The organism is Qipengyuania sp. JB2-7 (assembly GCF_055693485.1).
Window position 1 is genome coordinate 2830831 of record NZ_CM146335.1, and the last position, 114441, is coordinate 2945271.

General features: G+C 56.0%; 111 protein-coding genes and 11 pseudogenes (2 of these 122 cut by a window edge). 54 read left to right on the plus strand and 68 right to left on the minus strand.

Annotation, left to right across the window (positions count from 1 at the left end; genetic code table 11):
* Both rpoC and rpoB read right to left on the minus strand, forming a co-directional pair.
* Positions 1-3945 (minus strand): annotated as a pseudogene (gene rpoC / locus ACZ1GM_RS14230) (DNA-directed RNA polymerase subunit beta'); its annotated part reaches 226 nt to the left of the window's first position; the annotation flags it as partial.
* Positions 3946-4031: 86 nt separating this feature from the next.
* Entirely contained in the window at positions 4032-8228 is a 4197-nt protein-coding gene (rpoB, locus tag ACZ1GM_RS14235) for a DNA-directed RNA polymerase subunit beta (RefSeq protein WP_472677029.1), read from the minus strand.
* Positions 8229-8668: 440 nt separating this feature from the next.
* On the opposite strand from rpoB, the gene ACZ1GM_RS14240 reads away from it, so the two are divergent.
* The 5 genes from ACZ1GM_RS14240 to rplL all read left to right on the plus strand — a co-directional run bounded on the left by ACZ1GM_RS14240 (position 8669) and on the right by rplL (position 10883).
* Positions 8669-8812: a hypothetical protein gene (locus ACZ1GM_RS14240; RefSeq protein WP_472677030.1), complete on the plus strand. Its 144-nt coding sequence runs from the start codon at positions 8669-8671 to the stop codon at positions 8810-8812.
* A gap of 28 nt (positions 8813-8840) precedes the next feature.
* Positions 8841-9377, plus strand: a complete 537-nt coding sequence (locus ACZ1GM_RS14245; protein WP_472677031.1) for a DUF2975 domain-containing protein — start codon at positions 8841-8843, stop codon at positions 9375-9377.
* Entirely contained in the window at positions 9377-9619 is a 243-nt protein-coding gene (locus ACZ1GM_RS14250; RefSeq protein WP_472677032.1) for a helix-turn-helix domain-containing protein, read from the plus strand. Before ACZ1GM_RS14245 ends, ACZ1GM_RS14250 begins: the two co-directional genes overlap by 1 nt.
* Positions 9620-9908: 289 nt before the next feature.
* On the plus strand, positions 9909-10424 hold the full coding sequence (rplJ, locus tag ACZ1GM_RS14255; protein WP_472677033.1) for a 50S ribosomal protein L10: 516 nt from the start codon (positions 9909-9911) through the stop codon (positions 10422-10424).
* A gap of 78 nt (positions 10425-10502) precedes the next feature.
* The gene (gene rplL, locus ACZ1GM_RS14260; protein ID WP_472677034.1) at positions 10503-10883 is read left to right on the plus strand and encodes a 50S ribosomal protein L7/L12; all 381 of its coding nucleotides are present in this window, start codon (positions 10503-10505) and stop codon (positions 10881-10883) included.
* 189 nt (positions 10884-11072) lie between these two features.
* On the opposite strand, the gene ACZ1GM_RS14265 is transcribed toward rplL, so the two are convergent.
* Complete coding sequence (locus ACZ1GM_RS14265) at positions 11073-11723, minus strand: DUF6683 family protein (protein WP_472678587.1); 651 nt, start codon at positions 11721-11723, stop codon at positions 11073-11075.
* Positions 11724-12161: 438 nt separating this feature from the next.
* Entirely contained in the window at positions 12162-12773 is a 612-nt protein-coding gene (locus tag ACZ1GM_RS14270; protein ID WP_472677035.1) for a hypothetical protein, read from the minus strand.
* A gap of 209 nt (positions 12774-12982) precedes the next feature.
* Here ACZ1GM_RS14270 and ACZ1GM_RS14275 point away from each other — a divergent pair, with 209 nt between their 5' ends.
* The 4 genes from ACZ1GM_RS14275 (at position 12983) to ACZ1GM_RS14290 (ending at position 17210) form a co-directional block, all read left to right on the plus strand.
* Positions 12983-14662 (plus strand): pentapeptide repeat-containing protein, encoded by a 1680-nt coding sequence (locus tag ACZ1GM_RS14275; protein WP_472677036.1) that lies wholly within the window; start codon positions 12983-12985, stop codon positions 14660-14662.
* Between the two features lie 99 nt (positions 14663-14761).
* Positions 14762-15739 (plus strand): Tle-like phospholipase domain-containing protein, encoded by a 978-nt coding sequence (locus ACZ1GM_RS14280; RefSeq protein WP_472677037.1) that lies wholly within the window; start codon positions 14762-14764, stop codon positions 15737-15739.
* 74 nt (positions 15740-15813) lie between these two features.
* Positions 15814-16737: an ankyrin repeat domain-containing protein gene (locus ACZ1GM_RS14285; protein ID WP_472677038.1), complete on the plus strand. Its 924-nt coding sequence runs from the start codon at positions 15814-15816 to the stop codon at positions 16735-16737.
* 5 nt (positions 16738-16742) lie between these two features.
* On the plus strand, positions 16743-17210 hold the full coding sequence (locus tag ACZ1GM_RS14290) for a hypothetical protein (RefSeq protein WP_472677039.1): 468 nt from the start codon (positions 16743-16745) through the stop codon (positions 17208-17210).
* Here the strand turns inward: ACZ1GM_RS14290 and ACZ1GM_RS14295 are convergent.
* Genes ACZ1GM_RS14295 through ACZ1GM_RS14355 form a run of 13 tightly spaced genes read right to left on the minus strand, consistent with a single transcriptional unit; the run spans position 17171 to position 27834 of the window.
* Positions 17171-17836 carry a hypothetical protein gene (locus ACZ1GM_RS14295; protein ID WP_472677040.1) on the minus strand — a complete coding sequence of 222 codons (666 nt, stop codon included), beginning with the start codon at positions 17834-17836 and terminating at the stop codon, positions 17171-17173. The genes ACZ1GM_RS14290 and ACZ1GM_RS14295 overlap by 40 nt on opposite strands.
* Positions 17833-18267 carry a hypothetical protein gene (locus tag ACZ1GM_RS14300; RefSeq protein WP_472677041.1) on the minus strand — a complete coding sequence of 145 codons (435 nt, stop codon included), beginning with the start codon at positions 18265-18267 and terminating at the stop codon, positions 17833-17835. The genes ACZ1GM_RS14295 and ACZ1GM_RS14300 overlap by 4 nt, the downstream gene beginning before the upstream one ends.
* Positions 18264-19595, minus strand: coding sequence for a FliI/YscN family ATPase (locus tag ACZ1GM_RS14305; protein ID WP_472677042.1), 1332 nt, complete (start codon positions 19593-19595; stop codon positions 18264-18266). Before ACZ1GM_RS14305 ends, ACZ1GM_RS14300 begins: the two co-directional genes overlap by 4 nt.
* The gene (locus tag ACZ1GM_RS14310) at positions 19588-20184 is read right to left on the minus strand and encodes a FliH/SctL family protein (protein ID WP_472677043.1); all 597 of its coding nucleotides are present in this window, start codon (positions 20182-20184) and stop codon (positions 19588-19590) included. Before ACZ1GM_RS14310 ends, ACZ1GM_RS14305 begins: the two co-directional genes overlap by 8 nt.
* Entirely contained in the window at positions 20181-20639 is a 459-nt protein-coding gene (locus tag ACZ1GM_RS14315) for a hypothetical protein (protein ID WP_472677044.1), read from the minus strand. Before ACZ1GM_RS14315 ends, ACZ1GM_RS14310 begins: the two co-directional genes overlap by 4 nt.
* A gap of 3 nt (positions 20640-20642) precedes the next feature.
* On the minus strand, positions 20643-21395 hold the full coding sequence (sctJ, locus tag ACZ1GM_RS14320) for a type III secretion system inner membrane ring lipoprotein SctJ (RefSeq protein ID WP_472677045.1): 753 nt from the start codon (positions 21393-21395) through the stop codon (positions 20643-20645).
* 38 nt (positions 21396-21433) lie between these two features.
* The gene (locus ACZ1GM_RS14325; RefSeq protein WP_472677046.1) at positions 21434-21793 is read right to left on the minus strand and encodes a hypothetical protein; all 360 of its coding nucleotides are present in this window, start codon (positions 21791-21793) and stop codon (positions 21434-21436) included.
* Positions 21794-21850: 57 nt separating this feature from the next.
* Complete coding sequence (locus ACZ1GM_RS14330) at positions 21851-22153, minus strand: hypothetical protein (protein WP_472677047.1); 303 nt, start codon at positions 22151-22153, stop codon at positions 21851-21853.
* A gap of 45 nt (positions 22154-22198) precedes the next feature.
* Positions 22199-23371, minus strand: coding sequence for a SctD/MshK family protein (locus ACZ1GM_RS14335; protein ID WP_472677048.1), 1173 nt, complete (start codon positions 23369-23371; stop codon positions 22199-22201).
* The gene (locus ACZ1GM_RS14340; RefSeq protein WP_472677049.1) at positions 23368-24597 is read right to left on the minus strand and encodes a secretin N-terminal domain-containing protein; all 1230 of its coding nucleotides are present in this window, start codon (positions 24595-24597) and stop codon (positions 23368-23370) included. The genes ACZ1GM_RS14335 and ACZ1GM_RS14340 overlap by 4 nt, the downstream gene beginning before the upstream one ends.
* A complete protein-coding gene (locus tag ACZ1GM_RS14345; RefSeq protein ID WP_472677050.1) occupies positions 24579-25172 on the minus strand; it encodes a hypothetical protein in 594 nt (197 codons plus the stop codon). The genes ACZ1GM_RS14340 and ACZ1GM_RS14345 overlap by 19 nt, the downstream gene beginning before the upstream one ends.
* Positions 25173-25192: 20 nt before the next feature.
* Positions 25193-27169, minus strand: coding sequence for an FHIPEP family type III secretion protein (locus ACZ1GM_RS14350; protein WP_472677051.1), 1977 nt, complete (start codon positions 27167-27169; stop codon positions 25193-25195).
* Complete coding sequence (locus ACZ1GM_RS14355) at positions 27169-27834, minus strand: lytic transglycosylase domain-containing protein (RefSeq protein ID WP_472677052.1); 666 nt, start codon at positions 27832-27834, stop codon at positions 27169-27171. Before ACZ1GM_RS14355 ends, ACZ1GM_RS14350 begins: the two co-directional genes overlap by 1 nt.
* A 751-nt stretch (positions 27835-28585) precedes the next feature.
* On the opposite strand from ACZ1GM_RS14355, the gene ACZ1GM_RS14360 reads away from it, so the two are divergent.
* The 14 genes and pseudogenes from ACZ1GM_RS14360 (at position 28586) to groL (ending at position 38737) form a co-directional block, all read left to right on the plus strand.
* Positions 28586-29803 carry an EscU/YscU/HrcU family type III secretion system export apparatus switch protein gene (locus ACZ1GM_RS14360; protein WP_472677053.1) on the plus strand — a complete coding sequence of 406 codons (1218 nt, stop codon included), beginning with the start codon at positions 28586-28588 and terminating at the stop codon, positions 29801-29803.
* Positions 29800-30180, plus strand: a complete 381-nt coding sequence (fliO, locus tag ACZ1GM_RS14365; RefSeq protein ID WP_472677054.1) for a flagellar biosynthetic protein FliO — start codon at positions 29800-29802, stop codon at positions 30178-30180. The genes ACZ1GM_RS14360 and fliO overlap by 4 nt, the downstream gene beginning before the upstream one ends.
* On the plus strand, positions 30177-31145 hold the full coding sequence (locus tag ACZ1GM_RS14370; RefSeq protein ID WP_472677055.1) for a FliM/FliN family flagellar motor switch protein: 969 nt from the start codon (positions 30177-30179) through the stop codon (positions 31143-31145). The genes fliO and ACZ1GM_RS14370 overlap by 4 nt, the downstream gene beginning before the upstream one ends.
* Positions 31145-31843, plus strand: a complete 699-nt coding sequence (gene sctR, locus ACZ1GM_RS14375; protein ID WP_472677056.1) for a type III secretion system export apparatus subunit SctR — start codon at positions 31145-31147, stop codon at positions 31841-31843. The genes ACZ1GM_RS14370 and sctR overlap by 1 nt, the downstream gene beginning before the upstream one ends.
* Before the next feature lie 18 nt (positions 31844-31861).
* Positions 31862-32122, plus strand: coding sequence for a type III secretion system export apparatus subunit SctS (sctS, locus tag ACZ1GM_RS14380; protein WP_472677057.1), 261 nt, complete (start codon positions 31862-31864; stop codon positions 32120-32122).
* A gap of 7 nt (positions 32123-32129) precedes the next feature.
* Positions 32130-32951, plus strand: a complete 822-nt coding sequence (gene sctT / locus ACZ1GM_RS14385) for a type III secretion system export apparatus subunit SctT (protein WP_472677058.1) — start codon at positions 32130-32132, stop codon at positions 32949-32951.
* Entirely contained in the window at positions 32948-33220 is a 273-nt protein-coding gene (locus tag ACZ1GM_RS14390) for a hypothetical protein (protein ID WP_472677059.1), read from the plus strand. The genes sctT and ACZ1GM_RS14390 overlap by 4 nt, the downstream gene beginning before the upstream one ends.
* A gap of 19 nt (positions 33221-33239) precedes the next feature.
* The gene (locus ACZ1GM_RS14395) at positions 33240-33353 is read left to right on the plus strand and encodes a hypothetical protein (protein ID WP_472678588.1); all 114 of its coding nucleotides are present in this window, start codon (positions 33240-33242) and stop codon (positions 33351-33353) included.
* A gap of 116 nt (positions 33354-33469) precedes the next feature.
* Positions 33470-33895, plus strand: coding sequence for a hypothetical protein (locus ACZ1GM_RS14400; protein WP_472677060.1), 426 nt, complete (start codon positions 33470-33472; stop codon positions 33893-33895).
* Positions 33888-34709 (plus strand): DNA/RNA non-specific endonuclease, encoded by an 822-nt coding sequence (locus ACZ1GM_RS14405; RefSeq protein ID WP_472677061.1) that lies wholly within the window; start codon positions 33888-33890, stop codon positions 34707-34709. The genes ACZ1GM_RS14400 and ACZ1GM_RS14405 overlap by 8 nt, the downstream gene beginning before the upstream one ends.
* Positions 34709-35032 carry a hypothetical protein gene (locus ACZ1GM_RS14410; RefSeq protein ID WP_472677062.1) on the plus strand — a complete coding sequence of 108 codons (324 nt, stop codon included), beginning with the start codon at positions 34709-34711 and terminating at the stop codon, positions 35030-35032. The genes ACZ1GM_RS14405 and ACZ1GM_RS14410 overlap by 1 nt, the downstream gene beginning before the upstream one ends.
* A 110-nt stretch (positions 35033-35142) precedes the next feature.
* Positions 35143-36624 (plus strand): MATE family efflux transporter, encoded by a 1482-nt coding sequence (locus tag ACZ1GM_RS14415; protein ID WP_472677063.1) that lies wholly within the window; start codon positions 35143-35145, stop codon positions 36622-36624.
* Between the two features lie 117 nt (positions 36625-36741).
* Positions 36742-37029, plus strand: a complete 288-nt coding sequence (locus tag ACZ1GM_RS14420) for a co-chaperone GroES (protein ID WP_472677064.1) — start codon at positions 36742-36744, stop codon at positions 37027-37029.
* Between the two features lie 54 nt (positions 37030-37083).
* Positions 37084-38737: pseudogene (gene groL / locus ACZ1GM_RS14425) on the plus strand (chaperonin GroEL).
* An 82-nt stretch (positions 38738-38819) separates the two neighbouring features.
* On the opposite strand, the gene ACZ1GM_RS14430 reads toward groL, so the two are convergent.
* The 4 genes from ACZ1GM_RS14430 to ACZ1GM_RS14445 all read right to left on the minus strand — a co-directional run bounded on the left by ACZ1GM_RS14430 (position 38820) and on the right by ACZ1GM_RS14445 (position 43825).
* On the minus strand, positions 38820-40934 hold the full coding sequence (locus ACZ1GM_RS14430; RefSeq protein WP_472677065.1) for a DUF305 domain-containing protein: 2115 nt from the start codon (positions 40932-40934) through the stop codon (positions 38820-38822).
* 252 nt (positions 40935-41186) lie between these two features.
* Complete coding sequence (locus tag ACZ1GM_RS14435; protein ID WP_472677066.1) at positions 41187-42479, minus strand: acyl-CoA dehydrogenase family protein; 1293 nt, start codon at positions 42477-42479, stop codon at positions 41187-41189.
* Positions 42480-42776: a hypothetical protein gene (locus ACZ1GM_RS14440; RefSeq protein WP_472677067.1), complete on the minus strand. Its 297-nt coding sequence runs from the start codon at positions 42774-42776 to the stop codon at positions 42480-42482.
* Complete coding sequence (locus ACZ1GM_RS14445) at positions 42749-43825, minus strand: phosphotransferase family protein (protein ID WP_472677068.1); 1077 nt, start codon at positions 43823-43825, stop codon at positions 42749-42751. The genes ACZ1GM_RS14440 and ACZ1GM_RS14445 overlap by 28 nt, the downstream gene beginning before the upstream one ends.
* 195 nt (positions 43826-44020) lie before the next feature.
* On the opposite strand from ACZ1GM_RS14445, the gene ACZ1GM_RS14450 reads away from it, so the two are divergent.
* Positions 44021-45028: a serine hydrolase gene (locus tag ACZ1GM_RS14450; RefSeq protein WP_472677069.1), complete on the plus strand. Its 1008-nt coding sequence runs from the start codon at positions 44021-44023 to the stop codon at positions 45026-45028.
* Between the two features lie 128 nt (positions 45029-45156).
* Here ACZ1GM_RS14450 and ACZ1GM_RS14455 read toward each other — a convergent pair whose 3' ends face one another.
* Positions 45157-45447 carry a hypothetical protein gene (locus tag ACZ1GM_RS14455; protein WP_472677070.1) on the minus strand — a complete coding sequence of 97 codons (291 nt, stop codon included), beginning with the start codon at positions 45445-45447 and terminating at the stop codon, positions 45157-45159.
* Between the two features lie 218 nt (positions 45448-45665).
* On the opposite strand from ACZ1GM_RS14455, the gene polA reads away from it, so the two are divergent.
* Together polA and ACZ1GM_RS14465 are read left to right on the plus strand one after the other, a co-directional pair.
* Positions 45666-48527: a DNA polymerase I gene (gene polA / locus ACZ1GM_RS14460; protein WP_472677071.1), complete on the plus strand. Its 2862-nt coding sequence runs from the start codon at positions 45666-45668 to the stop codon at positions 48525-48527.
* Between the two features lie 74 nt (positions 48528-48601).
* Complete coding sequence (locus tag ACZ1GM_RS14465; protein WP_472677072.1) at positions 48602-49585, plus strand: mechanosensitive ion channel family protein; 984 nt, start codon at positions 48602-48604, stop codon at positions 49583-49585.
* Positions 49586-49710: 125 nt separating this feature from the next.
* Here the strand turns inward: ACZ1GM_RS14465 and ACZ1GM_RS14470 are convergent.
* Positions 49711-52045 (minus strand): annotated as a pseudogene (locus ACZ1GM_RS14470) (CDC48 family AAA ATPase).
* 402 nt (positions 52046-52447) lie between these two features.
* Here ACZ1GM_RS14470 and ACZ1GM_RS14475 point away from each other — a divergent pair.
* The 6 genes from ACZ1GM_RS14475 (at position 52448) to ACZ1GM_RS14500 (ending at position 56574) form a co-directional block, all read left to right on the plus strand.
* Entirely contained in the window at positions 52448-53155 is a 708-nt protein-coding gene (locus tag ACZ1GM_RS14475) for a CoA transferase subunit A (protein ID WP_472677073.1), read from the plus strand.
* 47 nt (positions 53156-53202) lie between these two features.
* Positions 53203-53613, plus strand: coding sequence for a hypothetical protein (locus tag ACZ1GM_RS14480; protein WP_472677074.1), 411 nt, complete (start codon positions 53203-53205; stop codon positions 53611-53613).
* Between the two features lie 142 nt (positions 53614-53755).
* Positions 53756-54085, plus strand: coding sequence for a hypothetical protein (locus ACZ1GM_RS14485; RefSeq protein WP_472677075.1), 330 nt, complete (start codon positions 53756-53758; stop codon positions 54083-54085).
* The gene (locus tag ACZ1GM_RS14490) at positions 54085-54753 is read left to right on the plus strand and encodes a CoA transferase subunit B (protein WP_472677076.1); all 669 of its coding nucleotides are present in this window, start codon (positions 54085-54087) and stop codon (positions 54751-54753) included. The genes ACZ1GM_RS14485 and ACZ1GM_RS14490 overlap by 1 nt, the downstream gene beginning before the upstream one ends.
* An 11-nt stretch (positions 54754-54764) precedes the next feature.
* Positions 54765-55904: a CaiB/BaiF CoA transferase family protein gene (locus ACZ1GM_RS14495; protein WP_472677077.1), complete on the plus strand. Its 1140-nt coding sequence runs from the start codon at positions 54765-54767 to the stop codon at positions 55902-55904.
* A gap of 124 nt (positions 55905-56028) precedes the next feature.
* On the plus strand, positions 56029-56574 hold the full coding sequence (locus ACZ1GM_RS14500; protein WP_472677078.1) for a GbsR/MarR family transcriptional regulator: 546 nt from the start codon (positions 56029-56031) through the stop codon (positions 56572-56574).
* 605 nt (positions 56575-57179) lie between these two features.
* Here the strand turns inward: ACZ1GM_RS14500 and metK are convergent.
* The 10 genes and pseudogenes from metK to hisS form a co-directional block, all read right to left on the minus strand.
* Positions 57180-58390 (minus strand): annotated as a pseudogene (metK, locus tag ACZ1GM_RS14505) (methionine adenosyltransferase).
* A gap of 56 nt (positions 58391-58446) precedes the next feature.
* Positions 58447-59097 (minus strand): apolipoprotein N-acyltransferase, encoded by a 651-nt coding sequence (gene lnt / locus ACZ1GM_RS14510; protein ID WP_472677079.1) that lies wholly within the window; start codon positions 59095-59097, stop codon positions 58447-58449.
* A gap of 10 nt (positions 59098-59107) precedes the next feature.
* Positions 59108-59467: a hypothetical protein gene (locus tag ACZ1GM_RS14515; protein WP_472677080.1), complete on the minus strand. Its 360-nt coding sequence runs from the start codon at positions 59465-59467 to the stop codon at positions 59108-59110.
* A complete protein-coding gene (locus ACZ1GM_RS14520) occupies positions 59454-59912 on the minus strand; it encodes a hypothetical protein (protein WP_472677081.1) in 459 nt (152 codons plus the stop codon). The genes ACZ1GM_RS14515 and ACZ1GM_RS14520 overlap by 14 nt, the downstream gene beginning before the upstream one ends.
* Before the next feature lie 161 nt (positions 59913-60073).
* Positions 60074-60436, minus strand: a complete 363-nt coding sequence (locus ACZ1GM_RS14525; protein WP_472677082.1) for a hypothetical protein — start codon at positions 60434-60436, stop codon at positions 60074-60076.
* Positions 60390-60749: a DUF4167 domain-containing protein gene (locus ACZ1GM_RS14530; RefSeq protein ID WP_472677083.1), complete on the minus strand. Its 360-nt coding sequence runs from the start codon at positions 60747-60749 to the stop codon at positions 60390-60392. The genes ACZ1GM_RS14525 and ACZ1GM_RS14530 overlap by 47 nt, the downstream gene beginning before the upstream one ends.
* Before the next feature lie 243 nt (positions 60750-60992).
* Positions 60993-61412: a N5-glutamine methyltransferase family protein gene (locus ACZ1GM_RS14535; protein ID WP_472678624.1), complete on the minus strand. Its 420-nt coding sequence runs from the start codon at positions 61410-61412 to the stop codon at positions 60993-60995.
* Positions 61330-61815, minus strand: a complete 486-nt coding sequence (locus tag ACZ1GM_RS14540; protein WP_472677084.1) for a class I SAM-dependent methyltransferase — start codon at positions 61813-61815, stop codon at positions 61330-61332. Before ACZ1GM_RS14540 ends, ACZ1GM_RS14535 begins: the two co-directional genes overlap by 83 nt.
* Positions 61812-62879, minus strand: coding sequence for a peptide chain release factor 1 (gene prfA / locus ACZ1GM_RS14545; protein WP_472677085.1), 1068 nt, complete (start codon positions 62877-62879; stop codon positions 61812-61814). Before prfA ends, ACZ1GM_RS14540 begins: the two co-directional genes overlap by 4 nt.
* A gap of 126 nt (positions 62880-63005) precedes the next feature.
* Positions 63006-64316, minus strand: coding sequence for a histidine--tRNA ligase (hisS, locus tag ACZ1GM_RS14550; RefSeq protein ID WP_472677086.1), 1311 nt, complete (start codon positions 64314-64316; stop codon positions 63006-63008).
* Between the two features lie 120 nt (positions 64317-64436).
* Here hisS and ppa point away from each other — a divergent pair, with 120 nt between their 5' ends.
* The gene (gene ppa / locus ACZ1GM_RS14555; protein WP_472677087.1) at positions 64437-64964 is read left to right on the plus strand and encodes an inorganic diphosphatase; all 528 of its coding nucleotides are present in this window, start codon (positions 64437-64439) and stop codon (positions 64962-64964) included.
* 7 nt (positions 64965-64971) lie between these two features.
* On the opposite strand, the gene ACZ1GM_RS14560 is transcribed toward ppa, so the two are convergent.
* The 3 genes and pseudogenes from ACZ1GM_RS14560 to ACZ1GM_RS14570 form a co-directional block, all read right to left on the minus strand.
* Positions 64972-66366 carry a mechanosensitive ion channel domain-containing protein gene (locus ACZ1GM_RS14560; protein ID WP_472677088.1) on the minus strand — a complete coding sequence of 465 codons (1395 nt, stop codon included), beginning with the start codon at positions 66364-66366 and terminating at the stop codon, positions 64972-64974.
* A pseudogene (locus tag ACZ1GM_RS14565) lies at positions 66363-67708 on the minus strand (TldD/PmbA family protein). The gene ACZ1GM_RS14560 and the pseudogene ACZ1GM_RS14565 overlap by 4 nt, the downstream one beginning before the upstream one ends.
* A gap of 104 nt (positions 67709-67812) precedes the next feature.
* Positions 67813-68208, minus strand: a complete 396-nt coding sequence (locus ACZ1GM_RS14570; RefSeq protein WP_472677089.1) for a hypothetical protein — start codon at positions 68206-68208, stop codon at positions 67813-67815.
* 210 nt (positions 68209-68418) lie between these two features.
* Here ACZ1GM_RS14570 and lptB point away from each other — a divergent pair, with 210 nt between their 5' ends.
* The 6 genes from lptB (at position 68419) to ACZ1GM_RS14600 (ending at position 74176) form a co-directional block, all read left to right on the plus strand.
* Entirely contained in the window at positions 68419-69207 is a 789-nt protein-coding gene (lptB, locus tag ACZ1GM_RS14575; protein ID WP_472677090.1) for an LPS export ABC transporter ATP-binding protein, read from the plus strand.
* A 26-nt stretch (positions 69208-69233) separates the two neighbouring features.
* Complete coding sequence (rpoN, locus tag ACZ1GM_RS14580) at positions 69234-70742, plus strand: RNA polymerase factor sigma-54 (RefSeq protein WP_472677091.1); 1509 nt, start codon at positions 69234-69236, stop codon at positions 70740-70742.
* A 199-nt stretch (positions 70743-70941) separates the two neighbouring features.
* Positions 70942-71637 carry a response regulator transcription factor CtrA gene (gene ctrA, locus ACZ1GM_RS14585; RefSeq protein ID WP_472677092.1) on the plus strand — a complete coding sequence of 232 codons (696 nt, stop codon included), beginning with the start codon at positions 70942-70944 and terminating at the stop codon, positions 71635-71637.
* A 109-nt stretch (positions 71638-71746) separates the two neighbouring features.
* Entirely contained in the window at positions 71747-72448 is a 702-nt protein-coding gene (gene trmB / locus ACZ1GM_RS14590) for a tRNA (guanine(46)-N(7))-methyltransferase TrmB (protein WP_472677093.1), read from the plus strand.
* A gap of 82 nt (positions 72449-72530) precedes the next feature.
* Entirely contained in the window at positions 72531-73736 is a 1206-nt protein-coding gene (locus ACZ1GM_RS14595; RefSeq protein WP_472677094.1) for a DUF917 domain-containing protein, read from the plus strand.
* Positions 73736-74176, plus strand: a complete 441-nt coding sequence (locus ACZ1GM_RS14600; RefSeq protein WP_472677095.1) for a DUF3592 domain-containing protein — start codon at positions 73736-73738, stop codon at positions 74174-74176. Before ACZ1GM_RS14595 ends, ACZ1GM_RS14600 begins: the two co-directional genes overlap by 1 nt.
* Before the next feature lie 265 nt (positions 74177-74441).
* On the opposite strand, the pseudogene ACZ1GM_RS14605 reads toward ACZ1GM_RS14600, so the two are convergent.
* Positions 74442-76707 (minus strand): annotated as a pseudogene (locus ACZ1GM_RS14605) (NADP-dependent malic enzyme).
* Positions 76708-76844: 137 nt separating this feature from the next.
* Here ACZ1GM_RS14605 and mutS point away from each other — a divergent pair.
* Both mutS and ACZ1GM_RS14615 read left to right on the plus strand, forming a co-directional pair.
* Positions 76845-79484 carry a DNA mismatch repair protein MutS gene (mutS, locus tag ACZ1GM_RS14610; RefSeq protein WP_472677096.1) on the plus strand — a complete coding sequence of 880 codons (2640 nt, stop codon included), beginning with the start codon at positions 76845-76847 and terminating at the stop codon, positions 79482-79484.
* An 87-nt stretch (positions 79485-79571) separates the two neighbouring features.
* Positions 79572-79946 (plus strand): hypothetical protein, encoded by a 375-nt coding sequence (locus ACZ1GM_RS14615; RefSeq protein WP_472677097.1) that lies wholly within the window; start codon positions 79572-79574, stop codon positions 79944-79946.
* Between the two features lie 18 nt (positions 79947-79964).
* Here ACZ1GM_RS14615 and ACZ1GM_RS14620 read toward each other — a convergent pair whose 3' ends face one another.
* From ACZ1GM_RS14620 to gluQRS, 4 genes and pseudogenes are all read right to left on the minus strand, one after another.
* A complete protein-coding gene (locus ACZ1GM_RS14620) occupies positions 79965-80837 on the minus strand; it encodes a 3-hydroxyacyl-CoA dehydrogenase NAD-binding domain-containing protein (protein ID WP_472677098.1) in 873 nt (290 codons plus the stop codon).
* A gap of 108 nt (positions 80838-80945) precedes the next feature.
* A pseudogene (locus ACZ1GM_RS14625) lies at positions 80946-81526 on the minus strand (cob(I)yrinic acid a,c-diamide adenosyltransferase).
* A gap of 23 nt (positions 81527-81549) precedes the next feature.
* Complete coding sequence (locus tag ACZ1GM_RS14630) at positions 81550-81780, minus strand: hypothetical protein (protein ID WP_472677099.1); 231 nt, start codon at positions 81778-81780, stop codon at positions 81550-81552.
* Positions 81781-81792: 12 nt separating this feature from the next.
* Positions 81793-82623: a tRNA glutamyl-Q(34) synthetase GluQRS gene (gene gluQRS, locus ACZ1GM_RS14635; RefSeq protein ID WP_472678589.1), complete on the minus strand. Its 831-nt coding sequence runs from the start codon at positions 82621-82623 to the stop codon at positions 81793-81795.
* Positions 82624-82747: 124 nt separating this feature from the next.
* On the opposite strand from gluQRS, the gene ACZ1GM_RS14640 reads away from it, so the two are divergent.
* Positions 82748-83356 (plus strand): HNH endonuclease, encoded by a 609-nt coding sequence (locus tag ACZ1GM_RS14640; RefSeq protein WP_472677100.1) that lies wholly within the window; start codon positions 82748-82750, stop codon positions 83354-83356.
* A 12-nt stretch (positions 83357-83368) separates the two neighbouring features.
* Here ACZ1GM_RS14640 and ACZ1GM_RS14645 read toward each other — a convergent pair whose 3' ends face one another.
* The 5 genes from ACZ1GM_RS14645 to dksA all read right to left on the minus strand — a co-directional run bounded on the left by ACZ1GM_RS14645 (position 83369) and on the right by dksA (position 86323).
* Positions 83369-83785: a DUF4112 domain-containing protein gene (locus ACZ1GM_RS14645; RefSeq protein ID WP_472677101.1), complete on the minus strand. Its 417-nt coding sequence runs from the start codon at positions 83783-83785 to the stop codon at positions 83369-83371.
* 20 nt (positions 83786-83805) lie between these two features.
* On the minus strand, positions 83806-84330 hold the full coding sequence (locus ACZ1GM_RS14650; protein ID WP_472677102.1) for a hypothetical protein: 525 nt from the start codon (positions 84328-84330) through the stop codon (positions 83806-83808).
* Positions 84330-85265, minus strand: coding sequence for an ABC transporter substrate-binding protein (locus ACZ1GM_RS14655; RefSeq protein ID WP_472677103.1), 936 nt, complete (start codon positions 85263-85265; stop codon positions 84330-84332). The genes ACZ1GM_RS14650 and ACZ1GM_RS14655 overlap by 1 nt, the downstream gene beginning before the upstream one ends.
* A gap of 80 nt (positions 85266-85345) precedes the next feature.
* The gene (locus tag ACZ1GM_RS14660) at positions 85346-85723 is read right to left on the minus strand and encodes a PilZ domain-containing protein (RefSeq protein ID WP_472677104.1); all 378 of its coding nucleotides are present in this window, start codon (positions 85721-85723) and stop codon (positions 85346-85348) included.
* Between the two features lie 138 nt (positions 85724-85861).
* Positions 85862-86323, minus strand: coding sequence for an RNA polymerase-binding protein DksA (dksA, locus tag ACZ1GM_RS14665; RefSeq protein WP_472677105.1), 462 nt, complete (start codon positions 86321-86323; stop codon positions 85862-85864).
* Between the two features lie 299 nt (positions 86324-86622).
* Here dksA and ACZ1GM_RS14670 point away from each other — a divergent pair, with 299 nt between their 5' ends.
* Positions 86623-86952 (plus strand): SEL1-like repeat protein, encoded by a 330-nt coding sequence (locus ACZ1GM_RS14670; RefSeq protein ID WP_472677106.1) that lies wholly within the window; start codon positions 86623-86625, stop codon positions 86950-86952.
* 21 nt (positions 86953-86973) lie between these two features.
* Here the strand turns inward: ACZ1GM_RS14670 and ACZ1GM_RS14675 are convergent, their stop codons facing one another.
* Genes ACZ1GM_RS14675 through ACZ1GM_RS14695 form a run of 5 tightly spaced genes read right to left on the minus strand, consistent with a single transcriptional unit; the run spans position 86974 to position 90201 of the window.
* Complete coding sequence (locus ACZ1GM_RS14675; protein WP_472677107.1) at positions 86974-88104, minus strand: GNAT family N-acetyltransferase; 1131 nt, start codon at positions 88102-88104, stop codon at positions 86974-86976.
* Positions 88101-88832 (minus strand): glycerophosphodiester phosphodiesterase family protein, encoded by a 732-nt coding sequence (locus ACZ1GM_RS14680; protein WP_472677108.1) that lies wholly within the window; start codon positions 88830-88832, stop codon positions 88101-88103. Before ACZ1GM_RS14680 ends, ACZ1GM_RS14675 begins: the two co-directional genes overlap by 4 nt.
* Positions 88825-89283, minus strand: coding sequence for a RidA family protein (locus ACZ1GM_RS14685; RefSeq protein WP_472677109.1), 459 nt, complete (start codon positions 89281-89283; stop codon positions 88825-88827). The genes ACZ1GM_RS14680 and ACZ1GM_RS14685 overlap by 8 nt, the downstream gene beginning before the upstream one ends.
* A gap of 12 nt (positions 89284-89295) precedes the next feature.
* Entirely contained in the window at positions 89296-89922 is a 627-nt protein-coding gene (locus ACZ1GM_RS14690) for an HAD family hydrolase (RefSeq protein WP_472677110.1), read from the minus strand.
* A 3-nt stretch (positions 89923-89925) separates the two neighbouring features.
* Entirely contained in the window at positions 89926-90201 is a 276-nt protein-coding gene (locus tag ACZ1GM_RS14695; RefSeq protein WP_472678590.1) for a DUF3572 domain-containing protein, read from the minus strand.
* A 79-nt stretch (positions 90202-90280) separates the two neighbouring features.
* Between ACZ1GM_RS14695 and ACZ1GM_RS14700 the strand changes: the two genes are divergently transcribed.
* Positions 90281-90643 (plus strand): response regulator, encoded by a 363-nt coding sequence (locus ACZ1GM_RS14700; protein WP_472677111.1) that lies wholly within the window; start codon positions 90281-90283, stop codon positions 90641-90643.
* Here ACZ1GM_RS14700 and ACZ1GM_RS14705 read toward each other — a convergent pair.
* Positions 90638-90769: a hypothetical protein gene (locus tag ACZ1GM_RS14705; RefSeq protein WP_472677112.1), complete on the minus strand. Its 132-nt coding sequence runs from the start codon at positions 90767-90769 to the stop codon at positions 90638-90640. The two genes, ACZ1GM_RS14700 and ACZ1GM_RS14705, sit on opposite strands and share 6 nt — an antisense overlap.
* A gap of 179 nt (positions 90770-90948) precedes the next feature.
* Here ACZ1GM_RS14705 and ACZ1GM_RS14710 point away from each other — a divergent pair, with 179 nt between their 5' ends.
* Both ACZ1GM_RS14710 and spt read left to right on the plus strand, forming a co-directional pair.
* The gene (locus ACZ1GM_RS14710; RefSeq protein WP_472677113.1) at positions 90949-91194 is read left to right on the plus strand and encodes an acyl carrier protein; all 246 of its coding nucleotides are present in this window, start codon (positions 90949-90951) and stop codon (positions 91192-91194) included.
* Between the two features lie 8 nt (positions 91195-91202).
* Entirely contained in the window at positions 91203-92441 is a 1239-nt protein-coding gene (gene spt / locus ACZ1GM_RS14715) for a serine palmitoyltransferase (RefSeq protein ID WP_472677114.1), read from the plus strand.
* Here spt and ACZ1GM_RS14720 read toward each other — a convergent pair.
* The 3 genes from ACZ1GM_RS14720 to ACZ1GM_RS14730 form a co-directional block, all read right to left on the minus strand.
* The gene (locus ACZ1GM_RS14720; protein ID WP_472677115.1) at positions 92438-93106 is read right to left on the minus strand and encodes an aquaporin; all 669 of its coding nucleotides are present in this window, start codon (positions 93104-93106) and stop codon (positions 92438-92440) included. The two genes, spt and ACZ1GM_RS14720, sit on opposite strands and share 4 nt — an antisense overlap.
* A gap of 4 nt (positions 93107-93110) precedes the next feature.
* Positions 93111-93761 carry a YqaA family protein gene (locus ACZ1GM_RS14725; protein ID WP_472677116.1) on the minus strand — a complete coding sequence of 217 codons (651 nt, stop codon included), beginning with the start codon at positions 93759-93761 and terminating at the stop codon, positions 93111-93113.
* A 206-nt stretch (positions 93762-93967) separates the two neighbouring features.
* The gene (locus tag ACZ1GM_RS14730) at positions 93968-94123 is read right to left on the minus strand and encodes a hypothetical protein (RefSeq protein WP_472677117.1); all 156 of its coding nucleotides are present in this window, start codon (positions 94121-94123) and stop codon (positions 93968-93970) included.
* On the opposite strand from ACZ1GM_RS14730, the gene ACZ1GM_RS14735 reads away from it, so the two are divergent.
* The 4 genes from ACZ1GM_RS14735 (at position 94107) to ACZ1GM_RS14750 (ending at position 96872) form a co-directional block, all read left to right on the plus strand.
* Positions 94107-94727: a hypothetical protein gene (locus ACZ1GM_RS14735; RefSeq protein ID WP_472677118.1), complete on the plus strand. Its 621-nt coding sequence runs from the start codon at positions 94107-94109 to the stop codon at positions 94725-94727. The two genes, ACZ1GM_RS14730 and ACZ1GM_RS14735, sit on opposite strands and share 17 nt — an antisense overlap.
* Entirely contained in the window at positions 94721-95218 is a 498-nt protein-coding gene (locus ACZ1GM_RS14740; RefSeq protein WP_472677119.1) for a terminase large subunit domain-containing protein, read from the plus strand. The genes ACZ1GM_RS14735 and ACZ1GM_RS14740 overlap by 7 nt, the downstream gene beginning before the upstream one ends.
* Positions 95209-95565, plus strand: coding sequence for a DUF2793 domain-containing protein (locus tag ACZ1GM_RS14745; protein ID WP_472677120.1), 357 nt, complete (start codon positions 95209-95211; stop codon positions 95563-95565). The genes ACZ1GM_RS14740 and ACZ1GM_RS14745 overlap by 10 nt, the downstream gene beginning before the upstream one ends.
* 191 nt (positions 95566-95756) lie before the next feature.
* Complete coding sequence (locus ACZ1GM_RS14750; protein ID WP_472677121.1) at positions 95757-96872, plus strand: OmpA family protein; 1116 nt, start codon at positions 95757-95759, stop codon at positions 96870-96872.
* A 382-nt stretch (positions 96873-97254) separates the two neighbouring features.
* On the opposite strand, the gene ACZ1GM_RS14755 is transcribed toward ACZ1GM_RS14750, so the two are convergent.
* The 7 genes and pseudogenes from ACZ1GM_RS14755 to ACZ1GM_RS14785 all read right to left on the minus strand — a co-directional run bounded on the left by ACZ1GM_RS14755 (position 97255) and on the right by ACZ1GM_RS14785 (position 104170).
* Positions 97255-98874: an MFS transporter gene (locus tag ACZ1GM_RS14755; RefSeq protein ID WP_472677122.1), complete on the minus strand. Its 1620-nt coding sequence runs from the start codon at positions 98872-98874 to the stop codon at positions 97255-97257.
* Between the two features lie 26 nt (positions 98875-98900).
* On the minus strand, positions 98901-99584 hold the full coding sequence (gene queC, locus ACZ1GM_RS14760) for a 7-cyano-7-deazaguanine synthase QueC (protein WP_472678591.1): 684 nt from the start codon (positions 99582-99584) through the stop codon (positions 98901-98903).
* A gap of 94 nt (positions 99585-99678) precedes the next feature.
* Positions 99679-100086, minus strand: a complete 408-nt coding sequence (locus tag ACZ1GM_RS14765) for a DUF3617 domain-containing protein (protein ID WP_472677123.1) — start codon at positions 100084-100086, stop codon at positions 99679-99681.
* A 98-nt stretch (positions 100087-100184) separates the two neighbouring features.
* Positions 100185-101087, minus strand: coding sequence for an Hsp33 family molecular chaperone HslO (gene hslO, locus ACZ1GM_RS14770; RefSeq protein WP_472677124.1), 903 nt, complete (start codon positions 101085-101087; stop codon positions 100185-100187).
* 41 nt (positions 101088-101128) lie between these two features.
* Positions 101129-102062, minus strand: a pseudogene (argF, locus tag ACZ1GM_RS14775) (ornithine carbamoyltransferase).
* A gap of 15 nt (positions 102063-102077) precedes the next feature.
* Positions 102078-103269, minus strand: a pseudogene (locus tag ACZ1GM_RS14780) (acetylornithine transaminase).
* Between the two features lie 145 nt (positions 103270-103414).
* Positions 103415-104170, minus strand: a complete 756-nt coding sequence (locus ACZ1GM_RS14785; protein ID WP_472677125.1) for a cold-shock protein — start codon at positions 104168-104170, stop codon at positions 103415-103417.
* Between the two features lie 270 nt (positions 104171-104440).
* On the opposite strand from ACZ1GM_RS14785, the gene ACZ1GM_RS14790 reads away from it, so the two are divergent.
* From ACZ1GM_RS14790 to ACZ1GM_RS14805, 4 genes and pseudogenes are all read left to right on the plus strand, one after another.
* Positions 104441-104887: a protein tyrosine phosphatase family protein gene (locus ACZ1GM_RS14790; protein WP_472677126.1), complete on the plus strand. Its 447-nt coding sequence runs from the start codon at positions 104441-104443 to the stop codon at positions 104885-104887.
* A 1-nt stretch (position 104888) separates the two neighbouring features.
* Complete coding sequence (locus tag ACZ1GM_RS14795) at positions 104889-105305, plus strand: hypothetical protein (RefSeq protein WP_472677127.1); 417 nt, start codon at positions 104889-104891, stop codon at positions 105303-105305.
* The gene (locus tag ACZ1GM_RS14800) at positions 105298-106221 is read left to right on the plus strand and encodes a sterol desaturase family protein (RefSeq protein WP_472677128.1); all 924 of its coding nucleotides are present in this window, start codon (positions 105298-105300) and stop codon (positions 106219-106221) included. Before ACZ1GM_RS14795 ends, ACZ1GM_RS14800 begins: the two co-directional genes overlap by 8 nt.
* Before the next feature lie 33 nt (positions 106222-106254).
* A pseudogene (locus ACZ1GM_RS14805) lies at positions 106255-107846 on the plus strand (GMC family oxidoreductase).
* Between the two features lie 383 nt (positions 107847-108229).
* Here the strand turns inward: ACZ1GM_RS14805 and ACZ1GM_RS14810 are convergent.
* From ACZ1GM_RS14810 to ACZ1GM_RS14835, 6 genes and pseudogenes are all read right to left on the minus strand, one after another.
* On the minus strand, positions 108230-110608 hold the full coding sequence (locus ACZ1GM_RS14810) for a TonB-dependent receptor (RefSeq protein ID WP_472677129.1): 2379 nt from the start codon (positions 110606-110608) through the stop codon (positions 108230-108232).
* Positions 110609-110937: 329 nt separating this feature from the next.
* Positions 110938-112269: an ammonium transporter gene (locus ACZ1GM_RS14815; protein ID WP_472677130.1), complete on the minus strand. Its 1332-nt coding sequence runs from the start codon at positions 112267-112269 to the stop codon at positions 110938-110940.
* Between the two features lie 17 nt (positions 112270-112286).
* A pseudogene (locus ACZ1GM_RS14820) lies at positions 112287-112627 on the minus strand (P-II family nitrogen regulator).
* Positions 112628-112786: 159 nt separating this feature from the next.
* Positions 112787-113485 carry an endonuclease/exonuclease/phosphatase family protein gene (locus ACZ1GM_RS14825; protein ID WP_472677131.1) on the minus strand — a complete coding sequence of 233 codons (699 nt, stop codon included), beginning with the start codon at positions 113483-113485 and terminating at the stop codon, positions 112787-112789.
* A 6-nt stretch (positions 113486-113491) separates the two neighbouring features.
* The gene (locus ACZ1GM_RS14830) at positions 113492-114064 is read right to left on the minus strand and encodes a pyridoxamine 5'-phosphate oxidase family protein (protein WP_472677132.1); all 573 of its coding nucleotides are present in this window, start codon (positions 114062-114064) and stop codon (positions 113492-113494) included.
* Between the two features lie 31 nt (positions 114065-114095).
* Positions 114096-114441, minus strand: the final stretch of a protein-coding gene (locus ACZ1GM_RS14835) for an alpha/beta fold hydrolase (RefSeq protein WP_472677133.1). Its footprint extends 524 nt past the window's final position; only the last 346 of its 870 coding nucleotides appear in the window; its start codon lies off the right edge, out of view; it ends in the stop codon at positions 114096-114098.

Genomic DNA, 114441 nt, shown 5'->3' on the forward strand with positions numbered 1-114441 from the left:
GAGCAGGATTGGCTGGCCTTCAGCCTTCTTCTTGTTCTTGCCAAGCTTGGCATTGGCTGCATCCATTTCGGCACGGTCCACCTGCTCACCAGGCAGAAGAACGGTGTCGCCGCCTTCTGTAATCTCGACCTTTTGCAGCATCTGACGAACAATCGTCTCGATGTGCTTGTCGTTGATCTTCACGCCCTGCAAACGGTAAACTTCCTGGATCTCATTAACGAGATATTCGGCGAGTGCCTCAACGCCCATGACCTCCAGGATGTCATGCGGGTTTGGCGAACCTGAGATGAGCGTATCGCCCTTCTTCACGTGGTCGCCTTCCTGCACGTCGATCACCTTGGTCTTGGGAATCAGATACTCGACCGCATCACCTTCCTCAGGAACAATCGCGATTTTGCGCTTTGCCTTGTACTCGCGGACAAACTCAATTTTGCCCGAGATTTTAGCGATGATTGCGTGGTCCTTTGGCAGGCGCGCTTCAAACAGCTCCGCAACCCGTGGCAGACCACCGGTAATGTCACGAGTTTTCGCCGCTTCACGCGATGCGCGCGCAAGAATATCACCCGCCTCGACTTCTTGACCATCATCAACTGACAGAGTTGTGCCCGGTGCCAGCATATAGCGCTGTGCCTCGATTTCACCCCCATCCGATTTGGCATCTTCAAGGGACTGCCCCTCACCCAGCAGAGTCATGCGCGGTCGCAAATCTTCTTTCTTTTTGCGACCGGTTGCCCGGTTCTCAGTCACAACACGCTGAGCAATGCCGGTGGCATCATCAACGCGCTCTTCCATAGTGGTGCCATCGACGAGATCTTGATAGCGGACAATGCCCGACTGCTCAGTAATGATGGGCAGAGTGAACGGATCCCATTCAGCGAGACGATCACCCTCTTTAACTTTGCCGCCATCCTTGTGCATCAGCACCGTACCGTAAGGCACTTTATGGATCTCACGCTCACGACCCTCAGCATCGATCACGGCGAGTTCGCCGTTACGCGCCATGGAGAGAATGCGGCCCTTTTTGTCCTTAATCGTCGGCATGTCGCGATAGACAACCTTACCGTCCGAAATCGCCTCTAGGTGGCTGGTTTCGTTCAGCTGCGCAGCACCACCAATGTGGAACGTACGCATGGTCAGCTGGGTACCAGGCTCACCGATCGACTGTGCAGCGATAACGCCCACAGCTTCGCCGATATTGACCGGCGTACCACGAGCAAGGTCACGGCCATAGCATGTCGCACAAACGCCCTGTTCTGCTTCACATACCAGTGGCGAACGGATCTTGGCAGACTGCACCTCAGCCGCCTCAATCTCTTTCACCATGGCTTCGTCAACAAGAGTGCCGGCCTTGACGATCACTTCGTCTGTGGCTGCGTTCATGATGTCTTCTGCGACGGTCCGGTCGAGAATACGTTCGCCAAGCGATGCGATGACCGAACCACCCTGAACGATGGCGCGCATTTCCAGCGCGTTGTCAGTCTTACAGTCTTCCTCAACAATCACACAGTCTTGCGATACGTCAACAAGACGGCGCGTTAGATACCCTGAGTTCGCTGTCTTGAGCGCGGTATCGGCAAGACCTTTACGCGCACCGTGGGTTGAGTTGAAGTATTCAAGGACGGTCAGACCTTCCTTAAAGTTCGAGATGATCGGCGTTTCGATGATCTCACCCGATGGCTTGGCCATAAGGCCGCGCATACCAGCAAGCTGCTTCATCTGCGCTGGCGAACCACGCGCACCAGAGTGGCTCATCATATAGATCGAGTTGATTTCCGCTTCGCGGCCATCCTTGTCGATCGGCTGTGCCTTAATCTCGTCCATCATGGCGTCCGCCACCTGGTCACCGCAACGGCTCCAGGCGTCGATCACCTTGTTGTACTTCTCTTGCTGCGTGATCAGACCATCTTGATATTGCTGCTCGTAGTCAGCAACCAGCGCCTTGGTCTCTTCGATCATGCCATCCTTGGAATCCGGGATGATCATGTCGTCCTTACCAAAGGAGATACCGGCTTTAAATGCGTGGCGGAAGCCCAGTACCATGATTGCGTCAGCAAACAGCACCGTGTCTTTCTGACCAGTGTGACGATAGACCTCGTCAATCACATCGCCAATATCCTTCTTGGTCAGAAGGCGGTTGATGATGTCGAAAGGAACCTTGTGGTTCTTGGGTAGACATTCGCCAATCAGCATGCGTCCGGGAGTGGTCACAAACCGCTTCATGGCGATCTTGCCATTCTCATCGGCCTGCGGAACGCGGGCGAGTATTCTGGTGTGCAACGTGACCGATTTGGTCTCCAGCGCCTGGTGTACTTCGGCCATATCTGCAAACAGCGGAAGTTTTTCGACCTTGTTACCGTCAGAATCTTCGGTGAACTCGGGCTTCTTCTCCTGTCGTTCCATCGAAAGGTAATAGAGACCCAAAACCATATCCTGCGAAGGCACGATGATCGGCTTACCATTGGCAGGCGAGAGAATGTTGTTCGTGCTCATCATCAGCACGCGCGCTTCCAACTGTGCCTCAAGGCTCAGCGGAACGTGCACTGCCATTTGGTCGCCGTCAAAGTCGGCGTTAAACGCCGCACAGACCAGCGGATGCAGTTGAATCGCTTTACCTTCGATCAGCACGGGCTCAAACGCCTGAATGCCAAGACGGTGAAGCGTTGGCGCACGGTTCAGCAGAACCGGATGCTCGCGGATCACTTCGTCCAAAATGTCCCAAACTTCCTTGCGCTCTTTCTCGACCCATTTCTTGGCCTGCTTGAGGGTCATCGACAGACCCTTCGCATCGAGGCGGGCGTAAATGAACGGCTTGAACAGCTCGAGCGCCATCTTCTTGGGCAAACCGCACTGGTGCAGTTTCAGCTCAGGACCGGTCACAATGACCGAACGACCGGAGTAATCAACGCGCTTGCCGAGAAGGTTCTGACGGAAACGGCCCTGCTTACCCTTGAGCATGTCGGACAGTGATTTGAGCGGACGCTTGTTAGCACCCGTAATCACACGGCCACGGCGGCCATTGTCGAACAGCGCGTCGACTGACTCTTGCAGCATGCGCTTCTCGTTACGCACGATGATGTCCGGCGCGCGCAGCTCAATCAAACGCTTCAGGCGGTTGTTACGGTTGATCACCCGGCGATACAAATCGTTGAGATCGGACGTCGCGAAGCGGCCACCATCCAGCGGGACCAGCGGGCGCAGCTCAGGTGGAATGACCGGCACAACTTCAAGGATCATCCACTCTGGACGGTTGCCGGATTCGATGAAGCTCTCAACCACTTTGAGGCGTTTGATAATCTTCTTAGGCTTGAGCGCTGACTTGGTCGTCGCCAGCTCTTCCAGCAGATCTTCACGTTCCTGCTCAAGGTCAAGATCCATCAGCATGATCTTGACCGCTTCAGCGCCAATGCCGGCGCTGAATGCGTCTTCGCCATACTCATCCTGCGCTTCGAGCAGTTCGTCTTCGGTCAGAAGCTGGAACTTCTCCATTGGCGTAAGGCCAGGCTCAGTGACGATGTAGCTTTCGAAATAAAGCACACGCTCAAGCTGTTTCAGCTGCATGTCGAGCAGCAGGCCGATGCGCGATGGGAGCGACTTCAGGAACCAGATATGCGCGACCGGCGCGGCCAGTTCGATGTGGCCCATCCGCTCGCGGCGAACCTTGGTTACTGTGACTTCTACGCCGCATTTCTCGCAAACGACGCCTTTATATTTCATGCGCTTATATTTGCCGCACAGGCATTCGTAATCTTTGACCGGGCCAAAGATACGCGCACAGAACAGGCCGTCACGCTCAGGCTTGAACGTACGATAATTGATCGTTTCCGGTTTCTTGATTTCGCCAAATGACCACGAACGGATGCGCTCTGGCGAGGCAATACCGATCTGGATTTCGTCAAACGTCTCTGGCTTGGCCAGCTGGTTGGTGAATTTTGTCAGTTCGTTCATGACTTAGTTCCCATTGTCCCGCTTGGGGCGGGTGAAATTCCTTGGACGGGTGAGGTAGGGTTCTGCCGCTGCCTTACCCCAACCCTTTATTCCGCCGCGATCTGCATACCGTCATCGTCTTCCTCGCCATCGGATAGCGAGGTGAGTTCGACATTCAGGCCCAGGCTGCGCATTTCCTTCACGAGCACGTTGAAGCTCTCTGGAATGCCTGCCTCGAAAGTGTCGTCGCCTTTGACGATCGCTTCGTAGACCTTGGTCCGGTCGATCACATCGTCCGACTTGACGGTGAGGATTTCCTGCAGCGTGTACGCCGCACCGTAGGCCTGAAGTGCCCAGACCTCCATCTCACCGAAGCGCTGACCACCGAACTGGGCCTTACCACCGAGCGGCTGCTGCGTGACGAGCGAGTATGGGCCAATCGAACGGGCGTGAATCTTGTCGTCGACCAAGTGGTGAAGTTTGAGCATGTAGATAATGCCCACTGTCACACGGCGATCGAAGGCTTCACCAGTACGGCCATCATAAAGGACCGACTGACCCGATGAATGCAGGCCGGCTTTCTCAAGCTCGACTGTCACATCGCCTTCACGCGCACCGTCAAAGACTGGCGTGCCCATCGGAACACCTGCACGCAGGTTTCCGGCAAGCTCGACGACTTCCTCGGTCGAGCGGTCGTTCAGCGCGCCGTGATACTGCTCGCCATAGACTTCCTTCAAGCGGTCAACGACGGCAGCTGGCGGTTTCGCCTTGGCGTAGTCTTCCGCAGCATCAGGGTTGGCCCGCTTCCACTCATCAAGAGCGTCGGAAATCTGGTGACCCAGATTACGCGCCGCCATGCCGAGGTGTGTTTCGAAGATCTGCCCCACGTTCATACGCGACGGTACACCGAGCGGGTTCAGCACGATATCTACTGGCGTACCATCCTCTAGGAATGGCATGTCTTCAATAGGCAAAATGCGGCTGATCACACCCTTGTTACCGTGGCGACCAGCCATCTTGTCACCCGGCTGCAGCTTGCGCTTCACAGCAACAAAGACCTTGACCATTTTGAGAACGCCCGGTGCGAGTTCATCGCCACGCTCCAGCTTCTCCTTGCGATCCTCGAACTTGTCGTCGATGCCTTTCACGGCCTCGTCATACTGGCTCTTCACCGCTTCGATCTGCGCCTGACGCTTGTCATCAGCAACCGCGAATTTGAACCATTCATGCTTCTCGATATCGTGAAGCACTTGCTCGCTGATCTCGATGCCTTTCTTTACGCCTTTCGGCGCTGCAGAGGCAGTTTGACCAAGCAGCATGTCGCGCAGACGGTTGTAAGTCGCACGGTTCAAGATTGCCCGTTCGTCCTGGCTGTCCTTGCGCAGACGCTCGATCTCTTCGTTCTGGATAGCCCGCGTACGGTCATCGATTTCAATACCGTGGCGGTTGAACACGCGAACCTCAACGACCGTGCCGGCAACTCCGGGCGGCAGGCGCAGTGAGGTGTCGCGCACATCGCTGGCCTTCTCGCCAAAGATCGCACGGAGCAGTTTCTCCTCCGGCGTCATCGGGCTTTCACCCTTAGGCGTGATTTTGCCGCACAGGATGTCACCCGGATGCACTTCTGCACCGATATAGACAATGCCCGCCTCGTCGAGGTTGCGCAGCGCTTCCTCGCCGACATTCGGGATGTCGCGAGTGATGTCTTCCGGCCCCAGCTTGGTATCGCGAGCCATGACTTCAAATTCCTCGATATGGATCGAGGTGAAGACGTCATCCTTCACGATGCGTTCGCTGATGAGGATGGAATCCTCATAATTGTAGCCATTCCAGGGCATGAAGGCGACAAGGCTATTCTTGCCCAGTGCCAGTTCGCCAAGATCGGTCGATGGACCGTCAGCGATGACATCGCCTGGCTCTACAACTTCACCCACCTTCACCAGCGGGCGCTGGTTGATACATGTGTTCTGGTTCGAACGCTGGAACTTTTGCAGCGAGTAAATGTCCACGCCCGACTGACCCGGCTCAACATCACCCTGCGCACGGATCACGATACGCGTTGCGTCGACCTGGTCGACAATACCGCCGCGTGTCGCAGTGATCGCAGCGCCCGAATCGCGCGCCACGGTCTCTTCCATACCCGTACCGACCCAAGGTGCTTCGGCCTTTACCAATGGCACCGCCTGACGTTGCATGTTTGAGCCCATAAGAGCGCGGTTGGCGTCATCGTTTTCCAGGAATGGGATCAGCGAAGCCGCAACCGAAACGAGCTGTTTCGGAGACACGTCCATCAACGTGATCTGATCACGCGGCGCCATGAAATAATCGCCGTTCTGACGCGCAGAAACGAACTCTTCGACAAAGTGGCCCTTGTCATCAAGCTCAGCCGAGGCTTGCGCCACGGTATGCTTCTGCTCTTCCATCGCCGACAGATACGTCACCTCACTGGTGACGGCACCGTCTTTGATCTGACGATAAGGCGTTTCGATAAAGCCGTATTTGTTGACCCGGCTGAACGATGCCAGCGAGTTGATCAGGCCGATGTTCGGGCCTTCCGGTGTTTCAATCGGGCAGATACGGCCATAGTGCGTCGGATGAACATCGCGGACTTCGAAGCCAGCACGCTCACGCGTCAGACCGCCAGGGCCAAGCGCCGAGACGCGGCGCTTATGCGTCACTTCAGAGAGCGGGTTGGTCTGGTCCATAAATTGCGACAGCTGCGAAGAACCGAAGAATTCACGAACCGCCGCCACTGCTGGTTTGGCGTTGATCAAGTCGTTCGGCATGACCGTCGATACATCGACGCTGCTCATCCGCTCCTTGACCGCGCGCTCCATGCGCAGCAGGCCAACGCGATACTGGTTTTCAAGCAACTCACCGACTGAACGCACGCGGCGGTTGCCGAGGTTGTCGATGTCATCGACATCGCCCTTGCCGTCTTTCAGATCGACCAGCTCCTTAACCACGGCAAGGATGTCTTCCTTACGCAGCGTGGTCACGGTATCTTCTGCATCGAGTTCAAGGCGCATGTTGAGCTTCACGCGGCCAACGGCGGAGAGGTCGTAGCGCTCACCATCGAAGAACAAACCTTCGAACAGCGCCTCTGCGGTTTCCTTGGTTGGCGGCTCACCCGGACGCATGACCTTATAGATCGCCTCCAGACCCTCATCACGGTTTTCGGCCTTATCGACTTTCAGCGTGTTGCGCATCCACGGGCCAGTGTTGATGTCGTCAATGTCGAGCAGTTCGATACGATCGACACCAGCAGCATCGAGCACTTCGAGGTTCTCCGCACCAACTTCATCACCAGCTTCGATGTAAATACGTCCAGTCTTCTCATCGATGAGATCGCGCGCAGCGAAACGACCAAAGGCCTCATCAGCTGGCAGCAACAGATCTTTGAGGCCATCTTTGGCAGCCTTACTGGCGGCACGTGGGCTGATCTTCTGGTTCGCCGGGAAGACTTCCTCGCCAGTCTTGGCATCAACCAAAGCAAAGGCTGGTTTCTGCCCGCGCCACGCCTCCGGATCGAACGGGATTTGCCAGCCATCACCCTTCTTGCCTGACACACGCTCCCACTCGACCGTGTTATAGAAATGCTGGAGAATTTCCTCGCTATCGAGACCCAGCGCATAGAGCAGTGCCGTAACCGGCAGCTTACGCTTGCGGTCAATACGGACATTGACGATGTCCTTGGCGTCAAATTCAAAGTCGAGCCAGCTACCGCGGTACGGAATGATGCGCGCAGCGAAAAGCAGCTTACCAGAGCTGTGCGTTTTGCCGCGATCGTGATCGAACAGCACGCCAGGCGAACGGTGCATCTGCGAAACGATCACGCGCTCTGTGCCGTTAATGATGAAAGTGCCGTTCTCTGTCATGAGCGGCATGTCGCCCATATAGACGTCCTGCTCCTTAATATCGAGAACAGAGCGCGTCTCGGTTTCCTGATCGACTTCAAACACGATCAGGCGCAACGTCACCTTCATCGGTGCAGCGTAAGTGATACCACGCTGCTTACACTCAGTTGTGTCGTGCTTGGGCGGCTCCAGCTCATAATGAACAAAGTCGAGCTCTGCAGTGCCAGCGAAATCGCGGATCGGGAAAACGCTGCGCAGCGTCTTTTCCAGACCAGATACGTAATCGATTTCCTTATTCGATCGCAGGAACTGCTCGTAACTCTCGCGCTGAACCTCGATCAGGTTTGGCATATCGACGACTTCGTGAATGTCGCCAAAAATCTTGCGGATGCGCCGCTTTGCGGTGCCTGATGAGGCGCTCTTAGGAGCTTTCGCCTTAGTAGCCATAGGTGTGAACCGTGCCTTCTTTATTTGGTTAGGCAGAGCGCCCAACACATCTAATATCTCATGCGCATGAGAAACCACATCGCAAAACGCAAAAACGCCGCAACACGGTTCGCGCCCAATCAGGCGGCCTGTTGCAGCTCATACAAAGCGTCGCGAATATGGTAATCGCACACTTCCAATCCTGGGACCGATCCTACGCGCATGAATCGGACTCGCTCGAAGTGTGCGGTTGCAGCGAGCATGTAGGAAGCACGCGCGCCGACGTCAACACCGAGTTGTAGGCAACACCGAGTTGTAGGCGCGTTCGGCAGCATGCGTATTCACCCCGCAAAACGATAAACTTGATATTGTTTTTCAATATTATTGATTGACAATAAATCGACTCGTATCCAGATAGGGGATTATTGAATATCAATAAGCACCATCAAGGAGATCGATATATGACAAACTTTGGCGCACACTCGCTCACTGCTTTCGCTGCAGTCCTACTGACCCTCTCGTCAATCGGCGCAATCGTCACCGTTCCGCAGACGCAAGCAAGTGCGAGCAGCCAAATTCACCCAGCCATGCCTGAGCTGGCCTGAGCCGCGAGACTTAAAAAGGACCAAGATCATGAAAACAATGTTCAACGATCCGCTGCTCAGCGTCAGCCGAGTGATCATCTACATCACCATGGCGATGATTGGCGTTGGCGGCCTTGCGGTGCTCGCCGGCCTTATATTGGTGCTGGTTAGTCCAGCGAACATTTTTGAGGAACTTAATAACAAGGTTCCGATCCAGCCCGGAATGACCGAAGCTTGGCTTTTCGCTGGCTCATTCGCACTGGTTCTAGTCCTCTTGGTGCTGCTTTTCTTCTTCTTTCGTCACATGCTGCGCATTGTGAATAGTGTAGGTGACGGCGATCCATTCGCACCGATCAACGCTGCCCGTTTGCAGGCGATGGCGTGGCTTATGCTTGGCGTCCAGGTCGTGGCAGTCCCAACAGCTGGACTGCTCGTGGCCCTGACCAACAGCCTCGGCGAAGATCCCGGCACAGTTGATGCAGGTTTTGATCCGTTCGGCATCGTGCTCGTGATAACATTGTTCATTCTCGCCCGCGTGTTCAAACAAGGCGCCGCGATGCGCGAAGATCTCGAAGGGACCGTCTGATGCCAGCCGAAGAAGGAACCCAGATTATGGTCAAGTTAGATGACCTACTGCACGATCGGCGTATGACGCTGACCGAACTGGCTGAGCGGGTTGGCCTGACCCTCGCGAACCTCTCAATCCTGAAGACAGGCAAAGCCAAGGCAATCCGGTTCTCTACGTTAGAGGCGATCTGCCGGGAGCTGGATTGCCAGCCGGGGGATTTGCTTACCTATGGCGAGCAGGCACCAACGTTATCTGAATAACTTGACTTTCGGGGCGCGTACTATAGTGGCGCGTCCCGATCACCCCAACCTTTGGAGTGATCATCCGTCCGAGACAGTTGGTGGGAGCATTCGCTCTCTTAATTTCCAGCCGAGATGGGAAAAGAGAATTTCCGCGGCACCCCTAGCGGTGTCTGCATCGCCTGGCTTAGCCAAGCACTCCTTCCCTTCGACAAACGGACTCGTCCTGTGCTGTTCGCAGCGCAGGCAAACTTGAGCCGATCGCGTGCGGGACACGTCTCACGCGCGATCATATTTGAAGGAGTAAGGCATGGATCGTTCGCAAAAAGCCGAATCAGTTGCTCAGCTCAACGCAGTCTTTAACGAGAGCGGCGTCGTGGTCGTCACGCGCAATCTCGGCCTGTCAGTGGCGCAGTCCACTGAATTGCGCACAAAGATGCGGGAAGTTGGTGCAACTTATAAGGTTGCAAAGAACCGTCTCGCCAAGCGTGCTCTCGAAAACACCGACTACACCGGAATTGAGGAATTCCTGACAGGGCCAACCGCCCTGGCATTTTCCGAAGATCCGGTTGCGGCTGCCAAAGCCGTGGTGGATTTCGCCAAAGCCAATGACAAACTTGAAATTGTCGGCGGCTCTATGGGCTCGCAAGTGCTCGACGAAGCTGGAGTCAAGGCGCTTGCCTCGATGCCAAGCCTCGATGAGCTGCGCGCGAAGCTCGTTGGTCTCGTCAACGCCCCGGCAACGAAAATTGCCCAGGTCGTCAACGCGCCAGCGAACAAGCTTGCTCGTGTCTTCGGTGCCCAAGGCGCCAAAGAGGCAGCGTAAGCGGTTTTTCCATTACGAAACATATGCATTGGGGTGACCAGACAATTTCACGGCACCCCTTATTTGGAGTGATACATCATGGCTGATATTGCCAAGCTTGTTGAAGAACTATCAAAACTGACCGTCCTGGAAGCTGCTGAGCTTGCTACGGCACTCGAAGAAGAGTGGGGCGTTTCTGCCGCTGCTGCTGTTGCAGTTGCTGGCCCTGCAGCTGGTGGCGGTGACGCCGGCGGCGCAGCTGAAGAAAAAGACGAGTTCGACGTTGTCCTTACCGGCGACGGCGGCAAGAAGATTCAGGTCATCAAAGAAGTCCGCGCCATCACTGGCCTGGGTCTCGGCGATGCCAAGGCTCTCGTCGAAGGCGCACCTAAGCCACTTAAGGAAGGCGTTGCCAAGGACGAAGCAGAAGAAATCAAGAGCAAGATCGAAGCTGCTGGCGGCACGGTCGAACTCAAGTGATGTGAGACTGGGTACGGGCTTAGCTCGTGCCCAAGTCGCAGCGTCATCCTGAACTTGATTCAGGATCTCGCTCGATCTGGTCAAACCGATCAGAAACATAAAGAGGGCGGTGCCAGCGATGGCGCCGCCTTTTTTGTATCGAATTGCCTAAACCTTAGCGCGACCACCTATGGCCTGCAGATATGTGATCTAACCCTTGCTACCGATCATTTTTCCCGCCGCAAATGCAAGGCCCAGCCCCGCCAACGCCGCAGCACCATAGCCGAGATATGTGGGCGTCTCGCTTTGGGTATCTTCATCTTGCTCTTCGGTAGCCATCGTAAGCTTTGGATCAGCCTCAACTGAAGCCTCCCCGCTAGTTGCCTCGCTTGCATCAGCGCCGCCGCGCGGCACAAACCCATTCTTGGTGAGCGTCATAAGCGACAGATCGATTCCGCTCGCCTTCGCCCCTTTGCGCGCCGCATCGGAAAGATCTTTTAGCAGATCAGGCTTGCCCTGATATTGCTCAAACGCAGAGGCAAGCATTGTGCCTTGAAGCAGCAAGGCCTCGGCATATTCCTGTCGCTGCTCATCATTGGTGGTCGCGAAGTCAGGCGTCGCCGCGATCGCATTGCGCACCTGCTCTTTCACCATCGCGATTGTGCCGCGATCTGGATCTTCGTTGCGCTGATTGGCGACCAACCACGAATTGATCCACCAGAAAGCATATGCATCGGCCACATCGTGCGAGTCCAATCCGAGCGGTCGAATTGCCTGCCCGACCTCGTTGATAAGATCGGGCTGCGCCGAAATGATCTTCTGCAGTTCAGCTTTGGCCTCAGGATTCGGCGAACGCTCGATGAAATTTTTGAGGTTCTCCCGCGTGCGCGGCGCAGAATAATCATAAGAAAAGTCAAAGTTACGGTACCGTCGGGCACGCTGCTTGCCCCGGGGGCACTAAGCGCCGAGACATCAAATACCTGTTGATTTACCGCCCGCGCGGCCTCTGTTTGGGTGACGTGATCAATCGACAGTGATCCAGTCAGCATCCCCATATCAAATGCGCCCTGTGCCTTTACGGGCGCGCTAGCGAGAATTGCGGCTGAGGTCATCGCAGTAAGAGCATAAGTCAAACGAGTGAATTTCATGGCTTTGCACTCCGTATTTATGGTCGCTGCTTTGACTGATCCGAACGAGTCGATCTCAAAAGCGACCACATAACACTAATTCAGCAGCCCAGAATCAAACAGGAGGCAGCGATAAACTGCCTCCTGTCCGAGTTGAGTTGCCAGTAATCTCTTACTGTTTGCGGGCCATCGCTGAGAGGCCTTCGCCAAGCGCCTTAATAGCGGTGTTGGTCGCATTCATCATGATGCTGAATTCTTGAGATGCAGCACCGAATTTCGCGGTCTTGTCGGGAGTTTTGTCCGTGATCTGGCCAGCCAGATCCTGTACTTGTTCCGCCTTGGCATTGAGTTTCTCACCCATCACTGATGCGAGAGCCATCAACCAGCCGCCTGCTTCACGGCCACCGCCAGCTTTGGCTCGCTTCATATCCTCACCTTCGGCCATTTGAGATACCATACGATTAAGCATGTCAGTCACACGATCATTCATCTGCGCGGTCTGACGAGGGCCAAAATCGAACTGATCGGCTAGGCCACGAACAGCCTCGTTCACATTCTGTCTCGCAAGCCCAGGCATGCCCATGTTCTGAGCGAATGCTGCCTGTGCCATGTCGATCATCGGCTGCGGCAAACCAAGACGCTGGCCCAATTGCTGAATGACGTTCATGCCGATTTGTGCACCGATTGTGCGCATTGCGAGCGAAGCCCAACCAGCTGGCCCCATCGCGATCTGGAACAGACTTACTGGGTTCATGACTGAGCGAATGATTCCACCTAGAGGCATTTTTCAAACTCCTTTTTCATCGGAAGACGTGTCGGAATTGCGTTCGTCTTGAAGATTGTTTTGACGCTCTGGGCTGAGTCGGAGTATCCACGAAATGCATAGAGTGCCTCTGCAAATCGCATAGGGCGCGAAAGGCCAAAGACTGCCAGCAGGAGCTGCGACAGCGTGACAACGTGTTGCAAAACCTTAAGAAAGCACACCCAGATTAAGTGAGCCTCAAACAAATGCTGACCCTTCGGAAAACCAAAACGACCTTGCCGATCTGCATCGCTGGATTTCTGGGGCTGGCGGGAGCGGCAATGACCGGCAATTTCGATGCGACGATGGCTCAGGAGGCTGAGAGCGCATCTGCGCAGGGGGGCCTGCTAGGTGATGATTTTGCGCGCGATACCGGCGCAATAATTGTCACCGCCAAGCGCGGCGGCGGCAATCTGTTTGAAGATGTGCCAATTCCAGAGAACTCCTGTCTGGACAACGCGCCAGAGCTTGGCGGTGATGAGCCAGGTTTTGCGATTGAAGCCTCGGGCCTTCGCAGGGCTCGCGATCTGGAACGTATCCGCAAACGCACGCGAGCTGGCACGATTTTTATAAAGGGCGGCAGTTTTGTTGGTCAGAATTTCCGCAAGGCGCGCCTCTATGATGTCTGCTTCTTCGGCACTGACCTCAGCCAAACCGACTGGACCGGCTTTTCCGGTCGCGGCATCGGGTTTGTCAATGTCGACCTCACCGGAGCAAAAATGGCGCGTACGAAGCTGCCTTTTGTATTGCTTCGCGACACCAAGCTTACCTTCGTCGATGCGCGTGAGGCAGACTGGAGCCAGGGGCAGTTGGATGGCGGTTGGACAGGATCGGTGCGCGACCTCAATTTGGCAGGGGCTGACCTGACGGGATTTCGGATTGTTTGCGGAACGAGCGAGGCAGACGGCTGCCCAACCGATCGTGAAGGCATGAATCTCAGCAACACCAACTTACGGCGAGCAAGCTTTCACAATTTCTTCTGGCCGGAAATGGATTTGTCCGGCGCGCGGATCGACCAAACCGAATTGGCGCTCGATCACCTACGATCATTGGGTGGCGCAATGCTGGCTGGTCCCATCGTGTTGCGCAGTCCGCGCCGTGCAATCATGCTCTTCCCAGGTGAGGCCAAGGCTTTGGCAGAAGCAGCTCAGCCGGCGGCAGAAGCAGCAGATGCGTGCGCTCAGCCAGTGGCGCCAGCCGTCGCTCTCATCTGCGACGTTCCTGGCAGCGCCACGCGAACTTTGCTCCGTTCAATCGCAACGCTCGAGAATGCGCAGGGCGGATCGCAAAGGTTTGAAAGTCGCAAAATCGCGTGGAGTGCAAGCCGCGATGCCTGCATGCGTTTTACCGACGAGGAGCAACAGATCGCTTGTGTCCTGACCGCATACACTTCGCGAGAGAGAGAGTTGCGCGAGGCGGGTGGAAGCCCGAACTGGATTGACGACTCTGGCTATCGCTTATTTCTGTCAAGCGAAGCAGCCTACCCAACAACCGAAGGTCAGCCAGGCCTGTATGGTCGGGTTCTTCCCATACTCTTGGATTCAGCGGTTGCAGCAGTGATCGTCAGAACCGATGGAAACGGTTTTGCCTCGGCGCGCGGCGTTGCAATCGGCGGATGCGCGTTTGAGGCAAATAGCCTCGCTTACAGCGCGGAGAAAGGCACGCTCCATCATGCCATCAAGCGACGCGGGCGGCGTAGTCGCGCTCCTATAATGCAAGAGGCGTTACTCGAATTTTCTGGTCCAAGCGTACAAGTCGTGAGTGAGGGCCTGACGAAAGATGAAGCCTGTGCGTCAGGGAATGCCTATCCGCGATTGGAGGAAATCGAGCTCGATGATGCACTGCTCGCAACGATCTGGGATCGTTTCTAAGTATGACAATCTCCGCGCCTATACGAAACGTATAGAGACATAACGGGACGCTACGGGCAAAGGCTATTCACTTGTAAATTTGTTTTGGACCGGCTGCTAATGGAGACGAACAGGACCAATCCAGCCATTAGCGACCCACGCATTAATGGCGCGGGCGTAGGCCCCTCCAATGGGGTGCGCCAGTCTGATCTCTCATCGGCCAGCGATGCACGGATTGCCGCAGCACAGTCCGCCAATTCCAATGCCGCAATCGCACCAGCGCCGCGGCCAAACTTTGCAGATCTTAATCCGGTTCAGGCGAACGCTCCACAAAACGGCGTTTCGCAGCTACACACTGTTAGCATTCCCCCGGAACCAACCACGCGTGAACTCGCGGCAATGGCAGCGGACGTCTATTCCCCCGGTGCCGCGCCGCCACCCGGGTGGAGCGTTGCTGCACCGGCTCAGCTGGCGGCGATCGGCCTCGCCGAAAATATGCTGATTTCACCGCAATCAGAATTTCGCGCCGAGGTCTACACCCGCCAGATAGCCGGACAGACCAGCTATGTGATCTCATTTCGTGGGACCCAAAGCGGCAGTGATTGGGGAGCTAACCTCCGTCAGGGTGTGGGCCTGCAAACGGATCACTACAATCGCGCCTTGGAAATAGGCCGCCGGGTCATCGTGCCTGAGGGCGCCCGCGTCACCATAACCGGGCATTCTCTGGGCGGGGGCCTTGCCTCAGCCTCCGCCTTGGCGGTCGAACTAGACGCAACAACTTTCAACGCTGCGGGCCTGTCTGACCGCACGCTAACAGAAGCGGAGAACATCGCGGGTGAGGACGGACAGATCGATGTGCCAGACATCAGCGCCTTTTATGTGCGCGGCGAGATTCTTTCGACGTTGCAAGATGGCGGCGACCGTATGGTCGGTGCGCTGATTGGCGGCCTTTTCGGCGCGGCTGTGGCAGATATGCCAGAGGCAGTCGGAACACGCGTTGAGATAGAGCCTATCAGGCCGGATGACATGCGCTGGTATCAGGATAATCCAGTTGCCAAGCATATGATGAATTATGTCATTTCGAGCCTACCTCAATAGCGCATCTGTATTGCGCGCTGGCGACGGCAATCGACTTGGCGCATACTCCCGGGCACTCTATATACTTTGATATTATGAACCGTCTTGCTGTTGCCGCGAAGAATTTGACGCTTGCAATGGCGCTTGTCACCGGGAGCTGCACAGCTTTGAGCGACGCCTCGCCATGTTATAAACGATCACAGCCAAGCCTGCCGCAAACGCAGAAGGTTCGCCCCTTTCTCAGTAATGGCGAAGATGGGCGGCGATTTTATGACGCCATTCAGGACGGTGTTGTCGATCAAGTTGGCGAGATGGCTCGCCGCAATCCCAAATTGCTGGCGACACACAGGGTTTTGCAACAGGGAGAGCGCGCTTCGGATGGCAATATCGGTGACGCTTTAACTTTCGCGATTGCCAACTGCGATGCGCGGATGCTCGGCGCATTGCTGGAACTTGGTGCAGACCCAGATGGTGTGTATCCGGGTCTACCTTTGACTTATGCGTTGCTCGCAGACGATCCCGTAATGGCGACGATGCTGCTTCAGGCAGGCGCGTCACCTGACGCCCATGATTCCAGCAGAAATACACCGCTGCGCGAAGTGTTGTATTTTGAGCGGAGCGATGCGGTGAGCCTGCTCGTCCGGGCAGGCGCAAACGTCAATCACACTGACACACTTGGTGGTACGCCTCTTGAGGCCGCGATCAGCTTTGGCGATTATCGATCCGCAGATGTCCTTATGATGGGTGGCGCAAACGCTTGGCAGGTTGCGAATAAGGGATCGCTGCCCGCGCGCATGTTGATGACGCCTGCTGAAGATAAGACGCAGGAATCGATCCGCGAAAAGCTGCTGACTATCGCCAAAGACAGCGGACCTGTTTGGCCGCCGCCATCGCCAGAGGATCTAGTGCGACGGTTTGGCGACGCTGCACAAACGAATGGGGCGTTTCAGGAAGGCGGAATTGTTTTCACACCCGAGGCTCTCAAATCGATCCGGCTTGTCGCGAGCAGTAGACGGTAAGCGCGATGGTGGGTTCTATTCGTCCCGGAGGCGTCGGTCCAATCAGCTCTGTCCGTCGCGGAGGCGGCAGCAAGTCGACCCGCACGGGAACCGCACTTCGCGGTCTTGCGGGCCGTATAGCCGAGCGGATGTCGCGCGAGTTCAATCTGCTTGATGAACGCGAATCCAATACCTCTGAGGATGATCACTTCCGCGAGGGCGACGACATTTATGAGATCCGTTCTGTCGCGCAACAACTGGCTAAGGAATTGCAGGCCAAGGCGATCGATGAAGGGCGTCTCGCAAGATCCCTTGATGAATTCGCTCAGGAGAGCGCATCGCTTTTGGCAGCTCGCCCGGAAGCTGCCTCGCTTGACGCGATTGCGCGGGTGATCGCTGAGAATGATACAACGAGCGACCCTGAAACGCTTGATCGAGCGGTAGGACAAATTGATCAGACGGCACGTGGCATCGCGACATCACGACCACGCTGATCTTTCAGAGTCTTTTCAAAGTGTAGCGACGCAACGGGCAAACGGCGCCGTGCAAAAGCGTTGAGCAATTCAATATGTGCGCGCCCTTTCTGTAGAGCTGTCAATTGCGGGTTAAGTCCAGCAATCCGTATCGCCATACTGCCATCTGCTTCGCGCTTGATCTGCGCCGTTTCCGCGAGCGCCCCTTCGGGGAATTGAACCAATGCCTCGCTCGCCTTTCCACACGGCCAGCTTTCAGCAATTTGGGCTGCCATCCTGCTTAACATTTGCGGATCAAGCAGCGCAGATGCCTCACCAGCACCTGTGGAGTTGGACGAAACGGGTGCGCTCGCTAGCTGTGTGACGTCACTGCGAGCAAACGAGCCACTATCCTGATGCTCCTGATGCCGGCCTTTTGATGACGGAGCAGCGGATTTTTCCTGCTTTGCGAGTGCCGGGTCTGACGCTTCTCCACCACGGGAGCCGCTACTATCCTCCCGCGTCAGCTTCTCATGGAACCGATCCCGCAAACTCCGGGCCTCAGCCTGTTTGCGAGGTGGCTCTTGCTGCGGCGTCTGTTGCGCTGACTTGGGTTGCGTCGGATCAGCGCGCGTCACTTGATTAGATGAATTGGACAGACCGTTCATGCGCGCTGCTCCGCGATTTCTTCTGCTTCACGTTCATCCCGCTGCGCCATGACCAGTCGTCTCGCATCAGCGATCCGATCATCAATAATACGCGAACGTTCGCGGGATTTTTCATGAGTGGTACGTGCCTCCTTCGCCTCGATACATGCATTGCTCAGCGATTCCTGTGCCGCGTCGCAAGATGTGCGGGCATCATTCTGCCGACCCGTGCTGGCCTCGCGCCATAACAGCGCCTGAGGACTTGCAGGGTCAGCAATCAAATAGTTCTCAGCCGTTTCAACTTCTTTGTTCCGCAGCATCAGAAAGTGGTGGGCATCAGCTTTAGCCCGCTCGCATTGCTTCTGCTTCTCGCTAGCGTCCAGCCGTGCACGCTCCTCTCGCTGTTCGCGCAAAGCGGCTATCCGACGCGCTTGCTCCAATCGCGTTTTCACAGGATCGTTTCCCCGATTGAACGCAGCCGCGCGAGCGTGGTTGCGAGATCGCTGGCCTCATCGGGCCGTTGACGCAGAAACGTCTCTATCGCATCTCGCTGCGCCAGAGCGGCGTCGGCCAGCGGATCCTGGCCTGCCTGATATTCGCCCATCTGCAGCAGCAGCTCAATCTCATCCAGCTTGGCAATCATCGCGCGAAGCGCCTCGGCGGACGCAACTTGGCCGCATCCCGCAAGCTTGCGGAACAAACGCGACTGGCTGCGGCTGATGTCGATTGCCGGGAAATGACCCCGCGCACCCAGACTGCGTGACAAGTGAATATGTCCATCGAGCAAAGAACGCACCTCTTCGGCAACCGGATCTTCGTCTTCACCCTCAGTCAGGACTGTATACAGCGCAGTGATCACACCGGCCGCATCGCTGCCCGCACGCTCGAACAAACGGGGCAGCTCGGCAAAAACCGACGGCGGCAGGCCGCGCCGAACCGCTGGCTCACCAGCGGCAAGGCCAATTTCCCGCAACGCGCGCGCATACCGCGTGACACTATCCATCAGCAGCAGCACATGCTTGCCCTGTGACCGAAACCCCTCGGCAATAGCAGTAGCAGCGCGGGCAGCGCGAACTCGCTCCATCGCCGGTTGGTCAGAAGTCGCGGCGACCACCACGGATCGCGCAAGGCCCTCCTCACCGAGTGCATCCTCGATAAACTCGCGAACTTCACGGCCCCGCTCACCGATCAAACCAATCACAATCACATCGGCTTGCGCACGCCGTGCCAACATCGCCAGCAAAGTGGATTTGCCTCCGCCCGCCGCAGCGAAAATCCCCATACGCTGCCCCGCGCCCAAAGTGAGCAAACCGTCGATAGCTCGCACACCGCTTTCCAACGGTGTAGTGATCGCCTGCCGTTCCATAGGCGATGGCGATGGCGCCACCAGAGGTCGATCAGGCATTGGCTGGATCGGACCTCTGTCATCAAGCGGGACGCCATCTGCACCAAGTACGCGACCAAGCAGACTATCATTGGCGGGCACACGATCCGTCATTTCGCGCAAGATGACTTCCGAGTTTGCAGCAATCCCCCTGATTTCTCCGAGTGGAGTAAGAAGCAGATTATCGCCCTCAAATCCGACCACTTCCGCCCCTAATGGAGCTTCTATATCAAGCGTCTCAATCTCTAACACATCGCCAATACGGCCCCGCACCCCGCGCACCCGCAATGTCGTCCCAACCGCTCCAACCAAGCGGCCGCGCTGCTCAAAAAGAGGCGCACGTAATCCATCGACCAGATGTGAGACATGACTTCCTTGTCCCGGTGCTTCAGTCATTCGCTGGCTCACTTGCCAAGCCCCACCGCGATCGCAGAGCTGAAAGCTGCGTCTCAAGGTCAGCGATTATACGACCATCAATAGTCACAAGCCTGCAGCCCATCGTCGCTAATTCCGTGTCGCCGGAAATCAGCACGTCTTCTGCATCCGCAAAAACCGGTGCGATAGTCTCAACCCATTCCGGGGCGACTACAACCTCCACTAAATCAGCTCCCACTTCCTGCAGCGCCTGACGCGCAATGCCGGTCACTATCTCGGCGGGTTCAACCCGCCCCAACATCTGTTCAACAGCCTGCATCGCTGCGGTGGCAACTTCACGCTCGCGGCGGGCGTTCTCTTTGGCGAAATCCTCAGTTAACTGAGCAATTGCGGCGGCGAGGGTGTCGCGCATTTCGGCGGCAGCCTGCTCCCGGCCTCGCTCATAACCAAGCCGCTCAGCTTCCTCAGCGGCAAGCGCTGCGTTTTCTTTGAGAGCCTTTGTTTCCGCAAGGAGCGCAGCACTGTCATTGAGCGCAATCACGTCATCCCGAGCAATCCGGGCTGAGGGCAGTCGCAACATTGCGTCGCCGCACAGTACATATGCGCTCATCCTGACGTCTCCATCTCCGCTTCGTATGTCCGCGTCGCTTGAGCAATCTCGCGCGCGACCTGTTTCAGGCGAGCAAGTTCTGGCTGACATTTTACTCTGGTCAGCAATGCCTCACCACGGTCCCGGACCTCGGCTGGCAACGGTAACGCGCACGCAATCGGATCATGTCCCAAGTCCGGCAGATTGGCCGTACAAATCAGGTCAAACCGTTCTTCATTTATCAAGCTAACAAGCGATGCCAATCGCTGCCCATTCAACTCGCGATCTATGGCCGGACGACAATGCAACAGGGCCACAATGTCGCTTAATTCGCCCCTATCCACGTCCTGAATGTCAGCCTCATCGGTTTGTCGTTTTAGCTCAGAAAAACTGGCCAGCTCCTCGCCAGAAATACGGCGGTCGAAACGCAGCGCCCGCTCCGTCACTATTGGAGTTGCCTCACTCCGGCTCACCATGCCTTAAGTCTCCACTCGGGCAACGTCGGTACCTGCACGGGCACGCCGCGTGGCAAAGAAACGCCAACCACCCAATACGAGCAGGGCCGCACCGAGCACGCCGATCAGGATCGTCAGAATACGTGTTACCTCTTCAAAGGAACGATCCGCTACGGGCGCTGGGAGTGGCTTCGCTTCTGTCATAGCGATGCTGACTTTATCGTATTCCAACCCTTCAATGCTGTTGGTCACGAGCGATTTGATCGCTGCGGTTTGCGAGCGAAGGTCAAACCCCTCGCGGTACTTCACAAATACCGAAGCAGAGGGCGGATTAGCGACACCTGTAAGGGCGTCTGCCTCTGGCATCGCTAGGTGCACGCGCGCCTCAACAACACCGTCAAATTCGCTGATCGTATGGGAGAGCTCCTGACTCAGACCATAGACAAGCCGAGCACGCTCAGCGAGGGAGGAGGAGGTGAACCCCTCTTTCTTAAACACACTGCCGAGTGACTCATACTCTTCGCGCGGTAGACCGTTTTGGCGAAGGACTTCTACAGATTGGGCAAAGTCTGCCTGGCCAACCCTAACGGTGTAGGAACCCTTTTCGCCAGGCGCCTTGTCACTCTCTATGCCTGCACGTTCCAGTACAGCGACCATTTCGTTGGCCTCGCGCTCGTTAATGTCACGGTAGAGCTCCTGCCCGCTACACGCCGCCACGGTACCCGCAAGCATAAGAGCCAGAAGTGCGGTCCTGAGCCGTTGCAAACCAAGCGTCATGTCAATTCCCCAAATTCGTTAAATTCGATGCCAAAACGTTACCCCTGCTGGCGGAACAATTGCTGCACGCCATCAGCACTTCGGTTGGCGATATTCGAGGTGAGCTGACACTGGAACATGAACTCCTGACATTTCATGGTCAGCTGCACGATCTCGCCCGGCGTCAATTCGCCATTGCTAGCGGAAGCAGACTGCGCGAAATCCGTGACGGAACGCGCCTGAACATCAATGCCATCCAGCGCTCGCAGCAGGTTCCCGACAGGCGCCGGAAGATCAGAGCGCGCTACGCTGCTGGTCGACGAGGCCTTGTCCATAGCAGCAATAAATCGGCTCGGCTTCAGTGCTGCCTGCAGCCGACGATCCAGAGCCGCTTGGGCCCAGCGAAATGACCCCCTCACGCGGCTGACCACCGGCAGCTGACGCGAGAGAGGAAGCAATCAGCTCGATAGTCATGATCAGTTCTTCCGCGCCATAGTTTCTAGCGACTTGGATATGCTGTCGAGCGAGGTGTGGCTGCTCTGCGCCATAAAGCTCATCCGCATGGATTCTGCGGTTAGCTTGGTGATTTCCGACGGGCGATCATTGCCATCCGGGCCGCTGATCTGTCCCGCCTGCTGCTCAATTCGCGAGGCTTGGTTATTCAATGCAGAGCCCCAAGCTCCAGCAAATGCCTCAAACCAACTCTTACTACGGCCCGATGGCATCATTGATGGGACATTGGCGAGATTGCCCAAAATCCGTCCGGTTGCGTCAGTCATGTCACGTCCTTTCTTCAGGTCAAATACGTATTGTGATTTCAAGTCTCACATGGTCAAAATGTCGCGCAGCCCCTCTCGTTCGACGGTCACGCGACCATTCGCAATTTCGATGATTGTGTGTCCGGTGGGCAGGCTCGCGCCCTCGAACCAGCGCGTGCCATCTTCAGTGACGATGTAGCCGGGATCGCCCGATACGAAGCTTGCCGCGCCGTATCCCGGCGCATTGAAAAAGTAAGCGAGATCGGCCTCACCGCGATCGGGCGCCGCGCGGAATGTGAACTCGCGAACACGCGGCAAATCGCGGCGCAGCAGATCAGTCAATTCCATCTGACGATCCTGCGGCAAAAAAGCCCCTTCAATGATCAACGCATCGGCCCCCTGCGGGACTGCGCGCGCGTCAACACTTTGGGCAATCAGCAAGTCCGTCGCGGCCTCCGCCGCGCCATCGAGGGTCTCAACGCCGACCACCACCGCAGGAAAATTGGCCGCGCTCCATTCACGCAGGCGCGCAAGTGCGCTGTCATCGCGAACAAGCCCAACAATCGCGACTTCGCCGGATGCAGCGCTTTGCTCAACGGCCAGGCCGGGATAGCCTAGCTCCACCAGTCCCGCTTCGACCTCGAAGTTGGTGGGTTTGGACGGGTACAGCGCCCCTGATCCAAATAGCGCACCGGCAGCAACCGTCAAAAGCAGTGCACCGGCAACAGCCAACACGCGCGGTCCCAAGGACAAGCCTGCAACCGACCGGCGCACAGGCTCTGTTCGGAGTTCCAAGCGTTCGACCAGATCAGCACGCTCGGCATCGGCAACCTCTGTCAGTTCTAGCGAAGCATGTTCAGTGGTCGCCAAGGCCGCATCTGACCAACGCTCTTCGTCGTTCCCACCAATGGCGAACATGATCTCGCCAATGCGCACCGGGAGATATGGTTCAATCTGTATAGTCTCACCAGCTGGCACTGCACGACCAAGTATCTCCGCCTCGCCGGACAAAACTTTCACCACGCCGCGGCGCCCACACGTGGTCAGTTCGAGCGCGCAGCCGCGCGTGGAGACGTCACGCAGAACAATGTCGTTCTCAAAGCTATGACCCACCAACAGTTTCCGCTTGTTTGGCAGGCGATGCTCCGCACCTTCGCTGCGCCCGGTTAACACACGCAGAGTCAGCGGCTCGACCGCAGCCGTCACATCGGGTCGGTCAAGGGCCGAGACCGCGTTCATGAGCGCGTCTTCCGCCGTACGGGTTCTTCGCCGCGAAGCTGCTCGATGGTAAGCGGCTCAACTTCATTGGGAGCGAATTGGGCACTGCCTAAGTTGCTGATGCGCGGGGTAAGCAAGAACAGGCGCTCTATGTGATCCTCGCCCTTTCTGCGCTTGCGGAAAAGCTGCCCGAGACCTGGTACATCGCCAAGTATTGGCGTTTTTTGTTTACGGTCGAACTCGGCTGTCTGCGTCATGCCAGCCAGCATCACGCTCTCACCCTGACGAACCACCATTTGGGTTTGAATCCGTGGGCCAGAAGCGGTGGGAATGCCATCAACAACCAAGCCATTAAGCTCAGTATTGCTGATTTCGAGCTGCATCCGGATACGCATATCGCCACCATCTTCGATGGCAGATGGCCGAACACGCATGGCGAGGCCGTAATTGACAGAGAATGCGTCGACCTCACGCTCACCCTGCAAGCGAACGACCTGCTGTGTAGTGATATCAAATGTCGCGACTTGGTTATTGACCGAGGACAGGACCGGGCGCGTTACGGTGCGCACCGCACCTCGTTGCTCCAGCGCTTTGATGCGCAGCAGGAACGCCTCGCCATCGCCGCTCAGATATCCGCCGGTAATGCCGCCGGGTCCAAGGTTCGGGCCGCCCCCAAACAAGAGACCAAGACCCTCAAGTCCGAACCCGAAATCGAGCCCAAGCTCTTTCAGGCGCGTGACATTGAGCTCAAGGATTGTCACCTGAGTCTCGATCATCAAAGGTTCGATATCGAGATTGGCAATCAGTTTTTCGTACACGCCCATTGTCTCAGGACGATCACGAATGATCACTGCATTGACCGTAGGGTCGGCGGAAATCCGCGGTCCGTCTCCGGCATAGCTACCACTGGGCGCGCTTTCGTCACGCTCACGCAGATCGCGGAAATCGCGAGGGTCATTAGGGCGTCGTTCGCGCAGACCATTCAGTCCGCTAATGGAATACTCATTCGTTGCCGATGAGCTAACCTGGCCGATCTGCATGCCATCGCCCATCTGCTCCGTCAGCAACGTTGCTACGCCGGGAATGATCGACAATCGGTCGGAACTGCGCACTTCGCGGTCGGCGGCATCACGATATTTGAGATAGAAAATGCGGACCTCGTAAGGGCTGCCGCGCCCTGCATTGCGAATTACTTCGGAGCGGATACTTGCGCGGGCCAATGGTGCTTTCAGCAGAGGCGATGCCATTTGTGTCGGTACCGAGTTGCCGGGATCACTGCCGGCGTGGGTTGAACTTTAGCCGATAGCTCAGCCCGCGAACTGAGCTGACCAGCCATGGACTCAATCCGATCGAGAAATGCCGGAACGCCCGTCGCCAATACTAATCCATTGCCAGACCGGGCGGTGTTCACCTGATCGGTCAACTGCATGCGATTGGCCTCAGCGATAAGCTGCTCGCCCCAATATGTCGGGATGGAGCGGCTCGCGATCTCATCATTGGCGTAGATCCGCACGACCGAACCATCATAATAGGCGACCAGACCATAAGCCCTCGAAATGGTGCCCCAAATCTCGCCCGGATCGCCCTGAAAAACGCCCTGCACGCGCCCTTTGACCCGCGTGCTGATCTTGGCGCGAAGGCCCGCCTCGCTGAACAAATCTGCGACGAAATCGCGCACATCCTGGCCACGCGCGCTCAACGAAACAGCTTCGCTCTTGAACGGCGGGTCCGCCGCCTGCACGACAGTCGGGGTCATCATCGCCAAAGCCAAAACGAAAACGGCGGTAGCGCGCGCCATCGCCTGAGTGGCGGGAAAAATCATTGAGCGGAGCATAAGGGGGATCACTCGGCTGCCTCCATATAGCTGTCTGCCGGTGCAGCATGCGCCACAAGGTCCGGTGCGACATCCAATTGCCGCACCACATCAAGCGGAACGGCGGGGTTTAATTCGTTGAAACTGAGTACAGGTACGTCAAACAGATCAGCGGCACAGACAAGCCGGAGCGGCCTGCGCAAGTCTTGCGCGGTCAGGATTGCGCGAGCCCCGCCAGTGTCGACTTCCTGCCCGATCAGTTGGACCAGTTCGCGCATCCGCATCGGGTCAATCGCAAGACGCGGATGCCCATCAATCGCGGTCAGCGTGCGGCGAATAGCCTCCTCCGCACGCGGGCCGATCATCATGACTTTCAACCGGCCATCCTCGCACAAAGGCGCGACAATATTCCGGCGCATTGCAACCCGGACCCGCGCGGCGATCAGATTGGCATCGCGTTCTTGCTGACCAGCCTCGCAAATCGCCTCCACGCAATCGCGCAAGTTGCGCAGCGACACCTGTTCATCGGCGAGAATTCGCATCACCTCAACAATCGTTTGAACCGGCACCGCGCGGACCGTTTCCTTGACGACTTCAGGATAGGTTTCGCCGAGGTGATCGAGCAGGTCCGTGACCTCTTGCAGACCCAGAAACAATGGTAAGTTACGCCGCAGCAATTCTCGAACGAACGGCGGAAGACGATCCTCCAAAAGATGCGGTTCCTCACGCGATGCACCAAGCGGCGCATCAAAAGCGGTTAATTCCCAGCTTCCAAGCGTCATATCACTTCGAAATTTCGCGATACGCAAATCAGGCAGAGCAATGCCTGACCGTTGCTGAATGTCATTTTTTGCCCGCTCAAGCGCTGTGCTCAAACGATCCATATCGCTGGCGGTTTGTTCACCTGCAGAGACACGAAGCACAAGCGGTTCAATCTTTGGCGCAGGTTGCGCTTTTAGAATGATTTCTTCTGGCGCTGGCTTGTCTCCGCCAGTATCTCGCGAAACCAGGGTCTTTAGCTTCGGCCCGACGTGCGAGTGACGCCACAGACCCGCCAAAAGGAGAGTTAGGCCCAACGCGCAAAATACCGCGAAGGGGAAGCCCGGGATCAAGCCAAGTGCAAAAGCAATCGTCCCGGCGGCGATCAGCGTTCCGGGCTTGCTGCCTGCCTCAGCGAAGATAGCAGGAGCGAGGTCGGGCTTGGTCTCGGGATCATTGCTGCGCGTAACCAGCAGGCCGGCCGCCAATGCACACAGAAATGCAGGAATCTGCGCCACCAACCCGTCGCCAATGGTGAGGATTGAGAAGGTCGCCGCCGCTTCGCTAAGTGAAAGATCGTGATAAATTGTCCCGATTGCGATCCCGCCAATCAGATTGATGATCACGATAACTACCGACGCCATTGCATCGCCTTTGACGAATTTCATCGCGCCATCGAGGCTACCGTAGAGGCGGCTCTCCTGCTCAAGCTGGTTGCGCTTTTCCTTCGCCTCGTCCTTGGTCAGCATGCCAGAGCGCAAATCGCTGTCGATGGACAGCTGCTTGCCCGGCATTGCGTCAAGACTGAATCGTGCGCAAACCTCGGCGACCCGTTCGGACCCCTTCGAAATTACGATAAACTGCACGACTGTGATGATGAGAAATACAACGAGACCGACGACAATGTTCCCGGCAGCCGCCGTCTCGCCAAACTCACGAATAATCTGCCCCCCATCCATTTCTGTGAGGATCATGCGCGTTGTCGCGATGCTGATCGCCAGCCTCGCTACGGTTGTGAACAGCAGAATCGATGGGAATGTCGAGAAATCAAGTGGGTGACGCACACCTATGACGGCAATAACAAGCAATGCGGCAATGGTCAGATTGATCGCAATGAACACATCCAGCAAAGCCGGTGGCATCGGCAGGATGAACATTGCAAAAATCGCCACCAAGCCAAGAAGGACGACCAATTGTGCCGTTGGAACAATGCGGATCGCCCGTTGTATCTTGGCAGCCAGGCCCATCAAAACCTCACCGCAATCCCGCTTTCCCCAGCCAGCCGCGTGTAGATTGCTTTGACCTTCACGACGTAGTTTCGGGTTTCGCGAAAGGGCGGCACGGTCATGCCGTATTTTTGAACCGCGCCCTCGCCTGCATTATAGGCGGCAAGAACCAGATCGATGTTCCCATCATAACGGCGCCACAGTTGACTGAGCAACTTTGCGCCTGCGTTGATGTTGGTTTCCGGGTCAAACAGCGCACGCGAATTACTGACGCCTAGCCGGCGGCCTGTTGCCGGCATAACCTGCATCAAACCGCGCGCACCCGCATGGCTCACTGCTTCATGCTTGTAGCGCGATTCCTGCGTGATCACCGCATGCAACAACAATGGATCAACGTTGTGCCGACGTGCAGCGATACTGATCGTCTCATCGAAGGATGTTGAATAGCATTGAGGGCGGAGCGCGAGAACAGCCTCAACCTCATCATTACTCACTGCAGGCGCTAAAGACGGCCCCTGCCTCGCGACAAATGCTGATTGAGGAGGCTTTATCGCAACGCTTGATCCATCCGGTGATGCCACTGCGACAGTCTTGCCCTTATTCTGCTCAACCGAAGGGGTACGTTCACTCGCTTTGCGAACGTCGGTTTTCGCGATGATCAGGCGAGCCTCAAGGTCTCGCTGCATGGATGGCTGCGGTTCGGAAGGTATTGAAACATCACGCACAACGCCCCTCACTGGATTGGCGCGGGCAGCAGGAGATTCGATCAAGGTACTTTCAGGACAATGTCCAATCAAACCTTCAAAGTGCCGCAATGAATCCAGGCTTGCGACACGAATAGGGGCATCGATCGGACACTCGCCAGGGTCCTCGATAGGCTCTGGCTCGCGTTCTTTTGCAAGTAGTGACGAAGAAATTAGTACGCTACTGACAACAATGAAAGTAACTATGCTTCTGATATTAGAGTGCTGTGAAAATGGACTCTGCAAACAGATACTAGACACGCGACCTCCCTTCCGAAAATACTTCCGGATTGACCCAAGAGCGCAAATAAAAATTTAACGAGAAATTCTGCCCAACTTCCCGACCAGATGCTTAACAAGATATTACATGCTTATTGGAAAGTTTGAAGACTCTACTTCCACAGGACCTTTTATTGGTTTTTATCAGTATGTTAATAATATGATACGGATAGGCGTTCCCAAAAGTCAGTCAGTCGGTTTACCGCAAATTCCGCTCAATTCGTCTGCAGCACCTCTGATGGTGAATACTTTAACGATTCCGAGTCGCGGTTGATTTGATTGAAAAATATTTTCCCGTTTCTTGACAATCCGCGCAACTGTGTGATTGTACGAAGAATTTTCGGCCTGCCCGCCGGAGTCGTATGCTGCCAATTCGCAGCAATTTCCGCAGCATGTGGGGTTCAGGTGGGCTGAAGTGTCAGACAAAGATAAGGGTGGCGATAAGACTGAGCTGCCTACTCCCAAAAAACTGAAAGACGCGCGCAAGAAAGGCGACATTGCCAAGGCGCAAGACATCACTTCGATGGTCGGAACCTTCGGCGCGATAATCCTGTTGTTCGTCGCTGGCGGATATGTGGCTGAACGCATCGCAAAATTTGGCGAAGACGTCGTTACCCTGTCTACTGCGGGCGACTTCACACTTACCCTCAGCCAGATTGGCGGTGAGGCAGTGGCATTACTGCTGACTTTAAGTGCCGTGGTTTTGATCCCACTCCTTTCGATCGGCCTTCTGTCCGAGGTGTTGCAAACCAAGGGGCTGTTCGCGCCGAAAAAGCTTGAGCCGAAGCTCGATAAGCTCAACCCTGTTGAAGGGTTGAAGCGCATTTTCGGCAAGCAGGGGCTGGTCGAACTTGCCAAGACACTTGCGAAGGCAATTGCCGTTATCGCGGTCGTATGGTTCGTGGCTCGCGGCCATATTGACCAGATAAGCGCCATGTTGCTGCCGGCAGCTACACCAATCTGGTTTGATGGCGCTGGCGCTCAGGCAGGTACAAAAGATGCGCAGCTAACCTTCTCATTAACGTTACAAGTGCTTGGATGGTGCGGGGCGGTTTTCGTTGGGATTGCTATGCTCGACGCCGTGTGGGCCAAGCATAAATTCACCAAAGAGATGATGATGAGCATGCGCGACATCAAACAAGAGGTGAAACAGGACGAGGGTGATCCGCACATGAAAGGTCACCGGCGTCAACTGGGTCAGGAATGGGCGCAGTCTGGCAATGTGGCCGCGGCGGGCGACGCGTCGGCCTTGCTCGTCAATCCGACACATTTGGCAATTGCGCTGGATTACGATCCCGACAGGGCCCCTATACCGGTCATCACCGGACGCGGAGAAGGCGATATTGCTTTGGCGATGCGGGATACCGCGACACAGGCAAAAGTGCCAATCATCCGGCATATTCCGACAGCCCGCGCATTATGGGCCCGTGGTGAGATCGGTGAAATGGTGCCCGAAGAAATGTTCGACGCCATCGCTGAGGTGATCCTGTGGGCCAACCGCGCACGCGACGGCAAGGCCCCGATGGAATGCGATCTCTTGAGAGAGGCAGGGCAGCGAGAACATCTGAACCCACAAAGTGATGACGACGTCGAGAGCCCGCCTGAGGCACCAACAGACAAGGAAGCTGCATGAGTATTGGAACCGTTCTTTCCTCCATTCTCGCGATCATTCTATCCTTACTGTTCGTAATCGCATTGGCCTGGGGCGGCCTGTGGCTGCTCCGCCGATTTCAAGACGGCAGCTTCGGCAAGTTGAGCGGTGCCGATACAGGGCGCAGCTTGCGGTTTGAGCGCGCCTTGCCAGTAGGTCAGCGCGAGCGATTGGTTCTGGTCGAAGTCGATGGTGAGCAAATGCTGCTTGGCGTTACAGCGCATTCGATCACGCAGTTGAAGACCTGGCCTGCGGAGGTGAGTGATACGAGGAGCGGAACAACCGACACAACCGAGAACATCGAAACGACTAAAGCGGAGCGATTCCGGCTCCGTATGGCAAGGGACGAAGGCTCGTGAGCCCGGCAGAAAATAGCGACGCGCCAATAGGGATTTCTGACGCCATCCCCAGCCTCGATGACGAGCAGACGTCATGGACCCACTCTGGCGCGCGCCTGCTTTCGCAGCATGATTTTGAGGTTAAGGTTACAACACACCACGATCCGGTCGCTGACTGGTATCTCGGCGAGATGCTGGCATTTAGACCTGCATCAGAGGCACGCGCTCCGCTAGGATCTAACGCGGAGCGGTTGATGCAGGTTCTCAGCGAACACGAGATCCTGCTCGCAAAGATCGAGACCGCAACAGGCCTTGCAGCAGAGTTCAGTGATCATGGTGCACCGGCCAACAATTGGGCCATTGTGCAAATGTTCAAAGGCGGTGAGGAAGTGGGCGAATTAGCTTTTCTTGCCCCGCCAGCAAAGACAAACAAAACGCCGCCGTCAATGCCGATGCCAATGGTTTTTGCTGCCGCAAGATTGCCCTTGCGTGACGCTGAGCAGCTGACTGGCGGGGACATGGTTATCCTTGAACCCGGTCCTTGGCTGTTGCTGGCTCCGGCAGACACCTTGTTGAGCCCTTCGCTCGCGCTTGACCCAGCCACAGGTCAGTTAGGCGCTATTCTCAAACCGCCCTTCGCAGAATTGGAAAACAAACCTATGGCTAACGTAGATGATATGGGCGAGCTCACCGTACCAGTCTCTTTGAATTTGCCCGATGTGCTTATTTCTCCAGTGGAATTGGCCGAACTCGCGAATGGCGGAACACTCGACATTGGCATGATCAGCGAGGGCCTTCACGTTGCCCTTAACGTCGGGGGGCGATCAGTTGGTAAAGGTGAACTGGTGCGCCTGGGTGATAGGTTCGCGGTTTTGCTCGACGCGCCAGCCGAAGCCGATCCAGCACGCTCCTGTGCAAACGCGACCGCAAATGAGATTGACGACGATCAAACCCAAGCGGGCGCAATGCCGATGGATGCTGATTAGTGGAACTGGGCACTTTCACCCCCGGCTCGGCGCTGATTACGGTCGTGCTGATTGCGCTGGCACCGTTCTTTGCGGTGATGGTGACAAGCTTTACCAAAATTGTCGTGGTTCTAGCGATCGTGCGGAGCGCATTGGGGCTCCAGCAGACCCCACCAAATGTAGTGCTTAACGGCCTTGCCTTGGTGCTGACGGTCTATGTGATGTACCCGACCTTGCAGGATATGTCGGCGGCGGCAGGGATCGGCGATGAAGCGGTGGCGACCATGCCCGGCGATGAGCCTGCCACACCGGCTCAGATTGAGGGCACGGATGAAATACTGTCAACCGCCGATCGCGTAAAAGAGCCGCTGCGCGAGTTCCTGACCAAGAATACTGAAGCGTCCGACAGAGCGTTTTTCCTGGCGACACAGCAACGTATCAGCGGGCCGGAACGCGCGGCTGCATTGTCAGATACGGACTTTGTTATAATCGTTCCGGCTTTCGCCGTGAGAGAACTCAAAATCGCGTTTCAGATCGGCTTTCTGATATTCTTGCCGTTTCTGATCATCGACCTTGTTATCTCCAACATATTGCTGGCGCTCAACATGATGATGTTAAGCCCGGTAACGATTTCTTTGCCTTTCAAAATATTGCTATTCGTGCTGATCGATGGGTGGGTCAAACTGACACATGGTCTGGTGTTGTCTTATGCAATGTAGCGCGCAGACGGTTTGCCCATGAGCATCACCGACATCACGCTGGAGGCATTATCGCTGGTGCTGCTGCTGTCTGCACCGCCAGTGATCGCGGCATCGGTTGTTGGGTTGCTAGTCGCAGTCGTTCAGGCAGCCACCCAGATACAGGAACAAACGCTACAGTTTACGCTGAAGTTTTTCGCAATTGTCCTGACGCTATTTATCACGGCATCGCTAATGGCGGGCAGCCTATATGCTTTTAGCGATCAGATTTTCAGCAATTTCCCGCGACTGGTCGGCTAACTCAGACATGTCTATCGGAAGCGCCTTAGGAGATTCGTTCATTCAATCTGCGCCGTGGACGGAACAAGCTCTGTTAATCGGGGCAGGCTCTGCGCGATTTGGTTTCGCCTTCCTGATGCTACCGCTGTTTTCACCTCAACTCGTTCCGGCGATGGTGCGTAACTCGCTCATCATAACGTTTGGGTTGGTAGCCTTGGCGTTGCCGATGCCGTTCGAACCCAATGTGCTGAGCGCTGGGCAATGGCTGGCGCTCATCGGGCGAGAGGCGTTGGCTGGAACCGTAATCGGGATTTTCTATGCGACGTTCCTGTGGGCCATGGCATCCGCGGGCGAGATCATTGATGCCAAAACCGGCGCGACCATCGCGCAGATCATCGATCCCATAAGCGGAGGAACACAATCCTTGTCTGCAACGCTGCTGGGGCGTTTTGCGCAAGTCACCTTTGTAACTGCAGGCGGACTGACAATCTTAATCGGGACTATCATGGTCAGCTACGCCGTCTGGCCTATGGGCCCCGCTGGTGTTTCTCTCGACCTTGATGCGGTACGATTGTTTGAAGGAGAATTTGGCCGCTTCTTCATGATCGCCTTTGTCCTGGCGACCCCAGTCCTGATGGTGCTTTACATCATTGATCTGGGCATGGGATTGCTCAACCGGTTTGCGCAAAACTTCAATGTTTTCATGCTGTCACTATCAATCAAATCCATGGCCGGATTGTTTGTGATTGCAATGATCCTTCCGCTTTTGGGCAAGATGGTGGTAAATGAACTGGGGAGTAGGGATGCAGTGAGCAAAGGCATGCTTGAACGAGCAGGACAACCGCTGTGACAGACAGAAGCCCGGCAATGCGCGGCGCGGAACCTGGCCAGCCTGTGCAACAAAGCAGTGTTCCAATGGATGCCGAACTAATGGCTCTGCTCGAACAGATGCGCGATGCTGCCAAACGCGATCCTGCGCGGCAGCGTGATGTAACAATTGGTGAGTTTCTGGTTGATGGCGCGCGCGTTCCGCTGTCGCTGGCTGATCCATTAAAGCATTTGACGCGAACAGAGGCGGTACGCGCTCCGCTTTGCCGGATGGGGTCGGTCGAATGCTGACATCGCCACGCTTCTTGCCATCAGCGAAGGGACTGCGCGAACCCATTTGAACAGCGCAGTGCGCAAGCTGGATGTTGACGGCATGCGCGAACTGGTCGCCTTGGCCGGTCTGTTATTCCACTCGCTCGACTAGTCGAGAGCAGGCCACGCGCTGTCCCATACTTCTATACGATCTGTAGATACCGCAGCGTGGCATGAAGCCATATTCTCCTGCCATCGAAAGCTCGAAACGGATTCGGAAGCACGGTTATGGCAGAAGTGAATCGTATTGAAGGTGCACAGTCCTTCAACTTCAGAGAAGGCGCCGGTTCGAACCCAGCCAGTACAGCCACTGCGCTGATCAACGCCAATCGCGATCCTGTGCTAAATGCCGAAGGTTTGCGGCAAGACTTGAACGCATTCCAGGCGGCTAATCCAGGCCAAGCTCAAGCGGTTGGTGACGCCGTACTTGCCCAGCTTTCACCACGCGAAGCAGGCGAGCTCATCCGCACTCAGGAAACAGTTCAGGCGCAAACGCCCGTACCTGCAAATGACACCGGGCCAGGCACCGGCGAGCTGGCTCTCGATCTAACGCAAATGGCACTAGACATCGTGGGTATTTTCGAACCGACGCCATTCGCCGATGGTAGTAATGCAGTAATTTCTGTCGTACCGCAGCATCGGTTCATTGTTTAGTGGTGAAGGATGGGAAGCGCTTGGCCATCTCGGCAATGGTGCGATTTCCGCTGTCAGTATCCTGCCTTACGCGGGCGACTCGGCTAAGCTGGCCAAGATCGGCAAATGGGCTGACACCGTTGCGAATGCCATCACCGCTGCAGCGCGCAGTGATACCGCCGCCGCTGTGCTTCGCGGCCCTCTCGGTGAAATCAGGGATGCCGTAAATCGCATTCCCCAAGGCGCGCTCGATAGCCTGCCCGCTGGCGCACGCGAATCTATCGAACGCATGAAAACACAGCTCGATGAGTTCTTCAGCGCGGGTGCACGATCAGCGGATGCACGACCGACCGTGCGGATCGAAGGTGGAAGCTCCGGCAACTGGCCGCGCGAATTGAATGCTCCGACGCTGAGATCCAATGTCGACTATCAGATCAATGGATACACCTATCGCACAAACGCGAGTGGCCAGGTCGACAACGTATCGGGCCGACTTGAGCTGAATACAGCAGATCGCAATGGCTATCAGCAGCGGGTTGCGGGGCGCGATGATCGGCTAGACGGCGATCAAGGTGGGCATCTCATCGCCAGCATATTCAACGGCCCGGGAGACCGGGTGAATTTGGTGCCGATGGATGGCAACCTCAACATGGGTCGTTGGCGCTCACTTGAAGACTCTCTGGCCACAGCCGTACGCGAAGGTCGCACCGTTGATGTGAACATCAATGTGCGCTATCCTGATGGCAGCGCTCGACCTGACGCGTTCCGCATTGAATACACGATTGATGGGAACACTCAGGTCCAGACATTCAGAAATCGGCCCGGAGGGAATTAGTGGACCAGACTGCCTTGTATCAGACGCTGGCCAAAGCGCTGATCGTGACATGTCCCGAAGGTTTTGAAGAAGCGCGTATTGACGCAGAGCTGGAGTCTGACTGGTCGCAGAAATCCTATTCGTGCAAGGTCAATGGCAAATGGTCTGACGGTCAGTCCGCACCAGCGGATGCGGATTTCGATGTTGACGATGCGCTACACGATTTGCGCAGCATGATGAAACAGGATGGGCGACCTGCATGGAACCGCTGTTCCTTTTCACTAAAACCTGATGGCACATTTAATCTCGATGTGTCCTATCCCCAGGATAGCACCGCAAGTTGACTGTGTCTGATGCGCCATAGAAGCCGCATCATTTCTCATATCAATCGCAAGTACAATTGAGGTAGCGGCGCAACGCGCCTATTCTGGCTGGCTGGCCTGAGAACACAGCTATGTCGAATGAACCTATCTCGCAGCCCCTGCCATCTGGCAGTGATGGCCGCGGCACTGCCGCCATGGATGTGGGCATCACTGATGTCGACGGCTGGCGCGATGAGCTAATCGCGACGTTCAAGTTAAGTTGGCCATTGGCGCTCGCCAATCTGTTGCAGATGCTGACCTACTCCATCGATGTGATCTTTATCGCGCGGTTGGGTGAAGAGCCGTTGGCCGCATCAGCGTTGGCGGTTTCGCTCTTCGGTCTGGTCCTGTGGGCGATGACTGGTCTGACGGGTGCTGTTGCGCCGCTGATTGCTGAAGCGATTGGTGCAAAGGCACGGACCCCGCGACCGGTGCGTCGGGCAACACGAATGGCGTTGTGGCTGGCCGTGATCGCAGGCACGGTTGGTATGGGTATTTGCCTGCTGCTAGGCCCAATAATGCGCGCAACCGGCCAAGCGCCAGCGATCATCAGCCTGGCGATGGAATATAATTCGGTCATCATCTTTTCGATGGTGCCAATGTTGCTGGCTGCTGTGCTGCGCAATTTCGTTTCAGCACTGGGCAGGCCAATTTTCGCGACCGTGATTACCGGACTAGGAATCGGTGTGAATGGGCTAGCCAACTACGCCTTCATCTTTGGCAATTTTGGTGCGCCAGAGCTCGGGTTGAAGGGCGCAGCAGTCGCGACAATTATCACCTCACTGGCCGTGCTCAGCGCATACATTGTTGCGATCCTGACTGACCCCGGACTTAACCGCTATCATATTTTCTATCGCTGGTGGCGCGCGGATTGGGCCCGCTTCTGGCAGATAGTGAAGATCGGCACGCCGATCTCTCTGACCATTACCGCAGAGGCAGGGATCTTTGGTGCAGCCGCCTTTATGATGGGTCGCTTCGGCGCTGCGGAGCTAGCCGGACATACGGTCGCGTTGCAGCTTGCTGCGATGGCATTCCAGGTGCCGTTCGGTGTCGGTCAGGCCGTCACCATCCGGGTCGGCTATTTCTACGGAGCTGGCGACAGACTGGGGATCAAACGCGCAGGCTGGGTCGCGATTGTGATTGGTACAGGGTTCATGGCTCTGACGGCGCTCACTATGATCTTCGCACCGCGCGCTCTGCTGTCGATTTATGTCGACGTGGACGCGGCGAAGAACGCCGCGCTTGTTGGCTTTGCGCTACAATATCTGCTGCTGGCCGCGATTTTTCAGCTCGCCGATGGCGTGCAAGCGGTGGCGGCGGGGGCCTTGCGCGGATTGCAGGACACTCGCATGCCTATGTGGATTGCCATCTTCAGCTATTGGGTGCCCGGTATTGGCCTTGCCATTGGTCTTGGATTCTTCACGCGCCTACAAGGAACGGGCGTGTGGATTGGTCTTGCGGCTGGTTTATTCGTGGCCGGGGTCTTGCTCACCTGGCGGTGGATTTTGCGCGACACGCTTGGCCTAACCAGCCGCGAACACATTCTGCCATCACCCGCGAGCCAAGCCACCTAAATTTTCCTGTTCTCACCTGTTGACTCTTATCTGGCTGCACCCCAAATGCGCCCCGCTGGCACTCTCAGGCAGAGAGTGCCAAATTGTGATTTTCAACCAAAGAGAAAGGTCATCACTATGGCATTTCGTCCGCTGCACGACCGTGTATTGGTCCGTCGCATCGAAGCCGATCAGAAAACCGCTGGCGGCATTATTATCCCAGACTCAGCCCAGGAAAAGCCAAGCGAAGGCGAAATCGTTTCCGTTGGTTCAGGCTCAAAAGCTGAAGACGGCACAGTGACTCCACTGGACGTCAAGGCCGGCGACAAGGTCCTGTTCGGCAAATGGTCTGGCACAGAGGTCAAGCTCGACGGCGAAGACCTGCTGATCATGAAGGAAAGCGACATCATGGGGATCATCAGCTGAACAGCTGCCTCAAGAATATCCTTTCAAATCTAGAGAATTTCAGGAGAAACAGACATGGCTGCTAAGGACGTAATGTTCGTACCGTGATGCCCGCGAAGGCATCCTCAAGGGCGTCGATACGCTCGCAAATGCCGTTAAAGTAACGCTCGGCCCGAAAGGTCGTAACGTTGTTATCGACAAAAGCTTTGGCGCACCACGCATTACCAAAGACGGCGTGACCGTCGCTAAGGAAATCGAGCTTAAGGACAAGTTCGAAAACATGGGCGCGCAGATGCTCCGCGAAGTTGCCTCAAAGGCCAACGACGCAGCTGGCGACGGCACGACCACTGCTACTGTGCTGGCTCAAGCCATCGTAACCGAAGGTATGAAGTCAGTTGCAGCGGGCATGAACCCGATGGATCTGAAGCGCGGCATTGATCTTGCCGTCGGCAAGATCGTCGAAAACCTCGGCACGCGTTCCAAGGATGTTTCTGGCAGCGAAGAAATCGCACAGGTCGGGATCATCTCTGCCAATGGCGACACTGAAGTTGGCCAGAAAATCGCAGAGGCGATGGAGAAGGTTGGCAAAGAGGGCGTCATTACCGTTGAGGAAGCCAAAGGCCTCGAATTTGAACTCGATGTTGTTGAAGGCATGCAGTTCGATCGCGGTTACCTTTCACCATACTTCATCACTAACCCTGACAAGATGACGGTTGAGCTCGAAAACCCATACATTCTCATCCACGAGAAGAAGCTCAGCAATCTGCAGGCTATGCTGCCGATTCTTGAAGCAGCAGTTCAGAGCGGTCGCCCGCTGCTGATCATTGCAGAGGACATCGAAGGTGAAGCTCTCGCAACACTCGTCGTCAACAAGCTGCGCGGCGGCCTGAAAGTTGCGGCAGTCAAAGCTCCTGGCTTCGGCGATCGTCGCAAGGCCATGTTGCAAGACATCTCGATCCTGACCAAGGGTGAGATGATCAGCGAAGACTTGGGCATCAAGCTTGAAAATGTATCACTCGGCATGCTGGGCGAAGCCAAGCGCGTCACCATCGACAAGGACAACACAACGATTGTTGATGGCGCTGGTAGCGAAGACGACATCAAGGCACGCGTTGCTGAAATCCGCACGCAGATCGACAACACATCAAGCGATTATGACCGTGAGAAGCTGCAAGAGCGTCTGGCAAAGCTCGCCGGCGGTGTTGCCGTTATCAAGGTTGGCGGCGCAACCGAAGTCGAAGTGAAAGAGCGCAAAGACCGCGTCGACGATGCGCTGCACGCAACCCGCGCAGCCGTTGAAGAGGGCATCGTCCCTGGCGGTGGTACTGCTCTGCTTTACGCCACCAAAACGCTGGACGGCCTTGAAGGCGCGAATGACGATCAGACACGCGGTGTCGACATCGTTCGCCGCGCTCTGCAGGCACCAGTTCGTCAGATCGCATCCAACGCTGGTCAGGACGGCGCAGTTGTCGCTGGCAAGCTGATGGACGGCAATGACGAAGGTCTCGGCTTCAACGCTGCGACTGACACATACGAAGACCTGGTGAAAGCCGGTGTGATCGACCCGACCAAGGTTGTGCGTACCGCCCTGCAAGACGCAGCTTCTGTGGCTGGCCTGCTGATCACCACGGAGGCGGCGATTGTCGACGCTCCGGAAGACAAGTCAGCTGCCCCTGCAATGCCTGATATGGGCGGCATGGGCGGAATGGGTGGCATGGGCGGCTTCTAAGCTGACCACTACCTACGCTTAAAAAAGCCCCGGTGGATCGCTCTCCACCGGGGCTTTTTCTATGAATACTTACGTGAGGATTTTACCCACCTTTGCGGCTTTCCTCAGCGCGAGAAATAACCTCATCAGGCCAGGTTACTTCGGTCTGAGTTTGCGGGTTGAACAGATCGCCTTCATATTGTGCAGCTTCCGCCGCAGCGATCTCTTCAGAAGTCAAAAACTCGCTCGGCTTCAGCGCGAACACGTCTAGTCCACGGGTGATCTCAGTCGCGTAAATCCGCCCATTGTACCAATAGGATGACCAGTATCCGCCAACGACCAGCTGTTCCTTGCTGATCGCGCCGCGATCAAAATAGGCGATCTCGACCGGGTTCGCACTGTCGGTGAAGTCCATCAGTGACAGACCACCCTGATACCAGCTCTGCGCGAAAATATCGCGGCCCGGGACCGGGACAATAGAGCCGTTATGCGCGACGCAATTTTCCTTGTCACTTTGCGGCGCAGGCATTTTATAGTGGCTACGGAATTCAAGCTTGCCATCGACGATGTCGTAAATTGCGTTTGCGCCCCACGTTATTGGATCGGATGCCTGACAGCGCGGACGACCACCGCCGCCCCACTCATCGGTGAAGATCACTTTCGTGCCGTCATTGTTAAAGGTGGCCGAGTGCCAATAGGCAAAGCCTTTATCGAATACCGCGTCGATCCGCACCGGGTTCATCGGGTCAGAGATGTCGAACAGAATGCCGTTGCCGGAGCAGGCACCTGCCGCGACATTCTTTGAAGGGAACACAGTTATGTCGTGGCATTCATCGGTTGGCCGAGTGTCTTGAGCGCCCTCTTCACTTTCACCGCCCTGCCACAAGCCAGCGATCTGTCCTGTTTCCGGGTCAGCGAAGACTCGCGGGCTCTTAACAATGCGCGCCTGCGAAGGATCTGCGAGCGGAATCTCGATGACGTCGATGCTGAATAGCGCCGTGCGGTTGTCACCTGGTTCCGCACCGATGCATCCAGCCAATTCCTCTTCGTCGCGGATGCGCGATGTGCCGGAGTTGTAGACAATGATGCGAGTATCATCGGCACTGACGATCGAATGCGTATGACTACCGCGACATGTCTGGACCAGCCCAACCTGACGGGGACGAGTGAGGTCTGAAATGTCGAATATGCGAAGGCCCCGGAAGCGCTCTTCGCTCACATCCTCGGCAACGCCCTGAAGGCCGCAATCGACCCGGCCACGCGTCTGCTCCACACTCATCACTAGAATGTCGCCGACGACCGAAACGTCACCCTGCCCACCAGGACAGACAATCGAGCTGACAAGTCCAGGTGCGCCATCTTCGCCAAGGCGATAGATGTTATAGCCATGGTAGTTTCCAGCCACCATTATGTCGTCGAAGAATGCCATATCGGTGTTAGCAAAATCGAGCAGCGGGGATCGCTCAGCAAACTCTGTCAGCGAATCGTCATCGCCTCTTTCTGGCGTAGCTTCCGCGGTCTCAGCATCAGTTTCGTCCTCGTCTTTGGACACTGGCGGCTTCAGATCAGCCGGGTTGGCCGGATCGAAAAAGCCCGCCGGCTTCGACAGGCTAACCACTTTGCGCAAGTTCCAGATCGCTTCGCCAGCGCTATCAAAACCCGCAGCGAGATTAGCCCGCGGGTCGGCAGAAAGCCCAGCCAGCAGGCCGTTCATCTGATTGATTTCTTTGGTCTGATCATTGTCGACGTCGTTCGCGAATTTGAACAAGACAGGATCGGCAGCACTGCCCGGTTGCGCAAGCAGATCGTCAACCATCTCAACCGCGCCCTCGTGATGAGCGATCATCAATTGTAAAAACAGCCGATCAAACTCGACGCCCGACAGAGTTGCAAGGCGGGCCATGTCTTCGGCGCTGGCCATACCAGACATGCTCTCATGCAGGCTCGCCCATTCACCACCGTGGTGACCGTGATGCCCCATGTGGCCAGAATGTTGATCGCCAACCATCGGGGCGTTCTCGCCGCGCTCTTTGAGCCAGTTCTGCATAAATTCAATTTCGTCGGCCTGGCCAGACTCGATCCGCCCGCCAATAGTGACGATTTCTTCGCGGTTGGTGCGGTCCCTGATGAGCTGCGCCATTTCAACCGCCTGCTGGTGATGCAGGATCATACCCTGCATGAAGACGACATCGGTACGGGGAATGGCTGGTGCTTGCAAGCTTTGTCGCCTCTTCCGCTGTCAACAAGCTGCCGTCAGCGCCGGGTGCGCCGGGCAATATGATCGGCGCATTTTGGGCAATCGCCGCCGAGGAGGTTGAAACCAAAAGAGCGGCGCCAAGCGCCGACATGCGTGAAAAGTTCATGGGTTTGCAGTCCTTAGTTCACTTGAGACGTAGCTCTGGCGGACGATTGAGACGAAATATCATACGCAGGTCAAGCGCGAATTCTGCCAATGGCAAAGCAGCACCGATTAGTCTTTAGCAAATTGCTCCCGGCGCGGCCCGAGGTAACCGAAGAGATAGGCCGCGACCTTGCGCATCTGAATCTCTTCTGCGCCCTCTGTGATGCGATAGCGGCGGTGGTGTCGATAAATATGCTCAAACGGTTTCTCGCGAGAGTAACCGATGCCTCCATGGACCTGCATCGCGCGGTCAGCCGTCTCACAACACAACCGGTTAGCCCAGTAATTGCACATGGAAACCTTGTCAGACAGTTGCTTTTCGATTTCTTTATGCGGAAGCCGGTCCATCTCCCATGCCGTCTTGTAAATCAGCAAACGCAGCATCTCGCATTGCGTGGCAAGTTCAACCAAGGGGAATTGAATCGCCTGGTTTTTGGCCAGCTCCTCACCGAACGGTTTGCGTTCCCGCGCATATCTAACGCTTTCTTCCACACAGAACTGCGCTGCGCCGAGCGAAGATGCCGCCTGACGGATACGGTTTTGATGCACAAAGCTCTGGGCCAATGCGAGCCCGCGACCTTCATCCCCCAGTATCGCATTTTCAGGCACCCAAACGCCGTTCAGAAAGAACCGCGCATGATCGCTGGGCATGTTGAACGTCCAGACATACTCGTCGATTTCGAGGCCAGCTGAAGGGTTTGGGACCAGGAAACACGTGATCCCGCGTGCATTGCCGTCTTCTCCACCGGTGCGAGCAAACACCGCCACATGCGTCGCGTGATGCATGCCGGTGATCCACATTTTCACACCATCAATGCGCCATCCAGCCACGCCTTCACGAGTTTCTGGAACGGCGCGTGTTTCCATATGGGTGGCATCAGAGCCGTGGTCGGGTTCGGTCAGTCCAAACGCAACACGACGTTCTCGATTGAACCCACCGAAAATGAATTCCTGCTTCTGTTCCTCGGTCCCAAACGTATCGAACATGGCGACGAAGGGGAAATTACCGACAATGCTATGTTCGTTCTGCAAGTCGTTATGGAGGCCCAGCCCACGCTGTGCAAAACGATCACGGATCACCGCCATCCAGAGGTTAGATCCGTCTTTGCCGCCATATTCGGCTGGTGCAGAGAAACGCCAATGACCGGCCTTGTCGGCGCGCAGAGTGGCCTCGCGCAGCAACGTCTCCCAGTCCGCATTGGGCAGTCCCTGACGGTCCCAATCAGTCCGCGCATCCTCGCGCCGGTGATCGAAGAAGCGGATGTTGTCATCCTGCACGACCAGCGGTTCAATTTCCGCTTCGATAAAACGCTCAAGCTCGGCGTAGTACTCTTTCAGCTTCTGTGGGATGGTGAAATCCATTCAGTGTTCTCCGAACCATTTGTTTTGCGCCACAGCGAGTGCAGGATAGCGGGGCCTGTCGACCTCAATCTTTTCAAGCGCACGTGAGCGCAATTCAGCAAGCAAACCGACGGTTTCGAACGTTACCTCGCCATTGATAATCCTGTCGGCAAGCTGAAGGTCACTGTCACGTGGCATCAGCATGTGATCGCGCGCAATTATGCTCAGAGCGTTTCGGGCAACGGCGAGTTGAAACCGGTCGTGCCCTTCCATTCGGTCTTTAATGGTGGTCAGCCATTCTGCCACCGCTGTTGCCATTTCACCCGCGCTTGCTTCCCCATGCGGGGGAAACGGTCGCGGCACGTCGATTGTTCTTTTTGCTCCTCCTTCGGCGCCTCTTCTTCTAGCAGCATCAGTAAATCCAGTTCCTGCTCGCTTGTTCGACGAGAGATCACCACGCGTTCCAGCATGCGGTCGCTGCCATCGCGCCATACCTTGGCCATACGAAGGCAGCCAAGCGCCCACCATACGGTGCGATACATGGTCCAGAAGCGAAACCGCGCAGGATCAACTTCGCGACCACCATTGGCGCGGTACGCGTCGAAATAGGTCTCTAGATCGCCCAACCCCAAGGCGGGCCGATCATATCGCGCAAACCGCCAAACGGCCATGCAGCCAAACGCCAGATCCTCATGCGGATCACCGAAATGGGCCAGCTCCCAATCCAAAACCCCCGTCAGCCGTCCGTCCTGCACCAGCAGGTTGCCCAGTCGAAAATCTCCATGATTGAGCACAAGTTTGACCGGGGCTGGGCAATTGTCCTCCAGCCACTTTATCCCGAGCGCAATGATCGGGCGATCGCCACCTGCCTCTTCGAACTGCTGGCGCAAATCGGCAATCCCTTCTCGATAGTCGATTTCAGGGACTGCCTCGGGCACGTCGCCGCGACTGAGTGAATGAACCTTAGCAAGGTTGGCGGCACATTCAGACAGCAAGCGGTCCGGCTGGTCCATCGCCAATATTGCTTTGGGATTCGGAGTTCCCGGAAGAGCCCGCATAACGAAGCCACTGCCAATCCCGTCACGAGAATCCAGTTCCAGGATCACTTCTGGTGCAGCCACCCCCTTCGCATACGCCGCACGGATAATTGCCGCCTCGACGGCATGCCCAAAAGGTCGGTCTTTCATAAAGTCGGCGCTGGGCGCGCGGCGCAGCACGTATTGATCGCGTTCGACCGAGAACAACCAGCTTTGCATAGTGGCGCCGCCTGTGAGGCGTGTCAGCGCCTTCGGCTCAGGTAACCCCACCCGGGCAAGCGCATTGCTCAGCCCTTGAGCGAGTTCTTCGCTGTTTGTGCTCTCTCCCATGGCCTTTTCTTGCAGTGATTGATCCAAGCCTCAAGTCCTGATCCGCTTTAATAATCATGCAGAGATGCCGACTCATCGAACAGATTCACGTAATGAATCATCGTCTTTCGGACACATTTCATCGCGAGGGCATTGTTTGGTTAACGGATCACTTGATTAAGGTTCTGCAAAGCATATTGGGAGTATGGTGCCAGAATGGTATTCAGGAAAATCACAGGCACATTGATTGCTGGTTTGCTCACTTGGGCGCTGCCAGCACAGGCACAAACTCAGCAGTTCGAGGCGCAATTTGACAGTGCACTTGGAACTGAAGTCCGTACCCCGCAAAGCTATAAGGCGGTCTATCAGACACCGTTGGAGCAACGCATTGCGAGCTTGGCTGAGGGGTCCAAGGGGCGGATCGGCGTTGCTGCCATTGATCTTTCGAACGGTCAGGAAGTGACCATTTTGGGTGACCAACGTTTCCCAATGGCAAGCACCAGCAAGATCGCCGTCGCAGCCACTTTTCTAGAGGGTGTAGAGCAGGGCCGTTGGAGCCTGACCAGCGAATTCCCGCTTTTGATTCCGCGTCGCAGCGCCAAGTTCTCATCGGTTGCTGCACCTGTGTACGAGGGCAATTACATGCCGGCGATTGATCTGATCGAGATCATGATCACTCGCTCCAGCAACCCCGCAACGGATGCTTTGCTCCGCGTTGTTGGCGGACCCGAGAAGGTTAACGACTGGATGCGCCGCAACGGTATGACGGAATTCAGCATTGATCGAGATATCGCGACGCTGGTACGCGACGACGGTGAGTTTGACCCTGCCAGCACCATTGATCCGCGCGATAGCGCGACACCCAACGAGATGATCGAGTTGCTCACTGGCCTCTATCAGGGACGCTATCTGAGCGACCAAAGCCGGCGCGTCATATTGTCTTCTATGAGCCGTACCCGGACAGGCAAACGCCGTATCCGATATTTCATTCCGGAAAGCGCAAACGTCCTCCACAAGACCGGATCATTGAACAATACCTCAAGCGACATTGGCATCATCGAAACCGCAGATGGCCGGGCGATTGCTATGGCGATCTACGTAACGGGTCAGGGTTCACGCCGTGCGCGGGAAGCAAAGATCGCAGCTATCGCGCGCGCTTTGTATGACGGATATTCAGCACAGCCGAGACAAAATTGGGCCAATGCTAATTATGGGGGCGGCTGAACCTGACTGACGTAACAGGCAGTCACTCACAGGTGACTTCGGCACCTTCATGGTGCGGAGAACAAAAGAAAGGGGCGGCACCAACCGGTACCGCCCCTTCTTTTTAGCTGGAAGCTAAGACGTAAGTCTTAGTTGCCTTCCATGGTAGCTTCAGCGTCAGCAGCAGCTTCTTCAGCAGCGCCTTCGACAGTTTCCATGGCATCGCCAGCAGCTTCTGCAGTCGCGTCAGCAGCGCCTTCAGCAGCTTCAGTGGTTGCTTCCATTGCATCACCAGCGGCGTCGCCAGCAGCTTCCATGTTTGCTTCGGCGTCAGCAGCCATCGCGTCTGCAGTGTCAGCAGCGCTATCAGCAGTTTCTGAGCAAGCAGCGAGTGAGAGAGCAGCAGCAGAAGCAGCGGCAACAAGTGCGATCTTACGCATAATAAATCCATCCTTGAATAACAGCGAGTGTTAAGCATTCCCCTCTGAGGGTTTGCCTCGAAGCCCCAAATGTGGCCTCGTGACGTCTAAATAATGGCCAGAATGTGTTCGCGCAAGCGTTTTGACTCAATTTGGCCGCAATTCGCCATAATTTTGCCTTATTTTACACACGACAAACCGCTCCCCATATCCGTAACACACTGCTAGGGCGTGCGTTTATGGGCACACGCAATCACCTCTATCTTGTCGACGGATCAGCATATATTTTTCGCGCATATCACCGTCTGCCGCCGCTAACTGATCCCGAGGGAACCCCGGTCGGCGCAGTCTATGGGTATACGACCATGCTGTGGAAGCTGGCCGATGATCTGGACGCAGCTGACGGCCCCACACATCTTGCCGTGATTCTGGACAAGGACAGCAAGAGCTTTCGCAACGAAATTTATCCCGAATATAAGGCCAACCGCCCACCTCCACCCGAAGACCTGGTCCCGCAATTCCCACTGATTCGTGATGCGACACGTGCGTTCAGCCTGCCCTGCATCGAAGAACAGGGGCTGGAAGCTGACGATCTGATCGCGTCTTATGCCCGCGCTGCACAGGACAAGGGATGGGACGTCACGATTGTTTCGTCTGACAAGGATCTGATGCAGCTTGTGGGCGAAAAGAATGGCCCGAATGGCAAGGGCCGGATCGACATGCTCGATACGATGAAGAATCAGCGCATTTACACAGAGGAAGTCGAAGACAAGTTTGGCGTGAAGCCTGAATTGGTGGGTGATGTGCTGGCTCTGATGGGCGACAGCGTAGACAATATTCCCGGTATATACGGCATCGGCCCCAAAACGGCGTCGAAACTGATCGCTGAGAATGGGTCACTGACCGCCGCGCTGGATTCAGCCGACGGCATGAAAAAATCCAAACTCAAAGAACGGCTGTTAGAGCACCGCGAGGATGCGGAACTCAGCCGCGTTTTAGTCACTTTGAAGGAAGACTGCGACCTTCCTGAAGCACTCGACGATTTCAAACTGGACGGCGTTCCGCCCGGACCGCTTGCTGCTTTCCTTGAGAAACACGGCTTTTCGAGCCTCCTCAGGCGGCTCGATGCCGGTACCGGCAGTCCCGACCGTCCCAATGATCTGAATCCTTCGAAAGTAGAGAAAGCCGGAGCAGATGGCGGCGCCGAGGGATCTCGTCAGCCAATTCCGGAAATGCCTACCCTTGATAGATCCGCCTATGAGTGTGTTCAGACAATGGACCGGCTGAAGGAGTGGATTACACGGGCGGAAGCGACCCGGCTGATTGCCGTCGATACCGAGACTAACAGCCTTGATGCAATCCAGGCTGAACTGGTTGGGGTGAGTCTGGCCCTAGGGCCAAATGACGCGTGCTACATTCCCCTTGGCCATCACAATATTGGCGGGGGCAGCGCCGATATGTTTGCGGAAAGGCCAGAACAGATTGATCGCGACGAGGCACTTGCTACGCTCAAACCAATGCTCGAAAATGACGCCATTCTAAAGGTGTTCCAGAACGGCAAGTACGACCTCAACGTTCTCGCCCGTCACGACATCGTAGTCAGCCCGATTGATGACACCATGATCTTAAGCTTCGCGCTTGATGCAGGTCGCGGCGAAAGTGGCATCGGCGGAGGGCATGGTATGGATGAGCTCGCACAGCGTCATCTCGACCACACATGCCTGAGTTTCAAAGACGTCTGTGGAACCGGGAAAAAGCAAATTCCGTTCGGTGAGGTGCCGCTCGATCAGGCAACCGAATATGCAGCTGAAGATGCTGACGTGACGTGGCGCCTCCACGCCCATCTCAAGCCACGGCTCGCAATCGAGGGCGGAACGCGTGTCTATGAGCGAGTAGACCGTCCGCTTGTACCGGTCGTTGCGCAGATGGAGCGGCATGGCATTAAAGTCGACCGCGCGCGGTTGGCCAAGTTATCCGAGGAATTTGCGAAGGAAACCGCCCGACTCGAAGGTGAAATTCACGACATTGCTGGCGAGACATTCACCGTTGGTAGCCCCAAACAGCTCGGTGATATCCTTTTCGACAAACTAGGGTTTAAGGGTGGTCGCAAGGGTAAGAGCGGCCAGTATTCAACTGATCAGAACGTTTTGGAGAGGTTGGCAGGTGACGGTGCCGATATCGCCAGCAAGGTGCTTGAATGGCGGCAGCTGGCAAAACTCAAATCGACCTATACTGACGCTTTGCAACAGGCCATCAATCCAGACACGGGCCGTGTGCACACCAGCTATAGCCTGGTCGGTGCACAAACAGGGCGGCTTTCCTCAACCGATCCCAACCTTCAGAACATCCCCATCCGAACAGCCATTGGTCGGCAAATCCGCGAAGCATTTGTCCCCGACGACGGTAATGTTTTACTCGCCGCCGACTATTCCCAGATAGAGCTCCGGCTGGCCGCACACATGGCCAATGTAGACACACTGAAAGATGCGTTTGCCAAGGGCGAGGACATTCATAACCGCACAGCCCAGGAGATGTTTGGCGAGGTGACACGCGATACTCGCGCACAAGCCAAGACCATCAACTTCGCGATCCTCTATGGCATTTCGCGCTGGGGGCTTGCAGGGCGTCTTGGTGTGGAAGCGGACGAAGCGCAGGCGATGATTGACACCTATTTCAAACGCTTCCCAGGCATTCAGCGCTACATCATGGAGACCCTCGAGCAAGTTCGCGAGCGCGGCTATTCAGAAACGCTATTTGGTCGAAAAACCTGGTTTCCCCGGATCAACTCGAAGAACCAGAATGAACGCCAAGGAAGCGAACGCGCGGCCATCAATGCGCCGATACAGGGGACGAGCGCCGATATCATCAAGCGTGCGATGGTGCGGATGATGCCCGCCCTGGCCAAGGCCGGGCTCGGTCACGTGCGTATGCTACTGCAAGTGCATGACGAGCTTGTTTTTGAGTTGCCGGAGGCCGATGTCGCGGCGGCGTCCAAGGTGATCGAGGAGACAATGGCAACGGCAGCACAGCCTGCGATTTCACTCGACGTGCCGCTTGGAGTTGATATTGGAACCGGCAAAAGTTGGGACGAGGCGCATTAACCATTCGACCTTAAGGAACAATCGTACGCAGCCTCGGTTAGTCCCCTGTTACAATTGAAAATGACCAAATCCCCATGATTGACCAATTCCTCCCCACCGACTTTGAAATAGACTGGATGGCGTGGGCCTATGCAGGGGTTGCGCTACTCATTGGCATTACGCTCGCTTATGCCGTTCACCGCGTCGTGTTCGGCATCGTTTCGAAGCTCACGCGCATCTCATCGACCGAAGTCGATGAGATGATCGTTGGGCGGATCAGGGTACCGATAAAGTGGTCGTTCATTGCGCTGGGCATCACAATAGTCGCTCAGATCAATACTGAACTGCAGACGATTTGGGAGCCAATGGCGAAGTTCCTGCGCCCTGCCCTGCTCGGCTGGATCGCTTATACTTTGGTCAAAGCTTTTACTGCGGCGCTCGAATTCAGGCTGGAAGCTTCGGACGACCCCGTCGCTATGCGCAGTCGCAGGACCCGTATCGCTGTGCTCTCTCGCACAGCAACGTTTGCCATCATCTTCATCACCGTCGGCCTGATGCTGCTGGGCATTCCGGCGGTGCGCGACATCGGCACGACGCTTCTCGCCTCGGCAGGCCTGGCCGCCTTGGCGGTTGGCGCGGCAGCACAGCCAGCGCTCAAATCGCTGATTGCGGGTTTGCAGGTCGCCCTCACCGAACCGATGCGACTCGGCGATCTGGTTAAAGTCGATGGCGAGGTCGGGCGGGTAGAAGAAATCCGTATGAGCTTTGTGACAGTGCGAACATGGGATGAACGCGTGCTGATCGTTCCAACAAGCCGTTTTCTCGATGAAAGCTTCGAAAACTGGTCGCGCAAGAGCGAAAAACTGACCGGACCCGTCTTTCTTCATCTCGATCCTGCGACAGATGTGGCGCCGATCCGGGCCGAGTTTGAGAAGTTCGTGGAAGGTCATGAACTGTTTGACGAGCCGCACTGCGGCTTTGCTCATGACCGAAGCGTATCCCGAAAGCGTCGAATTGCGCTTGTCAGTCAGCGCCCGAAGCATCGCGGAGTTGTGGCAACTACGGTGCGACCTTCGTGAGCACATGCTGAATTGGCTTCGTCAAGAAATGCCGGATTCCCTGATCCGCCACCGCTTGGAAGTACCCCATGGCCACCCTAAAGCGGGCGAGCCGTAGCTGATAGGGGCCTTAGCCAGCCACACCCTCACTCAATCGGTGTGACACCGCCATTCGTATGTTTCTTATCACGCGTTGGCTCCACCATCCCTTCATGGACAAAACCAATCGGCTGGACCTGCACAGCTCGCTTCTTCAGCTCCCCGCGCATCTTGCGATACTCAGCTTCCATTTTGGCGGTAACCGTCGCTCGCGAGATCCTTGAGCGCCTCATCAAAGTCTAGAGCCGATACGTCCTGCACTTCGCTGCCCACACGGTGAAGTGCGTTGAGACCGGCTCGACGCACCACGTCTTCGAGATCCGCACCGGTAAACCGCTCGGTCTTGCCAGCAATTACGCTCAGATCAACATCGTCTGCCAGAGGCATATTCTTGGCGTGGATCTTGAGGATATGTTCGCGGCCCTTTTTGTCAGGCGTGCCGACATAAACAAGCTCGTCAAACCTTCCTGGACGAAGAAGCGCCGGATCAACCAGCGTCGGCCGGTTCGTCGCGCCTATCACAACGACAGACTGCAGCTCTTCCAAGCCGTCCATTTCAGCCAGAATCGTGTTGACCACGCGCCCTGTCACTTGGGGCTCACCTTGCCCAGAGCCACGTGCAGGAACCAGGCTATCAATCTCGTCAATAAACACAACACACGGCGCTACCGCGCGGGCGCGGCGAAACATGCGGGCAATCTGTTGTTCACTCTCACCATACCATTTTGACAGCAGGTCAGAGCTTTTCATCGAAATGAAGTTTGCCTCTGCCTCTTTCGCGACAGCTTTGGCGAGCAGTGTTTTGCCGGTTCCCGGTGGGCCGTACAGCAGAAAGCCCTTAGCTGGGCGGATACCCAAGCGGTGAAACGCGTCGGGGTTCTTCAGGGGAAGCTCAATGCCCTCTTTCAGCTTTTCAATCGCGTCGCCAACACCGCCAATATCGCTCCATTGGACGTTGGGCATTTGCACCATGACTTCACGCATTGCCGAGGGCTGAATGCGCTTCAGCGCAGATAGGAAATCCTCACGGCTCACATATAGCTCATCGAGGATATCCTGCGGGATTTCCTGCTCGCTCAGATCAAGCTTCGGCATGATCCGGCGCACGGCATCAATTGCGGCTTCCCTCGCCAAGGCAGCAATATCTGCCCCCACAAATCCATGCGTCGTGCGCGCCAGTTCCTTCAGATCAACTTTATCCCCCAATGGCATGCCGCGTGTGTGAATCGACAGGATTTCGCGCCGACCACTCTCATCGGGCACGCCGATCACGATTTCTCGATCGAAGCGACCCGGACGGCGTAGAGCTTCGTCAATCGCATCTGGACGATTCGTAGCGGCGATGACCACAATGTTGGATCGTGCCTCCAGCCCGTCCATCAAGGTCAGAAGCTGCGCGACTAGCCGTTTCTCCGCCTCTCCGGGGACACGGTCACGTTTGGGCGCGATCGAATCGATTTCGTCGATAAAAATGATTGAGGGGGCATTCTTCGCAGCTTCCTCAAATACTTCACGTAGCCGCTTCTCGCTCTCTCCATAGCCCGAGCCCATGATTTCCGGACCGTTGATAATCGCGAAATTGGCATCACTCTCATTGGCGACCGCCTGTGCAAGCCTGGTCTTTCCTGTGCCGGGAGGACCATGAAGCAACACACCTTTTGGCGGATCGACGCCGAGCCGTGTGAAGAGCTCTGGATAGCGCAGCGGCAATTCCACCATTTCGCGTAACGCCTGAATGGTGTCAGCCATGCCGCCGACATCATCATAATTCACAACGGCCCGCCCGCTGCCTGCTGCTTCCTCAAACTCTGCGCGCAGCTCAACTTCGGTATTCTCGTCAATATGGACGATGCCCTTTGGGCTGGTGGAAACCACATTCAGGCGTATTTGTGTAAGTGCATAAGCAGGCGCGTTAAACATACGGCGGACTTCATCCGGCATGTTTTGGACCGGCTGTTGGCCAGTCGTTGCCACAAGGTCTCCAGCAACCAATGGCTTCGCAGCAAAGTTGCGTTTCAAAGCTTGTGTCGGGCCCTGCAGCCGCAATTCACGGCTGGCGGGCGCAAAGACGACGCGCGTGGCCGGGCGCGATGTGGCGGATGAGATCGCGATATGTTCACCCGAGCCCACCTCCGCATTGTGACGTTGCAGTCCATCGAGACGGACCACATCAAGGGCCTGGTCCTCATCATATGCAGGCATGGCGATCGCGGCAGTGGTTCGTTTGCCGGCGATCTGAACCACATCGCCTTCGGTTATGCCAAGAGACTGAAATGCGCTACGAGGGAGACGGGCAATTCCGTGGCCACTTTCTTCCTGCCGCGCTGCGGCGACCTGGAGCTTGACCTCGTTATCCGCTTTCGTCGCTTTTGCGTCAGGCATCTGTAGCGTCCTCTCTATTTTTCTGCGCTAAGACCCGGAAAACACAATGGTCCGCACCACTTGATGTCGAGAGGTAAGCATCTGCTACGGGTGATGCAATGCGCAGTTCGTAAATGATCGGGTCAGATTAGCTGACCAGCCAATCATCCGCGCAAGAAAAAAGCCCGACTAGCAAAGCTAGCCGGGCGGGAAAGTCTTGGGAGAGGATGCCTAAAAGGCACAAAGGGATATGCGGTTGCAGCATAATTTGTGCAAGTGCGAAAAGATTGAGCCAGGTTGCATATTTTGCAACTTTTCGTGTCATATTTTGGTAGCGATGCTAAAAGAGTGAACGCTGTTGTCGAGCGTTCCGTCGCAGACCTGGGGTGACTCCCTGCTTCGCCAGCGCTAAATCCATCATCCATGACAAAACTCTATTCAGATGCCGCCTCGGCCCTCGATGGGATTCTCAAGAATGACATGCTGATTGCCGCAGGTGGCTTTGGCCTATGCGGTATTCCGGAGAGGCTGCTCGATGCGATTCGCGATAGCGGCGTAACCGGCCTGACCTTTGCCAGCAATAATGCCGGCATCGACAATGAAGGCATTGGCAAGCTGCTGCGTACCAAGCAAGTGAAGAAGATGATCAGCTCTTATGTCGGAGAGAACAAGGAGTTTGAGCGCCAGTTCCTATCTGGCGAACTCGAAGTCGAATTTTGCCCCCAAGGCACGCTGGCTGAACGTATGCGCGCAGGCGGCGCTGGTATTCCAGGCTTTTACACCAAGACTGGCGTGGGCACTCAAGTTGCGAAGGGCAAAGAGCATAAGGGCTTCGGTGGCGAGACATACATCCTCGAAGAAGGCATCTTTGCTGATCTCTCCATCGTGAAAGCCTGGAAAGCCGATGAAACTGGCAATCTGATGTTCCGCAAGACAGCGCGCAATTTCAATCAGCCAGCGGCAACATGCGGCAAAATGTGCGTCGCGGAGGTCGAGGAAATTGTGCCCGTCGGTGCACTCGACCCGGACGCGATCCACTTGCCTGGGGTCTTTGTGAACCGCATTATTGTTGGCGCACCCTACGACAAGAAAATCGAATTCCGCACAGTTCGAGAACGCGCAGACGGGTGATAGGGATGCTGTCGCTGCGACTTCCTGTAATTGTAGCAGCCTGTGCAATGTTGCCAGGCTGTGTCGCTGCGGTGATCCCGCTCGCAGCCGGTGCAGCAATGGGTTCCGGAATCCGCAATAATAGCAGCGTGGACGAAGGTGATGCATCCGCCACGAGTGGGATTGTCGAGAATGCTGATACACGCGTCCAAGAACAGAAGGCGAGTGCGTTCGCAACAATTGCGCCGCCCGTCCCTGCTTCTGACACGCCAATGCTCGAAAATTCCGAGGCGACGCTATTGCCACTGACCGAGCTTCCCCCACCTTCCGGAACGCCAACTGCGACCCTAGGCGTCTTTGCTCGATTTCAGGATTATGCGTTGACTCAGGCCGCCATCAATACGGTACGAGACGAAGCGGCAATCCGCCATCCTGGCCGACCCATCATCTTTACGGCTTCAACGCACCCAATGCGGTGAACTGCCCCCAGCAGTTCTGATTGATGTTGACCCCGGCAAAGACACAGCAGACCCATTGTCCGATATCGCCTTGCCCAAAGAACTCGCGCCCGTCCTAGAAACGCTCCGCGCCAACGAGGTAAGGATCGCTTGGATATCGCGGATGGGTGATGGTTTTGCAGATGCATTTCGAATGCAGCTGGACAAGCGCGGATTTGATCCTGGCTACCAAGACATCACCCTAACACTGGCCGATCTTGATCAGCGTAAACAGACGCTGCGGGATGCCTTAGCAGAGCAATATTGCATCGTCGCCATGCTGGGCGACAAGCGCTACGACTTTGATGAGCTTTATCTCTATCTGAAGAATAACGATGCCGCCTTTGCGCTGGAGCGCATGATTGGGAACGGTTGGTTTCTATTGCCAGCCCCACAATCATTTTCCGACCCTGCCCCAGAGAAATCTCAACCGACTGAAACCGGAGACCAATAATGTCCGCCCAAACCTCTGCCGAAATCATCGGATGGGATCGCAATGAGATGGCCGCACGAGCTGCGCAAGAGTTGCAGGATGGCTATTATGTCAATCTGGGGATTGGCATCCCCACCTTGGTCGCCAATCACATTCCCGATGGCATGCATGTAACACTGCAAAGCGAGAATGGTATGCTGGGCATTGGCCCCTTTCCCTATGACGATGAAGTCGACCCAGACCTGATCAATGCAGGTAAGCAAACGATTAGTGAATTGCCCAACAGCGCGTATTTCGACAGCGCAACTAGCTTCGCTATGATCCGCGGAGGGCACATCGACTTAACAGTCTTGGGCGCTATGGAAGTCGCGGAAAATGGCGACATTGCCAACTGGATGATTCCCGGCAAAATGATCAAGGGGATGGGCGGCGCGATGGACCTCGTCGCGGGCGTCAAGAAAATCATCGTGGTGATGGATCATTCGAGCAAGGCCGGTGACCCCAAATTCATTCCGGAATGCACATTGCCGCTAACCGGACAGAATGTCGTCGACATGATCATTACAAACTTGGCAGTGTTTCATAGGCCCGATCACGGCAGCACATTCCGACTGATCGAGTTGGCACCGGGAGTGACCACTGACGAGGTCGCCGCCCAAACGACTGCGAAATACGAAGTTGCGTTATAGGATCTGGACTTATGTGGCTGGATGAGCCGCGCAATGCCAACGCACCCTTGGCGGGACTCAAAGTCGTTGAGCTTGCCAGGGTGCTGGCCGGTCCGTGGGCGGGACAATTGCTCGCAGACCTCGGTGCAGACGTCATCAAAGTTGAAAGCCCCGATGGCGACGGCACGCGTGAGTGGGGCCCGCCATGGATTGAGCGAGATGGCGCGCGCGAGGCCGCGTACTATCACGCCTGCAACCGAGGCAAACGATCGATAATCGCCGATTTCGACGATCCCGGTATGCTGGCCAAAGTGCAGCGGCTTTGCGCCACCGCTGATGTCGTGATTGAGAATTTCGTGCCGGGTAAACTGACCAAGTTTGGACTTGATTACGACACTGTGAGCGCAGACAATTCGGGTGTAGTTTTCTGCTCAATCACGGGCTTTGGTCAAACCGGTCCCCGCGCAAATGAACCGGGCTATGATTTCGTCATTCAGGCAATGAGCGGCTTTATGGCTCTCAATGGCGAGCCAAATGGAGACCCGATGAAATTCGGCGTGTCGATCTCTGACCTGTCTTGCGGCCTTTACGCCGCCAACGCGATCCAATCGGCATTATTGATGCGGCATCGGACTGGTGCCGGACAACATATCGATATGAGCCTGCTTGATTGCTCGGTTGCGTTGCTGGCCAATCAGGCGATGAGTTACTTCGCAACGGGGCAAAACCCGCCAAGGATGGGTAACGCGCACGCGCAGGTCAGCGCATACGGTGTGTTCCCGACGAAAGATGGGCCTGTAGTGCTTGCCCCCGCAAACGACACCCTGTTTCGTAAGCTCCTGCGCGTGGTGAGGCGTGATGATTTGCTGAACGACCCTCGCTTCGCAACTAATGAGGCGCGCATCGCCAATCGTAGCGAACTGGATCGATTGCTGGCCGGGGAGACCACGATGTGGGACCAAGCAGACTTGTTACGCCAGTGCGCGAATGCGGGGGTACCCGCTGGGCCGATCAACTCGGTTGAAGAAGCCTTCGCAGATGAACAGATACGAGCGCGCGGGGTGGAGATCGAACTTCGCGGAGTAAAGGGCGTCCGCAGCCCGCTCACTTTTTCCGATGCTGAGCTCGCGCTTGATACCCCTTCTCCAAGACATGGCGAACACAACGATTGAATGCCCGCGAGCGCAAGCAGCACTCACCGACTGCATTCGCCACACACCAACATGCAAGAGACGCAATTGTCCGAACGGCCATTTATGATATTTCTGTCTTTACAGAAATGAAAGGCGATTCGTGATGAGTGCATTTATGGACATTCCCGAGGTCCGCGCCTTTATCCTCCATTGGGGGGAGATGGGTACTGAGTGGGGTGTCAACCGCTCAGTCGCGCAGATCCACGCACTTCTCTATCTTTCAGAACGCCCGCTGCATGCAGAGGAAATCTGCCACAAGCTCGGCCTTGCGCGATCCAATGTCTCCAATGGCCTTAAAGAACTCCAAGGCTACGGGATTGTTAGACGCGTTCATGTTGAAAGTGATCGGCGCGATCATTTCACAGCTGATACCGATCTGTGGGATATGCTGATGAAGATCACAGCGGAGCGTAAGCGGCGCGAGATCGACCCGACCATTCAACTGATGGGGGAGTTGGTTGAGAGCCTCGAAGGGCGCGAGCACGTGCCCCGGCATGTGCGCGAAAGAATCGGCAATATGCATGACTTCGTAGGCAAGCTCGGCAATTGGTATGACGATGTTCGCCGCCTTCCCCGCTCAACTCTCAAGACGCTGCTCAAGCTGGGCGGGCGCGTTGCGCGGCTGCTTCCTGATGGCAAATCACCGTAGCACCCAGCGCTTTTCGGCCCGACAGTAATTCACCACATAATCGAAAAGGAGAATAACCGCCAAGCACACTCAGGACTACTAATTTCTCTTATTACAGAAATAGCAGGAGGACGTTATGTATCTCGCCAATTCCTATCTCGTATATCTGATCGTGAGCATCGGCCTGACCATTTGGGTGGCGCGCACTTTATCACGCAATGGAATCGTCTTTCTGATCGAATGTTTCGGCCATGATGAGATTCTGGCCCGGTCAACAAATCACCTGCTGGTTGTAGGGTTCTACCTCGTAAACCTCGGTTGGATTCTTCTGTCTCTAAGCTGGGGCCGTGCACCCGACGGGCTCGCGCAGTCCATCGAATTCGTTGCCAGCAAAGTTGGCTGGGTCGTACTAATCCTTGGCGGTATGCACTTCTTCAATATGAACGCGATCGCCAAGTTCGGTACCGCAAGGTTGGCGATTGGCTTCGTGAAGAGCGCGCCTTACATGTTCCGACAGACGAAGAACCTAAAGGTGAGCGTGTGGTTTTGCGCTGACCGCTTGTCCATCAACATAAAAGGGCGACCCAACTGGGCCGCCCTTTTTGGTTCATATGTATGGAGCGCGGTTAAGCAACTGCCGCCTTCAACGCATCCACCAGATCGGTGCGCTCCCAAGGGAAAAAATCGCCTTCGGTACCGTGCGGCCAAAATGGCCATAGGCTGCGCTCTTGCGATAAATCGGCTTGTTCAGGCCCAGGTGCGTGCGGATGCCCCGCGGGGTCAAATCGCCCAAGGCCTCAATTGACTTGATCGCGCTCTCAAGTCGATCATCCCTCACAGTTCCTGTTCCATGCGTATCGACATACAGTGACAAAGGCTTGGACACCCCAATCGCATAAGCCAATTGGATCGTACAACGTTTGGCCAGACCAGCCGCCACGATGTTCTTTGCCAGATAGCGCGTGATATAGGCCGCCGAGCGGTCGACCTTGGTCGGGTCTTTACCGCTAAATGCGCCCCCACCATGTGGGCTTGCACCGCCATATGTATCAACGATGATTTTGCGGCCAGTCAGACCGGCATCACCATCAGGGCCGCCGATAACAAAACTGCCCGTCGGGTTGATGTGCCACACGGTCTCATCTGAAATGAAACCTTCAGGCAGAATTTCTGTGACCACGCCTTTAACATAGGCATGCAATTCCGCCTCTTTCTCACCAGCGTCATAGCCCTCAGCATGCTGCGTCGAAACAACCACTGCGGTGCAGGCAACCGGCTTACCATTCTCATAGCGGAGCGTGATCTGGCTCTTGCTGTCCGGCTCTAGAAACGGAGCAGCGCCTGAGTGACGATCCGCTGCCATGCGTTCCAAGATCTTATGACTATAGTCGAGCGTAGCTGGCATAAGGTCAGGCGTATCATCGCACGCGAAGCCAAACATGATGCCTTGGTCACCGGCACCTTCGTCTTTATTACCGCTGGCATCGACGCCCTGAGCGATATGCGCGCTTTGGCCGTGTAGGTGGTTTTCGAAAGTCAGCGTTTCCCAATGAAAGCCGTCCTGCTCATAGCCGATTTCCCGCACCGTATTACGCGCCGTACGCTCGATTTCTTCGAGCGCGCCGTCAGCCCATTGGCCATTTTCATAAACGCCTTTGCAACGGATTTCCCCAGCCAGAACCACGCGCTGTGTCGCGGTCAGAGTTTCGCAAGCAACGCGTGCCTCCGGGTCTTTCGACAAAAACAGATCGACGATCGCATCGGAGATTTGATCGGAAACTTTATCGGGATGGCCTTCCGAAACACTTTCGGAAGTGAACAAATACTCAGCGCGCATAGGGACCTAAACTCATTGGAATTCACGATATAAAGAAATCTTTATGTCCTTTATCCTTAGCCGCGTCTGATCCACCTGACAACCGCCGATACGGCCAGGAACAGGAGACCCCAAAGCAGTGTCAGCCAGTGACCAAGACGCGCGAACAAGGTCGGCGGATTTGCGGGAGGAACCGGCATATCGATCCTGCCCTCTTGCCGCATTCCAATCGATGCGCGGACAATACCATCTGCGTCTATGACTGCGCTGGTTCCGGTGGTGGTTGATCGCAAAACAGGCAGGCCTTCCTCGATCGCACGCATCCGTGCCTGAGCCAGATGTTGCGGTGGACCCCAGCCGCCAAACCAGCCATCGTTCGAAGGATTGAAGATGTAATCGGGCCGCGATGCCGGATCGACAACTTCGCCCGAAAAGACGATCTCGTAGCAGATCTGCATACCGGCCTTCCCCCACTCGCCCAAATCGCGAGTTTGCGGACCAGGCCCAGGAATGAAATCGATTGTGCCCGCGACAAGGCGAGTAAGCCCCAACGGCTCCAGCAAAGGACGCATGGGCAAATATTCACCGTATGGCACCAGGTGCGCCTTGGCATACCGCTCTCCCAATGTGCCATCAGCCGCGATTGGAGTGATTGCGTTATAGGCTCCGATCGCGCCAGGCCGCCCGTCTTTGTCGCCGATTTCCAAATCGACTGCGCCGGTGAGCAATAGACTACCCTCACCAATCACCCGGTACGATGCGAAACCGGGCGAAATCCGGGTCAGCGCCGGCAGTCATGCGCACATAATATCGGATTGGATAGCCGGGCCGCAGGTAGTCAGGAACGCCCGACTCCGGCCACAATACCAGGCGCGGCTCAGAATCGTCCAAGCGGCGGGACAACTGTGCCAAGGTCGCGAATTGATCCTCAAAATTACTGGGATCGTCGAGCACCTCTTGTCGGATATCTGGCTGCACCAGCGTCATGGCGAGCCTACCTTCCGGGCGCTCACCCGCAGGCAAATTCATGCCCAGCGCAATAAGTGCAAGCGCAAGCGTAAAGGGGATGATGCGCCGTCTGTGATCAATGAACGCCAAGCCCCAGGCAACAAGAATGACGATACCTGACAACGCATAAGTGCCAGTGAAAGGCAATGCGAGTCGCGATGCCTGGCAGCTTGGCTGGGCCTAGAAATATGAGGCTCAATGGCCCCCAAGCATAGCCTGTAAAGATCCAGCTGCGCAGCCATTCTGTGAGAATCCACGCCGCAGCAAACCCGAAGGCAAAGCCAGCTTTGCCGAGCCCTCTGTCGCGCAGCCACACAGCCATCAGCGCGGCTAGCCCCGGATAAATAGCGAGATACAGTGCTAGCAATGGTACAGCAGCCCAACCTAGCGCAGCAGGCATATCAGACTGATATGTGAAGGCAGTAGCAATCCAGTTATTGGTCAGGGTGAAATGTGCCACTCCAAACGCCCATCCGCGCCAGAATGCTTCGCGCAAACCATGGGCGCGCCACACCAGCCAGATAAGCCCCGCCACTCCAACAAGAGCCACGGGCCACAAGGCCAGTGGTGGAAACCCAGTAGCGGATAACAGACCACACAAAAATATGGCCCATCTGGGATGGTCAGACAAAAAACGCCCAAACCGATCCATCACCTTGCTCATGTTCAGGATCGCGGGCAGTCAGCGAGGATCGCTCAGCTCGCGACGGTCAGCGTATCGTCATCATCGCTACGCTTGCGACGACGGCGTGGCTTCGGCTTCTCTTCTGCATCAGCGTCATCACCACCATCATCGCTTGGCGAAATCGATGGCGGAAGAGCCGCAACATCAATCTCCGCATCTTCTTCTTTTGACTTGCGAGGTTTGCGCCGTTTCGGCTTTTCCTCGCTCACCATGGGATTGTCGTCAGCGTCGTAACGTTCGCCCTCAGCGCCCTCAGCAACCTCTTGGCTTTCGCCGTCATTGCGATCATTCCCGCTGCGCTCATTCCGACGTGAATTCTGGTCGCGATCATCGCGACGGTACGCGGTTACGGCGATTGTTACGTCGACGCTCATCACCATCAGCGTCATCATCTTCACCGTCATCCTGATCGCCGCGTTCTGCCTGACGTTTTGCGCGGGCCTCTTCCTGACGCGCTTTATTGTCGGCAATCACCCGAAAATAGTGATCCGCAAATTGCAGGTAATATTCGGCCTGAACCCTATCGCCATTATGCTGCGCATCCTGAGCAAGCTTCTTATATTTATCGAGAAGCTGAGGCGCGTTGCCCCGTGCCCGGCTGTCAATGCGATTGGCTGCGTTGCCGCCACCACCCTGGTTTCGATTGCCGCGACCACGGCGGCGATTGTTATTGCGGTTGTTGTTCAAAGGAAATCGATCCTCATTCGTGGTGCGGAAACGGTCAATCCGTGTTTTGCCGCTAACCCCCTGTTGCGCTCTTCGCATGTGCGCGAGCCGCTGACCCTTCCTCATACATACCCTGCGAGGCCTCGTGCCGCGCAAACTGATGAGTTTTTGGAGCTTAGCCCGACACGGCAACAGTGTTGTCCACCGCTGAGCTGCTTACAGGCCTATCGAGTCGAAAAGACTTTGCCAAGCCCCTTTTGCACATCACCGGGTACAGATGATTACCCGGGAACGGCCCGCAAGGTCATGACGCAATTGCGTTGAGAAACCGTTTGCATGGGCGATTTCCTGCACTGCATCGCCTTGACACGACCCAATTTCGAAGATCGCCGTACCATCAGACGTCATTAAATCCTCGATTTGCGGAAGGAGTACGCGGTAATCATCAAGACCGTCAGCGCCCGCAAATAGCGCCGCAGAAGGCTCATGCTCGCGAACGTCATGCTCAAGCTCAGCATCATCTTCAACATAAGGCGGATTACACACGATCAGATCGAATTGACCGAGGCCATCCATCCACCCCGACTGTGTCCAATCACGCTCAACAACTTGCGCGCGATCTGCGAGAGCTAATGCTTCTGCGTTCTGGCGAGCGACTTCCGCCGCTGCGGTACGATTGCTCAATTCCGACCCCGGTAGCATCGCTTTCTGCCAGCAGAGTAAGCAGCAGCGCGCCAGTACCTGTGCCCAAATCAAGAATACGATCGGGTTCCGGACACTGCCCAAGCGCCGCTTCAATCAATGTTTCGCTATCGCTGCGCGGGATTAAAGTGTCCGACGTTACCAAGAAGTCGCGTCCGTAAAATTCTTGTGATCCGGTAATGAAAGCGACCGGTTCGTAGCGGAAGCGACGCTCAATAAGCGAAGTAAACGCCTCAGGCGCATCATCGCGCATATGCCGTACCAACATATCTGATCGCGAAACACGCAAAGCATGCGCCATCAGAAGCTCCGCATCCAGTCGCGCAGTATCACTTGTGGCGCTCAACCGCTCGGTCGATTGCCGGATCGCGTCAGCGACTGTCACTCTTCCAGTGCCGCCAAACGCTTCGCCTCATCCTCGGCGATTAACGCATCGACAATCTCGCCCAGCCCAGCGCCTGCAATCACTTCGGGCAGCTTATGCAATGTTAGGCCAATCCGGTGATCCGTCACACGGCCTTGCGGGAAGTTATAGGTGCGGATGCGCTCCGACCGATCGCCAGAACCGACCATCGCTTTGCGCGCCTCTGCCTCTGCGCCCTGCACTTGCTCACGCTGTTGCTCGAAAAGCCGAGCGCGCAGCACTTGCATCGCTTTCTCGCGGTTCTTGTGCTGACTCCGGCCATCCTGACAGGTCACCACCGTATCGGTGGGCAAGTGCGTAATCCGGATGGCGCTGTCTGTGGTGTTAACATGCTGACCACCTGCGCCGCTGGCGCGGTATGTGTCGATTTTCAGCTCGGTCGGGTCAATCCGCACGTCAACTTCATCCGGTTCTGGCAACACTGCGACCGTCGCGGTCGATGTATGGATGCGTCCGCCGCTTTCGGTCTCCGGCACGCGTTGTACCCGGTGCACACCGCTTTCAAATTTAAGCTTTGCAAACACGCCCGCGCCGCGCACATTGGCGACGATTTCCTTAAAGCCACCAACCTCGGACGCGTTCATGCTGACGGGCTCAACCTTCCAGCCCTGCTCGCCAGCGTAGCGCTCATACATGCGATAAAGATCGCCTGCGAACAGCGCTGCTTCATCGCCGCCGGTTCCTGCGCGAATTTCGAGCATCGCCGGGCGATTGTCGGCACTGTCGCGCGGCAGCATCGCGACGGCAAGCGCGCGCTCTTTATCAGGCAGGCTGCTGCGGATTGCGGCCAGCTCCTCCTCCGCCATCGCCTTCATTTCCGGGTCAGCAAGCATTTCTTCCAGATCAGCGATTTCGGACCGCGCGGCTTTCACTTCGGCGGCGATCTTGGCCACCGGCTCCAGCTCGGCGTAATCGCGCGAGGCTTGAACGAATTCATCGCCCTCAAGAGTGCCAGACGCCATACGCGCTTCAAGCTCGGCAAAGCGGTTTGCAATCTGATCAAGACGTTCGGGTGGGATTTGCATAACGGTTTTCTCTTTACGTCATTCCCGCGAAGGCGGGAATCCAGCTTACTTTGGACGGTGGCTCCGCCCTGGATCCCGGATCAAGTGTGCTTTGCACAGCTTCGCTTCCCGGGATGACGATGGGTGCTAACGTTTGTTCCAACCTTCGCTGCTCAGCTTCGAACCCATAGTTCCTCCGAGCGCGTCCATAACACTCGAATCAAAAACTTCCTGCTCCCGGGTTGTCAGCTCACTTCGATAGTAAGAAATGTGCAAGCGTCCCATAGGATTGTTAGCTTCGCGAATGAACAGGATGATATTTGGGTCATCCTTTTGAACTGTTTGGACATGTTTTCTAATGTTGCTTTTGAAGGCAAAAGTGGATGGAATGCCCGCGTTTCGAAGCAGTCGCACAGCTGAGTGAGCATCGGCAACAACCTTCTGGGTGTCTGGAACCACCGCGACCGCAGCATCAGCAGTATATCCACCCACCAACATCGCCAGCCGTTCGATCCCGGCAGCCCAGCCGACAGCCGGCGTCGCTGGTCCGCCGAGCGACTCCATCAGCCCATCGTAGCGCCCACCGCCGAGAATTGTGCTCTGGCTGCCTAGCTTGCTGGCCGCATCCGACCCCTCATCCGGGATAAATTCAAACGCGGTATGACGATAATAATCGAGCCCGCGAACGAGGCTCTCCGCACGCGTCCATTTCACGCCGGCCGCATCCAGCCCGCTAGTCACAGCTTCAAAAAACGCCTTCGCATCGTCGGACAAAAACTGATCAACCTTTGGTGCATCTGCGACAAATTTCTGATCACGCCGATCCTTGCTGTCCAAGATACGCAGCGGGTTCTTTTCCAGACGCTCCTGACTGTCTTCCGACAGCTCACCGCGCACTGCGCCAAAATAGTCAATCAGCGCCGCCCGCCATGCCTCGCGGCTATCGCCATCCCCTAAAGTATTGAGGTGCAGCGTTACACCTTCAATACCCAGCTCTTTAAGCAGTTGATCCGCCATCGCCAGCAGTTCCACATCTGCCTGTGGTTCGGCGGCACCGATAATCTCAGCGTCAATCTGATGAAACTGGCGATAGCGCCCCTTTTGCGGGCGCTCATAGCGAAACAGCGGTCCGTGTGTTGCCAACTTCACCGGCGCATATTGTTGCCACCCACGCTCCAGATAGGCCCGCGCGATCCCAGCGGTAAATTCTGGCCGCAGGGTCAGCGAATCGCCACCGCGATCCTCGAACGAGTACATTTCTTTCGACACAACATCAGTTGTCTCGCCAATTGCGCGGCTGAAGACCTCGGTTTTTTCAAACACCGGCATCTCAACGCGGCGAAACCGATAGAGCTTACGCACTCGCTCAAAGGTATCGACGACATGCGCGAAAGCTTCTGCCTCTGGCCCAAAGATGTCCTGTGTACCGCGAATAGACTGTGGTGTATTTTTAGCCATGTCGGCGCGATTAAGCGCAAGCTTCCCCTTTCGCAATGCCTCTGCAGCCGCTACAGGCCCGCGCGAAGCCCGCCTGCCGCTGGGCACATCTCAAGCGAACAGACGAAAGAAACATCCCCCATGCGTATCGACAAAATCCCTACTGGCAGCAATCCTCCGGATGAACTGAACGTCATTATTGAAGTTCCGACCGGCGGTGAACCTGTGAAGTATGAGTTCGACAAGGAATCAGGGGCGCTTTTTGTTGACCGTATCCTGCATACGCCAATGCGCTATCCGGCCAATTATGGGTTTGTTCCGCACACTTTAAGCCCGGATGGCGACCCGCTTGATGCGCTCGTCATTGCCCGCTCACCCTTCATGGCAGGCTGCGTCGTCAAAGCTCGCCCTATTGGTGTTCTAAATCTGGAAGACGAACATGGCGGCGACGAGAAGCTGATCTGTGTTCCGGTGGATACCACCTTCCCTTATTATTCAGATGTGGGCGAAACTAAGGATTTGCCGTCGATCATTTTTCAGCAGATCGAGCATTTCTTCACCCATTACAAAGACCTTGAGGCTGAAAAATGGGTTCGTATCGGCAAATGGGGCGACGCCGCCGAAGCACGCAAAATTGTGCTGGAGGCAATTGAGCGGGCAAGGGGTTGAGTTTTATCTAACGTCGCCCGAGCGGCACATTTACTCGACCGGTACGGCTTGAATCCAGCAGGTCATTCGCCTGCTCTACGTCATCGCCGCGCTCTTGTGCGACCATTTCGGCGATTTCACTTTCCGGTCGCACATCTTCATTGGCAGACACAGATGGGTCAATGGGGCGCTTTGTCGGCTTTGATTGGTTTTGTTTTTCCGTAGATCGTCCAATCGGTAGCGGATCGGTTCGAGAATCGAACCGTAACCGATAGATCGGCTCGGGAAGGCCAAAGCCCGCATCTTCCAAAGCGGTCTTCACAGCGGCAATTGCGAGGCTTCGCGACTTTGCGAAATCGGCCTCATCCTGATCGATCCAGCCCAAAAATTTGATCACGATATTGGAATCACCAACTGCTTCAGTTTGCGCGCGCGGCTCTGGTTGATCAAGAATGAAGCCAAGGCCCGCCATCGTCTCCACCCCGAGATTGCGCGCGGTGTTGGGGTCGTCATCCGCATCAATCCCGAGGTCAAACTTAAAGCGACGCTGGGGGTTGCGTGTGAAATTGGTAATTACCGCCTTAAATACCTGTCCATTGGGAATCCGCAGGTGATTGCCGTCAAGTGTCATCAAGACAGTGGCCCGGCTTGTCAGACGGATGACGCGCCCTTCCAGATCATCAATCAGCACATGATCATTGGCCCGAAATGGTTGCCGCAAGCTGAGCATGAGCGAAGCGACGTAATTCTCGATCGTATCGCGCATGGCGAAACCAAGCGCGATTCCTACAACGCCCGCCCCGCCCAATACCGCGCTCAACAGCGCCGCCGCGCCGAGCATGTCGAGTGCAATCACGATACCAAGAATGGAGAACACAAAGCGCAGGGCGCTGGCGATCAGTTCCGCGAGGAAAACGTTCGGCGCGACCCGTCGCCAGAGCGCAGAAAAGCTTGCGAGAAGATAACCAAAAGCGGCAATCAGCAAGCCGACAATTATGGCCAGTCCGACAAGGGGAAACATCGCGACAAAGCCGTCGAGCCGTTCCTGTAATGCAGAAAGGCCGCCTAAACTGCCCTCAACCGATAAGTCGCGTTCTATCGAATTCTGCACGGTGACCACGCCGGACACGCGTGATGCAATGTTCGCAGCTCGGTCAATATCGGCCTGTTCCGCAACCACCCCAGATAGCGCGACAACTCCTTCATTCACGTCGACCGACACGTTTGCGAAGGCAGGCAGTTCGGCGAAAATCTCGCTGATCCGCTGCTCAATGCGTAGGTCAGCGCCCTCATCCTGAGTATCCTCAATGAGCTGTGGAGAAGGATCGGACGTTTGTTCAGCGGATGCTTCTGGAGGCGCGGGCAAGATCGCCGCCGCTGGTGCCGCAATGAGAGCAGACAATAAAACAAACCAGAATTTCATTCGCCAGCCACTGTCATTCCATCAATACGTATAGTTGGGACGTTCACGGCGCGGATCAGTTCCAGATCATTGGCAGGCGTCAACGCGCGGAACATGTCCATCAGATTGCCAGCGATGGTTATCTCGGAAACGGGTGTGGTAATCTCGCCATTGTCGATACGGAACCCGAACGCTCCGCGGCTATAGTCGCCTGATACCATATTCACGCCCTGCCCGGACAAATCCGTCACGAACAGGCCGTCTTTGATATCCGCAATCAGATCCGTAATGCTGACCGAGCCGGCTTCAAGCGTCACATTGCTCGGTGAGATACCAGGTGCACCGCCGCCTCCGCTAGAGGCATGGCCAGTCATGGGCGCATTCAATTGACGCGCCGCTGCGGCATTTGTCATCCAGCCGAATATCCGGCCATTTTCCACCAGCGCGCGCTGTTGACAGGCGAGGCCCTCTGCATCGAACGGCCGCGATCGCTGAGCGCGCTTTCGCAAAGGTTCCTCCACAACGCGCACCGCGCTGTCGAAGAGCTGGTCCTGCTCTTTGCCCAGCAAAAACGTCGCTTTGCGCGCTGCGGCATTGCCAGACATTGCTCCGATCAGATGCCCTAACAAGCCACTACCGACGCGTGGATCGAAAACGACCGGCATCGCTTTGCTTGGCATTGATCCGGGATTTAGGCGCGCAACGGTGCGCCGACCTGCTTCGGCACCGATTGTCTCGGATGATGGCAAATCGGTGCGATGGCGCGCAGTGCGATATTCGTAGTCGGTTTCCATATTGCCGCCTTCACCGGCGACAACGCTGGCAGAAACACCGCACGATGTCGCCTCATAGGAGTGTGCGAAACCGTGCGAGGTGACTAGGGCAGCAACTGCCCGGCCAAAACTGGCCCCGCCACCATTAGAATTTGAAATGCCATCGACGGCGCGTGCGGCATCTTCGGCGGCTAGCGCGTCTTCTCGTAATTCTTGCGGATCGGGCTCGCCATTATCAATCAAATCAAGGTCGGGGATCTCTCCAAAAAAAGCCGATCTTCTGGAGCCAGGCCAGCATACTGGTCCTCCGGCGCCAACCGGGCCATCTCAACTGCACGCTCGGCCAGAGCATCCAGAGATGGTTTGGCGAAATCACTGGTTTGGATTGAGGCAGATCGCGAACCGACAAACACGCGCAAACCGATGGATTCGCCCTCTGAACGTTCAACGTCTTCCAATTCGCCAAGCCGAACGGATACGCTTTCTGACGAGTCTGCTTGGGCGATTGCATCGACCGCATCTGCACCTTTGCTCCGCGCCATGTTCACGAGGTCTTGGCAGCGTTCTAGCGCTGCTTCGGGGGAAATCATTGGGTGTTTTGCTCCGATTGGCGTTGTTCACCATCGGTTAGTGTCAGCCGCATGGGCTGGCAATGCCTAGCTATTGGAGGGCCGTCCCCAGGCGGGAGCCGGCCTCAAGCCAAAAGCGTAAAGAAGCCAGTCAGCACGAATGGAAGGCCGATTGCCAATATCCATAAGGCAATCTGATCTCGCCGAAAATCGCCAGCCAATGCGGGATCGACCGCATCCTCATCAGAGAGCTTTGTCCAACGCTTTTCAAACCAACGGCATGCCGGAATGATACCCGCGACCAGAATAACCAACGCAAGCAGAGCCAGTGACTTGAACCCAGTGGTTTTGATCGCACCAACAGTCGCGAAAATGTGGATGCCAGTGTACGCAATGAGCGCGAGAGCGACGTTGTCGCTCATCTTTTTGCGCCAGTTCAGCCCCTGCTTGTCCGAATAAGGGCTTTCGGCGAAATCGACCGCAGCCTGAGCCTGTGCTTTGTCATTGAGCGCCTTGTTCATGCGCTTTCTCCCAATACCCACTCCGATTCGGAGTATTTCAGACAAGCCATAGCTATGCAAGTTTAGCAGCTGGCGGCTTTAATGCCGTACCCCGGCGGGACATGGATAGGTATTGACCCTGACTTACCATGCAGGAATCCTGCCAAAAGGTGCCGATCCTCGACAAACGGGGCTTTTCAGCACCGTCATGCCTGCTATGTGACATTGGATATGGCGGATATTGACCAAGCCGAACTGGCAGAAGATGCCGTGCACGACGCCTCCCCACCGATCCCGCAAGGTGGCCTGGAGGTTATCTCGATCGCCAAAAGCTATGACAAGCGGGCCGTCTTGAGTGACATCTCTCTAACAGTCGGCAAAGGCGAAGTGCTTGGCTTGCTCGGGCCGAACGGTGCCGGGAAAACGACATGCTTCTATTCCATCATGGGCCTAGTCCGGCCAGATGCGGGACGCATTTTGATGGACGGCGAGGATGTGACCAAGCTGCCCATGTATCGTCGAGCCATCTTGGGCCTCGGATATCTGCCGCAGGAAACCAGCATTTTTCGCGGTATGACGGTTGAGCAGAACATCAACAGCGTGCTCGAAATGGTCGAACCCGATCCGGAAACCCGCGCGCAGGAACTAGAGCGACTGCTAGAAGAGTTTGGTCTGACCCGTCTTCGCGAAAGCCCCGCTATGGCACTGTCCGGCGGTGAACGCCGTCGGTGCGAGATCGCTCGTGCGCTGGCAGCAAAACCTTCCATCATGCTGCTGGACGAACCCTTTGCGGGCATCGATCCGCTTTCGATCAGCGATATTCGCGACCTCGTCGCTGACCTTAAGACCCGCGGGATTGGTGTGTTGATCACGGATCACAATGTCCGGGAAACGCTCGAGATCGTCGACCGGGCCTGCATCATCTATGGTGGTCAGGTATTGTTCGCAGGCACACCAGAGGCGCTGGTCGCTGACGAAAATGTGAAACGCCTTTATCTTGGCGAGGGGTTCACGTTGTGATTTTCCGGCAGAGCGGGACCTAACCAATGGCTCTCGGTCCGAGGTTAGACCTCAGGCAATCGCAATCGCTGGTTATGACACCGCAGCTTCAGCAGGCCATTCGCTTGCTTGCTGCGTCAAATCTGGAAATTGAAACGCACATTGCCGAGGCTTTGGACGCCAATCCGCTGCTCGAGATGGGCGAAGTCCGGCGAGAGAGTAGTGACTTAGGCAACGATGGCGCTGGCGATGGTGACACGCCCGCGCCGCCTGAGGAGCGAGAAGCAGACGCATTGATGAGCGAGGGCGCAGGAGCCGTCGACGGCCCGCTCGACATCAGCCAATCAGCTCTGGATCCGGAGCGAGCGCCCGGAGATGCAAGCTATGACAGCGCGGATTGGGGTCAAGCCGCGAGCGCAGGAGCAATAAGCACTGACGGTCTTCCCAACCTTGAGAATCGCAGCGATGATGGCCCGACGCTGTTTCAACATTTGTCGGATCAATTGGGCGCTGAATCCTATAGTCAGCAAGAAGCGATGATTGCCGCACGTATCGTCGGCGCGCTCGATGAAGCCGGCTATTACACAGGCGATTTGCGTAATCTTGCCGCTGAACTGGGTGTTTCAATGGATGAGGCCGAGGACGCGCTATTGCTTGTCCAATCGCTTGAGCCGACCGGGGTTGGTGCGCGAAGCCTGAGCGAATGTCTGGCGCTGCAAGCGAAAGAGGCCGACCGCTACGATCCCTGCATGAGACGCCTGATCGAAAATCTGGACCTGGTGGCAAAGGGCGAAGTCGCGCGGCTCAAACGCATGTGTCAGGTCGATGATGAAGATTTGGCCGACATGCTGAGCGAGCTGCGCGGCTATGATCCAAAGCCGGGCCTGGCCTTTGGCGGATCAACAGAAGCGGCAATTGTACCAGATGTACTGATAACACCTGGCAAGAAAGACGGTTGGGACATTGCCATCAATGAAGACAGCCTTCCGCGCTTGATCGTCAATCGCAGCTATTACCTCGAATTGCGCGATGGATGTCAGGATAAGGAAAGCCAGTCTTGGCTTAAAGAGCATCTGGCAGACGCAAACTGGCTGATCCGAGCGCTGGATCAGCGGCAAAAAACCATCCTTAAAGTCGCCGCACAAATCGTTGAACGTCAGGCTGGCTTCTTTGAAGAGGGCGTGACCGCGATGAAACCGATGATCTTGCGCGATGTCGCAGACGCGATCGAGATGCATGAAAGCACGATCAGCCGCGTTACAAATGGAAAGTATTTGTCCTGCCCGCGCGGAACATTCGAGTTGAAGTACTTTTTCTCCAGCGGGGTTGCCGCCGCGGATGGCGAAGGCGCCAGCTCAGAAGCCATTAAAGCGCGGATCAAGGCTTTGGTCGATGCCGAGGACGTTAAGAAAATACTGTCTGACCAGAAACTTGTCGATATTCTTAAAGAAGAAGGTTTTGATCTCGCGCGGCGTACCGTGGCCAAATATCGTGAAGCCATTGGGCTGGGTTCCAGCGCGCAAAGACGGCGGGAAAAGAAGCTGCGCGACTTGTGATTGCAACAAGTGAGTCATCTTCGTCACACAAACAAATCTTAACATTCTTTACCGGCTGTTAACCTTTTCCGTTCAGACCTGCTGTGGTTAATAGACGGCAACACCTCCTAACCGAGTGTTACCAAGGTTGTGATCGAAATTTTGAACCCGCCTTCGCGGGTTCAATGTTGGGCCCGATAGCGGGGAAGGGAAATACCCAATGCGAGTACTGCTGATTGAAGATGAGCCAACAACAGCAAAAGCAATTGAGCTGATGCTGACGACTGAAGGCTTCAATGTATATGCAACCGATCTTGGCGAGGAAGGCCTCGATCTAGGCAAGCTGTATGATTACGATATCATCCTGCTCGATCTGAACCTGCCCGATATGCATGGTTATGACGTGCTGAAAAAACTGCGCGTCGCGAAGGTGCAAACACCCGTTCTGATCCTTTCTGGCATCGCCGAAATGGACAGCAAGATTCGCAGCTTTGGCTTCGGCGCTGATGACTACGTAACCAAGCCGTTCCATCGCGAAGAGCTGGTCGCCCGTATTCACGCAGTGGTTCGTCGGTCAAAAGGCCATAGCCAGTCGGTTATCCGCACCGGCAAGCTAGCCGTGAACCTCGATGCGAAAACCGTCGAAGTCGATGGCGCCCGCGTCCATCTGACCGGCAAAGAATATGCCATGCTTGAGCTGCTGAGCTTGCGCAAAGGCACCACGCTCACCAAGGAAATGTTCCTCAATCACCTTTACGGCGGTATGGATGAGCCCGAACTCAAGATCATTGACGTTTTCATCTGCAAGCTGCGCAAGAAATTGAGCCATGCTTGCGGCGGCGAGAATTACATCGAAACCGTATGGGGCCGTGGCTATGTGCTGCGCGACCCGCATGAGGAAGTCGAAGCCGCTTAAATTATTCCTGCAGGTCAGTTCCCGACCTGCCTGTCTTCTACCCGGTTGAACAGCGAGAAACCGCTTCAGAGCATTTGCTTTGGAGCGGTTTTTCGTTAGCGGGTGTCGCATGTCAGCATTCAAAGAAGGCGATCCCACAACCCTTAATCGGCTCTATGGCCGATCCGTCGGCAAGCCTCTGCGCGCTTACCAGCAAAAACTGGTCGATGATCTCTTGCCCCAGATCGCCGTGCCAGACGACGGAGAAGTCACAGCTGCACGGTTGTTTGGGGATGAGCGGCCATTGCATTTCGAGATTGGTTTCGGCGCAGGCGAACACTTGGCCTATCGTGCGAATTTACTACCCGATCATGGATTTATCGGGGCGGAACCGTATCTAAACGGAGTGGCGCAGGCGCTCGCGCAGATCGACGAGGAACGGCTGACTAATATCCGCATTGTCCATGGTGATGCGCTGCAAGCCCTCGCCCGTGTGCCCGACGGTGCGCTGACCATGGCCTATCTGCTCCATCCAGACCCATGGCCGAAAAATAAGCATGCAAAACGTCGCATGATGAATGACGGGCCGGTTCAAATGATCGCGGACAAGCTTAGACCGGGGGGCGAGTTCCGTTTTGGCACCGATCATCCCATTTATCTGCGGCATGCGCTGATGGTGATGCGCCGCTTTACAGACGTATTTGAGTGGGTCGTGGAAGAACCGTCCAACTGGCAGAACCGCCCGTCAGGCTGGTGCGAAACGCGCTATGAACACAAGGCGCGAACGAAATTCAAACACGAAGTCTGGTATTTCCGGTTTCGGCGCTGTTGAGATTTGCAATTCCCGCCGCACCACCTCAATCTGATGCAGAAACAAAGACGCGGGGCATGTGATGATACCAAGACGACAATTTATGGGCGGGCTTGTGCTCGCCACTGGTGCGGTCGCAGCATGTAAGAAGATTGAAACGGATAGCTCGGCGGCGGCTATTGAAGGCGCAGTGACTTTATCCGCTAACGATCTAGAGGACGCACTGGTTGGCAGCTCTTATCTCGGCACTGGTGGTGGAGGCAGCCTGGAGGAAGCGCGCACGCTGATTGCTGCCGACCTTGATGCGGGGCATACTTTCCAAGTGATCAGTGTCGACCAATTGCCTGATGATGCGCGCGTTGCCTGCCCCTATGGCCTGGCGAGTTTGGCGGAGACAGATGATGCGATGCAAGCCCGCTTGGATGCCATCGAAAATAAAGTCGATGAGCCGGTTCAACTGGCCTTCGAAACGCTTGAAAAACATATCGGGCAGAAATTTGCGGGTGTAATTCTGGGCGAGATTGGACCACTGAGTCTGGCCGAAGGATTGTCTATCGCTGCGCGGCTTAAAGTCCCCGCATTAGACGCCGATACGGTCGGGCGCGCGGTCCCTGAAATTAACCAGCATTCCGTCAAAGTCGCTGGCATTCCACTCACGCCAATCGGGGCAGCTACGCCTTTTGGCGACGAGATGGTTGTTACCAACTTGGGCGATCCAACTAGGGCTGAGGACATTTTGCGTAGCGTGGCAGTCGCTAGCCGCGCATGCGGCGTCGCAGATTCTCCGATCACAGGCGCTCAAGCAAAACAGCCGGGCACGCTAGTTACAGGCAGCCTAACATTAGCGCGCAAAATCGGCGCAGCTGTTCGCGAGGCAAAGGCCAGCGGCAATGACCCGATTGAAGCGGCCCGTGCGGCGGGTGATGGCTATCTGCTGTTCACGGGCACCGTGGCCGACTTTGAGTGGCGCGATGAAGATGGGTTTTTACAAGGGGAACTTAAACTAACCGGGACCGGTGATTTCGCAGGTCAGAATTTCGCAACCGATGTGAAAAACGAACATCTTGTCGGTCGCCGCAACGGCGATGTGATCGCAACGTGTCCTGACCTGATCAGTGTAATTGATCTTGAGACTTATGACGGTGTCATCAATCCGGATTATCGTCGCGGGCAAGCGGTTGCCGTGCTGGGTTTCCGCAGCGATCCTATCTGGCGATCCAAAGCGGGCCTTGCCGTCTTCAGCCCTGAATATTTTGGGTATGACATCGCGTATACTCCGATCGAAACGCTGATAGAGACTGCAGCCTGATGTCGAAAGTTATGCTCTGGATTGGCAGCGCATTTATGGGGTTTGGGCTCCTCTTTGCGGGCATCGGCGGCTGGTCCTTTATCAGTGACCAACAAATGGCAGAGAATGCATCGCGAGCGTCGGGAACCGTCATTACACTCGATCAGCGGCGCGGCAGCGAGGGCGGGTCAACCTATGCACCAGTGGTCGAATGGACTGACCGTGATGGAATCCGCCACGAATTCACCAGCTCAACCAGCAGTAATCCAGCCGAGTTTGATCGCGGAGAGTCAGTCACTGTGCTCTATGACCCGGCGAAGCCAGGTCAGGCAAAGATAGACAGCTTTGGTCAGCGCTTCATGCTACCGCTGATCTTTGGCGGCATGGGTTCACTCTTTGCGACTATCGGCGGGCTGATGGTGTTCTTTTTCTTCGCCGCAAAAAGATTATCGAGCGACTGAAAAACAGCGGCATCCGTATCCAAGCGGGTGTCACCAGTTGCCAGCTCGACACGTCAGTTAAGATCAATGGTCGGAGCCCTTATCGCGTCTACGCGCAGGCAACTCACCCAGCGACTGGTAAGCTCGCCAGTTTCAAGAGCGGGCCAATCTGGCTCGATCTGAGCGAGGAGTTAAATGACGAAAAGGTGCCGGTCTTGGTCGATCCCGCAAAACCGAAAGATCACTATATAGACCTGTCGCAATGGGTGCATGAGAGTGAGCGGGCTTAGCCGACCACGCCAGCAGTCGCGAGCACAGCCAGTGTAAGAACATCAGGAGCAATGGCTGTCATCGGTGCAATCTGAACGGGTTTCTCCATTCCAAGCAGCATTGGCCCAATGGTCGTGTTCGCACCCAGTTCGCGCAGCAATTTTGCCGAGAGATTTGCCGATTGCAGCCCCGGCATGATCAGCACATTTGCTGGACCAGACAGACGACTGAACGGATATTGCTTCATCACTGTCGGGTTTAACGCAACATCAGGCGCCATCTCGCCCTCATATTCGAAACCAGGATCATCGGCATCTAGCAGGGCAACAGCATCGCGAATGTTCTCCAGCCAGCGCCCCGGAGGGTTGCCAAAGGTTGAGTAAGACAAGAATGCGACGCGCGGATCGTGCCCCATCCGCCGAGCGACTGCGGTACCGTTTCCTTGGCGATATGGGCCAAGTCTTCCGCACTCGGGCGTTCGTTGATCGTTGTATCGGCCAAGAAAGTGGTGTGGTTCTTGCCAATCATCATGTGAATACCGAACGGCACCGCGCCCGGTTTGGGATCAAGCACACGGTTCACCTCGCGCGCGCTTTGCGCGAAGGTCCGCGTCAGTCCCGTGATCATGCCATCGCCATGCCCTAGCGCGACCAGCAGTGATGCGAAGGTATTCCGGTCATTGTTGACCATGCGCCGTACATCGCGCTCCGTGTATCCCTTCCGCTGCAACCTTCGATACAGGAAATCGACCATCGCCGGCACATGTGGCGAGTCCGCAGAGTTCTGAATCTCAAAGCTTTGCGGGTCCGAAACAGAAAGCTGGTGCAGCTTGTCGAGCACTGCCTTTGTCCGACCGACCAGAATCGGCTGACCATATCCAAAGTCACGATACTGGATCGCCGCGCGCAGCACGACCTCTTCTTCTGCTTCGGCAAAGACCATCCGTTTCGGATTGGCTTTCGCCTCATTGTAAACACCGGTCAGGACAGACGTCGTTGGGTTGAGACGTGACTTGAGATCGTGGCGATATTTGTCGAAGTCGCGGATCTTGGCGAGCGCGACGCCAGAATCCATCGCTGCCTTGGCAACAGCCGAAGACACCACTTCAATCAGACGCGGATCGAACGGCGCCGGGATGATGTAGTCAGTCCCGAACTTCTGGTTCTTGCCATAGGCGCTGGCGACCTCTTCCGGCACTCGCTCTCGGGCAAGTTCAGCAATCGCCTGAGCCGCGGCGATCTTCATTTCCTCGTTAATCGTTGTCGCCTGCACATCGAGTGCACCACGGAATATGAAAGGAAAGCCGAGCACATTGTTGACCTGATTCGGGAAGTCAGAGCGGTACCGGTGGCGATAATTGCGTCCGGACGCACCTTCTTCGCCTCGTCTGGCATAATTTCGGGCACCGGATTGGCCATGGCGAAGATGATGGGCTTATCGGTCATCTTTCTGACCCATTCCGGTTGAAGTGCGCCCGCCGCCGAGAGGCCCAGGAAAATATCAGCGCCATTTAGTGCTTCTTCGAGGGTAGTCGCATCGGTATCGACTGCATGCGCGCTTTTCCATTGGTCCAGATCATCACGATCCCGCGTAATCGGGCCTGAGCGATCGCACATGATCACATTGTTATGCGCGACGCCCATTGCCTTGACCAGTTCTGTACAAGCGATCGCCGCTGCGCCGGCCCCGTTCACCACGACCTTCACATCCTTGATGTTGCGGTCCGTGAGGTAACATGCATTGAGCAAGCCTGCTGCTGTGATAATCGCGGTGCCATGCTGGTCATCATGCATGACCGGAATATTCATCCGCTCGCGCAAAGCCTGCTCGATGATGAAACATTCGGGGGCCTTGATGTCTTCCAGATTTATCCCGCCGAAGGTCGGCTCCATCAGAGCGACGGCCTCGATAAAGGCGTCGGGATCTTCGGTAGCAAGTTCAATGTCGATCGAGTCCACATCGGCAAAACGTTTAAAGAGGACCGCCTTGCCCTCCATCACCGGCTTGGATGCGAGCGCGCCAAGATTGCCCAGGCCAAGAATGGCCGTCCCGTTTGAGATTACCGCGACCAGATTAGAACGGGCAGTATACCGCGCCGCATTTGCCGGATTGTCAGCAATCGCCTCAACCGGCGCGGCGACCCCCGGTGAATAGGCGAGCGACAGATCCCGCTGTGTCGCCATAGGCTTGGACGCAACGATCTCGACCTTACCGGGGCGAATGGTCTCATGGTAAAACAGCGCCTCACGCTTGGTAAAACCGCCTTGCTTTTTTTCCGCCATGCAATGTCCCTGTTCTAATCGCCGAGCATCTGAATGCGTTCGGGCCATCGATAACGTCCCGTACTGACAAGTGATAGGGGAAAGGCGCACGCCGCACCTTGCCCGAATCGACCTCGCCTTGGCACCAGCGCATAGCGATGGCCAGCAAAACAACCCCGATGATGGCGCAATATCTGGCGCTCAAGCAGGAAGCTGGCGACGCTTTGCTGTTTTATCGCATGGGCGATTTCTTCGAGCTGTTCTTTGAAGATGCGAAAATAGCTGCTGGCATTCTGGACATTGCACTGACCAGCCGGGGTGAACATGATGGCCAGCCAGTGCCGATGTGCGGGGTGCCAGTACATTCCGCGGAAGGCTATCTGGCGAGGCTCATCAAAGGCGGGTGCCGCGTTGCGATTGCGGAGCAGACCGAAACACCTGACGAGGCGAAAGCCCGGGCCAAGAAGGAGGGCAAACCTGCCTCCAAAGTGCTGGTCGCGCGCGATATAGTCCGCTTTGTGACTGCGGGCACATTGACCGAGGAAGCCCTACTCGACCCACGCAGCGCAAACATGCTGGCGGCAATCGCGCCGGTCCGTAATGCCATCGGGATTGCATCATGCGACATATCGACAGGTCGAATGGAACTGGAAGAGTGTTTGCCGGGTGCATTAGAGGCAACGCTCGCGCGGCTCAATGCAAGCGAAGTGATAGTACCCGAGGCATGGCCCGATGATGTCGATCTGCCGCCCGACGACGCAATAGAAGCGGCCAAGACCACTTTTCGAAGCGAAGACGGGGAAGCACGTCTGAAGTCCATTCACCGGCTCGCCACGCTAGATGGATTGGGCGATTTTTCGCGAGCCATGTTGGCAGCGGCAGGCGGCCTCATTGCCTACCTTGAGCATACTGGGCGTGGCGAACTGCCGTTTCTGCTACCGCCAGCGGCGCGCGCTGCGGGTACGAGTTTGGCAATGGATGCAGCCACCCGGGCGAGTCTAGAGATACTTGAGGCGCAGTCAGGCGGACGGACGGGCAGCTTGTGGGACGTAGTCGATCGTTGTTCGAGCGGCGCGGGATCGCGCCAATTAGCAGAAGATTTGGCGGCTCCGCTGGCCGACATCAATGCGATCAAATCGCGTATCAACGCCGTGGGCTTTCTGCATAGTGACCCGATACTCAGGTCAGATTTACGCGCACTCCTGCGGAGCGTTCCTGATATCGGGCGGGCGCTCGGGCGGATCGTAGCGGGGCGATGCAGTCCGCGCGATTTAGGGCAAATTCGCGATGGTTTGCGCGAAGCCCAGCGCCTGAAAGAAGTCTTCTCCAACTTGCGGGATTTGCCAGAGTTGCTGAGCGAGATGCCCCGGAGACTGGGTGGGCACGGTGCGATTACTGATGATTTAGAACGCGCACTTGTGGCTTCCCCGCCGACTGAGCGAAGCCAGGGAGGTTACATTGCTGAGGGATACGACCATGCACTCGACGCGCTGCGCGAGACGAGCGGTAATGCGCGGCGTGCAATCGCCGCGCTAGAGGCGAAATATCGCGAGCAAACGGATACGCCCTCGCTCAAGATCAAGCACAACAAAGTACTCGGCTACTTCATCGAAGTCCCTGCCAAACATGGCGACAAGCTGATGCAAGCCGACAGCGGGTTCACGCATCGGCAAACCATGGCAGGCGCCGTCCGCTTTAACTCGCTTGGCCTGCATGAAGAAGCGACGCGCATCACCGAGGCTGGCGCTCACGCCGTCGCTGCGGAAGAAGCGCACTTTGAGGATTTGACGGAAAAAGTAATCAGCACGCGTCAGGCAATTGCGGAAACTGCCGCTGCTCTGGCCCGAATTGACGTGTGCGCCGCACTCGCTGAACGTGCTGCAGAAAGCGATTGGTGCCGACCGGAGGTCACCGACATGCCCGGCCTATCCATCACTGGCGGACGCCACCCGGTGGTAGAGGACGCACTTGCAAAGGCAGGCGAACGGTTCGTTGCCAATGATTGCACTCTCAAAGAAACTGATCGTCTGTGGCTTATCGGCGGGCCTAATATGGGCGGTAAGTCAACATTCCTACGGCAGAACGCGCTCATTCTTCTCCTCGCCCAAGCGGGGAGTTTCGTGCCCGCGCAAGACGCAACAATCGGAATCGCAGATCGCTTGTTCAGCCGTGTCGGCGCGTCTGATAATCTGGCGCGTGGTCGCTCAACCTTTATGGTCGAAATGGTCGAAACTGCCACGATTCTCAGTCAGGCGACACCACGCAGCTTTGTGATCCTCGACGAAGTTGGGCGCGGCACCAGCACCTATGACGGCATGGCGTTGGCCTGGGCGATTGTCGAGGCAGTGCACGAAAAACTTCAATGTCGATGCCTGTTTGCGACTCACTATCATGAGCTGTCCCGGCTCGCGGAGACGTGCGAAGCCTTGTCGTTGCATCATGTTCGTGCACGAGAATGGAAAGGCGATCTCGTCCTGCTGCACGAATTGGCGAAGGGAGCCGCTGATCGATCCTATGGTATCGACGTCGCGCGGCTGGCTGGCGTCCCGGCGCCCGTGCTGAAGCGGGCCAAAGCGGTGCTGAAAAAACTTGAGCAGGGCCGCGATGAAACGGGCGGACTGGCCGCTGGACTGGGTGATTTACCGTTATTTTCTGCGAGCGTCGCTGAGGACATAGACAACAGCCCGAATGAGCTACGGCAACAGCTAGAACAGTTAGACCTTGATGCGCTCAGCCCGCGCGAGGCACTGGAGATATTGTACAAACTTCAAAAAGAAGCGCGGGAAACGAATTTTTAACCTTGTCAGCGCTATTGTTAAGCAATGAGCGAACTGCCTGAACACGAGATGACAGAATATACAAGCAAGCCCTACAAGAAGCGGGGCATGTCTCTACCTGCCAAGCTGCTTGTTGCTGGTGGTTTTGTGCTTTTCGTGGGTTTCATGATTGGTGGCGAGAACCGACCAGGGCCCGTGATGTGGGCTCAGCAGGCAACAGAAGACAATTTTGGGAAAGACGGCGACCCCGTCAAAAACGCGCCGAACACCGCGCCTCCCACTGCCCCTTCAACCGTTGCAGCCACCGATAGCGAACTAGATTCCTGGTATGGCGATGTACAGATCGGCCAGTACAATCCGAACAAGCCGGAACAGCCAGAGCCTACAGAAAGTCAGGCTGGCGCGCCGGTGAATGCCCCATCGGGACCGCCCGAACCGGGTACCGCGGTACCTGAAGGCGCAATCATCGATCTCATAAATTAACGCCGGGCATGGTCGGCGCTAGCGCGTCGGAACCGGTGCCTCGCCGGAATAGTCGTAAAAGCCACGACCATTTTTGCGGCCAAGCCAACCAGCCTCAACATATTTCACCAGCAATGGTGCGGGTCGGTACTTCGTATCGCGCGTGGTTTTGTACAGCACCTTGATAATATCGAGACAGGTATCAAGACCTACAAAGTCGGCCAGCTCGAGCGGGCCCATTGGGTGATTCAGGCCAAGACGACACCCCTTGTCGATGTCTTCAATGCCCGCAGTAGATTGGCCAAGAACAAAAATTGCTTCATTGATCATCGGCAGCAAGATCCGGTTCACTACAAAGCCAGGCTCATCCTGCGACAGCACAACTTGCTTACCCAAACCTTCCGCAAACGCTGTCGTGCGATCCGTTGTTTCAGCACTGGTGGCAAGGCCGGGAATAACCTCGATAAGGCCCATAATTGGAACCGGGTTGAAAAAGTGCAATCCGATAAACCGTTCTGGGTCAGGAGAGTAATTCGCCATTCGTGTGATAGGGATTGAACTGGTGTTCGAGGCCATGATCGCAGTGCTCGCAAGCACTTTACCGGTCGCTTCAAAGATCGCTTTTTTGATCTCTTCCCGCTCAGTCGCAGCTTCGATAATCAGCTCTGCATCGGCCATAGGCGCATGCTCACCGATTGGGGTAATGCGCCCCAGTGCAGCTTCCGCATCGGCTACCTCCAGTTTGCCGCGACCGACAAGCTTACCCAGACCCTTCTCAATGTCGGCGACAGCTTTCTCAGCGGTGGCGAGATCTACATCCGACAGGAGCACTTTCATGCCGTGCTGCGCCACCGTTTGCGTTATTCCAGAGCCCATCTGCCCTGCCCCGATGACCGCAACCGTTCCCGCCATGAATAATCCCTTCGCACATGCAGCAAAGTGCGTCTGTTAGCGGCGGGAAGGCCCGCTGGCTAGAGCGACATTCTGTAGAGTGCTGGGATAAATAACCTGCGCCAAGCCTTAGCGACTGGCACCAGGGATCCATTTTATGTCGGTTTGGCCGCCATCGTTTGCCAACCGGGCAAGAACAAACAGATAGTCGGACAGGCGATTGATATAGGCGGTCGCTTGCGGGTTGACGGCTGCTTGGTCGGCAAGGGCCACCATACTGCGCTCGGCTCGCCGCGTTAAAGCCCGCGCCATGTGTAACCGTGCCGCACCTTCGCTGCCGCCTGGCAGCACAAAGCTTGTCAGCGGCTCCAGCTTTTCAGTCGCTGCATCAATTGCATTTTCGAGCCACTCAACCTGCGCCGGAACGATCCGCAGAACCATTTCAGATGGCGCGAAATCTTCACCATCGGCGGTACCGGTGTCGCGAGATCCGCCCCAAGATCGAACAAATCGTTCTGAATACGAAATAGCTGCTTGGCAGCAATATCGTTTTGCAAAGTTACGGCGGCGAACCCGATAGCGCTATTGACTTCGTCAACGACGCCTATGGCATCAATGCGAGCCGAGTTTTTGGGGGTGCGCGAGCCGTCGACCAAGCCTGTCGAGCCGTCATCGCCGGTGCGCGTGTAAATCTTGTTGAGTTTGACCATTTCGTACGGATTTGGCGACCGGATTAAGCGCTCATCACCGCAATTCCTGCGACAACCAAAATGGCAAGCGCCTGATATTTGATCCGGTTGAACATCATTTTGTTCTGCAGAATCTGCATTTCGCTGGATGTGTGCGCCTCGCCCGATTCCAGATCGATTTTGGTGCTCTTGAGAAACGCAACGATCCCCCGCACGAGGGAAAAAACCACCATGATGCAGAGAATGGCGAGGATGATGATGAGGAATGTTGTCATAATGACCTCTATCTAGGCATCCCCGAAGGAAATACCAACCGGCAAACGCTGCAAACGCAGTTGCTCTGCAATCAACTGCCCATCATCGCCGCTGTTTCGCAAATCGGACAAAGACGGCGATCCGCGCCTTTTTGCGAGCTTATGCCCGCTCTCATCGACCAGTAAGGGATGATGATGCCAATGCGGAACAGGCAAATCGAGCAAGCCCTGCAATACGCGATGTATGTGCGTTGCCTCAAATAGATCCGCGCCACGTGTCACCAGCGTCACGTTATCCGCTGCGTCATCGAGTGTCGCGGCCAGATGATAGCTAGCTGGCTCGTCTTTTCGCACTAAGACGACGTCGCCGAAGGCTCGCGGATCAGCGATAACTGACCCGGCATCTTCGTCTGTCCAGACGCATTCGCCAAATTCTTCGATCGCCTTTTCCATATCCAGCCGCAAGGCAGCAGGCTTGGACAGATCAACATGCTTTCCCTTACAAGTCCCGGGATAGACCAGACCTTCCGGTCCCATGCGCGGCTTCAAACGCTGAATCTCTGATCGGGTACACGTGCATGGATAGAGCAGACCCCGCTCGGTGAGCGTCTTCGCGGCAGCCGCGTAGCTCTCCAACCGCGTAGATTGCGCTGGCATTTCTCTCCACTCAAGACCTAACCACTCCAGATCACGACGGAATTCGTCCGCCAGTTCTGGACGAGAGCGTGCTCCGTCAATATCCTCGATCCTCAAGAGGAATTCGCCGCCAGACTTCCGCGCGCAATCATGCGCAAAAATGGCCGAATAGGCATGCCCAAGATGCAAGTGGCCATTGGGACTTGGGGCGAAGCGCGTTATGATCATATTGGACAATTGACATGGCACAGAAGCGGCCAATTGGAAAACCGCCGGGGAAAACGCCCCTGTCATGGCTTTGACTCTTTTCCCCGCCAAGGCATCAATCGTCATATCGGAAGGAGCGCGATAGGTGTTCAAAGCCGAACTGATTGAAAGAGCTGCTCAGTTTCGCAGCAGCCAGGATGATCCGACGCGCAGCTTGTCGTCGTGCCCCTCGCTCGTGCTCAATGCGGATTACACCCCGTTATCCTATTATCCATTGAGCCTTTGGCCGTGGCAAACGGCGATTAAGGCGATCTTCCTCGACCGGGTCGATGTGATCGAGACTTATGACCGAGAGGTGCATTCGCCCAATCTTGATATCAAGATTCCCAGCGTGATTGCGCTGAAGCAGTATGTAAAACCCAGCGAGTTCCCCGCCTTCACGAGGTTCAACCTCTTCCTGCGAGATCGCTTTCAATGCCAATATTGCGGCGCGAGCGGAAACCTGACCTTTGATCATGTGATACCGCGGCGATTGGGCGGAAAGACCACGTGGGAAAATATCTCCACCGCGTGCGCTCCATGCAATATGAAAAAAGGCGGACGCACACCCAAACAGGCGAATATGCGCCTATCAAATCAGCCTATCCGGCCTACGCACTGGCAGCTGCAGGAATATGGAAAGAAATTCCCGCCAAACTATCTCCATGAGACATGGCGAGATTGGCTTTATTGGGACATTGAGCTCGAAGAGTAGCAAGCGGCGCGATTAGCCTTCAATTACTCTCTGCGCGGGATGATGTTTGTCCAAATGCTTCTTGATGATCCGCAGATTGCGGGTGTTTGAGCGGAACAGAAAATCAAAAGCGTCACCCGCGACCGGGACCGCACCAATCACCGTGTCAAACGCGACGTTTCCAGCCATACGAGCGAGTTTCCACTTGGGAAGTTTCAGGTTGTTTGCCTCCCAAACGATATAAGCGCCCATGGCGGCGGTAATGACGTCACCAATGACCGGGACCAGACCGATTATGGAATCCAAACCGACGGGATAATTCACACCAGGAACACGAAAACTACGCTCCAGCACCATTTCCAACGCTTCTATACGGCGCCGGATTGAAACCGGATCATTGCCGGTTGGCAAATCGAAGCCCATTTGTTGGATACCGTCGTTTTCGTTCATATTTCCCGCCCTTTCCCTGTCTATATGGGGGCTCGGGAGAGCGGGAACAAGGGGTGTACGTTCCATGGGTTCTCAGCGAAAGCCTCAATATCGCCGCGTACCAGCGACCATCGAATGGGTGCACCAAACGGAATATGCGGGTTGAAAGTAGCAAGCGCCGTTTCCGCTTCGAATAGATAAGACGCCGCCTCGGCGCTATCTGTGGTGTCGACAGCCAACTGCACCAGGAAATCGACATCAGGAGAGCAGATCGCCGGACTGACTTCGCAGTTGAACTGATTGAGAAACCAGCGCGCGCCGCCAAAGCGGGCTACCCTATCTCGCAACGCCAGATCGGCATCTTCCCGGGATCTGGCTCGGACCAATGTCACACCAATAGACTCGTACTGGTTGCGTAGCCCGTCAAACAACAAGTCACCCCCTGGACCAGCAGGCAGATACACAGCGAGAACAGCATCCTCGCCGCTCTGTGCACGCCATTCAGCGATACGCCTACGTGCAATAGCTTGGCGCTGTTCCAGATCGAGATTCTGCCACCGCTCCATCAAGAGTTTGGTATCGCCCCCAATCCAGGAAAGACCAAACGCGTTGTTGTGGTCCAACCGCCAATATTAAAGGGCTGCATCAGCGCCTCTCGGTCCAACGTCATAGACAAAGCTTCGCGATGCTGAGCCTCTGCCAACACTCCGTCGTTGTTTAATATGTCGAGGCCGAAAATGCCGACTGTCGATTCCAGCCGCACGGTGCCGCGACTTAGCGCTCCCGTATCTGCATATGGCAAATCCTGCACTCTTCCCCCCAGGACAAGGTCATAATCGCCATTGCCAAAGCCAGTCGACGCGGTCTGCGCATCCACAGCGGTCACACGAACCTCAAGCAAATCCGCATCCCAATCGGGCTGTTGCGGCAAACCTCGTTCTTCAGGCCGGAGCGCAGAAAGGATTGCCACCTCTCCGTCGCGTGTCATTGCCATTGGTCCGACAGTGGCTGAACTGACCTGCAAGCCCAGCTCAGGCTGAGCAAGCAGCTGTAGAAAATCAGGCATTGGGCTCTTCAATCGGATTTCTACAACCCGGCCTGTCATGGCTCTGACATCGCGTACCTTAGCCAGATCATAGCCCATGGATGTCCCACTCAGCCTAGAAAAACTGCGCCTCAAGGAGTCGCGCACAGCCTGAGCTGTCAATCTGCTTCCATCAGGCAGATCAAATTCGCGGATGCGGAAAATATAGCTCGAGCCATCGTCCGTCACGATCCAGCGCTCAGCAATTGCTGGAACGATCTCTCCTCCCACGGCTCTGGTCACAAGACCTTGTGACGTCGCTGCGCGAACTTTCTGCGCGCCATATGAAAGTCGTAAGCCGCTCGCGAACAGCACCTCATCCTCGCCGATGATTGCTACATCAACCGCGCCATCATCGTCGCGCTGGATGCAGCCACTGACAGCAAGCAGGATCAAAAATGATAATATCGCGCGCATTACTGCACCGATCTAGCATCGCTTTTCCAATACGTCAGCAGCGAGTGTCAGCGGATTAAGAGCCGCCGACGCACGTTCGCTTAGATTGGACGGATGTTTTTGCGCCATTCCGCCTGCGATGAGTAGTCAATTGTCGAGCGAGCATAGCGTGGAACATTGCTTTCGCCACTAGAAGCAACTTGAGAACGTGCAAGTTTGGGGTCAATTTCTTTTTCGAAGGCGACACCAAATCGCCGACCCTGAACCCAAGCAACAGTGCCGTCGACCTTGCCGATATTGCGCAATTCAACAACCACGCGCATCCCGCGTTCCACTGGGACGTCAGCCTCAGACATAAGGCCACCCGCCGAGAGGTTCCGAACCTTGACTCGCGCAGGCTCTGTCTGGCCCGCAACCGTCAAATCAGCCAGAAGAAACAGGCTATCTCGGTCAATATTGCGGGTATTCACACCGGCCATATCTCGGCTTTCCTTCGTTTAAACAACATCTTCGCGGGATAAATCCAGCGACACTTCCGTTAGACGAAGGTGTTAGCGAAAAAGCCTAAACAAACGGTAAGCTTAATTACAAGAAGGCGTCAGGACTAGCCCATCAAATCAGTCGTCGCGCGAAATTTTCTCTTTGCGTTCGTGCGCGGATTGCGCCTCGACTGTCATCGTTGCAACCGGTCTCGCGATCAGCCGTTTCAAGCCGATTGGGTCGCCGGTCACTTCGCAATAGCCGTACTCGCCTTCTTCAATACGCCGCAGGGCAGAATCGATTTTTGAGATAAGTTTCCGCTGCCGATCTCGCGTACGCAGCTCGATACCCCAGTCAGTTTCACTGGAAGCACGATCATTAAGATCAGGCTCGCGAATAGGACCGTCCTGCAATGACTGCAACGTCGTTTCCGCTGCATCATGGATGGTTTTCTTCCACTCAAGCAAAAGCACACGGAAAAAGTCGAGCTGCTGCTCGCTCATATAAGGTTCGTCATCACTGGGCGTGTAGTTTTCGCCCAGTCTTGCTCTAACTTTTTCAAGCTTTGCGTCGTCAGCCTTCAGCGCGGTGGCGGCCATAGATTTTCTACCCAATTTGTCCAACCCACCTGGTTTTTCGCGTACCATCCGCGCACTGACACCCCTTTTGCGCGATCAACCAAGTTGCGGCGCGTATAGGCAGCCAAGTCTTAACAGACAAGGTACAAAGCATGATCGGATCATTCGCAGCCAATTTGGGCCAAACCGTGCATGTTGAAGGAGTGGGTCGTTTCCACAAATTTACAAACTTCGCGGTTCCGTTAACCTTTTATTGACCATGATGGCTGAGTGATAGTTCCACCAGTTCGCAACGGACTGGCGTTTTGGGGGCTTAATTAATGACATTCACAACCATAACGGGTGGCGCTGGCAAAATCGTTCAAGGGCCAGAAGCCGACAAGCTGATCGCTGACTGCTTACTCGCCTACTCACGCGGCAGCATTGATGCCCTGTATGATCTGGGCGTTGCCTTTTCGACCGGTAGCCACGGCACCAGCTGCGACATGATTGAAGCGCACAAATGGTTCAACATCGCCGCATCTAAAGGTCATGAAGAGGCGGCATGGTGCCGCGCTGACATTTCTGAGGAAATGACTGCACGCGAGATCGCAGAGGCCCAGCGTCAAGCACGCGAATGGTTGAGCGACAACGCACGCAAAGTCGCCTGAGTAAACGCTTTAGTAGATAGACTAGCTCTGTTTAAACGGAGTGCGTCTGTCGAGAAAATTTCGGTCTATCGCGACCCCCTCGCGTTCGCGTTCGAGGAAGTCGGCGACCGCCGCACGAAAGCCCGGGTCTGCGATCCAATGCGCTGATACGGTTTGCGTTGGGCGATAGCCGCGCGCAATTTTGTGCCCGCCCTGAGCCCCCGCTTCAACGCGGTTTAGGCCCATTGCAATGGCAGCGTCGATCGCCTGATAATAACATAGTTCAAAATGTAAAAACCGGATGTCGCGGCTACACCCCCAATAGCGGTACGTAAAGTGCATCCCGCCCGATAAAGTTAAGCGCGCCTGCAACCGGAACATCGTCCTGAACGCCAATATCAGCAAAAGCTGGTCCGACATCTTGTGCTGAAACGCGTCAAATGCGGCGCGGGTCAGATAAGGCGTGCCCCATTTGCGCGCGCCGGTATCTTGATAGAATATCCAAAACGCGTCCCAGTGTTCAGGTTTGATCCCATCCCCGCGAAAATGACGAATATCGACATCGCGCTGAGCCGCCTCGCGTTCTTTGCGCAAGTTCTTGCGTTTGCGAGAGGCCAGTGCATCGAGAAACTCGTTGAACGTCTCGTATCCGTCATTTTCCCAATGAAACTGAACATCGTGCCTTAGCATCCAGCCGGATTGCTCAAAAATGGTGACCTGGTCCAGCTCAACAAATGTTGCATGCGCTGATGAGAAAGCGTTCTGTTCGCACAGTTTTTCGGCGGCATTGATCAGTGGGCCTGCTAGAGCCGGGTCTGACAACAGCACACGCGGCCCAGTGGCAGGCGTAAAAGGCGCGGAGATTTGGAGCTTGGGATAATAACTCCCGCCTGCGCGCTCATACGCATCGGCCCAGCTTTGATCGAAGACATATTCGCCTTGGCTGTGACCCTTGAGATAGGATGGCATTGCAGCGAGCAATCGATCATCCGCGTCCGTGATAACCAGCGGCGCAGGTTGCCAGCCGGTGCCCTCGCCCACGCTGTCTGAATCTTCGAGTGCAGTCAGAAATGCATAGCTGACAAACGGGTTGTCAGTGGGATTGAGCGCATCCCATTGTTCCTGCGCGAACGCACCAACCGAACCGCCAAGTTTTGCGACAAGCTCGCTCATGCGAGGCCGTCACCCTCGCTAATCAAGGCGTCGGCATGCTCTAATGCGCGGGCTCTGAATTCCTGGTTGCGCACCGTCCAGGTCAGCAGCGCTTTGCCAGAACCGCGCCACTCAGTTGCAAGGTGATTGGGGAGATCGCGAATATCGCAGGCCAGAAAATCGGGCTGCGCATAATCGAGCACACCGTCCTCACGCCATTTGCTGAGCCAGCCATGATCGAGCGTATCGGTGCAGACAAGACCTCGCGTCGTATCGGGCGAATGCTGCGCGAACCATGCGCTGACACGCGGATCGAAACTCATCACGGCGGCGTTGCCATCATAGCCCACCAAGGCGTCAGATACCGCTGAGCAGCTCCGCTCCACCAGATAATCCGGCATTGACTTGATCTCGATCAGGATGGGCACACGACCTGTCACAAACTTAAGGAAACTGGCCAGTGTAGTTGGATGATCATTGGTCGCGGAAAGCTGCAGTTCTGAGAGCGCGTTAGCGTCCTGCGCGACGACTAGCCCTTCACCATCTGTCAACCGAGACAATTCCCAATCATGGAAGACTATCGGCTGATCATCGCGGCTGCGCTGAATATCCAGCTCTATGCCCATACCGCGCGCAATCGCCGCTTCTGCCGCGCTCAGTGAGTTCTCAATGCGCGTTACCCCGTCATGCAGTCCGCGATGTGCGAACTCATAAGCGGTCAGCCAATCGGGAATAGGGCGATCAATCACCCTTCAAGGCGATGATAGCGTCAACCTCCACCGCCGCGCCCAATGGCAAAGATGGCACACCCACTGCGCTGCGAGCATGTTTGCCAGCGTCGCCGAAGACATCATACATCAGGTCCGATGCACCATTTATGACCTTGGGCTGATCATGGAAATGCGGGCTCGACGCGACAAATCCGCCGAGCTTGATGATCTGCTCGACATTTTCGAGCAGACCTGCGGCATTCAGCTGTGACAGGATCATGAGCCCGCATGCCCGCGCGGCTTCGACTCCGCGCTGAACGCCCAGTTCCTCGCCCAGAATGCCGGTGACCAGAGCGCCTCCGATAAACGGCAGCTGTCCGGAAATATAGGCAACGCCGCCATGCACCACTAGCGGCTTATAACTTGCCACCGGAGCAGCCGCCTCTGGCAGAATGATGCTCAGCTCATCCAATCTTGATTCAACGCTCATACATGCTCCTTTTCAAGCTGCCATTTCGAGCTGGTTGAGCAACCACGGCAAGGCAGTGTCCCAGTCATCAATCCGCGCATCGGCATGCCCCGCTTTGTGCGCGCAGGCAATATGCGGAGCGATCATCGGTTCGCCGCACAGGTGCAGCGTGGTGATTACATCCAGCGTCTCGCGGGCGGAATGGTGATGCTGTGGTAAGTCATCGATGAAGATCGCACGCGAAGGCTGATACTCATCCAAAATTGCTTTCAGCGCGGGGCCTTTGGGTCCCTGATTAGTATAAACCTTTGCGTCCAATCCGTGACCGAGAAGCTGTTCTTTACGCTTTTCCTGTCGCTCATCCACCAGGTTTGTCAGGATCACGATATCGGCATGCTGAGCCAGTGCGTTGATACCCTCGATCGCGCCAGAAATAGGTTTTTGCCGATGCATTTCGGTGTCGAAAAATCCGCCCAACATCCGCCAGACATCCTTGGTCTCCAGCGCCTCTCCTGTATCTTTCCAGCGCAGAGCATTGGCAAAGTCGGCCCCGGCCATATTGAATTCGACACCCTGGCTTTCATCCAGCCAGTCACTGAATGGTGCGACCATATGCAACAACACTTCATCGCAATCCGAAATAATAAGTGGGCGTGTCATGGTTTAAGTGGTCAACTCTCTGTGCGCGGCGATGATTTCTTCTGGTTGCATACTCAGTGCATCGGCAGCTGCAACCAAGTCCGGCTCATGATTGGCCAGAAATCCTAAAATGCCGCTGAGCACTGCCGGTTCCTCCAAACCCGTTCGCAGTTGTTCCGCGGTCAATCCAGTAAGCGATAAAAGCCGGTCTGCACGCGTCTGATCCTGCAGGATCCAGCCAAGCGCCGCGAGCGCAATGGTCTGAGGGCTGAGCGCATCGGATTGGTCGCTTTGGTTGATTGTCGGGCTCCTAGCTTTGTGTAGGGGTTTGGCTTAGGGCCAAGCGAGTTGAACTTCAAAATCGAGTATGGTGCAAGCAGTGGCAAAGAGAATAATGGTTGTCGAGGACAACGATCTCAACCGAAAGCTTTTTTGCGATGTGCTCAAGGCCAATGGTTTCGAAGTGGTGCCGGTCGCTGACGGAGAGAACGTGCTGGCAACGGCCAAGAAGTTTGATCCACACTTGGTGATTATGGATATCCAGCTGCCGAACATTTCCGGAGTGGACCTGATCGCGCAAATCAAGGCTGATCCCGCGCTTGGTGCAGTGCCGATTCTGGCTGTCACCGCTTATGCCGGCAAGGGGGATGAAGAGCGTATTCGCGGCGCGGGCGCCGAGGATTATCTGGCCAAGCCCGTTTCAATCACACCGTTTATGGCCGCGGTGAATGCACTGTTATAATGCGCCATCGTGATTGTGAGCACCAGAGGCCGGGATAAACAACCCAGTGATGAAAACCTTAGAGGCGAAGGACAGAAAGGTGTATTTCTTGCCCTGCAGCACCTTGCCGTCTTTGCTGTTTTCCATGTCGGCGCTAGTGATCGCAATATTCCCAAAAGAACGGAATCCCGCGCCAGTGATGTACAGGCTGTGATCACCCCTAGCGCTTGACAAGCGGTCACGAAGCCCGTTTTGCGCGAAGTAGAGAATTTTGGCACGCTATGGTGCGGTACGAACAGAATAGGCCAATCAGGATAGGACACCCCATGGATCGCACAGAGGTCGACACACGTATCCGGTCATTGATCGAGCCGTTCAACAAGAAGGGCGTCGATATCACTGATGCCTCGACATTCGCGAATGATCTGGAATTCGACAGTCTGACCGTGATGGATTTCGTCGCTGAGATTGAGGATGAGTTCGACATCATCATCTCGATGAATCAGCAGGCCGAGATCGAGAATTTTGGTCAGCTGATTGATGCTGTTGCTAAGCTAAACTCAGATAGTTGAGGTAAGTCATGACCGACCAGAGCAATCATCCGCAAGCAGCGGATATGACCCCTGATCTGTTCTCAAAATTCGACGAGATCATCGCGATGCGCGAGGGTTTGCTCGCCAGCGGGGTAGAGGACCCTTTCAATCTCGTGATGGAAAAAGTCCTCTCGCCCACCCGCGCAATTTGCAATGGTCGCGACACGATTCTGCTCGGCACGTATAATTACATGGGTATGACCTTCGATCCGGATGTGATCGATGCGGGCAAGCAGGCGCTGGCGGATTTCGGCACCGGGACAACGGGCAGCCGCGTTCTCAATGGCACGTATCAGGGCCACAAGGAATGCGAAGACGCCCTGCGCGAATTCTACGACATGGATCACGCCATGGTCTTCTCAACCGGGTATCAGGCCAATCTAGGGATCATTTCCACCATTGCAGGCAAGGGCGACTATATCGTTCTCGACATCGATAGCCATGCCAGCATCTGGGATGGTTGCAAGCTGGGCGATGCCGAGATCGTTCCGTTCAAGCACAACGACATTGAGGCCATGGAAAAGCGGCTGCGTCGCATCCCAGAGGATGCCGGCAAGCTGGTAATTCTCGAAGGCGTCTATTCGATGCTGGGCGATGTCGCCCCGCTCAAAGAAATGGTCGCAGTCGCCAAAAAATACGGCGCGATGGTGCTGGTCGACGAAGCACATTCCATGGGATTTATCGGAGAGAATGGTCGCGGCGTTGTTGAAGATGCCGGCATCATGGATGATGTCGACTTCATCATCGGCACTTTTTCAAAAAGTGTAGGGACAGTTGGCGGCTTTTGCGTTTCCAACCACCCGAAATTTGAGATTATGCGGCTGGTATGCCGACCCTATGTCTTTACTGCCAGCCTGCCGCCCAGCGTCGTCGCGACTGCCGCGACCAGCATCCGCAAACTGATGCACGGCTCCAACAAACGGGCGCATTTGTGGGAGAATTCCAAGAACCTGCATCTTGGGTTGAAAGAGCTAGGCTTTTCACTCGGCACTGAGGAACCGCAGAGTGCGATCATCGCGGTGATCATGCCCGATCTTCAGCAAGGCGCGGCGATGTGGGAGGCTCTTGTTCGCGAAGGGCTTTATGTGAACCTTGCTCGCCCACCGGCAACACCGGCCAACATGACACTGCTGCGTTGCTCACTCTGTGCGGAACATTCCGAAGAAGAAGTGACAACAATTCTCGGCATGTTTGAACGCGCCGGTAAAGCGGTCGGGATAATCTAGGCGCTGTCGGCTGATCGGATGAGCCATCCCGCCAGCACCGTCGCAATCACAGCCCCGCCGATTTGCGCCGCGATAAATAGCGGCACATCGCCGGGTGCGATGCCAGCAAAGGTATCACTCAAGCTGCGAACAATCGTAATCGCCGGATTTGCAAAACTGGTTGACGATGTGAACCAGTATGCAGCGGTGATATACAGACCAACGCTGGCTGGCACCGCCTCCGGGCGATAGCGCACTGTGAGCAATATCGTCAGCACGAGCCCAAACGTCGCGATCCCTTCTCCGCTCCACTGACCGATACCAGCGCGCGCTTTGGTGGAGAATTGCAGGATCGGCAGATCGAACATCAGATGCGCGGCCAGCGCACCGAGAGCCCCCACCACAATCTGTACCACGACAAACAGAATGGCATCGCGAGTGCCAATTTCCTTGCGCAGCCAGAAAGCCAGCGTCACCGCAGGGTTGAAATGCGCGCCCGAAATCGGCCCAAGCATGGTGATCAGAACATACAGGATAGCCCCTGTCGCAATCGTATTGGCAAGCAGCGCAATCGCCACATTCCCGCCCGCCAGAGCCTCTGCCATAATGCCAGAGCCGATAACGCAAACGAATAGGAAGAAGCTCCCCAGTCCTTCTGCAACCAGGCGTCGTGACAAATTGGTCATGGCGCTACCCTTGCTGAACCGTGGTTGCAGCCTCACATTTATCTTTCACTTCTTCGTCACTGCCTGACAATTGCGTCAGAACGACAAAACCGCCTACGACCAGCAAGACAAAAACCGTCGTGACGGTGCCGAGATATTTGTCGATGATCCGCTTGATCGGCGCGCCAAAGACGCGGAACAGGATGCCGACCGTCATGAAAATCATTGCACGGGCCGCAAAGCTTGCGAGGACGAATGGAACAAGCGACATTTCGATGAAGCCCGCAGTAATCGTGAGCAGCTTGAACGGAACCGGCGTCGCACCAGCGATAAGGATCGCCTCCACGTCATATTCGCGTAGATAACATGCCGCGACGGGGAAGCTTTCTGTCAGGCCTAGCAGCCCGAGCAGTGGCCCCCCAATCGTATCGTATACGCCCCAGCCAATTGCATAGCCGAGCAATGCACCCGCGACCGAGCTAAGCGTTGCAACCAAGGCAAACCAGACTGCCCGCTTTGGCGCCGCCAAACACATTAAGCCCAGCAGCGGATGCGGCGGAATGGGAAAGAAGCTCGATTCGATGAAGCAGAAGAATGCCAGCCACCACACCGCCTGGGGATGCGCCGCCTTGTCCATGGTCCAGTTATACAATGCCCGCAACGGTCGCATCAGCATTTAAGAAAACCCTCACATTCGTCATTGCGAGCGACCGGTTGGTCGCGTGACAATCCAGAGGTTGAGCCGGATGGATCGCCGCGTCACTTCGTTCCTCGCGATGACGAGGTGCCGATGCTGCGCCCCTAATGCAGCCTGAAACTCAAATCAATTCTTCAATTTTAACCTATTTGGCACTTTTGTATTGACATCGTCACACTCCCTGGTTAGAGAAACAGAACATCGCGATAGTGTGATTCGCAACCCTGACCAATAAGCAATCGGCGACCTTCCATCGGAACGGTCGCTTTTTTCATGCCTTCGCCTGCTTCGACACCGGCAATCTCAATTCCAAGGACGGGACCCATGAGCACCAAAGCCACGCGTCTGGCCTGGGAAGACGCATTTATCGAGCAGCTCGCCGAGCTCAAGATTATCAGTCGTGCAGCAAAGGCTGCGGGCACATCGGCCAGCAATGTAAAGGCGCGCCGCAAGCGCTCACCTGAATTTGCGAAAAGATGGGATGAGGCGATCGGAGACGATAAACCAGTCCTCAAAAACTCTGCAAATCGGCCTTCGAAACGTCAATGGCAGCGCGACTTCCTAGCCAAGCTGGCTGAGACTTCAAATATCAAGGCCTCAGCCGCCGCAGCCACTATCTCCACCCGCGAAGTATATCAGGCACGCCGCGATGACGCAGCCTTCGCACTGGCGTGGCGCGGAGCACTGTTTGAGGGATATCGAAATCTTGAAATGGAGGTTCTCGGCTATTTGCGCGATCACAAACCAGGGTACAAAATGGATGTCGCAAACGCTCTGCGTCTGCTCGCCGCTCATAAAGAAGCCGCCGCGCAAGAAGAGGCATCGCGCGCCAATGTCAGCGCTGCCGAGGTGCGCGCCTCTATCGAACGCAAGGTCGAAACGCTGCGCAAACAGGTTCAGGACCGTCAATCTCAGGATGCCAAGAAGAGCGCGTCGGAGTGCTGAGATTTCTACTCAATGCGACCGCTGACGAACGCAGGAAATTCTCGGAGAGCCTTACTCCGCGCGAACGCAATAGCTGGCCTCATGACTGGGATTTATGGTGTCATCCGGGCCAACGCCCACCCGCGGGTGACTGGCGCATCTGGCTGATCATGGCGGGGCGCGGCTTCGGCAAGACGCGGGCGGGCGCCGAATGGGTACGACGAGTGGCAGAAAGCGATAGTCAGGCGCGGATCGCTCTGGTTGGGGCCAGCCTCAATGATGCAAGGTCAATCATGGTCGAGGGTGAAAGCGGTATTATGTCGTGCTGCGCACCCGATACAATGCCCAGCTTTGAACCGAGCCTGCGCCGACTTCGCTTCCCCAATGGGGCGGAGGCGATGCTCTATTCAGCGGGTGAGCCGGAGACTTTACGCGGCCCGCAACATAGCCACTCCTCTTTTCAGGCCAGTCTCAAAAAGAGTTCTTCGTCAACGAAGCCCTGGTGCGCATAGACGCTCTGTTACACCCCTCAATCGTCGACGAGCGGCCTGATCCTCCAGCCAACCCCACGGAAGGTGACTCGCATCTCATCGGCACTCCGGCGACCGGAGAATGGACGGGCAAAGAGGGAAATTTGGCAATTTGGCAGGGAAGCCAGTGGCTATATCTGGCACCTGTGGAGGGCCTGCTTCTGCATGACGCATCAAGGGGTCAGTTGCTTTTTTCTCAAGGAACGTGGAAACGTCCCCCGTCGGTCGCCCCGGCTACTGGAGGTGCAACGATCGACACTGAAGCACGGTCGAAAATCGAATCACTCATAAGCGCCTTAGAAAATTACGGAATTTTGTCCTCAAGCTAGCTTTCGCAGCAGTCATTCGCCTCACAATGAGCACGTATCAAAGCATTCCTCGCGGCTAGCCGTGCTTAGGGCCAGTTGAATCGCGACATTCTTGCAACAGTTCCCCATATTGTCGGCTTGCCAGCGCCGAGGGGAGAGTTTAGAGGGCGAACTACTCGGTGGAATTTATTCGCTAAAAGGGGAATTACATAATGCGGAAATTCGTCATAGGAATGGCGATGGCCTCTACGGCCCTTGCATCGCCAGCCCTCGCACGTGACGGTCAATGGTATGTCGGCGTAGAAGCCGGCCCGTCGATCGTTGAGGACGTAGAGTTTGACGTCAACACTGGCGCAGACGAAAACGGCTTTGAGCTGGATACTGGTTACGATGTCGGCGGTTTCGTCGGTTACGACTTCGGTGCCTTCCGTCTGGAAGCAGAAGCCAGCTATCGCGATTACTCAGCTGAAACATTTGCGTCGGGAACGACTGGTACGACCTTCAACAACACTGCCGTTCCAGGCGCTGCTGTATATCCTTCGAATGGTGGCCTTGATTCGCTCAGCTTCATGCTGAACGGCATGTTCGACTTCGGCGACGATGATGGTCTGCAAGGTTTCGCGGGTGCCGGTATTGGTGTCGCACGCACGAGCGTTGAGGCAGTCCTTGGCTCAAGCGGGCCAGCGACGATCGATGATTCAGACACAGGTCTTGCATGGCAACTGCTGGCAGGTATCCGCGCGCCACTTAATGACAAGTGGGACGTTGGCCTTAAATATCGCCTGTTCACGGCAGAAGACGTGACGGTGATTGATGTGACGGGTCGGTCATTGCGTGACAGCGTTCGTTCGCACTCACTGCTCGGAACGTTGACGTACAACTTCGGTGAAGAAGCGGCACCACCGCCACCTCCACCACCGCCGCCACCCCCTCCACCGCCACCTCCTCCTCCACCGCCACCACCACCGGCGCCGGTATGTGAGACTGGCCCGTACATCGTGTTCTTTAACTTCGATGCTTCGGACATTACGCCAGAGGCGGCGACGATCCTCGACAATGCTGTGTCGGCATATGCAAACTGTGGCACTGCTTCAGTCATGCTCGCCGGTCACACCGACCGTTCTGGTTCAGTCTCATACAATATGGGCCTGGCAGAACGTCGGAACAGCTCGGTTCGTGATTACCTCAGTGCACGCGGTGTTCCTGACGGTCGCATCACGAGCGAAGCGTTCGGTGAATCGCAGCCACGCGTACCAACCGCTGACGGTGTACGTGAACTGCAAAACCGTCGCGTTGAGATCACTTACGGTCCTGGTTCAGGCATGTAAGTCTCGCGACATTGCGAAATTGAACGAGGGGCTGGAGCAATCCGGCCCCTTTTTCTTTGCGGCGATGATGCGATTGGTATGACGCGAAAGCCGGGCTTAGTCGCAGGCCCGATGAAGGCTCGATTTTGTGAAGCCTTACGCACGCGGCAGCTCACCCCATCCCTGACGTACTATCCCGGCAAAGCCTGACGGCTTGACCGGACCAAAACCTCTGGGAGTGGAAACGATCGCGACGCGACCCCATGTTGCAATAACCGAATTTTGCAGGGGCTAGAATGCGTTTTTGGGTACGGCAGCCCATGGCGCCACCATTGAGAGGCGATCATTTGCCGACTCGTTGGTAACCAAGTCTGCCACTCTAACAAGCTGACATTGGTCGGGCTTAGAGCGACCCCTCGCCGGCCTTTCGAGCGCGATCCAGCAACGTTCCAATCGCATTCGGGACAAGTTTGATCGCCAGCAGTACCGCCACAAAGCCAATCGGCACAATGCCAATCGTCGACAGCACACCAATTCCCAAATCGTCCCCGTTGCGTGCGGAAACATAGCCGGCAAGATACGGCCCTAACCCAAGGCCGAGCAAAGTCGTCCCGATAAAAAATGTAGCCGTCGCTGTTGCTCGCATGCGCGGCAAGACGAGCGTCTGAGTGGTCGCCGCCGCAGCGCCCAGAGCTGTCGCAGCCAAAGTGCTGGCGAAGAAGTTTGAAATGTAGAAGATTGGCTGGCTTTCCGTCGTGAACATGATCCACATGGCCGGAAGCGGCATAAGCATCCCGAACAGGATGACCCAGACTCTACCGGACGCATAGCGTTGCTGCAGTTTATCTGCGATCGCGCCGCCTAAAATCACTCCCAGGAACCCGGCAGCGGCACCTGGACCGCCAATCCAAAAACCCAACTCGCTTTTCGGAATGGCGAATGTCCGCTCGCCATAAGGCGCCCCCCAATAAGAAACCGAGTAGGCCATGAAGGCGACTGTCGAGTACGCCAGAACGGTCGTTAGAAATGCCGGCGATCCCCAGATCAGTTTGAACGTTGGCGCGTCCCGCTCTCGCAATGCGGTCGCCCAACAATAGACGGAGTACACCCCGACACCAAGGAATAGCCATTGGTCAGAAATCGCGCTGATAAAGCGACCAGGGCCGCTCTGCAAAACTGCTGTCAGGCCGTAGCCAGCTGACAGCAATCCGGCGCCGATTGCGATATTCAAGGCCAGCGCGCCCATCCCTCGGCGTGCAGCTCCAATAAATGTGAACGGCGGGATGACAGTGAAGAGCTCTTGAAAAAAGCCAGCGAAAGGCTTCGGGTTTGGCTCACTGACGATCCCGTCCATGGCACCGCGAACAGGCTCGCGAAGGGTCATCACCCACAACGCCAAAATCAGCCCGGGCAAGCCAACCGCAACGAATGCTGCTTGCCACCCGACCAAGCCAAATGGACCTCCGCCTGGGAATGCCTCGTTCCAGTTCTCAACTATCAAGCCACCGATTAGAAGCGAGAGACCCCCGCCAATATATAGGCCCGAACTGTAGATACTGAGTGCTGTAGCGCGCAGGCGCGGCGGAAAGTAATCCGAGATTAGCGAGTATGCCGATGGGCTCGCGCTCGCTTCGCCCACGCCAACCCCGACGCGGGCGAGCGTCAGTTGCGTACCGTTCTTTGTGAAACCCGACACCGCAGTCATGAGCGACCACAGCGCGAGGCCGAAACTCATCAAGCGAACACGCTTCCAGCTATCTGCCAGTCGCCCTAACGGGATCCCAAACAAAGCGTAGAAGACGGCGAACGCGGTGCCATACAGAAAGCCGAGATATTCGTCGCTAAGCCCGAAATCGGCTTTGATGTCGTTAGCGAGGATCGACAGGATCTGCCGATCAATAAAGTTCAGCACATAGACCAAAACCAAAACACTCAGCGCATACCAGCTATAGGGGGGGACGCTATCTGGTGGAGAGCTTTGCTGTGAGGGGTTCTGGGCGGAAACTTCGGTCGCTTCGGTCAAACGGATACTCTCCCACTCAGCTGTTTTCAGCTTGCGTAGACAGTCGTATCCCCAAGTCCCGCTTCCGCAAAGCCTTTTCGCCGCAACCGACAGGAATCGCACATACCACATGCCAATCCATCAGGAGTGGGGTCATAGCATGACCAGCTCCACGCCGGATCGAGGCCTAGGCGGTGGCACTCTCGTGCAATGTCAGCCTTGGTCATATGCTGCAACGGCGCATGAATGGTGAAAGGCGTGCCTTCGACGCCCTGTTTCGTGCCAAGTCGCGCAGTTTCGGCAAAGCTGCTGATGAATTCAGGTCTGCAATCAGGATAGCCGGAGTAATCCAGCGCATTCACACCAATAAAAATGTCATGCGAGCCCGAGCTTTCGGCAAACGCCGTGGTGAGCGCGAGAAAGACAAGATTGCGCGCGGGCACATATGTGACTGGAATCTCATTTCCCACCCCATCTTTGGGCACATCGACATCGTCGGTTAGAGCTGAACCTCCAAACTTGCGAAGGTCGAGCGGCAAGATGATATGTCGCGCTACGCCTAGCTGGATCGCGATATTAACCGCAGATTCCAGCTCGCGCCGATGCCTTTGGCCATAATCTATGGAAAGAGCATGAACCGCGAAACCCTGCTCTTTCGCAAGGGCGGCGCTTACCATGGAGTCGAGCCCGCCTGATAGAAGCACAATCGCTGGGCGGCTGGAATGCGCCATTTGGGATTGATCAGATATGGTCATGGATCACCCGCTAAGCGCTGATGTAGCTGTTCGCAACCATGTCTGAGAACCGCGCCGAAAAGCGGCGTTCTTAGCAAGTGCCGACCCTGCGAGCCTCAGCTGAAAATTCGAACGGCGTACCGCCTTCGATACCCTGACTTTCGATCTGTACGAGGTTATTGGTTTCGCGCCGAATGTTCGTCCGGCCATAGCCATTTCCGCGGCAGGTATACTGCACCGTCACCTGCTGCGCGCCATCTTCGACAACATATCGATTGCAATTGCCACCTCGGTGACGGAGCTGGATCAGTTCCATCCCGGATTTGAGGCATATTTTGCGACTCTCACTGCCGTTGCGGAAACGAACTTCCCACTGACCGCGATCAAGCGCGGACAACATGGCTAGAGCGGCATCTTGTGCAAACGCGGGCGCCATGAGCGAAACACCGCCCGTAATAAGCGCGCCTGCTCCCAAACTTGCCAAAATCGCATTTTTCACAAGATCAACCTCACCGTGATCGTATACCTATATCTAGCCACATAGCTGATCAAACACTTACAGACTATGAACCGTTCTTTTCCATCGATGAACTGTTTTCATAGTGTGAAACTGTATTGTGTCGAACAAAAGGCACAATCGACCAAAATCGCCCCATCTTCATTTCGCATTGCCGCTTTTTCCTCTTCAGGAAAACGCCCAAGCACTTCCTCATAGTGCGCTCTGCTGCAGCGGCATTGTGCCTTAATTGGGATTACGGGCAATGTGCGGACTTCCTCTTCTTCATGGAACAGACGCCACACAATCCCTTCCAGGGAAAGCGCGGGATCCAGCAGCTCTTCATGGCGTACAGAACCAGCCATTACCGCCACGTGCTCCCATTCGGGATGCTCCATGCGAGCATGTAAACGTTCACGCCCTTCTTCCCCATCGGGCAAATGCTGAGCCAAGAGACCAGCGGCCTCGCATTGATCGCCGCTTGCGTTGATCGCGACGCGCAGCAGAGTAGGAACTTGTTCAGATTGCGCGAAATAGCTTTCGCATGCCTGGGCGAGGCTCTCACCCTCTAATGGCACGATCCCCTGATATCGGCCCTGATCGCTGGTCAGATCAAAAGTGAGCGCCAGATAGCCCTTGCCAAACAACGCGGCGAGTGTGGGATTAGCGCCCAGCCGAGCGAGGGCATCGTCGTCATAATCGACATAGCCACGTAATTTCCCATCCACATAATCGCAGACCAAGAGCTTTACCGTACCGGCCTCAGTCTGCGCCTGCATGGTCACTTGCGAACCAGCGTCTTTGATCAGCGACCCGATCAGCGCCGTAAGCACGAGGGCCTCTGCCAAGAGATGCGTAATCGGCGGCGGATATTTATGCGCCTGCAGAATAGTGTCGAGCGCCGTATCAAGCCGAACCAGCCGACCCCGCGCTTCACGTGGAGGGATTGTAAAGCCCAAAACTCCGCCAGAAAACGTCTCTTCTGATTGTGTCGTAATATCCATAACCCATCATATGGTGAGCATAATTGCGATCCACCAGAGGGCTAGCTGGTGAGTCGATCAAAACACCAAAGCAACACAGATTTTTGCGCATGAATGCGGTTTTCCGCTTCATCGAAGACAACGGATTGCGCGCCTTCAAACACCTCTTCGCTTACCTCATCACCCACGTGAGCAGGTAGGCAATGTAAGAAAAGCGCATCCGGTTTCGCCTGTCCCATAAGGGCGGCATTGACCTGAGTACGGTGCCATCGCTGCCAGCTTTGCCTCCGCATGTTTCTGCCCCATGGAAACCCAAGTATCCGTGACGATCACATCGGCGCCATTCGCGGCGGTCATAGGGTCCTGTGTAAGCGTAACGTGCGAACCAGCCGCACGGGCCAGATCGAGAAATTCGCTGTTTGGCTCATATCCCACCGGCGTGGCAATGCGGACATTGAACTTCATCAATGCCGCCGCCTCAAGGATGGAATGCAGAACATTATTGCCGTCGCCGAACCAAGCGACTTCTAAGCCCGGCAACGCTTTGCGATGTTCAATTACCGTCAACAGATCTGCGACGATCTGGCATGGATGTGACCGGTCTGTAAGCCCATTGATCACCGGCACACTGGCATAGCGGGCCAGCTCCTGCGCCTTTGCATGATCGTCCGTACGGATCATGATACAGTCGACCATCCGGCTGAGCACGCGCGCGGTATCGGCAATCGTTTCGCCGCGCCCCAGCTGGCTCGTGGCGGTGTCGAGGATAAGAGTGCTACCACCCAATTGCCGCATCGCGATGTCGAAGCTGACGCGCGTTCGCGTTGAGTTCTTCTCGAAAATCATGCCGAGGACACAACCAGCGAGCGGTGCATCTGCATCCGTCTTGCCTTTGGGCCAGCCTTTTCGGGCGGCCTTGCGATCCTGTGCATCATTGATCATAGCAGCAATTGCATTGCCGCCCGCATCGGACAAATCGAGAAAATGAGGCATCATTCCATCCTTTAAGGATTACCCGGCAGGCACCTCAAAACTGGCCGCGCCAGCTGAAAGCTTGTCAAAAAACTCATCGATTTCGGCATCGCCAATAACCAATGGCGGCAGCAGCCGGAGAGTTTGGTCACCAGCCGCCACCGTCAGCAAATTGTGATTGTCGCGCAGATGGACAAAGAACGGTACGGCTTTCCACTTTCATACGAATGCCCAGCATCAGGCCTTTACCGCGGACAAAGTCGAAAAGTTCGGGATAGTTCCCAATGAACTGTTCCAGCCGCGCGCGAATGCGATCGCTCTTCTCGGTAACCTCGGCAAGAAAAGCATCGTTCGCAACAGCGTCCATCACCGCATTGCCTGCAGCCATGGCCAGCGGATTTCCGCCATAGGTCGATCCGTGCGTGCCAAAACCCATGCCTCTTGCCGCTTTCTCGGTTGCCAAGCACGCACCCAGCGGGAAGCCGCCGCCAATACCCTTTGCGCTGGCCATGATGTCCGGCTCAACGCCATAATGCTCGTACGCATAGAGTTTGCCCGTGCGCGCAACGCCGCATTGCACCTCGTCAAACACCAACATCAGATCATGCTCGTCGCACAACGCACGCAGGCCTTGGATAAACTCATCAGAGGCGGGGCGAATTCCGCCCTCGCCCTGAATGGGTTCGACCAAAAAGCCTGCTGTCTTGTCGCTCATAAGTGCCTTCGCGCTCTCTAGGTCGTCAAATTCGGCATATTGGAAGCCAGGCAATAGCGGATGAAAACCGGTATGCATTTTCGACTGGTTCGAGGCGCTGATCGTGGCCATTGTCCGGCCATGAAATGCGTTGGTAAAGGTGATCAGCTCCGTACGATTGGCATCGCCATCGGCATGCTGATGATAAGCGCGCGCCGCCTTGATTGCTGCCTCTACCGCTTCCGCTCCTGAATTGGTGAAAAACACCGTGTCCGCGAAAGTATGGTCCACGAGCCGCTGTGCGAGCTCCTCCCCCTGAGGGCTGCCATATAGGTTGGAGACATGCATCAGCGTGTCTGCCTGCTTCTGGATCGCGCCGATCAGGCCCGCATGGCTATGGCCGAGCAGGTTAACAGCAATTCCACTGGCAAAATCGAGATAACGCGTGCCATCTTCGTCAATCAGGTGGCAATGATCCCCTTTGACCGGACGGACCCCGCAACGGGGATAAACGGGCATAAGCGGTGTAATGGTCATTATTCCTCCGAAACGATATCTGTTCGATCTATTTCTTATCGCCACCAAAGACAAATGGCGGCCCCTTGAGGGAACCGCCATTCGGTTTGTTCGGCTGGCTTATGCTCTCTTTCGCGCCCGGTCAAACAGGACCGAAAAAGAGAGCTCATTCCGGTGCTGGAACGAGATTAACCGCCGAATATTTGCCGCGTCGATCAACTTCAAGATCGAACTCAAAGCGCTCGCCTTCGTTAATGCCGGAAAGTCCGGAACGCTCAACTGCACTAATGTGAACAAATGCGTCTGGCTGACCATCTTCGCGGGTCAGGAAGCCGAAGCCCTTCGTCCCGTTAAAGAATTTAACAGTTCCGACGGCCTTCTCACCGGTAAGTTCACGCTTTGGCGCGCCCCCACCGGACTGAACGGCTATCACTTCGCCAACGACTTGCAGGTCTTGCGCGGACACCTTGCCGCCACGATCAACCAGATTGAACTCAAGCTCTTGTCCTTCAGCTAGCCCTTCCAGACCAGCGCGCTCAACCGCGCTTATATGGACAAAAATGTCTTCGCCGCCAGTTTCCTGCTGGATGAAGCCGAAACCTTTTTGGCCATTGAAGAATTTCACCGTGCCTTTGCCAGTGCCAACAACCTGTGCGGGCATGCGGTTGAAGCCACCGCCGCCTCCGCCGCCGCTGCCAGCACCGCCGCCTGGGCCACGACCGCCGCCACCGCCGCGGAAGCCACCACCACGATCATCGTTAAAACCACCGCGATCTCCACCGAAGCCGCCGCGCCGATCATCACCAAAACCACCAGCAGGAGGTGCAAATCCGTCTGGTGGGCCGCCAAATGGATCGTAGCTATCTTCACCAAATCCATCGCGCTTATCCCGGCCCTTACGACGGCCTCTATCGTAACCCATAACTAAAATCGTATCCCAATTCGCGCACCCCAATAGTCCACTAGATACGTGCCGGGACGGGGAGCGATCAGTAACCGGCGCGCGGCAAAAGGAGAATCGCTTAGGGTATCCTCCGTCCGCCAAGACAGCATCATACCGCAAATCACTGGATATGCGAATGATTTACTGTTCCGGGGCCTTTTATAATTCAATTGTGACACTTTGACGCGGATGTAGCATCGATTATGTCATGCTCCAGCACACGTCATCAGAACCAAAGGTTGTCGCATCATGAGCGATTTTCGCACGCTTTCGCAGTCCGTTTTTGCCAGCCCGCAAATCTCAGTCAGCGAGATCGCGGAAGCCAAGGCGCTGGGCGTAACAACAATCGTAAATAACCGCCCAGATGGCGAAGAACCCGGCCAGCCGGAAGGCGACGAGATCGCCGCTGCAGCTAAGGCCGAGGGCCTGACATACATCGCGATTCCGGTAACATCGGCTGGCTTTAGCGAGCCGCAGGTCGACGCAATGGTCAGCGCCTTGAAAGAAGCGGACGGCAAAGTTCTCGCTTTCTGCCGCTCCGGAACACGCTCCACATTACTGTGGTCACTGGCGCAAGCCAGTTCCGGGGACGACCCCAATGCAATCGCCCAGGCGGCAATGGTTGCTGGTTACGACGTATCTCCAATCCGCCCAGCCATGGATATGTTTGCGGCCCGCACCCGCAACCAAAGCTGAGATGGACCTACCACCCGCTCTTCTGCAATTTGCCGCCTCGCTAATCGCGATATTTGTATTGGCAGCGATCGTCTGGAAGCTGGGGTTAGGGTCGGCGCCAAAGCTGGTCAGTGAGGCTGACGTGCAGCGCGCAGCAGATGAGGTGGTCGCGGGGTTCGAGCCGACAGAAATTGCCATGGACCGCGACGGTGCGGGTGCTCTGGCGCAAGATGCATCTGGGCGCATCCTCATCCTGCGACGCCATGGGTCGCATTTCGCCGGGCGCGAGCTGGACGGTCGAGCCAGCAGCACCATCGTCGATGGCAGATTGACGGTCACGAGCGGACAGACGCAATTTGGTGCGGCCTCGCTGGACATCGCCAAGGCAGCGCGTTGGGCGGATGCGATTGAGCAACTGAGTCGGTGCGGCGATGCCTGACTTCTCACCCACTGATTATGCAGTGCCGCTGTTTGTCGCCGCCGTCATGGCCGAGATCATCTGGTCATGGCGCAAACGACCCGATGCCTATGAAGCGAAAGATACTCTCGTCAGTCTGGCATTCGGATTAGGCAGCACCGTTGCCGGCGTCGCCTTTGGCGGGTTTGCTGTGCTCGTCTTTTTCGAAACTTACGAATACCGGCTCTTCACCATCGGCTGGGAATGGTGGGCCTGGCCGCTGTGTTTCATTCTTGATGACCTGAAGTATTACTGGGTGCACCGGGCCGGACATCGCATTCGCTGGATGTGGGCGAGCCATGTGAACCACCACTCCAGCCAACACTACAACCTCTCAACAGCTCTGCGACAAAGCTGGACCGGGGCCTTTACATTCGGCCTGCTTTTCGCATTGCCGCTGGTTCTGCTCGGTTTTCATCCGATCATGATCGCCATTTGCGGTGGATTTAACCTCATCTACCAATTCTGGATTCACACCGAGGCGATCAACAAGATGCCGCGCTGGTTCGAGGCGGTGATGAACACGCCCAGCCATCACCGCGTCCACCATGCGACCAACCCCCGTTATCTTGATCGGAACTATGCGGGCGTTTTTATCACTTGGGACAAGTTGTTCGGCACGTTCGAGGCGGAGAACGACAGTGAGAAAATCCACTATGGCATTATCAAGCAACTGGGCAGCTTCAACCTGCTGTGGGCCGTCTTTCACGAATGGATCGGAATGCTCACCGACATTTGGCGCGCACCGTGGCGGTACAAACTGTCCTATCTGCTGCGCGAGCCGGGCTGGACTCACGATGGCAGCCGGGAGACAAGCGACACGATCCGGGTCCGCTGGCTTGCTCGGCAATCTCCGGATCCCGACGATAAGCTTGCGAGCAAACAAAAGGCTGCCTAACGTTTCCGTAAAGGAGAGGTCATGGCAGATTCGATGGACGAGTTCGACGTCATCGTTATTGGCGGGGGTAGCGCCGGAAGCGCTGTTAGCGGTACCGGTTGGCGCAAGCCGGGAAAAGCGTTTGTTTGCTTGAGGCTGGCGACCGGAATGACAATCTGCTGGTCAAAACGCCTGGCTTCATGCCGTTCCTGCTGAAGAACACCAATTATCGCTATGATACAGTCCCGCAAAAGGGGCTGAATGGCCGGATTGGGTATCAGCCGCGCGGCAAGGGCCTGGGCGGTTCAAGCGCGATCAATGCCATGGTCTATATTCGCGGCAATCGCTGGGACTATGACAATTGGGCCAAACTCGGCTGCGATGGCTGGGCCTATGATGATGTGCTCCCTTATTTCAAACGGGCAGAAAACAATGTGCGCGGGGGCGGCGAGTATCATGGCGACGATGGCCCCTTGCATGTTTCTGACCAGAAGTGGGCCAATGTGGGCAGTCATGCTTTTGTTGAGGCGGCAGCGCAGCTGCAATTGCCGCGCAACAATGACTTTAACGGGGATGAGCAGGCCGGATTCGGCCTCTATCAAGTGACGCAGAAGAAAGGTGAGCGGTGGTCAGCGTCGCGTGCCTATGTTGAGCCGCTACGCGGCAATAAGAACCTCGACACACGCATTGGTGTGACGGTTCAGCAGATCGAGATTGACCCTGATACAAAGCGAGCCACCGGGGTGACATACTCAGTGGGCGGCAAGCGCCGTACCGTCCGCGCGCGTGGCGGGGTGGTGTTGTCAGCGGGCGCTTTCAATTCTCCTCAGATCCTGATGCTGTCCGGCATTGGTTCAGCCAAGCATCTTGATGAACATGGCATCAGCGTGCAGCGCGATTGCGACGCAGTCGGTTCCGACCTTCAGGATCATATCGACTATGTGTCGAGCTGGGAAACCGATAGCAAAGAGTTCGTTGGCGACAGCCTTGCGGGTACAGCGCGCATGGCCAAGGCGATTATTGAGCACCGTCGCAAGCGCACCGGGATTATGACCACGCCTTATGCTGAGGCGGGCGGATTCTGGACAGTCATTGACGGCGCACCCGCGCCCGACATCCAGTGGCACTTTGTCCCCGCGATGCTGGAGGATCATGGACGCGAAAAAGTGAAAGGCCATGGCTTTTCATTGCATGCCTGCGTGCTGCGCCCTGAAAGTCGGGGAACCGTGCGGTTAGCTGATCGCGACGCCCGCAGCGCGCCGGTGATTGATCCGAAATTCCTTGATGATGATCGCGACATTGCTGTCTTACGCGAAGGCATCCGTCTGTCGCATCGTATCGCCGCGTCGCCAGCGCTAGCGATCTATGAACCTAAAGATCGTTACCCCATTGATCTCGACGATGACGCTCAGCTTGACGAGTTGATCCGCAACCGCGCGGACACAGTCTATCACCCGGTCGGCACCTGTCGAATGGGCGCGGATGATGACAGCGTCGTTGATCCCAAACTCAAGGTGCGCGGGATTGAGGGGCTATGGGTTGCCGATGCCTCCATCATGCCGCGACTCGTATCGGGCAACACCAACGCGCCGAGCATTATGATTGGCGAACGCTGCGCGGATTTTGTGAGCGATGCTCTGGCATAATGCTCTGACTTTTAGGGCGTCCTTGCAGACGCGGGGCATTATGATCGGCAAGCGCTGCGCGGATTTTGTGAGCGATGCTCTGGCATAATGCTCTGACTTTTAGGGCGTCCTTGCAGACGCGGGGCATTATGATCGGCGAGCGCTGCGCGGATTTTGTGAGTGATGCTCTGGCATAATGCTCTGACTTTTAGGGCGTCCTTGCAGACGCGGGGCATTATGATCGGCGAGCGACTAGTGAGCCGCAAGGGCGACCGCCCGTCCGTAGGAGCGAAGCGACGCAGGAAAGCCTAAGTGAGCCGACGCGAACGCCGGCGGTTGAGGCCAAATCAAAAAGGGGCAGGAGCAAACGCCCCGGCCCCTTTTCGCTCTGCTGACCTTTCCGATCAGAAGTCTTTGCGAACCGTCACACCGAATGTGCGCGGCGTATTTGTACGGAAGCCAAGACGCGCCCGACCGCCACGTTCGCGGTCAAAGCTCAACAACGCATTCTCATCAAACACATTGTTGAGATAGAACACGACCGTCACGCCTTGCTCAAAATCAACGCCGGCCGACAGGTTGACGATATTGTATGATGGCAGCTCCAAATCAACTGTGGTCGCGGCGTCGGCTGGTGCGCCGTTGAACGGCAGGCCATGCACAAATGTGCGCGGGTTATCTTCCTGGTCCGCTGGCTGCGTAAATCGGCTCCCCACATGAGAGAAGCTGGCCGAGATATAGGCATCAGCTTCGTCAGTTAGCGGCCATTCGTAACTACCTGTGGCAGAGAACTGAAATTCCGGCACAGATGGCAGACGGTTGCCCTCACGAATACCCGTCGCCGTGGTCAGCGCGCCGGGCAGGGTCGTATCGAACTCCGCCTCGATGAAGCTGCCAGAGAAGACAAGGTCGAGGCCTGGAGCAGGAGACACACCTATTTCTGCCTCAATCCCCAGAGTGTGCGCTTCCTCCACGTTAAAGACGATCCGCGAAGAACAGCTTCCGGCATCCAGAGTAACCTGAAGATCGTTGATGTCATTATAGAAGCCCGCGACGTTGGCGTAAAAGCCATTCCCTTGCGCCTTGGCACCAATCTCATAGTTCCACAGTGTCTCGTCATCATAGTCCTGGAAACCGCCAAACAGCGCCAAGTCCTCGGCGTTGCAGAGCGGCACGTTTAGCGGGTCATTGACCCCGCCGAGACGGAAGCCTTTTGACGCCTGCGCATTCAGCGTGACCGCATCCGACACATCATAGCTGAGCAGGATTCGCGGGCTGACCCCGTCAGAACTTGTCTCATCAACTTGCCCGGTATCACCATTGGCAAACAGACCGCCGGTGGTGATCGTACGTGTTTCTTCAAAGTCGTAATACCGCGCGCCCAGCGTCACGTCGAAACGGTCATTAAAGGCGTAGGTCGCCTCGCCAAAAACAGCGATCTGCTCGATATTGTAAGGCAGGTCAGAGTTGAATGGCGAGTCAGCCGGGAAGCCATTCGCAACCGCCGCAGAGGTTCCTGCACCCAGAACTGCATCGGTCGCGGCGTCATAACCCGGTGTGGGCAGGCGTTGGCGATAGAAACGGTCCGTATCCGAATAGAACCCGCCAATCACCCATTGGAACGGCCCGTCTGTATTCGAGGACAGCCGCAATTCCTGCGTCAGCGACTCAAGATCGGTCGTGTCCCGCAGATTGGAGGGCAGCGATACGTCTTGTGCCGCAAAACCCAGATCGACCGACACCGATCCAGTCAGTGCGCTGGCATCGCGGCTGACCAGAATATCGCGACTGGTGAATGAACTGACGGAGGTCACCGTCACCAGGCCAAGCTCCGCCTCCACGACGAGATCGGCGATCAGCGTCTCGTCTTCAAACGCCTCTTCCAATAACAGATACTGCTCACGCTCATCGAAGGTGAACGGATTGGTCTGAAACTCATTGGCAAACAGATTGAAGATTTCCTGACGGTTGAATCCATCGGCTTCGATCTTCTGATAAATCACCCTCGGCGTGATCGAGAACCCTTCGCCATTGTCGATCTTCACTGCCAGTCGGCCACCATAGCGTTCACCACCATTGACGTCTTCGCCGCCGCCGGGTCCGAACGCGTCAATGAAGCCAGCATATTTAGTGTAGTAGCCAACAACGCGCGCTGCGACTGTATCATCAAGCGGGACGTTGACCGCCCCTTTCAAGTGCCAGCCAGCGTCATCGCCATCGACCTGATTGACGTTGGCCTCAATTGTACCCTCAACCGCATCAGTCGTCGGCTGATTGGTGATATAGCGTAAGGTACCGCCGACAGAGCCGGAGCCAAACAGCGTCCCTTGAGGACCGCGTAATGTCTCCACGCGGTTCAAATCGAACAAGTCGAGATCGGGCGTAAACAGCGACAACGAGATCACGGACTCGTCGAGATAGACGCCGACCTGCTCCTTCACACCCGGTTGGTCACGAACCACCTGCCCGGCGGACACACCGCGGACAGATACCTGACTTTGGCCAGGCCCGAGGTTCTGGATCGAAAGACCAGCGACATTGCGCGACAAGTCCTCAAGAGTAACCGCACCGGAACGCTGAATATCTTCCTGTGTCTGCGCGTTAATTGAAAAGGGAACATCCTGGATTGTGGAATCGCGTTTCGTCGCGGTCACGACGATGACATTGCCGCTCGCATTCTCGGTCTCAGCGTCGGGGGCTTCCTGCGCGAAAACGGGTGTCGCGATAAGTGCAAGCGCACTACCGGCGAGAAAACGAGCACGAATGGGGGCTGATGGTCGCATAACTCTCTCCATAAAATCAGCACTTTAACTCAGCGCTGAAGTAGAAGTGTGAGTCTTTTTACAAATACTGACAATAGTATGTGCAGTATTGTGCAACACAATTCCGCCAAGCTGTGGCGGCACTACAACAACATGTTAACGCAATAAAAGCGGGCCAGAGCGCTATGCTCTGGCCCGATAGTCTTATGTTCGCAGGAGGAACATTGGTAGGCGGGGACGCCTAGGAGAGGAGAGAGAGAAGTACGGCCCCGCCAAACTTGAGATTAGTGGTTGATCGCATCGCGGACAGGAAAAACCAGTTCCAACTTTCCCGCGATGCTCCCTGATGATCAGTTGTAGGCGCGCTCCCCGTGTTCGGAGATGTCGAGCCCGTCGACTTCGGCTTCTTCATCAACCCTCAGGCCAATGATGGCTTTGACAATCATTGCCGCAACGAACGTGCCGATAGCTGCCCATGCGATAGTCACGAGAACGCCGAAGGTCTGAATCCAGAGCTGTGCGCCGACACCTGTCGAGCCATCACCCGGACCGCCAATGAAAGGCTGATAGACAATGGCCGTTCCAATCGCGCCAACGATGCCGCCAATGCCGTGGATGCCGAAGGCATCGAGGCTGTCATCATAGCCGAACTTGGCTTTAACTTTGGCGACAAAGAAGTAGCAGACGATTGACGAAGCAATGCCCAAAAGGATCGCGCCGAATGGCCCGCTATTGCCAGCCGCAGGTGTTACCGCGACGAGACCAGCAATAATGCCCGAGCAGAAGCCCAGCGCGCTGCCCTTGTGACCGGCCATCTTCTCAATAACCATCCAGGTCAGAGCACCTGCAGCAGTCGCTACGAACGTGTTAATCATAGCGAGACCTGCCGAGCCATCTGCCTCCAGAGCAGAGCCTGCGTTAAAGCCGAACCAGCCAACCCAGAGAAGGCCCGTGCCGATCATGGTCATGACCATGGAGTGGGGTGGCATTGGCTCATTCGGATAGCCGCGACGCTTGCCCAGCAGGTAAGCGAGGACTAGGCCCGAAACACCGGCATTGATGTGCACAACAGTGCCGCCAGCGAAATCAAGCGCGCCATCCTCAAACAGCAGACCGCCACCGGCCCAAACCATGTGAGCAATAGGGAAATAGACGATTGTCAGCCAAATTGGCACGAATGCCATCACAGCCGCAAATTTCATCCGTTCGGCGGTCGCACCCAAAATCAGCGCTGCGGTAATAGCCGCAAATGTCATCTGGAAACTGATGAAGACATATTTGCTAATCACTTCGTCAGTGAATGTCGCCGCCGTGCTGCTGGCATCGGTGCCCGCGAGGAAATAGCTTCCGCCGCTGATAAACAGGCCAAGGGTACCTTCATATGTTGTATCGCCGAAAGCGAGCGAGTAACCCCACATCACCCAGATTAGCATAGCGAGACACGCGGTCGCGCCGATCTGGGTCATGGTGGAAAGCATGTTCTTTGAACGAGTCAACCCGCCATAGAATAGTGCAAGGCCTGGCAAGATCATCAGCAGCACCAAGACGGTAGCGGTCATCATCCAGGCATTATTGCCCGGATTAGGAACGGCTGCTGCAGCTTCCTGAGCCACCGCCGCCGTGCTGGCGAACAAAGTAAATCCGAGAGCCGTGGCACCCGAAACGAGTTTCGATAGTTTCATGTGTTGTGCCCCCTTCATCACAGCGCAGTGTCGCCGGTTTCACCCGTGCGGATTCGCGTCGCGCTGGCGAGATCTAGAACGAAAATCTTGCCGTCACCGATGGCATCAGTGCTGGCGGTGGTCTGGATAGTTTCGACCACTTGCGGCGCAAGATCATCAGCAGCGGCAATCTCCAGCTTCACTTTTGGAAGCATATTGGTGGAGTATTCCGCACCGCGATAAATCTCTGCCTGGCCCTTTTGACGGTACCGAAACCTTTAACTTCTGAAACGGTCATGCCCGCGACGCCGATGGCGCCGAGCGCCTCGCGTACTTCGTCGAGCTTGAACGGCTTGATGACGGCGATGATGTATTTCACGCTGCTGAAGCCCCCTTAATTGGCACACCGGGCCCGTTCCCGGCTCCGCATATGCAGCAAGCCCCGTGCCAAACACGATATACGCGGAAATACGGGTAACAATCGGCCCTCAGCTAGGGCTTTGGAAAGAGTTTTGCTGATTATTTGAGCACTTGCCTATTATTTAGGCATTGAAAGAGCTGCCCAGATCGGCAGGTGGTCCGATGCCACGGTAGCGAGTGCGGTATGATGCACGGTTGTTCGCTCAACCTGCCAATCCGAGCTGGCGACTATCCGGTCAAGCTGAGCGATTGGCATGCGTGAAGGATATGACCGCCCCGGCGTGAGGATTTGCCAGTCAGGGCCAAATTCACGCATTGCGCCGGTAGCAACACCCCATTGATTGAAGTCACCCAATATTACGCTCGGCATAGTATCCCGTCCACCTGGCACTCGCTTCAGGACAGCTCGGATTTGATCCCGACGCCGGAGGCCGGACAAATCCAGATGCACGCCCAGTACACGGAAGACAGCATTCCCTTTTTGCAGCATCGCCGAGACAGCCCCACGGGGCTCTAGCGTTGGCAGATCAAGTGGCTCAGCCTCCAGCACGTCGATGCCACGTCGAATCAACAGCGCGTTGCCGTGCCAACCCAAGCTGCGCGCTCGCTTTGCAACTGGAGCCGCGTGCCACGGCGTGTCATCCAGCGCCGCTCGCGGGATCACGCTCGCCCGCGTACCAAAGCGTTGATCCGCCTCCTGCAGAGCGATTATGTCAGCATCAATTTCTCGCAGCACCGCCAGAATGCGGTCGGGATCACGCTTACGATCCAGCCCGATCGCCTTGTGAATATTGTAACTGACAAACTTCAGCCGCACCGGGTGTTATTCGCCTGCGAAAAACCGGTCCGGCGGCGTGACAGGCAGCCCATCAATACTTGTGTTGCGGCCTCTCTGTTTTGCAACCCATTCTTCGGGGTCGGATTGCGCATGCGCCTTTTTGAGCGTCCTTCGCTCATCCTCAAACGCCATAAACGGCACGCCCCAACCGCAGCTGGTCTGGACACTCTCGACCGCGATGTCGAAGATCTGTCGCGTACCGGGCAACAGATCGAAATGTGCTGAAAGGTCATCCCATTTGGCATCGCCCGGCAGCACCGGAACCCCACGCCCATAAATGCGCAGGGTCAGCGCAGGTCGGTCAAAATTACACACCATGATCGTGATACGTCCGCCTTTCTCATGGTCATCAGCCACAAGATGAGCGTGCGTTTCATTGCCTGATCCTGCGAGATCCAGATAAGCCACACGGTCGGGTGCGATCACGCGAAACGCGTCATAGCCTTTCGGGCTGAGATTGATGCGCGCATCTGGTGCGGACGTCGCGACGAAAAAGACCGGCTGCTTATCGAGCATCGCGATGTGTTTCTCATTCAAGGTGTCGAAAAACTCAGCCATAACGTTTGCTCCTTCTACGTATCGGTCGCGCTCAGAGAAAATCCCTCAGCGTTGCCATAAACCGGTCGAACTGGTCGTGATGCAGCCAGTGCCCGGCCTTTTCAAACTCGATCACCCTAGCATTGTTGAAATGTGCGATCCGGCCATCCTTCTCCGGGTTCGACGCCCAGCTGTCCGCGCCATAGAGCAACAAAGTCGGTGCCGTAATTGCGCCCCATGTTTGTTGCAGGAACTCATCAGCAATATCCTCGACACCCCAGACATTAAGGTGCGGGTCGAACTTCCATGTGTACGTACCATCCTCATTCCGGTTCACCCCGTGGATGGTCAGGTGCCGCGCCTGCTCCTCTGTCAGATAACTGTTTTCCTCAATCATC

What these genes read in the sequence shown, in the direction of transcription:
- rpoB (WP_472677029.1), bottom strand. Translation starts at nt 8,228, where the DNA reads ATGGCTACTAAGGCGAAAGCTCCTAAGAGCGCCTCATCAGGCACCGCA.
- ACZ1GM_RS14240 (WP_472677030.1), top strand. Translation starts at nt 8,669, where the DNA reads ATGACAAACTTTGGCGCACACTCGCTCACTGCTTTCGCTGCAGTCCTA.
- ACZ1GM_RS14245 (WP_472677031.1), top strand. Translation starts at nt 8,841, where the DNA reads ATGAAAACAATGTTCAACGATCCGCTGCTCAGCGTCAGCCGAGTGATC.
- ACZ1GM_RS14250 (WP_472677032.1), top strand. Translation starts at nt 9,377, where the DNA reads ATGCCAGCCGAAGAAGGAACCCAGATTATGGTCAAGTTAGATGACCTA.
- rplJ (WP_472677033.1), top strand. Translation starts at nt 9,909, where the DNA reads ATGGATCGTTCGCAAAAAGCCGAATCAGTTGCTCAGCTCAACGCAGTC.
- rplL (WP_472677034.1), top strand. Translation starts at nt 10,503, where the DNA reads ATGGCTGATATTGCCAAGCTTGTTGAAGAACTATCAAAACTGACCGTC.
- ACZ1GM_RS14270 (WP_472677035.1), bottom strand. Translation starts at nt 12,773, where the DNA reads ATGCCTCTAGGTGGAATCATTCGCTCAGTCATGAACCCAGTAAGTCTG.
- ACZ1GM_RS14280 (WP_472677037.1), top strand. Translation starts at nt 14,762, where the DNA reads ATGGAGACGAACAGGACCAATCCAGCCATTAGCGACCCACGCATTAAT.
- ACZ1GM_RS14285 (WP_472677038.1), top strand. Translation starts at nt 15,814, where the DNA reads ATGAACCGTCTTGCTGTTGCCGCGAAGAATTTGACGCTTGCAATGGCG.
- ACZ1GM_RS14290 (WP_472677039.1), top strand. Translation starts at nt 16,743, where the DNA reads ATGGTGGGTTCTATTCGTCCCGGAGGCGTCGGTCCAATCAGCTCTGTC.
- ACZ1GM_RS14295 (WP_472677040.1), bottom strand. Translation starts at nt 17,836, where the DNA reads ATGAACGGTCTGTCCAATTCATCTAATCAAGTGACGCGCGCTGATCCG.
- ACZ1GM_RS14305 (WP_472677042.1), bottom strand. Translation starts at nt 19,595, where the DNA reads ATGACTGAAGCACCGGGACAAGGAAGTCATGTCTCACATCTGGTCGAT.
- ACZ1GM_RS14310 (WP_472677043.1), bottom strand. Translation starts at nt 20,184, where the DNA reads ATGAGCGCATATGTACTGTGCGGCGACGCAATGTTGCGACTGCCCTCA.
- ACZ1GM_RS14315 (WP_472677044.1), bottom strand. Translation starts at nt 20,639, where the DNA reads ATGGTGAGCCGGAGTGAGGCAACTCCAATAGTGACGGAGCGGGCGCTG.
- sctJ (WP_472677045.1), bottom strand. Translation starts at nt 21,395, where the DNA reads ATGACGCTTGGTTTGCAACGGCTCAGGACCGCACTTCTGGCTCTTATG.
- ACZ1GM_RS14330 (WP_472677047.1), bottom strand. Translation starts at nt 22,153, where the DNA reads ATGACTGACGCAACCGGACGGATTTTGGGCAATCTCGCCAATGTCCCA.
- ACZ1GM_RS14335 (WP_472677048.1), bottom strand. Translation starts at nt 23,371, where the DNA reads ATGAACGCGGTCTCGGCCCTTGACCGACCCGATGTGACGGCTGCGGTC.
- ACZ1GM_RS14340 (WP_472677049.1), bottom strand. Translation starts at nt 24,597, where the DNA reads ATGGCATCGCCTCTGCTGAAAGCACCATTGGCCCGCGCAAGTATCCGC.
- ACZ1GM_RS14345 (WP_472677050.1), bottom strand. Translation starts at nt 25,172, where the DNA reads ATGATTTTTCCCGCCACTCAGGCGATGGCGCGCGCTACCGCCGTTTTC.
- ACZ1GM_RS14350 (WP_472677051.1), bottom strand. Translation starts at nt 27,169, where the DNA reads ATGGGCCTGGCTGCCAAGATACAACGGGCGATCCGCATTGTTCCAACG.
- ACZ1GM_RS14355 (WP_472677052.1), bottom strand. Translation starts at nt 27,834, where the DNA reads ATGCAGCGAGACCTTGAGGCTCGCCTGATCATCGCGAAAACCGACGTT.
- fliO (WP_472677054.1), top strand. Translation starts at nt 29,800, where the DNA reads ATGAGTATTGGAACCGTTCTTTCCTCCATTCTCGCGATCATTCTATCC.
- sctS (WP_472677057.1), top strand. Translation starts at nt 31,862, where the DNA reads ATGAGCATCACCGACATCACGCTGGAGGCATTATCGCTGGTGCTGCTG.
- sctT (WP_472677058.1), top strand. Translation starts at nt 32,130, where the DNA reads ATGTCTATCGGAAGCGCCTTAGGAGATTCGTTCATTCAATCTGCGCCG.
- ACZ1GM_RS14400 (WP_472677060.1), top strand. Translation starts at nt 33,470, where the DNA reads ATGGCAGAAGTGAATCGTATTGAAGGTGCACAGTCCTTCAACTTCAGA.
- ACZ1GM_RS14415 (WP_472677063.1), top strand. Translation starts at nt 35,143, where the DNA reads ATGTCGAATGAACCTATCTCGCAGCCCCTGCCATCTGGCAGTGATGGC.
- ACZ1GM_RS14420 (WP_472677064.1), top strand. Translation starts at nt 36,742, where the DNA reads ATGGCATTTCGTCCGCTGCACGACCGTGTATTGGTCCGTCGCATCGAA.
- ACZ1GM_RS14435 (WP_472677066.1), bottom strand. Translation starts at nt 42,479, where the DNA reads ATGGATTTCACCATCCCACAGAAGCTGAAAGAGTACTACGCCGAGCTT.
- ACZ1GM_RS14440 (WP_472677067.1), bottom strand. Translation starts at nt 42,776, where the DNA reads ATGGCAACAGCGGTGGCAGAATGGCTGACCACCATTAAAGACCGAATG.
- ACZ1GM_RS14445 (WP_472677068.1), bottom strand. Translation starts at nt 43,825, where the DNA reads ATGGGAGAGAGCACAAACAGCGAAGAACTCGCTCAAGGGCTGAGCAAT.
- ACZ1GM_RS14450 (WP_472677069.1), top strand. Translation starts at nt 44,021, where the DNA reads ATGGTATTCAGGAAAATCACAGGCACATTGATTGCTGGTTTGCTCACT.
- ACZ1GM_RS14455 (WP_472677070.1), bottom strand. Translation starts at nt 45,447, where the DNA reads ATGCGTAAGATCGCACTTGTTGCCGCTGCTTCTGCTGCTGCTCTCTCA.
- polA (WP_472677071.1), top strand. Translation starts at nt 45,666, where the DNA reads ATGGGCACACGCAATCACCTCTATCTTGTCGACGGATCAGCATATATT.
- ACZ1GM_RS14465 (WP_472677072.1), top strand. Translation starts at nt 48,602, where the DNA reads ATGATTGACCAATTCCTCCCCACCGACTTTGAAATAGACTGGATGGCG.
- ACZ1GM_RS14475 (WP_472677073.1), top strand. Translation starts at nt 52,448, where the DNA reads ATGACAAAACTCTATTCAGATGCCGCCTCGGCCCTCGATGGGATTCTC.
- ACZ1GM_RS14480 (WP_472677074.1), top strand. Translation starts at nt 53,203, where the DNA reads ATGTTGCCAGGCTGTGTCGCTGCGGTGATCCCGCTCGCAGCCGGTGCA.
- ACZ1GM_RS14485 (WP_472677075.1), top strand. Translation starts at nt 53,756, where the DNA reads ATGGGTGATGGTTTTGCAGATGCATTTCGAATGCAGCTGGACAAGCGC.
- ACZ1GM_RS14490 (WP_472677076.1), top strand. Translation starts at nt 54,085, where the DNA reads ATGTCCGCCCAAACCTCTGCCGAAATCATCGGATGGGATCGCAATGAG.
- ACZ1GM_RS14495 (WP_472677077.1), top strand. Translation starts at nt 54,765, where the DNA reads ATGTGGCTGGATGAGCCGCGCAATGCCAACGCACCCTTGGCGGGACTC.
- ACZ1GM_RS14500 (WP_472677078.1), top strand. Translation starts at nt 56,029, where the DNA reads ATGAGTGCATTTATGGACATTCCCGAGGTCCGCGCCTTTATCCTCCAT.
- ACZ1GM_RS14525 (WP_472677082.1), bottom strand. Translation starts at nt 60,436, where the DNA reads ATGAGCGTCGACGTAACAATCGCCGTAACCGCGTACCGTCGCGATGAT.
- prfA (WP_472677085.1), bottom strand. Translation starts at nt 62,879, where the DNA reads ATGCAAATCCCACCCGAACGTCTTGATCAGATTGCAAACCGCTTTGCC.
- hisS (WP_472677086.1), bottom strand. Translation starts at nt 64,316, where the DNA reads ATGGCTAAAAATACACCACAGTCTATTCGCGGTACACAGGACATCTTT.
- ppa (WP_472677087.1), top strand. Translation starts at nt 64,437, where the DNA reads ATGCGTATCGACAAAATCCCTACTGGCAGCAATCCTCCGGATGAACTG.
- ACZ1GM_RS14560 (WP_472677088.1), bottom strand. Translation starts at nt 66,366, where the DNA reads ATGAAATTCTGGTTTGTTTTATTGTCTGCTCTCATTGCGGCACCAGCG.
- ACZ1GM_RS14570 (WP_472677089.1), bottom strand. Translation starts at nt 68,208, where the DNA reads ATGAACAAGGCGCTCAATGACAAAGCACAGGCTCAGGCTGCGGTCGAT.
- lptB (WP_472677090.1), top strand. Translation starts at nt 68,419, where the DNA reads ATGGCGGATATTGACCAAGCCGAACTGGCAGAAGATGCCGTGCACGAC.
- rpoN (WP_472677091.1), top strand. Translation starts at nt 69,234, where the DNA reads ATGGCTCTCGGTCCGAGGTTAGACCTCAGGCAATCGCAATCGCTGGTT.
- ctrA (WP_472677092.1), top strand. Translation starts at nt 70,942, where the DNA reads ATGCGAGTACTGCTGATTGAAGATGAGCCAACAACAGCAAAAGCAATT.
- trmB (WP_472677093.1), top strand. Translation starts at nt 71,747, where the DNA reads ATGTCAGCATTCAAAGAAGGCGATCCCACAACCCTTAATCGGCTCTAT.
- ACZ1GM_RS14595 (WP_472677094.1), top strand. Translation starts at nt 72,531, where the DNA reads ATGGGCGGGCTTGTGCTCGCCACTGGTGCGGTCGCAGCATGTAAGAAG.
- ACZ1GM_RS14600 (WP_472677095.1), top strand. Translation starts at nt 73,736, where the DNA reads ATGTCGAAAGTTATGCTCTGGATTGGCAGCGCATTTATGGGGTTTGGG.
- mutS (WP_472677096.1), top strand. Translation starts at nt 76,845, where the DNA reads ATGGCCAGCAAAACAACCCCGATGATGGCGCAATATCTGGCGCTCAAG.
- ACZ1GM_RS14615 (WP_472677097.1), top strand. Translation starts at nt 79,572, where the DNA reads ATGTCTCTACCTGCCAAGCTGCTTGTTGCTGGTGGTTTTGTGCTTTTC.
- ACZ1GM_RS14620 (WP_472677098.1), bottom strand. Translation starts at nt 80,837, where the DNA reads ATGGCGGGAACGGTTGCGGTCATCGGGGCAGGGCAGATGGGCTCTGGA.
- ACZ1GM_RS14630 (WP_472677099.1), bottom strand. Translation starts at nt 81,780, where the DNA reads ATGACAACATTCCTCATCATCATCCTCGCCATTCTCTGCATCATGGTG.
- gluQRS (WP_472678589.1), bottom strand. Translation starts at nt 82,623, where the DNA reads ATGATCATAACGCGCTTCGCCCCAAGTCCCAATGGCCACTTGCATCTT.
- ACZ1GM_RS14645 (WP_472677101.1), bottom strand. Translation starts at nt 83,785, where the DNA reads ATGAACGAAAACGACGGTATCCAACAAATGGGCTTCGATTTGCCAACC.
- ACZ1GM_RS14650 (WP_472677102.1), bottom strand. Translation starts at nt 84,330, where the DNA reads ATGGAGCGGTGGCAGAATCTCGATCTGGAACAGCGCCAAGCTATTGCA.
- ACZ1GM_RS14655 (WP_472677103.1), bottom strand. Translation starts at nt 85,265, where the DNA reads ATGCGCGCGATATTATCATTTTTGATCCTGCTTGCTGTCAGTGGCTGC.
- ACZ1GM_RS14660 (WP_472677104.1), bottom strand. Translation starts at nt 85,723, where the DNA reads ATGGCCGGTGTGAATACCCGCAATATTGACCGAGATAGCCTGTTTCTT.
- dksA (WP_472677105.1), bottom strand. Translation starts at nt 86,323, where the DNA reads ATGGCCGCCACCGCGCTGAAGGCTGACGACGCAAAGCTTGAAAAAGTT.
- ACZ1GM_RS14670 (WP_472677106.1), top strand. Translation starts at nt 86,623, where the DNA reads ATGACATTCACAACCATAACGGGTGGCGCTGGCAAAATCGTTCAAGGG.
- ACZ1GM_RS14675 (WP_472677107.1), bottom strand. Translation starts at nt 88,104, where the DNA reads ATGAGCGAGCTTGTCGCAAAACTTGGCGGTTCGGTTGGTGCGTTCGCG.
- ACZ1GM_RS14685 (WP_472677109.1), bottom strand. Translation starts at nt 89,283, where the DNA reads ATGAGCGTTGAATCAAGATTGGATGAGCTGAGCATCATTCTGCCAGAG.
- ACZ1GM_RS14690 (WP_472677110.1), bottom strand. Translation starts at nt 89,922, where the DNA reads ATGACACGCCCACTTATTATTTCGGATTGCGATGAAGTGTTGTTGCAT.
- ACZ1GM_RS14705 (WP_472677112.1), bottom strand. Translation starts at nt 90,769, where the DNA reads ATGGAAAACAGCAAAGACGGCAAGGTGCTGCAGGGCAAGAAATACACC.
- ACZ1GM_RS14710 (WP_472677113.1), top strand. Translation starts at nt 90,949, where the DNA reads ATGGATCGCACAGAGGTCGACACACGTATCCGGTCATTGATCGAGCCG.
- spt (WP_472677114.1), top strand. Translation starts at nt 91,203, where the DNA reads ATGACCGACCAGAGCAATCATCCGCAAGCAGCGGATATGACCCCTGAT.
- ACZ1GM_RS14720 (WP_472677115.1), bottom strand. Translation starts at nt 93,106, where the DNA reads ATGACCAATTTGTCACGACGCCTGGTTGCAGAAGGACTGGGGAGCTTC.
- ACZ1GM_RS14725 (WP_472677116.1), bottom strand. Translation starts at nt 93,761, where the DNA reads ATGCTGATGCGACCGTTGCGGGCATTGTATAACTGGACCATGGACAAG.
- ACZ1GM_RS14735 (WP_472677118.1), top strand. Translation starts at nt 94,107, where the DNA reads ATGAGCACCAAAGCCACGCGTCTGGCCTGGGAAGACGCATTTATCGAG.
- ACZ1GM_RS14750 (WP_472677121.1), top strand. Translation starts at nt 95,757, where the DNA reads ATGCGGAAATTCGTCATAGGAATGGCGATGGCCTCTACGGCCCTTGCA.
- queC (WP_472678591.1), bottom strand. Translation starts at nt 99,584, where the DNA reads ATGGCGCATTCCAGCCGCCCAGCGATTGTGCTTCTATCAGGCGGGCTC.
- hslO (WP_472677124.1), bottom strand. Translation starts at nt 101,087, where the DNA reads ATGGATATTACGACACAATCAGAAGAGACGTTTTCTGGCGGAGTTTTG.
- ACZ1GM_RS14785 (WP_472677125.1), bottom strand. Translation starts at nt 104,170, where the DNA reads ATGGGTTACGATAGAGGCCGTCGTAAGGGCCGGGATAAGCGCGATGGA.
- ACZ1GM_RS14790 (WP_472677126.1), top strand. Translation starts at nt 104,441, where the DNA reads ATGAGCGATTTTCGCACGCTTTCGCAGTCCGTTTTTGCCAGCCCGCAA.
- ACZ1GM_RS14795 (WP_472677127.1), top strand. Translation starts at nt 104,889, where the DNA reads ATGGACCTACCACCCGCTCTTCTGCAATTTGCCGCCTCGCTAATCGCG.
- ACZ1GM_RS14800 (WP_472677128.1), top strand. Translation starts at nt 105,298, where the DNA reads ATGCCTGACTTCTCACCCACTGATTATGCAGTGCCGCTGTTTGTCGCC.
- ACZ1GM_RS14810 (WP_472677129.1), bottom strand. Translation starts at nt 110,608, where the DNA reads ATGCGACCATCAGCCCCCATTCGTGCTCGTTTTCTCGCCGGTAGTGCG.
- ACZ1GM_RS14815 (WP_472677130.1), bottom strand. Translation starts at nt 112,269, where the DNA reads ATGAAACTATCGAAACTCGTTTCGGGTGCCACGGCTCTCGGATTTACT.
- ACZ1GM_RS14830 (WP_472677132.1), bottom strand. Translation starts at nt 114,064, where the DNA reads ATGGCTGAGTTTTTCGACACCTTGAATGAGAAACACATCGCGATGCTC.